Source organism: Halobacteria archaeon AArc-dxtr1 (assembly GCA_025517425.1).
In the GTDB taxonomy this organism is placed as follows: Archaea; Halobacteriota; Halobacteria; order Halobacteriales; family Natrialbaceae; genus Halostagnicola.
Map to the genome: position 1 here is coordinate 1561944 of JAOPJY010000001.1, position 114412 is coordinate 1676355.

Annotated in this window: 103 protein-coding genes, 1 tRNA gene and 1 pseudogene (2 of these 105 only partly in view); 46 read left to right on the forward strand and 59 right to left on the reverse strand. The window is 64.7% G+C overall.

The features are described 5' to 3' along the window. On the reverse strand, positions 1–430 hold the beginning of the coding sequence (locus OB905_08035; GenBank protein MCU4925933.1) for an FAD-dependent oxidoreductase. 917 nt of this gene lie to the left of the window's left edge; only the first 430 of its 1347 coding nucleotides appear in the window; it begins with the start codon at positions 428–430; its stop codon lies beyond the left edge, outside the window. Positions 431–497: 67 nt separating this feature from the next. Further along, positions 498–668, reverse strand: a complete 171-nt coding sequence (locus OB905_08040; protein ID MCU4925934.1) for a hypothetical protein — start codon at positions 666–668, stop codon at positions 498–500. A 71-nt stretch (positions 669–739) separates the two neighbouring features. Between OB905_08040 and OB905_08045 the strand changes: the two genes are divergently transcribed. Further along, on the forward strand, positions 740–1117 hold the full coding sequence (locus tag OB905_08045) for a thioredoxin family protein (GenBank protein MCU4925935.1): 378 nt from the start codon (positions 740–742) through the stop codon (positions 1115–1117). 282 nt (positions 1118–1399) lie between these two features. Here OB905_08045 and OB905_08050 read toward each other — a convergent pair whose 3' ends face one another. The 6 genes from OB905_08050 to OB905_08075 all read right to left on the reverse strand — a co-directional run bounded on the left by OB905_08050 (position 1400) and on the right by OB905_08075 (position 7746). Next, the gene (locus OB905_08050; GenBank protein MCU4925936.1) at positions 1400–2647 is read right to left on the reverse strand and encodes an ATP-binding protein; all 1248 of its coding nucleotides are present in this window, start codon (positions 2645–2647) and stop codon (positions 1400–1402) included. 99 nt (positions 2648–2746) lie between these two features. Beyond that, on the reverse strand, positions 2747–3301 hold the full coding sequence (locus tag OB905_08055; GenBank protein ID MCU4925937.1) for a class I SAM-dependent methyltransferase: 555 nt from the start codon (positions 3299–3301) through the stop codon (positions 2747–2749). Positions 3302–3375: 74 nt separating this feature from the next. Next, positions 3376–5400: a heavy metal translocating P-type ATPase gene (locus OB905_08060; protein ID MCU4925938.1), complete on the reverse strand. Its 2025-nt coding sequence runs from the start codon at positions 5398–5400 to the stop codon at positions 3376–3378. A gap of 111 nt (positions 5401–5511) precedes the next feature. Next, the gene (locus OB905_08065) at positions 5512–5973 is read right to left on the reverse strand and encodes a YeeE/YedE family protein (protein ID MCU4925939.1); all 462 of its coding nucleotides are present in this window, start codon (positions 5971–5973) and stop codon (positions 5512–5514) included. Between the two features lies 1 nt (position 5974). After that, positions 5975–6532: a YeeE/YedE family protein gene (locus OB905_08070; GenBank protein ID MCU4925940.1), complete on the reverse strand. Its 558-nt coding sequence runs from the start codon at positions 6530–6532 to the stop codon at positions 5975–5977. A 20-nt stretch (positions 6533–6552) separates the two neighbouring features. Beyond that, positions 6553–7746 carry an MBL fold metallo-hydrolase gene (locus tag OB905_08075; GenBank protein ID MCU4925941.1) on the reverse strand — a complete coding sequence of 398 codons (1194 nt, stop codon included), beginning with the start codon at positions 7744–7746 and terminating at the stop codon, positions 6553–6555. Between the two features lie 244 nt (positions 7747–7990). Here OB905_08075 and OB905_08080 point away from each other — a divergent pair, with 244 nt between their 5' ends. Genes OB905_08080 through OB905_08090 form a run of 3 tightly spaced genes read left to right on the forward strand, consistent with a single transcriptional unit; the run spans position 7991 to position 9118 of the window. Next, positions 7991–8236, forward strand: a complete 246-nt coding sequence (locus OB905_08080) for a sulfurtransferase TusA family protein (GenBank protein ID MCU4925942.1) — start codon at positions 7991–7993, stop codon at positions 8234–8236. 1 nt (position 8237) lies between these two features. Continuing rightward, positions 8238–8852 carry a DsrE/DsrF/DrsH-like family protein gene (locus OB905_08085; GenBank protein MCU4925943.1) on the forward strand — a complete coding sequence of 205 codons (615 nt, stop codon included), beginning with the start codon at positions 8238–8240 and terminating at the stop codon, positions 8850–8852. 2 nt (positions 8853–8854) lie between these two features. Further along, positions 8855–9118 carry a hypothetical protein gene (locus OB905_08090; protein MCU4925944.1) on the forward strand — a complete coding sequence of 88 codons (264 nt, stop codon included), beginning with the start codon at positions 8855–8857 and terminating at the stop codon, positions 9116–9118. Between the two features lie 93 nt (positions 9119–9211). Here the strand turns inward: OB905_08090 and OB905_08095 are convergent, their stop codons facing one another. Continuing rightward, entirely contained in the window at positions 9212–10249 is a 1038-nt protein-coding gene (locus tag OB905_08095) for a zinc-dependent alcohol dehydrogenase family protein (GenBank protein MCU4925945.1), read from the reverse strand. Positions 10250–10380: 131 nt separating this feature from the next. Between OB905_08095 and OB905_08100 the strand changes: the two genes are divergently transcribed. Continuing rightward, entirely contained in the window at positions 10381–11757 is a 1377-nt protein-coding gene (locus OB905_08100; protein ID MCU4925946.1) for an NADH:flavin oxidoreductase, read from the forward strand. A 22-nt stretch (positions 11758–11779) separates the two neighbouring features. On the opposite strand, the gene OB905_08105 is transcribed toward OB905_08100, so the two are convergent. The 3 genes and pseudogenes from OB905_08105 to OB905_08115 form a co-directional block, all read right to left on the reverse strand. Next, positions 11780–12466: a rhodanese-like domain-containing protein gene (locus tag OB905_08105; GenBank protein ID MCU4925947.1), complete on the reverse strand. Its 687-nt coding sequence runs from the start codon at positions 12464–12466 to the stop codon at positions 11780–11782. A gap of 115 nt (positions 12467–12581) precedes the next feature. Further along, positions 12582–12654: transfer RNA gene (locus tag OB905_08110), tRNA-Gln, on the reverse strand. Between the two features lie 62 nt (positions 12655–12716). Continuing rightward, positions 12717–13253 (reverse strand): annotated as a pseudogene (locus OB905_08115) (HNH endonuclease). A gap of 107 nt (positions 13254–13360) precedes the next feature. Between OB905_08115 and OB905_08120 the strand changes: the two are divergent. The 3 genes from OB905_08120 to cysE all read left to right on the forward strand — a co-directional run bounded on the left by OB905_08120 (position 13361) and on the right by cysE (position 15425). Beyond that, positions 13361–13960 carry an IMP cyclohydrolase gene (locus OB905_08120; GenBank protein MCU4925948.1) on the forward strand — a complete coding sequence of 200 codons (600 nt, stop codon included), beginning with the start codon at positions 13361–13363 and terminating at the stop codon, positions 13958–13960. A 76-nt stretch (positions 13961–14036) separates the two neighbouring features. Next, positions 14037–14705: a metallophosphatase family protein gene (locus tag OB905_08125; GenBank protein ID MCU4925949.1), complete on the forward strand. Its 669-nt coding sequence runs from the start codon at positions 14037–14039 to the stop codon at positions 14703–14705. Positions 14706–14915: 210 nt separating this feature from the next. Then, positions 14916–15425 carry a serine O-acetyltransferase gene (cysE, locus tag OB905_08130; protein MCU4925950.1) on the forward strand — a complete coding sequence of 170 codons (510 nt, stop codon included), beginning with the start codon at positions 14916–14918 and terminating at the stop codon, positions 15423–15425. A 29-nt stretch (positions 15426–15454) separates the two neighbouring features. Here cysE and OB905_08135 read toward each other — a convergent pair whose 3' ends face one another. The 4 genes from OB905_08135 to larB all read right to left on the reverse strand — a co-directional run bounded on the left by OB905_08135 (position 15455) and on the right by larB (position 18821). Beyond that, a complete protein-coding gene (locus OB905_08135) occupies positions 15455–15826 on the reverse strand; it encodes a hypothetical protein (protein MCU4925951.1) in 372 nt (123 codons plus the stop codon). 84 nt (positions 15827–15910) lie between these two features. Then, positions 15911–17308 carry a phosphoglucomutase/phosphomannomutase family protein gene (locus OB905_08140; protein MCU4925952.1) on the reverse strand — a complete coding sequence of 466 codons (1398 nt, stop codon included), beginning with the start codon at positions 17306–17308 and terminating at the stop codon, positions 15911–15913. Positions 17309–17399: 91 nt separating this feature from the next. Next, entirely contained in the window at positions 17400–17648 is a 249-nt protein-coding gene (locus tag OB905_08145; GenBank protein ID MCU4925953.1) for a GIY-YIG nuclease family protein, read from the reverse strand. A 411-nt stretch (positions 17649–18059) separates the two neighbouring features. Then, positions 18060–18821: a nickel pincer cofactor biosynthesis protein LarB gene (gene larB / locus OB905_08150; GenBank protein MCU4925954.1), complete on the reverse strand. Its 762-nt coding sequence runs from the start codon at positions 18819–18821 to the stop codon at positions 18060–18062. 233 nt (positions 18822–19054) lie between these two features. On the opposite strand from larB, the gene OB905_08155 reads away from it, so the two are divergent. Beyond that, the gene (locus tag OB905_08155) at positions 19055–19222 is read left to right on the forward strand and encodes a DUF1931 family protein (protein MCU4925955.1); all 168 of its coding nucleotides are present in this window, start codon (positions 19055–19057) and stop codon (positions 19220–19222) included. A 109-nt stretch (positions 19223–19331) separates the two neighbouring features. On the opposite strand, the gene fni is transcribed toward OB905_08155, so the two are convergent. Then, positions 19332–20396, reverse strand: coding sequence for a type 2 isopentenyl-diphosphate Delta-isomerase (fni, locus tag OB905_08160; protein MCU4925956.1), 1065 nt, complete (start codon positions 20394–20396; stop codon positions 19332–19334). 98 nt (positions 20397–20494) lie between these two features. Beyond that, entirely contained in the window at positions 20495–21202 is a 708-nt protein-coding gene (gene rpiA / locus OB905_08165; protein MCU4925957.1) for a ribose-5-phosphate isomerase RpiA, read from the reverse strand. Positions 21203–21336: 134 nt separating this feature from the next. On the opposite strand from rpiA, the gene OB905_08170 reads away from it, so the two are divergent. Together OB905_08170 and OB905_08175 are read left to right on the forward strand one after the other, a co-directional pair. Continuing rightward, a complete protein-coding gene (locus OB905_08170; GenBank protein MCU4925958.1) occupies positions 21337–22068 on the forward strand; it encodes an ABC transporter ATP-binding protein in 732 nt (243 codons plus the stop codon). Then, positions 22068–23420 carry an ABC transporter permease gene (locus OB905_08175; protein MCU4925959.1) on the forward strand — a complete coding sequence of 451 codons (1353 nt, stop codon included), beginning with the start codon at positions 22068–22070 and terminating at the stop codon, positions 23418–23420. The genes OB905_08170 and OB905_08175 overlap by 1 nt, the downstream gene beginning before the upstream one ends. A gap of 7 nt (positions 23421–23427) precedes the next feature. Here OB905_08175 and OB905_08180 read toward each other — a convergent pair whose 3' ends face one another. Continuing rightward, positions 23428–23940: a DUF5518 domain-containing protein gene (locus OB905_08180; protein MCU4925960.1), complete on the reverse strand. Its 513-nt coding sequence runs from the start codon at positions 23938–23940 to the stop codon at positions 23428–23430. 52 nt (positions 23941–23992) lie between these two features. Continuing rightward, the gene (locus tag OB905_08185; protein ID MCU4925961.1) at positions 23993–25096 is read right to left on the reverse strand and encodes an AI-2E family transporter; all 1104 of its coding nucleotides are present in this window, start codon (positions 25094–25096) and stop codon (positions 23993–23995) included. Between the two features lie 187 nt (positions 25097–25283). On the opposite strand from OB905_08185, the gene OB905_08190 reads away from it, so the two are divergent. Both OB905_08190 and OB905_08195 read left to right on the forward strand, forming a co-directional pair. Continuing rightward, positions 25284–26369 carry a thiamine ABC transporter substrate-binding protein gene (locus OB905_08190; GenBank protein MCU4925962.1) on the forward strand — a complete coding sequence of 362 codons (1086 nt, stop codon included), beginning with the start codon at positions 25284–25286 and terminating at the stop codon, positions 26367–26369. 179 nt (positions 26370–26548) lie between these two features. Then, positions 26549–26860 carry a hypothetical protein gene (locus OB905_08195; protein MCU4925963.1) on the forward strand — a complete coding sequence of 104 codons (312 nt, stop codon included), beginning with the start codon at positions 26549–26551 and terminating at the stop codon, positions 26858–26860. A gap of 5 nt (positions 26861–26865) precedes the next feature. On the opposite strand, the gene OB905_08200 is transcribed toward OB905_08195, so the two are convergent. Both OB905_08200 and OB905_08205 read right to left on the reverse strand, forming a co-directional pair. Continuing rightward, positions 26866–29337 (reverse strand): ATP-dependent DNA helicase, encoded by a 2472-nt coding sequence (locus OB905_08200; GenBank protein MCU4925964.1) that lies wholly within the window; start codon positions 29335–29337, stop codon positions 26866–26868. Positions 29338–29452: 115 nt separating this feature from the next. Continuing rightward, positions 29453–30409, reverse strand: coding sequence for a sugar phosphate isomerase/epimerase (locus OB905_08205; GenBank protein ID MCU4925965.1), 957 nt, complete (start codon positions 30407–30409; stop codon positions 29453–29455). 131 nt (positions 30410–30540) lie between these two features. Here OB905_08205 and OB905_08210 point away from each other — a divergent pair, with 131 nt between their 5' ends. Beyond that, positions 30541–31116 (forward strand): DUF1684 domain-containing protein, encoded by a 576-nt coding sequence (locus tag OB905_08210; protein ID MCU4925966.1) that lies wholly within the window; start codon positions 30541–30543, stop codon positions 31114–31116. Between the two features lie 63 nt (positions 31117–31179). Here the strand turns inward: OB905_08210 and OB905_08215 are convergent, their stop codons facing one another. The 3 genes from OB905_08215 to OB905_08225 form a co-directional block, all read right to left on the reverse strand. Next, on the reverse strand, positions 31180–31596 hold the full coding sequence (locus OB905_08215) for a CBS domain-containing protein (GenBank protein MCU4925967.1): 417 nt from the start codon (positions 31594–31596) through the stop codon (positions 31180–31182). Positions 31597–31728: 132 nt separating this feature from the next. Beyond that, positions 31729–31935, reverse strand: a complete 207-nt coding sequence (locus OB905_08220; protein ID MCU4925968.1) for a hypothetical protein — start codon at positions 31933–31935, stop codon at positions 31729–31731. Between the two features lie 89 nt (positions 31936–32024). Beyond that, positions 32025–32705, reverse strand: a complete 681-nt coding sequence (locus OB905_08225) for a class I SAM-dependent methyltransferase (GenBank protein MCU4925969.1) — start codon at positions 32703–32705, stop codon at positions 32025–32027. 299 nt (positions 32706–33004) lie between these two features. Between OB905_08225 and OB905_08230 the strand changes: the two genes are divergently transcribed. The 3 genes from OB905_08230 (at position 33005) to OB905_08240 (ending at position 36620) form a co-directional block, all read left to right on the forward strand. Next, a complete protein-coding gene (locus OB905_08230; GenBank protein ID MCU4925970.1) occupies positions 33005–34171 on the forward strand; it encodes an extracellular solute-binding protein in 1167 nt (388 codons plus the stop codon). Positions 34172–34302: 131 nt separating this feature from the next. Then, positions 34303–35907 (forward strand): iron ABC transporter permease, encoded by a 1605-nt coding sequence (locus tag OB905_08235; GenBank protein MCU4925971.1) that lies wholly within the window; start codon positions 34303–34305, stop codon positions 35905–35907. Between the two features lie 134 nt (positions 35908–36041). Then, complete coding sequence (locus OB905_08240; protein ID MCU4925972.1) at positions 36042–36620, forward strand: hypothetical protein; 579 nt, start codon at positions 36042–36044, stop codon at positions 36618–36620. Positions 36621–36644: 24 nt separating this feature from the next. Here OB905_08240 and OB905_08245 read toward each other — a convergent pair whose 3' ends face one another. The 4 genes from OB905_08245 to OB905_08260 form a co-directional block, all read right to left on the reverse strand. Beyond that, a complete protein-coding gene (locus tag OB905_08245; GenBank protein MCU4925973.1) occupies positions 36645–37430 on the reverse strand; it encodes a hypothetical protein in 786 nt (261 codons plus the stop codon). A gap of 212 nt (positions 37431–37642) precedes the next feature. Further along, on the reverse strand, positions 37643–38473 hold the full coding sequence (locus OB905_08250) for a Zn-ribbon containing protein (GenBank protein ID MCU4925974.1): 831 nt from the start codon (positions 38471–38473) through the stop codon (positions 37643–37645). Then, complete coding sequence (locus tag OB905_08255) at positions 38473–38871, reverse strand: DUF2073 domain-containing protein (protein ID MCU4925975.1); 399 nt, start codon at positions 38869–38871, stop codon at positions 38473–38475. The genes OB905_08250 and OB905_08255 overlap by 1 nt, the downstream gene beginning before the upstream one ends. A gap of 6 nt (positions 38872–38877) precedes the next feature. Then, complete coding sequence (locus OB905_08260; GenBank protein MCU4925976.1) at positions 38878–39516, reverse strand: GTP-binding protein; 639 nt, start codon at positions 39514–39516, stop codon at positions 38878–38880. Between the two features lie 176 nt (positions 39517–39692). On the opposite strand from OB905_08260, the gene OB905_08265 reads away from it, so the two are divergent. Then, positions 39693–40064, forward strand: coding sequence for a hypothetical protein (locus tag OB905_08265; protein ID MCU4925977.1), 372 nt, complete (start codon positions 39693–39695; stop codon positions 40062–40064). Between the two features lie 18 nt (positions 40065–40082). On the opposite strand, the gene OB905_08270 is transcribed toward OB905_08265, so the two are convergent. Further along, positions 40083–41141: a methyltransferase domain-containing protein gene (locus tag OB905_08270; GenBank protein MCU4925978.1), complete on the reverse strand. Its 1059-nt coding sequence runs from the start codon at positions 41139–41141 to the stop codon at positions 40083–40085. A gap of 188 nt (positions 41142–41329) precedes the next feature. Between OB905_08270 and OB905_08275 the strand changes: the two genes are divergently transcribed. Continuing rightward, positions 41330–41890 (forward strand): TATA-box-binding protein, encoded by a 561-nt coding sequence (locus OB905_08275; GenBank protein MCU4925979.1) that lies wholly within the window; start codon positions 41330–41332, stop codon positions 41888–41890. A 42-nt stretch (positions 41891–41932) separates the two neighbouring features. On the opposite strand, the gene OB905_08280 is transcribed toward OB905_08275, so the two are convergent. Together OB905_08280 and hisG are read right to left on the reverse strand one after the other, a co-directional pair. Next, complete coding sequence (locus OB905_08280; GenBank protein MCU4925980.1) at positions 41933–42898, reverse strand: zinc-binding dehydrogenase; 966 nt, start codon at positions 42896–42898, stop codon at positions 41933–41935. A gap of 53 nt (positions 42899–42951) precedes the next feature. Further along, the gene (hisG, locus tag OB905_08285) at positions 42952–43806 is read right to left on the reverse strand and encodes an ATP phosphoribosyltransferase (GenBank protein MCU4925981.1); all 855 of its coding nucleotides are present in this window, start codon (positions 43804–43806) and stop codon (positions 42952–42954) included. A gap of 177 nt (positions 43807–43983) precedes the next feature. Here hisG and OB905_08290 point away from each other — a divergent pair, with 177 nt between their 5' ends. Together OB905_08290 and OB905_08295 are read left to right on the forward strand one after the other, a co-directional pair. Further along, complete coding sequence (locus tag OB905_08290) at positions 43984–44589, forward strand: AsnC family transcriptional regulator (GenBank protein ID MCU4925982.1); 606 nt, start codon at positions 43984–43986, stop codon at positions 44587–44589. 98 nt (positions 44590–44687) lie between these two features. Beyond that, entirely contained in the window at positions 44688–47390 is a 2703-nt protein-coding gene (locus OB905_08295) for a heavy metal translocating P-type ATPase (protein MCU4925983.1), read from the forward strand. 22 nt (positions 47391–47412) lie between these two features. Here OB905_08295 and OB905_08300 read toward each other — a convergent pair whose 3' ends face one another. Further along, positions 47413–48318, reverse strand: coding sequence for a stage II sporulation protein M (locus OB905_08300; protein ID MCU4925984.1), 906 nt, complete (start codon positions 48316–48318; stop codon positions 47413–47415). 73 nt (positions 48319–48391) lie between these two features. Continuing rightward, positions 48392–49351 carry a phosphotransferase gene (locus OB905_08305; protein MCU4925985.1) on the reverse strand — a complete coding sequence of 320 codons (960 nt, stop codon included), beginning with the start codon at positions 49349–49351 and terminating at the stop codon, positions 48392–48394. 250 nt (positions 49352–49601) lie between these two features. Between OB905_08305 and OB905_08310 the strand changes: the two genes are divergently transcribed. The 4 genes from OB905_08310 to OB905_08325 all read left to right on the forward strand — a co-directional run bounded on the left by OB905_08310 (position 49602) and on the right by OB905_08325 (position 54584). Then, complete coding sequence (locus OB905_08310) at positions 49602–50405, forward strand: FkbM family methyltransferase (GenBank protein ID MCU4925986.1); 804 nt, start codon at positions 49602–49604, stop codon at positions 50403–50405. A gap of 112 nt (positions 50406–50517) precedes the next feature. After that, entirely contained in the window at positions 50518–52104 is a 1587-nt protein-coding gene (locus tag OB905_08315; GenBank protein ID MCU4925987.1) for a succinic semialdehyde dehydrogenase, read from the forward strand. Then, positions 52092–53201: an SDR family oxidoreductase gene (locus OB905_08320; GenBank protein ID MCU4925988.1), complete on the forward strand. Its 1110-nt coding sequence runs from the start codon at positions 52092–52094 to the stop codon at positions 53199–53201. The genes OB905_08315 and OB905_08320 overlap by 13 nt, the downstream gene beginning before the upstream one ends. A gap of 78 nt (positions 53202–53279) precedes the next feature. Beyond that, entirely contained in the window at positions 53280–54584 is a 1305-nt protein-coding gene (locus OB905_08325; protein ID MCU4925989.1) for an amidohydrolase, read from the forward strand. Between the two features lie 49 nt (positions 54585–54633). Here the strand turns inward: OB905_08325 and OB905_08330 are convergent, their stop codons facing one another. Next, positions 54634–55965, reverse strand: a complete 1332-nt coding sequence (locus OB905_08330; GenBank protein ID MCU4925990.1) for a twin-arginine translocase subunit TatC — start codon at positions 55963–55965, stop codon at positions 54634–54636. 138 nt (positions 55966–56103) lie between these two features. Between OB905_08330 and OB905_08335 the strand changes: the two genes are divergently transcribed. Beyond that, a complete protein-coding gene (locus OB905_08335; GenBank protein ID MCU4925991.1) occupies positions 56104–58446 on the forward strand; it encodes a twin-arginine translocase subunit TatC in 2343 nt (780 codons plus the stop codon). Positions 58447–58528: 82 nt separating this feature from the next. Next, positions 58529–58708 carry a type II toxin-antitoxin system ParD family antitoxin gene (locus OB905_08340; protein ID MCU4925992.1) on the forward strand — a complete coding sequence of 60 codons (180 nt, stop codon included), beginning with the start codon at positions 58529–58531 and terminating at the stop codon, positions 58706–58708. 33 nt (positions 58709–58741) lie between these two features. On the opposite strand, the gene OB905_08345 is transcribed toward OB905_08340, so the two are convergent. The 3 genes from OB905_08345 to OB905_08355 all read right to left on the reverse strand — a co-directional run bounded on the left by OB905_08345 (position 58742) and on the right by OB905_08355 (position 62674). Further along, positions 58742–59518 carry a 23S rRNA (uridine(2552)-2'-O)-methyltransferase gene (locus tag OB905_08345; GenBank protein MCU4925993.1) on the reverse strand — a complete coding sequence of 259 codons (777 nt, stop codon included), beginning with the start codon at positions 59516–59518 and terminating at the stop codon, positions 58742–58744. 145 nt (positions 59519–59663) lie between these two features. After that, the gene (locus OB905_08350) at positions 59664–61280 is read right to left on the reverse strand and encodes a glycosyltransferase (GenBank protein MCU4925994.1); all 1617 of its coding nucleotides are present in this window, start codon (positions 61278–61280) and stop codon (positions 59664–59666) included. Beyond that, the gene (locus OB905_08355) at positions 61280–62674 is read right to left on the reverse strand and encodes a DUF2334 domain-containing protein (protein MCU4925995.1); all 1395 of its coding nucleotides are present in this window, start codon (positions 62672–62674) and stop codon (positions 61280–61282) included. The genes OB905_08350 and OB905_08355 overlap by 1 nt, the downstream gene beginning before the upstream one ends. A 162-nt stretch (positions 62675–62836) precedes the next feature. Between OB905_08355 and OB905_08360 the strand changes: the two genes are divergently transcribed. Further along, positions 62837–63721, forward strand: a complete 885-nt coding sequence (locus tag OB905_08360; GenBank protein MCU4925996.1) for a winged helix-turn-helix transcriptional regulator — start codon at positions 62837–62839, stop codon at positions 63719–63721. A 40-nt stretch (positions 63722–63761) separates the two neighbouring features. After that, positions 63762–64862 (forward strand): response regulator, encoded by a 1101-nt coding sequence (locus OB905_08365; GenBank protein ID MCU4925997.1) that lies wholly within the window; start codon positions 63762–63764, stop codon positions 64860–64862. A gap of 275 nt (positions 64863–65137) precedes the next feature. On the opposite strand, the gene glmS is transcribed toward OB905_08365, so the two are convergent. Continuing rightward, complete coding sequence (glmS, locus tag OB905_08370) at positions 65138–66970, reverse strand: glutamine--fructose-6-phosphate transaminase (isomerizing) (GenBank protein ID MCU4925998.1); 1833 nt, start codon at positions 66968–66970, stop codon at positions 65138–65140. Beyond that, the gene (locus tag OB905_08375) at positions 66970–68142 is read right to left on the reverse strand and encodes a sugar phosphate nucleotidyltransferase (protein ID MCU4925999.1); all 1173 of its coding nucleotides are present in this window, start codon (positions 68140–68142) and stop codon (positions 66970–66972) included. The genes glmS and OB905_08375 overlap by 1 nt, the downstream gene beginning before the upstream one ends. Positions 68143–68352: 210 nt before the next feature. Here OB905_08375 and OB905_08380 point away from each other — a divergent pair, with 210 nt between their 5' ends. After that, positions 68353–69096 carry a DNA polymerase sliding clamp gene (locus OB905_08380; protein MCU4926000.1) on the forward strand — a complete coding sequence of 248 codons (744 nt, stop codon included), beginning with the start codon at positions 68353–68355 and terminating at the stop codon, positions 69094–69096. 122 nt (positions 69097–69218) lie between these two features. Here the strand turns inward: OB905_08380 and OB905_08385 are convergent, their stop codons facing one another. Continuing rightward, complete coding sequence (locus OB905_08385; GenBank protein ID MCU4926001.1) at positions 69219–69662, reverse strand: pyridoxamine 5'-phosphate oxidase family protein; 444 nt, start codon at positions 69660–69662, stop codon at positions 69219–69221. An 84-nt stretch (positions 69663–69746) separates the two neighbouring features. Continuing rightward, positions 69747–70637, reverse strand: coding sequence for an alpha/beta hydrolase (locus OB905_08390; protein MCU4926002.1), 891 nt, complete (start codon positions 70635–70637; stop codon positions 69747–69749). Positions 70638–70781: 144 nt separating this feature from the next. On the opposite strand from OB905_08390, the gene priL reads away from it, so the two are divergent. Beyond that, positions 70782–71867, forward strand: coding sequence for a DNA primase regulatory subunit PriL (priL, locus tag OB905_08395; protein MCU4926003.1), 1086 nt, complete (start codon positions 70782–70784; stop codon positions 71865–71867). A 27-nt stretch (positions 71868–71894) separates the two neighbouring features. Here the strand turns inward: priL and OB905_08400 are convergent, their stop codons facing one another. Then, positions 71895–72170, reverse strand: a complete 276-nt coding sequence (locus tag OB905_08400; protein ID MCU4926004.1) for a hypothetical protein — start codon at positions 72168–72170, stop codon at positions 71895–71897. Between the two features lie 194 nt (positions 72171–72364). On the opposite strand from OB905_08400, the gene OB905_08405 reads away from it, so the two are divergent. Together OB905_08405 and OB905_08410 are read left to right on the forward strand one after the other, a co-directional pair. Next, entirely contained in the window at positions 72365–72997 is a 633-nt protein-coding gene (locus OB905_08405; protein ID MCU4926005.1) for an SWIM zinc finger family protein, read from the forward strand. A gap of 157 nt (positions 72998–73154) precedes the next feature. Continuing rightward, positions 73155–73559 (forward strand): hypothetical protein, encoded by a 405-nt coding sequence (locus tag OB905_08410; GenBank protein MCU4926006.1) that lies wholly within the window; start codon positions 73155–73157, stop codon positions 73557–73559. 59 nt (positions 73560–73618) lie between these two features. On the opposite strand, the gene OB905_08415 is transcribed toward OB905_08410, so the two are convergent. The 4 genes from OB905_08415 to OB905_08430 all read right to left on the reverse strand — a co-directional run bounded on the left by OB905_08415 (position 73619) and on the right by OB905_08430 (position 75849). Then, on the reverse strand, positions 73619–73981 hold the full coding sequence (locus tag OB905_08415) for a hypothetical protein (protein MCU4926007.1): 363 nt from the start codon (positions 73979–73981) through the stop codon (positions 73619–73621). Between the two features lie 48 nt (positions 73982–74029). Further along, complete coding sequence (locus OB905_08420) at positions 74030–74467, reverse strand: GNAT family N-acetyltransferase (GenBank protein ID MCU4926008.1); 438 nt, start codon at positions 74465–74467, stop codon at positions 74030–74032. A 3-nt stretch (positions 74468–74470) separates the two neighbouring features. Continuing rightward, positions 74471–74689, reverse strand: a complete 219-nt coding sequence (locus OB905_08425; GenBank protein MCU4926009.1) for a MoaD/ThiS family protein — start codon at positions 74687–74689, stop codon at positions 74471–74473. Positions 74690–74775: 86 nt separating this feature from the next. After that, positions 74776–75849: a polymer-forming cytoskeletal protein gene (locus tag OB905_08430; GenBank protein MCU4926010.1), complete on the reverse strand. Its 1074-nt coding sequence runs from the start codon at positions 75847–75849 to the stop codon at positions 74776–74778. A 224-nt stretch (positions 75850–76073) separates the two neighbouring features. Between OB905_08430 and OB905_08435 the strand changes: the two genes are divergently transcribed. Beyond that, positions 76074–77060, forward strand: a complete 987-nt coding sequence (locus tag OB905_08435; GenBank protein ID MCU4926011.1) for a replication factor C small subunit — start codon at positions 76074–76076, stop codon at positions 77058–77060. 36 nt (positions 77061–77096) lie between these two features. Here the strand turns inward: OB905_08435 and OB905_08440 are convergent, their stop codons facing one another. From OB905_08440 to OB905_08450, 3 genes are read right to left on the reverse strand one after another with little or no spacing between them, the layout of a single operon-like run. Further along, positions 77097–77552 carry a hypothetical protein gene (locus tag OB905_08440; protein ID MCU4926012.1) on the reverse strand — a complete coding sequence of 152 codons (456 nt, stop codon included), beginning with the start codon at positions 77550–77552 and terminating at the stop codon, positions 77097–77099. Next, positions 77545–78234, reverse strand: a complete 690-nt coding sequence (locus OB905_08445) for a hypothetical protein (GenBank protein MCU4926013.1) — start codon at positions 78232–78234, stop codon at positions 77545–77547. Before OB905_08445 ends, OB905_08440 begins: the two co-directional genes overlap by 8 nt. Beyond that, on the reverse strand, positions 78231–78944 hold the full coding sequence (locus OB905_08450) for a hypothetical protein (GenBank protein ID MCU4926014.1): 714 nt from the start codon (positions 78942–78944) through the stop codon (positions 78231–78233). The genes OB905_08445 and OB905_08450 overlap by 4 nt, the downstream gene beginning before the upstream one ends. A 278-nt stretch (positions 78945–79222) precedes the next feature. Between OB905_08450 and alaS the strand changes: the two genes are divergently transcribed. The 3 genes from alaS (at position 79223) to OB905_08465 (ending at position 83689) form a co-directional block, all read left to right on the forward strand. After that, complete coding sequence (gene alaS / locus OB905_08455; GenBank protein MCU4926015.1) at positions 79223–81997, forward strand: alanine--tRNA ligase; 2775 nt, start codon at positions 79223–79225, stop codon at positions 81995–81997. A gap of 74 nt (positions 81998–82071) precedes the next feature. After that, positions 82072–82854: an alpha/beta hydrolase gene (locus tag OB905_08460; protein ID MCU4926016.1), complete on the forward strand. Its 783-nt coding sequence runs from the start codon at positions 82072–82074 to the stop codon at positions 82852–82854. Between the two features lie 106 nt (positions 82855–82960). Then, the gene (locus OB905_08465) at positions 82961–83689 is read left to right on the forward strand and encodes a type 1 glutamine amidotransferase (GenBank protein MCU4926017.1); all 729 of its coding nucleotides are present in this window, start codon (positions 82961–82963) and stop codon (positions 83687–83689) included. Between the two features lie 159 nt (positions 83690–83848). Here OB905_08465 and OB905_08470 read toward each other — a convergent pair whose 3' ends face one another. The 5 genes from OB905_08470 to OB905_08490 all read right to left on the reverse strand — a co-directional run bounded on the left by OB905_08470 (position 83849) and on the right by OB905_08490 (position 90275). Next, positions 83849–84184 carry a hypothetical protein gene (locus OB905_08470; protein ID MCU4926018.1) on the reverse strand — a complete coding sequence of 112 codons (336 nt, stop codon included), beginning with the start codon at positions 84182–84184 and terminating at the stop codon, positions 83849–83851. 96 nt (positions 84185–84280) lie between these two features. After that, positions 84281–85144, reverse strand: a complete 864-nt coding sequence (locus tag OB905_08475; protein ID MCU4926019.1) for a hypothetical protein — start codon at positions 85142–85144, stop codon at positions 84281–84283. Between the two features lie 260 nt (positions 85145–85404). Continuing rightward, complete coding sequence (locus OB905_08480) at positions 85405–88209, reverse strand: hypothetical protein (protein MCU4926020.1); 2805 nt, start codon at positions 88207–88209, stop codon at positions 85405–85407. Positions 88210–88312: 103 nt separating this feature from the next. Next, on the reverse strand, positions 88313–89086 hold the full coding sequence (locus OB905_08485; GenBank protein ID MCU4926021.1) for a hypothetical protein: 774 nt from the start codon (positions 89084–89086) through the stop codon (positions 88313–88315). Positions 89087–89285: 199 nt separating this feature from the next. Continuing rightward, positions 89286–90275 carry a helix-turn-helix domain-containing protein gene (locus tag OB905_08490; protein ID MCU4926022.1) on the reverse strand — a complete coding sequence of 330 codons (990 nt, stop codon included), beginning with the start codon at positions 90273–90275 and terminating at the stop codon, positions 89286–89288. A 149-nt stretch (positions 90276–90424) separates the two neighbouring features. Here OB905_08490 and OB905_08495 point away from each other — a divergent pair, with 149 nt between their 5' ends. The 5 genes from OB905_08495 (at position 90425) to pheT (ending at position 97514) form a co-directional block, all read left to right on the forward strand. Further along, a complete protein-coding gene (locus OB905_08495; GenBank protein MCU4926023.1) occupies positions 90425–91189 on the forward strand; it encodes an endonuclease NucS in 765 nt (254 codons plus the stop codon). Positions 91190–91241: 52 nt separating this feature from the next. Continuing rightward, the gene (gene endA / locus OB905_08500) at positions 91242–92288 is read left to right on the forward strand and encodes a tRNA-intron lyase (GenBank protein MCU4926024.1); all 1047 of its coding nucleotides are present in this window, start codon (positions 91242–91244) and stop codon (positions 92286–92288) included. 86 nt (positions 92289–92374) lie between these two features. Continuing rightward, positions 92375–93994, forward strand: coding sequence for a tryptophan--tRNA ligase (locus OB905_08505; protein ID MCU4926025.1), 1620 nt, complete (start codon positions 92375–92377; stop codon positions 93992–93994). 263 nt (positions 93995–94257) lie between these two features. Next, on the forward strand, positions 94258–95805 hold the full coding sequence (locus OB905_08510; GenBank protein MCU4926026.1) for a phenylalanine--tRNA ligase subunit alpha: 1548 nt from the start codon (positions 94258–94260) through the stop codon (positions 95803–95805). Beyond that, on the forward strand, positions 95805–97514 hold the full coding sequence (gene pheT / locus OB905_08515) for a phenylalanine--tRNA ligase subunit beta (protein ID MCU4926027.1): 1710 nt from the start codon (positions 95805–95807) through the stop codon (positions 97512–97514). Before OB905_08510 ends, pheT begins: the two co-directional genes overlap by 1 nt. A 332-nt stretch (positions 97515–97846) precedes the next feature. Here pheT and OB905_08520 read toward each other — a convergent pair whose 3' ends face one another. After that, on the reverse strand, positions 97847–98044 hold the full coding sequence (locus OB905_08520; GenBank protein ID MCU4926028.1) for a hypothetical protein: 198 nt from the start codon (positions 98042–98044) through the stop codon (positions 97847–97849). Between the two features lie 218 nt (positions 98045–98262). On the opposite strand from OB905_08520, the gene OB905_08525 reads away from it, so the two are divergent. From OB905_08525 to OB905_08540, 4 genes are all read left to right on the forward strand, one after another. Beyond that, entirely contained in the window at positions 98263–98571 is a 309-nt protein-coding gene (locus OB905_08525; GenBank protein ID MCU4926029.1) for a non-histone chromosomal MC1 family protein, read from the forward strand. 158 nt (positions 98572–98729) lie between these two features. Beyond that, complete coding sequence (locus OB905_08530) at positions 98730–98897, forward strand: hypothetical protein (GenBank protein MCU4926030.1); 168 nt, start codon at positions 98730–98732, stop codon at positions 98895–98897. Between the two features lie 6 nt (positions 98898–98903). Beyond that, positions 98904–99713 (forward strand): prephenate dehydratase, encoded by an 810-nt coding sequence (gene pheA, locus OB905_08535; protein MCU4926031.1) that lies wholly within the window; start codon positions 98904–98906, stop codon positions 99711–99713. A gap of 124 nt (positions 99714–99837) precedes the next feature. After that, the gene (locus OB905_08540; protein MCU4926032.1) at positions 99838–100257 is read left to right on the forward strand and encodes an Hsp20/alpha crystallin family protein; all 420 of its coding nucleotides are present in this window, start codon (positions 99838–99840) and stop codon (positions 100255–100257) included. Positions 100258–100318: 61 nt separating this feature from the next. Here the strand turns inward: OB905_08540 and OB905_08545 are convergent, their stop codons facing one another. The 3 genes from OB905_08545 to OB905_08555 all read right to left on the reverse strand — a co-directional run. Beyond that, positions 100319–113128, reverse strand: coding sequence for a right-handed parallel beta-helix repeat-containing protein (locus OB905_08545; GenBank protein MCU4926033.1), 12810 nt, complete (start codon positions 113126–113128; stop codon positions 100319–100321). Positions 113129–113274: 146 nt separating this feature from the next. Continuing rightward, complete coding sequence (locus OB905_08550) at positions 113275–114099, reverse strand: winged helix-turn-helix transcriptional regulator (GenBank protein ID MCU4926034.1); 825 nt, start codon at positions 114097–114099, stop codon at positions 113275–113277. 139 nt (positions 114100–114238) lie between these two features. Then, on the reverse strand, positions 114239–114412 hold the end of the coding sequence (locus OB905_08555) for a response regulator (GenBank protein MCU4926035.1). The gene runs 945 nt beyond the window's last position; 174 of the gene's 1119 nt are visible here — the last part of the coding sequence; the start codon falls outside the window, past its right edge; it ends in the stop codon at positions 114239–114241.

The following is a 114412-nucleotide window of genomic DNA, read 5'->3' on the forward strand; positions in this document are numbered from 1 at the left end:
AGTCTTCGATAGCGTCGGCCTCGTCCATATCGTGAATGGTGAAGACGCCGTCGAGTTCCAGCCCGTCGAACGGTGGTTCGATCGCACGCGCACCGGTTGCGATCAGGAGGTCGTCGTACGGTTGTTTGTAGGGTTCGCCGCCGGCGTCGACCGTTACTTCCGCAGCGTCCGGATCGATGGCGACGACTTCTGCACCCGTGCGAAGGTCGATATCTCGCTCGCTCCGGAACTCGTCGGGCGATATGGTGACGAGATCGTTTAGCTCGTCGACCGCTCCCTTCACGTAGTACGGCATCCCGCAGGCTGCGTACGATACCCACTCCCCTTTCTCGAAGACGACGACGTCTCCCTCCGGATTCTCTCGCTTTGCCTTGCTCGCAGCACTCATCCCCGCTGCGTCACCACCGATAACGACGAACGTGTTGCCCATACACGGACAATCGGTCGGGTAGGGCTAAATTAGTTCTCGTAGTTCCCAATACTCTGCAGCCAGACTGTCAGTCATTTCGACACCCACCGTGAGACGGTGGTGATGCAGCCCCATCGGTACGAACGACGAGGTATCCACTGACGAGAAAGACGACGCCGGACAGCAAGAATCCGACGTCCCAGAGGAGTGCCCCACCGGGCCCGTCGGGGAGGTCGGCGTCCGGGACGAACGCCGTCACGCGAAAGCGTCGATAGCTTATATTGCTTTTATTGCACAATACTCAAATACTCGCGGTGCGTAGTACTATCGATGACTGACACGGGACACGAAGCGACGGACGGTAGAGGAAACACACCGCAGACACCGATCCAGGTGGAGGAGCCGGACGAGTACGACCAGCTGCTCGAGGCCGACGATCTCGTGCTCCTCGAGTTCGTCACGTCGGGCTGTGGTATCTGTGCATCCATGGAGCCCGTACTCGGTGTAGTGGCACGCAGTGCCCCGGGTGCGGTGGCGACGGTAAACGCCGGCCTCGTGCCGGAACTCGCAGATGAGTACGGCGTGCGACGCGTCCCGACGCTCGTCGTGCTGAAAGACGGCAAGGAAGTCGATCGGCTGGACGACGGCTTCCAGTCCGCAGACACGCTCGTCGACGTCCTCGAAACGCACGCTGAAACTGCGAAATAGCTCGGCACGACCGCCCCGGTGAGCGGAGTCAGTTCGGATTCGTCCAGGTCGATTTTCGTCAGTTATCGGTTTCTCGGGGCTGACGTCCTCGCGGACGGTCTGAGGACATGTCGAGTCGTCGGCCGGGTGCAAGGTGGCCGACGACATACGATCGCCACGTCGCTTCCGAACGTGCCGAAAGAGTGCGCGAGTTCGCCGCGATGTAGCCGCCGATCACGGGAAAATCGAACGCTTCGTCGGCCGATTCCATACAGAACGCTGCGGCTGCCAGCGCCGGTAAACTCACACGCCCTCGTTCCCAGTCACCGATCGGTTCAGACCCGGTGCACCATCGGGATCACGTGCGCCGACTGCGGGAAGCGTCATCGAAATCGTCGTCCCAGCGTCGGGCTCGGAATCGACCCAGATATCGCCGCCGTGGCGCTCGACGATTCGTTTGCACAATGCCAAGCCGATGCCGGTCCCAGCGTGTTCCTCCTGCGTGTGAAGTCGTTGAAACACTTCGAAAACCCGATCTTGTTCTGCCGGATCGATGCCGATCCCGTTATCGCTGACAGCGATGACCCAGTCGTCGCTGTCGATCTCTACAGTGTCATCAGGTCGTCCAGAGGCGCGTGGCGTCTCACCTCGCTCGACATCAATCTCGATTCGCGGCGGCACATCCTCGGTGTCGCTGTACTCGATCGCATTCGCGAGCAGATTCTGAAACAGTTGCCGCAACTGTCTCGCATCGCCTTCGACGCGCGGCAGTTCAGAATACTCGATCTGGGCCTTGGACTCCTCAATGCGTAAGCCGAGGTCGTTGCGGACGTCGTCGAGCACCGTTTCGAGGGAGACGGGTTCGAACGGTTTCCCCTGCGTGTCCACGCGCGAGTACTGGAGCAAGCCGTCGATCATCTCCGTCATCCGTTTCGAACCGTCGATCGCGTATTCGAGGAACTCCGTGGCGTCCTCGTCGAGGGCGTCGCCGTGGTGGTCGTCGATCAGTTGCAGATAGCTCGACACCATCCGGAGGGGCTCCTGGAGGTCGTGGCTGGCGGCGTAGGCGAACTGTTCGAGTCGGTCGTTCGATTCCTCGAGGCGTGCCTGCATCCGTTTGAGCTGTCGATTTCGTCGCTCGAGTTCGAGTTCGCGGGTCTTCGCACGCGCGTTAGAGGTCCCAACGGCGAACCCGGCGACGCCGGCGAATCCGGTGAGAATCGGCAACGATCGCTGGGGTTCGGAGATGCCGATGTCGGGCTGGACGTGATAGAGCGTGAGAATGGCGAGCATTACGCCGATTCCGGCGAGCGTGCGACCGAAGATATCGCGATAGAACTGCGGCGCGATGTCGGTCCGGGGAAGATGGTACCCGCCCGCGAAGAGGACGATACCGGGGCCGCTGATAAAGACGAACGTCACGAGGACGGAAACGAGCGACTCATCGTGCGACGTCGGAAGGATCCCGGTTACGATCGCAATGAGAAGGTAAAATGCACCGAGCGCACAAACGAGGTGTCTCCCGCCCATCGAAACGGGGAACTGCACCATTATTGATGATTGTTGGAGAGGGAGTAGAATAACGGTTTTGAATGGTGGGAGTGAGTCGACCGACCAACGGACGACTCGGACGCCACGTCAAACAATACGTTACCGGCGGGCAACGACTGCCAGCGTCTCCGGACGGTCGTGAACACGCTCGACGACGAATTCCGCGTCCTCGATCTGAGCCACGACCTCGCCGACGCCGAAGCGTTCGTCGACGTCGGGGCCGTCCTCACCCGTCCCGTCGGCCGACCAGTCGACGGTCACGAGGCGTCCGTCTGGCCGAATAACGCGGGCGAGTTCCGCCATCGTTTCCTCGTCGGCGTACTCGTGATGGGTCATCGTCGAGAAGGCCCCGTCCAGCTCGTCGTCTGCGAAGGGGAGCGCGTCGACACCGGCCGTGACCAGTTCGACGCCCGCCGCGACCCCGACCTCGCGGTGGTACTCGTGCATCTCTTCCTGTACGTCGACCGCGTACACCGTGTCGACGAACGGCGCGACGTCTCTCGAATAGAACCCCGTCCCCGATCCCAGGTCTGCGACAACGTCCCCGGTGTCGAGCGCGAGCATTTCGAGCAACTCTTCGCGCGAGCAGAACCGGTAGCGAGACGGATCCTCGAGCGCGTCAGCGCGCTCGACAGGAAACGTATGAAATCCCATGTAGCCATCTTTGGGCGGTAGTCACAAGAGTGCACGCATTTGCACTCGGGCGAGACGATCGTGTCCCCGCGTCCTCATCCGTCGAACCGGAGCAGGCGAAGACCGATCAGGCTGACGAGGACGGTCGATCCTTCGTGGCCGACCACGGCGACCGGGAGCGGGATTCCCGCGGTGAGGATCGCGACGATCATGATCGCGATGGCGCCGAACGCGATGGCGAAGTTGATGTACAGCGTGCGTCGCGTCTCCTTGCTGAGCGCGAACGCGTAGGGAAGCCGATCGAGTTTGTCCGACATGAGCACGATATCGGCCGTCTCGAGCGCGACGTCGGTTCCGGCCCCGCCCATGCCGACGCTAATATCGGCCGTCGCGAGTGCGGGGGCATCGTTGACGCCGTCGCCGACCATCGCGACGGCCTCGTGGCGCTCCTGGAGCGCCTCGATGTGTTCGACTTTCTCTTCGGGGAGGAGTTCTGCGTACACCTCGTCGATCCCGAGTTCCTCGGCGATGTACTGAGCCACCCGTTCGTTGTCACCCGTCAGCATGACGATCTGTTCGACGCCGCGTTCGCGGAGGTTTGCGATCATCTCGGCCGCGTCGGGCCGGATCGTGTCGGTGAACGCCAGCCACCCGAGGACGCGTAGGCCATCGGCAGTCTCGCTGACGACGAGGACGCTGGTCTTCCCGTTGGCCTCGAGGTCGCGGACGGCGTCGAGGCCGATTTCGCGGCCGTCGATCAGCCGATCGCCGAGGACAGTTTCGACGTACCGTGGGTTGCCGATGTGGATCGTCTGACCGTCGACGGTCGCGTGGACACCCTTGCCGACGACCGCCTCGAAGTCGCTGGCGTCGGGGACTTCGAGGTCGCGCTCTCGGGCTGCTTCAACGGTCGCCTCGGCGAGGTGGTGTTCCGACCGACCCTGGACGGCCGCCGCGATCGAGAGCAGCCGATCGTCGGCCAGCGAGTTGTGCTCGAGGGCGGTGTCTGCGAGCAGGTCGCCGCCGACCGCACCGCCGTCGGTGGATAGGGCGTCCTCGCGAGCGCGGACGTCGGTCAACCGCGTGTTGCCTTCGGTCAACGTCCCTGTCTTGTCGAAGGCGATGGCGTCGACGTTCCCCGCCGTCTCGATGTGTTCGCCTCCTTTGAACAGGACGCCCTGTCGGCCGCCGGCCGAAATCGCGGAGAGGACGGCCGCCGGCGTCGAGATTATGACCGCACAGGGGGAGGCGGCGACCATGAGCGTCATCGCTCGGTAGAAGGTCGGCTCGAACGCGTGATTGAGTAGCCAGAGCGGCAGCGCGATCGCGATCGCCGTCATCGCGAAGACCCCCAGCACGTAGGGTTGCTCGAAGCGATCGATGAGTTGCTGGGTCGGCGCGCGCTTTTCCTGGGCCTTTTCGACCATCTGAATGAGGCGTGAGATCGCCGACTCCGTGGCCTCCCGCGTGACCCGTACCTCGAGACTGCCCGTCTCGTTGATCGTCCCGCTGAACACCTCGTCTCCGGGTTCTTTCGTCACCGGAACGGACTCGCCGGTGAGCGATGACTGATCGACCGTACTCTCGCCGGACTCGACGACGCCGTCGAGGGGCAGTCGTTCCCCGGGTCGAACGACGAACACGTCGCCGATCGCGACATCGTCGATCGGCGTCGTCGTTTCCGTCCCGTCGCGGAGGATCTGTGCCGACTCCGGACGCATCTCGACCAGCGACTTGATGGCGGTTCGCGAGCGCCCGATCGCGTACTCTTCGAGAACGCCCGACAGCGAGAACAGGAACAGCAACATCGCGCCCTCGAACGGGGCGCCGATGTAGAGTGCGCCGAGTGCGGCGACGATCATCAGGAGGTCGATCTCCACTTCCGGCACCTGAATCGCTGCGATACTCGCTTTGAGCCCGTACCAGCCGCCAAAGACGTAGGCGATCGCGTAACTGGCCCAGACGACCGACGAGGGTGCGCCGAACCAGCTGCCGAGGAGTCCGCTCGTCATCCCGAGAAACGTCAGGACGACGAACACCGCTTGCCGTCGAACCCCCAGCCGGTCCGTCAGAGCCGCCGACTGGTCGGCAAGCGACGTAGAACTCGATGACGCCTCCATACGAATCGTTGGGAACCGTCGTGCATAAGCGTTCACGTGGGTTGACGGACGTGGAAATTTGCCCGAGATGAGGACGTGCGGTTCGTGGTGGTCGAGAGGGGAGGAAAGCGGTCAGTCGGCGCCTGCGGGGGACGTTCCCGACGCTGCGCGGTGGCTGCGCCAGACACCCTGGAGGTACGCGCCGACGAACATGCCGACGAGTGCCCACAGGATCGTGACGTTGCCGACGCCCAGGCTGGCGTAGGCTGCACCGGGACAGATTCCCGACAGGCCCCAGCCGACGCCGAAGATTGCGCCGCCGATCAGGACGTTGCGATCGAACGACTTCAGCCGTCGGCCGTAGGTGTCGCCCGTCAGCGGCGCGCGGTCGAACAGTCGGGGCACCAGTGCGAAGGCGATGCCGGTGACGACCGCCGCGCCGCCCATCACGAACAACAGCCCGAAGTCCTCGAACTGCAGGAAGTTTAACACGACCTCGGGGCGGGCCATGTGGCTAAAGCCGAGGCCGAACCCGAAGATCAGGCCGCCGACGAAGATTAGCGGTATGAACAGGGGATGTCTTTGCTGGCTCATACTATGGAGTCACCCCCAGCGCCATCACGACCTGGGCCGTGCCGATCGCGACGAGCAGGAACGTGATCACGCCGACGATAGACGTCTTCGATGCCGAGCCGACGCCACAGACGCCGTGGCCCGACGTACACCCCTTCCCGATTCGGGTGCCAATTCCGACCAGGATCCCGCCGAGGAATAGCCGCCACGGCTGGACCTCGGTGAGCCAGAGCGTGATCCCGCCGACCTCGTACAACTCGCCGGTTGCCCCGGACTCGTAGAGGCCAGTCGAGACCAGTCCCGACTGGACGGTCAGGGCGTAGACGAACGCGCCCCCGATGATCCCGAGCGTGAAGACGACGCGCCAGTCGCGCGAACTGACGTACTGCTGGAACCGCGACTGGTCCGACACGTACGACAGCGTCGACTCGAGGAACGTACTCGCTCCGGCTGGAATGCCGGTGCCGAGGTAGATGACGACAGCACCGAGACCGACGAGCAGTCCGCCAACGGCGTACCGGCTAATCCCAACAGGGAACAGCGTCTCGTACAGCGCCGGCGCGAAGAGTTCAGATACCATTCGGCTGGTGGAAGATTGTGTTAGTCACCGGCCAGCGATTCCTGGCTGGCGGCGCAGTTGTTCGGACCGAGTTCGAGTTCGAACGCCTCCTCGTCGTCAGCAGCCTGCTGGCCGAGATTGGTGGCGATGATGTCCTCGTAGTTGGCTGGTCGTGGTGGCATGTCCGCGAGGATCACCTCGACGAAGTCGGCTTCGTCCATCGTCAGGGCAGCCATATCCGCTTCGAGCTGGCCGATCGGTGCCGTGTAGGTGCCGTCGTCGGCTGGCACGGCCGAGTCGCTGAAGTGGGCGCCGCCGACGAGCGTGTCGTCGGGCAGCGAGAGCACGCGCTCTTGCAGTGACTCGTAGAGCTGTTTCGCAGCGTCCTCAGCGCCCTCGTCACCCTCCTCCAGATCGGGGCGGGCGACGCTCTCGACGAACAGCCCGTCGCCGGTCGCGAGCAGTTCGCCGTCGATCAGGTACGAGGTCATCCCGGACGTGTGACCGGGCGTGGAGACGGTCTCGATGGTGGCGTCACCGACCTGGAACTCGTCGCCGTCGTCGGCCACCGTTAGATCGTCGGCGTAGGTGACGCCGCGGTCAACGGCCGCTGCAGGGATGACGCCTTCGACGCCTTCCTCGGAGAGGGTTCGAACACCCGAGATGTGGTCTGCGTGGATGTGCGTGTCGATCGCGTATTTCAGGTCGACGTCGAGTTCGGCGGCGTCTGCGAGATAGCGGTCAGTGAACGCCCGAAGCGGGTCGATCACGGCCGCTTCGTCACCGTCGTGGACGAAGTACCCGAGACACCCCGAGGACGGGCGCTGATACTGGATGAGTGAGCCCGCGCCGTCGTAGTCCTCGACCTCGACGGCTTCGTAGATGCGCGCCCAGCCGTTCATCCCATCTTCGAGGTGGTTCACGTCGTAACCCTGTTCTTTGAGCGATCCGGCGACGAACTCGCTGGCGCCACCTTTCGCACAGAGGACCGTGACTTCTTCGTCGTCCGGAATCTGTGCAAGAACATCCTCGTCGATCTCCTCGTCTAAGAACTCGAAGTACGGCACGTTGATCGACTCGACGGTCTCGCCGTCGACTCGCCACTCCTCGTAGTCTGACTCCATCCGCGCGTCGAGCAGCACGACATCCTCTCCTGCGTCGATTCGTCCTTTCATCTCGGCCGGCGTCACCGATTCGATTTCGACATCCGGCGTTGGAAAGTTCATCTCGTCCATGTTGTACATTGCTCAGTACCGGCTCTGTCCCCTTAAACATTTGCATGGTATTTCCCCAACCACACAATATAGATAACGAGGTGGAAAGGATAAAACGCCCCCAGAGCATGTTTGAGTGTGTTCGAGCAGGTGTGGAGATTTCTGGCGAGACGCAGGTGTTCGCATACAGTGCAATAATCGATATCCTTTTATGCCAGCACCCGATATTGTGTGATAGCTCCAATACAGAGCACAGAGATAACCTATGAGTTCGGAATACGACACCGCGGAGACCCTCGACGTGAAAGGACAGTCCTGCCCAATGCCCATCATCAAGACCAAGCAGGCAGTCGATGAGCTCGACGCCGGCGAGGTGCTCGAAGTCGTGGCGACCGATTCGGGCAGTATGAGCGACATTCAGGGCTGGGCGGACGGTACCAGTGGAGTCGAACTCCTCGATCAGGTCGAGGGCGACGACCGCTACACCCACTACGTCAAGAAGACGGCGTAACATGAGCACGGACAACCAACCAGCGTCGGCCGACGACGCTACCGCTGACGCCGATTCCGATCCCACCCCCGACGTCGACGCCGCAGAGTTGCACGCACTGCGCGAGCGCGTCGACGAACTCGAGCAGACAGTTATAGACAGCGACGCAGGTTCGGATGAGAAGAAGATGACCATCGTCGCCACGCAGGGGAGCTTTGACATGGCGTATCCCCCGCTAATCCTCGGGAGCACGGCCGCCGCCTTCGGCTGGGATGTCGTCGTCTTCCACACGTTCTGGGGACTCGACATTCTCCACGAGGAGAAATCGAAGAACCTCAAGCTCTCTGCCGTTGGCAACCCGAATATGCCGGTCCCGAACGCCCTCGCCGCGATTCCCGGCATGGACCGGATGGCCACGCGAATGATGGAAAAGAAAATCGACGAGAATGGGACGGCGACGATCGAGGAACTGATCGATCTCTCGCTCGAACAGGGCGTCGATCTGCAGGCCTGCCAGATGACGATCGAGTTGATGGACTACGACGAAGATGACTTCTACGACGGTGTGACGACGGGCGTCGGTGCGGCAACCGCACTCCAGCATATGGCAGACTCCGATGTGCAGCTTCTAGTGTAACCATGACTGAATCCAACGAGAAGTGGATGACAGGCGAGATATGTGCGACGCCGAGCCTCCGCGTCGTTCACCGAGTCGCTGCCGCGGAGGGTGTCGATCCAACTGCACTCGACCCGCCACTCTACGAAGCCGTCGATCCGGCCGCACTCGATCAGCTGTACGAGACGGCTACCGACGGCGACTGCACCTGTCCTAGCCGCGTGTCGTTTCGCTTTCACGGCTATGACGTGACGGTCGAGTCTAACGGCCGAGTCAAACTCGATTAAGTAACCTTCGTATAGCCGAGAACGTCGGCATCGGTTCCCGTTCTGTCAGTCGCCAATACACACAACAGACAGCTCTTGAGACGTTGTCAAGCCTCACACCCGAATCAGTACCTTCACCGCATCGCGCTCGTCCATCGCGCGGTAACCCTCGGGCGTCTCCTCGAGGGAGACCGTCTTCGTAAACACCGGTGCTGGGTCGAGCGTCCCCTGGAGGACGTCGGCCATCAGCTCCTCGATGTAGGCCCGAACTGGCGCGACGCCGCCCCGGAGGGCGACGTTCTTGCCGAAGGCGGTTCCGAGGAAGGACGCCTCCGAGACGCCGTGGGGGACGCCGACGTAGCCGACGGTCCCACCCGGACGGGCCACCTCGAAGGCCGTCTCCATCGAGGACTCGGCGCCGACGCACTCTAAGACGTGGTTCGCGCCGCCGTAGGTCAGCTCACGGGCGCGTTCGACGGCTTCCTCGCCACGGGCACTGACGGTCTCGGTCGCACCGAACTCGCGGGCGATCTCGAGGCGGTCCTCGTGGTGGCCCATCGCGACGATCCGCTCGGCGCCGAGCCGGCGGGCGGCGAGGACACCACAGAGCCCGACGGCGCCGTCGCCGACGACGACCGCGGTGTCGCCGGCGGAGACGCCGGCGCTCGTAGCGGCGTGGTGGCCGGTACAGAGCACGTCAGTCAGCGGAAGCAGCGACTCGAGGACGTCCTCGTCGTCCGCATACCTGTCGGGGACGCGGACGAGGGTACCGTCGGCGTGGGGCGCACGGACCTTCTCGCCCTGCGCGCCGTCGTCCGTACCGGCCCAGCCGCCACCGTTCGCACAGGAGGTATGCAGCCCCTTCCGACAGAACTCGCAGGAGCCACAGCTGATCGAGAAGGGAGCGAGCACGCGATCACCGGGCTGAACGCTGGTAACGTCCTCGCCGACGTCCTCGACGATCCCCATCGGTTCGTGGCCGACCCGCGAGCCGGGCTCGTACTCGCGCTGGCCGCGGTAGAACCAGAGGTCAGAGCCACAGACGGCAGTGTGGGTGATCCGGACGACGGCGTCCGTCGACTCCTCGATCTCTGGGTCGGGAACCTCCTCGATCCGAACGTCTCGCTCGCCGTGGAAGACGGCTGCTTGCATACGTGATCGTCCGGCGGATCGGACAAAAGCGATGCGCTCCCGGCGATCGGGCGGGCGAGTCGTGCGGTCCAGACCGACGCCCGTCCAAACTGACGCCACGCTCTTGTACGAGCCCGTCGTCACACGATCGCATGGCCACGCTCGACGACCCCCTCGAGATCGGCGGCTGTGAGATTCCCAACCGCCTCTACCGCGCCCCGCTGCTCGAGTGCGCAGGCAACGGCCCGGACGCCGTCGATACGCTGATCGCGGACCTCGAACCAGCCGCAGAGTCGGGCGTCGGGCTGCTCTTCCAGGGCGCGACGATCGTCCGCGGCGAGGGGGGCTGCGCTGCGCCGGGGATGACCCGCGTCCACGATCCCGCGTTCGTCTCGCGGCTCTCGCGGCTCACCGACCGGGTCCACGACCACGGCGGGAAGATCTTCCTCCAACTCGAGCACGGCGGCCTCCGGAGCATGGAGACCTGGCACGCAGAACACCGGCAGGCGCGTCCGGACCTGCAGCAACTCGCGGTCTCGCGGCCGCCGTGGCAGCTGCGCCTGCTGGATCGGCTCGGCGCCCTCGACTACGACCCGCACGTCCTCTCGACGGCAGAGGTGTACGAGCTCGCAGCCGATTTCGGCCGGTCGGCGGCGTACGCGGTCGAGGCGGGCTACGACGGGATCCACATCTCGGGGGCGAATATGGGGATCGTCCAGCAGTTCCTCTCGCCGTTTTACAACCGGCGCGAGGACGAGTTCGGCGGCTCGCCGGAGGCCCGCCTCGCGTTCCTCGCGGTCGTCCACGACGAGATTAGGGATCGCGCGGGTGACGTCCCACTGGTGACGAAGGTGCCCGCAGAGACCCCGGCACCGCCGGCACCACTCGTCAGCCGAAAGCTCTCGCTTGCAGACGGCGTCGAGATCGCCCGGCGCTGCGAGCAGATCGGCTACGACGCCGTGGTGCCGGTGCAGGCGTCGGTCGTCTGGGACATGAGCATCGTCCGTGGCGAGTACCCGAAGCGGGCCTGGGAAAACGAGGCGCTACAGGAGGGGTACGACGCCGCCTTCGGCGGGCCCGTGCGGCGCCGGCTCGTGGCCGCGGGAAACCGACTGGAGGCGCTGCAGTATGATTTCGAACCCGCCTGGAACGAGGGCTTTTGCCGGCGGGTGCGCGAGCACGTCTCAATTCCCGTCCTCGCAGAGGGCGGAATCCGCGAACGCGGCGAGATGGACCGCCTGCTCGGCGCAGACAGCGGAGCGACGGGAGCCGCCGAGCCGGCTTGCGAGATGGTCGGGATGGCCCGGCCGTTCTACGCCGAGCCGCGATTGGGAGCGCGGCTGCTGGAAAGCGACACGACTGACTGCGACCCGTCGGGAGACGACCGTCCGGCACCGGATCGGCGCGTCCTCTGTGAGAGCTGCAACAACTGCACCGTCCCGCAGGCGGCTGGCGCACCCGGCATCTGCCGGACGCCGAGCGTCCTGAGACGGCGCGGAGAGTTAGAGCGAGAAGGAGCCTACGAGTAGGGCTGCGGCGGTGGGAGGGCGTTCACACAGCGGTGACGCTATCGCCCAACTCGGCGAGTGATCCCTCGCGTCTGTCGGTGGGTTCGTGAACCACCAGCACTGATTCGGGGGTGAGGTCGGGAAATCGAATCGTGGCCTCGTAGCTACCGTCGTCGCCGATGGCCGCGATCTCGTAGTTATCTCCCGAAGCGGTCGAAATCTGGACGTACTCGCCTGCGTGTTCGGGATCTGCGGTCCCGGTGATCGTGTACGATTCAGTTGCCGCGTCCGGATCGTTGCTCGCGACCGGATAGTTGGCATCCTCCCACGCCAGGTACCCCTCGTCGAGCGCGTAGACGTCCTCGAACCCCTCCGAGAGGAGCGCCGAGGCCCGTTGGACCGCGAGCGAGTGCGGACAGTCACAGTAGGTGACGATCCGGACGTCGCGATCCCAGTCGTCGGTCGGATCGGCCTCCTCGTCGCCGAACGGAGAGCTCAGTACGGCCCCGGGCACGTGACTGGCGTCGTACTGATTCTGGCCCCGAGTGTCGACGAAGCGGGCGTCATCCGCGTCCCACCACCCGTAGACGTCCTCCAAGGGAGCGAGCGGGACCGTCTCGCCCTCGAAGGAATCGGTTGGGTAGTCGTCGCCGCTCAGGACATCCGTACAGCCCGCCGTCAGTGAGAGCGCCGCAGCGCCGACGGAACCGAGGAGGCGACGACGATCCATAGACACGTTGAGGGCCGGATTTTGCATAGGTGTTGTGGTGCGTCTCAGACCCCTTCGTTTCGGGTGGAAAGTCGGAGATGTGGCTGGAGTGTTGGTCGAAATGAAATGTGAGAAGTAGTCCATCCTGGATTCGAACCAGGGTCGAAGCCCCCAGAAGGCTTCAGGATTGGCCGCTACCCTAATGGACTGCAGTCGAATCGAGGGGGGTCGGCAACTAAACCTTATCGCTTTTCGACGGCCGCAATCGTTCGTAGTGTTCTTTCCGGTGGCAGTTCGCACAGAGTATAGTGCACTTCTGGATTTCAGCGTCGATTCGATCTTTCGAATAACCGTAGGAGAGCATCTTTCCGACGGCCATCTCCTTTTCGTCTTCGTTGGTGTGGTGAAAATCGAGACATCGTGGATCATCTTCGCTACACCGAGAACAGCCCCGTTCTCGTTTGTATGCATAGACCCGTGCTCGGTGGTGCGCTCGCCGCCGCAGTGATCGCTCTGTATTCCACTCGGCGTTCCGATAGTGCCACCGCTGGTCGACGGTGAGTTCCTCCCACGACACGTCGTCGGGAAGGTCGACGTCGTCCGGTTTGGGTTCGACACGGGACCCCCTCGAATACGAGGTCTCCAGTCCCGCCCTCTCTTTCGCTGCGTTCCAGCCGCCACACGTCCGGATGATCGTCGCCGAGGCTGGTTTGAGTCCAAGTGTCTCATACTGGGCTTTCGTCGGCGACCCGCCGAGTTCGTCGGCGGCTCGTTGGAGCGCGTCGAGACACTCTTTCTCAGCGGTCACGCCGTTGTTGGCTGCGTCATCCGATATAAACGTAGAGACTGAAGCGATCCGACAGCGCTCGACCGTGAACCGACACGCCTTTTCCCGCGAGTTGCGCAGGCTCGAGTATGTCAACGTACGTCGGCCGCTTCGTCGTCGTCGGCCCCGATGTCGGCGCCTACCGCGTCTCGTCGCGATCGTTTCCGAACCGAGAGATTAGCGCCCGCGAGGACGCGCTCACCGTCGGCCCCACTGCAGACGCCCCGGAGACGGACAACCCCTACGTCTCGTACAACTGTCTGCGAGTGGTCGAGACGCCCGCAGGCGAGGCCGCCGCGTTCGGCAACGGCTCACACGTCGATCCGATCGCGGAGAAGCTCGAGCTGGGCTATCCGGCGCGGGACGCGCTGGCGACGAGCCTGCTCGCACTCGACTACGAGAAAGACGATTACGACACGCCCCGCATCGCGGCGACGATCGGCGACGGCGGCGAGGCGCTGATCGGAACCGTTCGGAAGGACGCCCTGCTCGTCGAGACGGTCGACGAGCCGACGCTGGTCGCGACCTACGAAGCCGATTCGCCGGACGCATTCGATCTCGCAGCCGAGGACGCCGACTCGGCTGCACGCGAAGTCTACGGCGCCGACTTCGACCACGCAGTCTGTGCAGCAGGCGTCTCCCGGACCGCAGACGGGTTCGAGACGGCGATTCACAACGGTTCGAACTGAGTTTGCATAGCCAGTGGTCGCATACTCGAGCGCGACCAGATACATACGGCTCGCGAACGTAGCCACCGCCGAACCGATGCGAGTCGGACTCATCTCCGATATTCACGGTAACCTGCCGGCACTGGAGGCCGTCCTCTCGGATATGCCCGCCGTCGACGCGCTAGTCTGTGCCGGCGACGTCGTCGGCTACAACCCCTGGCCTGCAGAGTGCGTCGACAAGCTCCGCGAGCGGGACGTGCCGACGGTGCTGGGCAACCACGACGCCGCCGTCGCCGACGGTTCGGCGTTCCGGTTCAACGGCATGGCCCGCGCAGGACTCGAGTACGCACAGCGAGTGCTGGAGGAGCAACAGCGGCGCTGGCTGGCCGAACTGCCGGCCGAGCGCCGCGAGTTCGACGGCCGGATGAAGCTCGTCCACGGCCACCCCGACGATCCCGATCGGTACACCCGGTACACTCGCCCGGAGGCGTTCTCGGCACGGCTACTCGACGACGAGGACGTACTCGTGCTCGGGCACACTCACGTTCAACACGCCGAAAAATACGCCGAGGGGATCGTCGTCAATCCGGGAAGCGTCGGTCAGCCCCGAGACGGCGATCCGCGCGCGGCCTACGCGGTCGTCGATCTCGCGGCGATGACCGTCGAGACCCACCGCGTCGAGTACGACGTTGGGGCGGTTCAAGAGGCGGTTGCGGAGGCCGACCTCCCAGCACGAATCGGCAGCCGACTCGCCAGGGGAGCGTAGTTGCGATCGGTGGCGACGGTGAAGAGCCAGAATCGAACCTTTTAGGCGCCGAGATTTGGTAGTTCCAGCTATGGAAGCCGTCGGCTGCGCCGCGCGTATCGAGTGGGAGCGATCACACCGCGCCGGAGGCCGGTGTCACGTCCGGCGCGCTGGCTCGGTCAGTCCGTGGCGTCGGCAGCGCCTCGCCCACTGTGGAGGCTCGGTCGAGTAATGCTTCGGCGACTGCGTGAGGACACACGGGCGATGTGCGAGCGCGACCCCGCCGCGAATCGGTGTCTCGAGGTCGCACTCACCTATCCGGGCGTCCACGCGGTCTGGGGCCACCGGATCGCCCACCAGCTCTGGAACGCGGGGTTCTCGCTGCTCGCCCGGGTGGTATCGCACCTGGTTCGACTGCTGACCGGCGTCGAGATCCACCCGGCAGCGACGGTCGGTCGTCGCGTGACCATCGACCACGGAATGGGTGTGGTAGTCGGTGAGACGGCCGAAATCGGCGACGACGTCCACATGTACCACGGCGTAACGCTGGGTGGAGAGCGCAACGAGCCGGTCAAGCGCCACCCGACGGTCGAAGCTGGCGTTCGTCTCGGCGCAAACGCGACGCTGATCGGAGATATCACGGTCGGCGAGGACGCGACGGTCGGAGCCGGCTCCGTCGTCATCGAGGACGTCCCAGCGGAGACGACGGTCGTGGGCGTGCCGGCCGAGCCTGCCGATTGACGACCGCCGGCGGCCGTTACATTCTGGCACTACTGATCTTCGTCTACGGTTTCATCCGTCCCCGGCGGAGCGCCCTCACCGGGAACGCCGTCCCCCGTCGCGACGGCGTCAGGGGACTGCTCGACGTCGGACTCGGTCACCGCAGCGTCGGAATCGGAGACGTGACCGAGCTCTAGCCAGAGTTTCGCCGTGCAGTCTCCCTGTGCCTCCTTCGAATCGTGTGCTGACACCTGGCCGAGAGAGGCGTTGCATCGACCGTGCTTGGCGACGTTCATCAGTGTGGCCGGCGAGCCACACGCGGGACAGTCGGTGTAGTAGCCACCGTCTTCGTTCTCGTGCCAGGCATCGGCGCCGAGTTCGGTGTACGCTGCGTCCTCGTTCCGTCGAGAGCCGTCACTCATACACACACTGTGAGCACGAAGGTGAGTAACGACCGGCCCGGAACCTGCAACCCCGCGACTCGCATCAGCGTGAAACCCCGCGACTCACACCAGCGGTTGGACCAGCGCTTCGCCCGCCGCGAGCAGCTCCGCAACGCGCTCGTCGCTCTCGCCCTCGGCGTAGACGCGAAGGACAGGCTCGGTGCCGCTAGGACGGACGAGCAGCCAGGAGCCGTCCGCGAGCAGGAGTTTGAAACCGTCGGCCGTGTTGACGTCTACGACGCTGACTCCGGCGACTGACTCCGGAATTTCGTCGGCGAGGGCATCGAGGACCGCGTCCTTCCGGTCGTCGGGACAGTCGACGCTCACCTTGTTCTGAACGACGGTGCCGTGGGCCTCGAGCAGTCGGTCGACGCGGTCGTCGAGGGGCTCCTCGGCGTGCATCGCCGTCGCGAGCAGCGCCAGCAAGACGCCGTCTTTCTCGCGGACGTGACCCCGAACGGTGAAGCCACCGGACTCCTCGCCGCCGACGAGGGCGTCGTGGTCGGCCATCGCAGCCGCGACCCACTTGAAGCCGACGGGCACCTCGTGGACCGTCTCGCCGTGAGCCTCGGCGACGCGGTCGATCAGGTAGGTCGTCGAGACGGTACGAACGGCGGCGCCCGAATCGTCTTCGAGCAGGTAGTCGTAGAGGGCGGCGAAAAATCGGTTCTCGTCGAGGTAGCCCCGCTTCGGGGTGACGACGGCGAGACGGTCGGCGTCGCCGTCGTTGGCGATACCGAGCGTCGGATCGGTCGTCTCGTCGGTGACGCGCTCGATAAGCGACGTGAGGTTGTCCGAGGCCGGTTCGGGCGCGCCGCCGCCGAACTCGGGGTCGCGCTCACAGCGCAGACACTCGACTGCGACGCCGGCGCGTTCGAGCAGGGCGTCGGTCGTCCCGCGCCCGCTGCCGTGCATCGCGTCGTAGGCGACTGTCACGTCACCGTCGAGTGCCCGGGTTCCGGTGATCGACGCCAGTCGATCGAGGGCCGCTTCGGCGTGGCTCTCGACGAAGTCGACTTCGCGAACGGTGCCGTGTTCCTCGGGTGGGAGGGAGTCGGGTTCTGCGAGATTGTCCGCGACAGCGTCCATCACCGACGGAAGCGCTGGCGCGCCGTCCTCGGGGATGAACTTGATCCCGTTGTACGCCGGCGGGTTGTGAGAGGCGGTGACGACGAGTGCACCGGAGAGGCCCCGGTCGACGATCGCGTGAGCAAACAGCGGCGTCGGCCGATCACGCGTCGAGAGACGGACGTCGAAGCCGTTTGCACAGAGGACCCGGGAGAGGTCCTCCGCGAAGCCCCGAGAGGTCTCTCTGGCGTCGTAACCGACCGCGACAGGGGCAGAAAGCCCCTCCTCGCGGAGGTACGAGGCTACCGCCTGTCCGACCATTCGCACCCGCGGTTGGGTAAACTCCGCCAGGCGAGCCCGCCAGCCATCGGTTCCAAACGAAATCGGCGCCATACCCCCATCTCTACGGCCGGCGCGAAAAAAGCGGCGGCAGTGACACGAGAGCGACGGCGCCACCAGGGGTAGAACGGTCGTCGACTCCGGCTCAGCCGCCTCCGACGAGGCGCTCTTTGGCCGGCCGCGAGAGCTGCTTAATCTCGTACTCGCGGCTCATCGCCGCCGACTTCGTCTCGTAGCGTTCGTGGTAGACCAGTTCGACTGGGGTTCGACCCCGTGTGTACTTCGCTCCCGTCCCCGCGTTGTGCTCGGAAACGCGCCGCTCGAGATCGGTCGTGTAGCCGGTGTAGAGCGTGTCGTCGGCACACGAGAGAACGTACACGACGTGGTGAGCCATACGAACTCGTCCGCCGAGACGGTCGAAAAGCTATCGGGTTCGGGTCTGGGTCGACTGCGCGGGTTGGGGCCGCCCAGCCGGATCGGGGCCAAGAACGGAACTATTCGGACGTCACACAGCGCGGGTCACGCGTTCCCGGCCCGCTCTCTGGCGACGTCGGCGATACCTGCGTTCGCCGAGCAACTGATACACGCGTGGACTTCACCGTACTCGTCGGCGAAGACTCGGGCGAAGCGTTCGGACACGTGGGAGCCGCAGTGGGTACACGTAGGCATGGGAATCCGGCACGAGCCGGTAGCTCGAGATAGTCGGGATAGTACTAAAAGTGCTTTGCCAAACACCGTTTGGGTTTCTCCCTATCACCAGTTGAGTTTCCTACTGGCAGATATTATTTTTTGAAGGCAAAACTATTCACCAGCATTTGGCGACATCGATTGCCCGAGCGATCAACACCGCCTGTGCGCCGGCGACGAAACCGGCGTCGATGTTGACAACCGAGAGGACGGTACAGGACTGGAGAAGGCCGGCAAGCGCCGCCTCGCCGTCGCCACCGTAACCGTACCCACTCGAGACTGGCAGTCCGATGACGGGGGCATCGACCAGCCCGGCGACCACCGTCGGGAGCGCTCCCTCACGGCCAGCAGCGACGATGACGACATCTGCCTCTCTGATCCGATCGACCTGGTCGAGAACGCGAACGAGCGAGGCGACGCCGACGTCGTCGATCCGGTCGACGGTCGCCCCCGCGTCCTCGCAGACGAGTTGGGCCTCGTCGGCGATCGGACCGTCGACGGTCCCGGCAGTCACGATCGCGACAGTCGCGTCGAGCGAGGTCGGCTCGACGTCGGGCGTTGTGACCAGTACAGCCTCGCTCCGGCGGTCGACCGTCGCATCCGGATAGCTCGCCTCGAGTGTCGACTCGAGAGTGGCAAACTGCTCGGGATCGATTCGTGTCACGAGCGCGCGCTCGGTCGCTTCGAGGGCCGTGGTGGTAAGCGAGGCGACCTGCTCCGGTGATTTTCCAGGAGCGAAGATTGCCTCGGGAATGCCACGACGGTCCCGCCGTGTGGCGTCGAACCGGCCGGCCTCGTCGGCGACGTACCCTCTGAGTTTGGCTTCGGCTGCCGCCGGTGTGAGCGAGCCGTCGGCGACGGCCGCTAAGATCTCGCGCATACCGTCAATCGGCGACCCACGCACTCGAATCCGTCGACAGACGGCCCGAACTGTGCTCGCGCGCGAGCGTCGGAGGGTCTGTAGAACAGAGATTCCGGCGGGGCGTGGATTGCTCCGACATATACTTTCTGGTGATCGGGAGGGGCGGAACGGGCGATTCGACCGCTACAGCAGCGATATAGGGCGGTACAACCACAACGTTTATACTATCCAAACAGGAATCGGCACAGCGTATGGCAGACCTTATCGTCAAAGCCGCCGTGAAGGAAGCGCTCGATGACAAGAACGTCGCCTCGGACTTCTATGACGCCCTCGACGAGGAAGTCTCGGAGCTCCTCGACGACGCCGCTCGACGCGCCGAAGCTAACGACCGAAAGACGGTTCAGCCCCGCGACCTGTAAGGAACGCCACAAGTAGCGATTTTTTACGACGTACCACCGAGTAGCTCCTGCGTTCGACGTCGATGAGCGGTCTCGGGCACACAACGAGACGAGAGAACAAGCCCGAGGCTCAGTCGGATCGGCGATCGTCGAGGTACGCCTTCGTTCGGCCAAGTACGACGGGATCGATCGCCTGTAGTTCGGCGACGGTCTCACAGCCGGTGACGAACATCGCGGTGCGAAGTTCGAGTTCGAGCGTCTCGATCAGGTCAACGACGGCGTCGGTTCCCTGGCCTGCAGGACCGAGAAACGGCTTCGCGAGGCCGCCGGCCCGGGCGCCGAGAGCGATCGCCTTCGCCACGTCCAGACCCGACCGGACGCCGCCGCTTGCGATGACGCAGTCGTGGGCCACGGCGGCCTCGATCGTGCTGACCGCCGTCGGAACGCCCCAGGCACGGAACCGACGGCCGATCGCCTCCTGGCGGTCCGCGCCGACCGCGGCGGCCCGGTAGGATTCGATCCCCGACCAGGTCGTCCCACCTTTGCCCGCGACGTCGATGGCGTCGACCCCCGCGTCGGCGAGCCGCTGGGCGGTCTCCCCGGAGATGCCGTTGCCCGTCTCTTTGACGATGACCGGGACCGACAGCTCGTCGGCGACGCGTTCGATCGCCGCGAGACAGCCTCGGGCGTCGACATCGCCCTCCGGCTGGACGGCCTCCTGGAGAAAGTTCAGGTGGACCGCCATCGCGTCGGCCTCGATCATCTCGACGGCGTCTTCGACGTCCGCGACGTCGTACTCAAGTAACTGCGCCGCACCGACGTTGCCGTAAAGGAAGGCCTCAGGTGCGACGTCGCGGACGATCGTATAGGACTCAAGCAGGTCCTCGTCGTCGAGTTCGAGGCCGGCGCGCTGGCTGCCGACGCCCATCGCGATCCCTGTTCGCTGGGCGGCTTCGGCGAGCGAACGGTTGATTTTCGTCGTGTTGGGGTGGCCACCGGTCATGCTCTCGATGACGATCGGCGCGGAAAGTTCGTGCCCGAACAGCGTCGTCGACGTGTCGATCTCGTCGCGATGGATCTCGGGCAGCGCCTCGTGGACGAGGTCGACGTCCGCAAAACCGGTCCCCGAGGTCTCGACGTCTTCTTCCTGGATGATACGAATGTGGTCGTCTTTCCGGTCGGACGTTTCGGGCATCGATAGGTTCCTACTTGCGCGGTTGGCGTACGCGGTTGAAAAGCTGTCCTTTCGTCCTGTCTCCCGGCCGCGTACGGGCACGAGGCGGCAATTTTGTATCAGTATGGACGGACGTCGACGCCGTCGTCAGTGCCGACGTAGGTCACGTCTGCGAGATCGATGAACAGCCCGTGCTCGACGACTCCCGGTATTGCAGCGAGTCGAGCCGCCAGATCGGCCGGATCGGCGATTTCACCGAACGCACAGTCCAGGACGAGGTTGCCGTTGTCGGTCACCACGGGCCCGTCCTTGCGCTCGGCGGCCCGGAGGTCGGGCTCGCCGCCCAGTTCTCGCACCTGGTTGGCGACGATCGTGTGAGCAGCCGGCAGCACCTCCACGGGAACCGGCCCCGAAATGCGGTCTGTGAGCTTCGTCGGGTCGGCGACGACGACGAATCGGTCGGCAGCCGCGTCGACCAGCTTCTCGCGGGTGTGGGCGGCGCCGCCACCCTTGCGAAGCACCCCGTGGGCGTTCGCATCGGGATCGTCGACAACCTCGTCTGCGCCATCGATCGCCAGGTCGACGGCGTCGACCGCGTCGAGGGAGGTAAGCGGGATCCCAGACTCGATCGCGAGTTGCCGGGACTGGAAGGAGGTTGGGATTCCCCGGACGTCGAGCCCGTCGGCGACGCGTTCTCCGATCGCGCTGATCGCATGTGCGGTCGTCGATCCCGTTCCGAGGCCGACGACGAACCCGTCCTCGACGTCCTCGGCCGCGCGCTCTCCCGCACGGCGCTTTGTCGCGTCCGACCCGCCCGTCCGTTTCATGTCCCGACGAGCGCGCGGCGGGGGCAAAAACGTTGTACCTCTGATCCGGCGGGTGGGCCAGGGTGGCGCAGTTGGACGAAACGAGCCCCAGTTAGGCACGAACCTTTTTGCGAGGGCGTGTGGAGTGGAGCCGCATGACGAGCCCGTCGGGAACTGACCATGCGGTCACCCTCGAACACGTCTCGAAGACGTACCGCCGGGGGAAGCCGGTCTACGCCCTGGACGACGTCTCGCTGGAGATCGATCGCGGGTCGTACACGGCGATCATGGGACCGAGTGGCTCCGGGAAGTCGACGCTGATGAACCTCGTCGGCTGCCTGGACACGCCGACCGCGGGCCGGGTCAAGGTCGACGGACGAGACGTCGGCACACTGAGTGAGGGCGAGCGAACACAGCTGCGAGGAACGGAGGTCGGCTTCGTCTTCCAGACGTTCAACCTGATGCCGCGGCTGACCGCCGTCGAGAACGTCGCGATGCCCCAGCTATTTCGCGGGGTCGGTCGAACCGAGCGCCGCGAGCGGGCACTCGATCTGCTCGAGCGGGTGGGGCTGGCCGACCGGGCCGATCACCTGCCGCGGGAACTCTCGGGTGGCCAGCGCCAACGAGTGGCGCTCGCGCGGGCGCTGATAAACGAGCCGTCGATCGTGCTCGCCGACGAGCCCTCGGGCAACCTGGATACGGAGACCGAGGCGCAGGTGCTCGACCTCTTCGCGGCGTTTCACGACGGCGGGACGACGATGGTCGTCGTCACCCACGAGCGCCACGTGGCAGAGCGAGCCGAGCGGATCGTCCACCTGCTCGACGGGCGAATCGAGCGAATAGAACAGCTCGAAGACGGTGGGCAGGAGCCGGAGGCGAACCGCTGATGCGTTTCCTCGAGTACCTGCGTCTGTCCGGGCGCTCGATTCGCGGCCACAAGCTGCGATCCGGGCTGACGGCACTTGGGGTAATTATCGGCGTCGCTGCGGTCATCGCCTTCGTGACGCTCGGAGCGAGCCTGCAGGCCGGGATCATCGGCGACGTGAGCCCGGACGATCAGCGAAACCTCTACGGCTGGGCGGCAGACCCGGACATCGAGGGCGGCCCGGGAGCGGGAGCACAGCCGGTGTTCAGTGAGTCCGATATGGACGCTGTCGACGAGCTGGAGGCTGTCGAGGCAGCCTACGGCTACACCGCGGTGCCAACCCAGGGGCTCGTCTACGGCGACGAGGAGGTTCCACAGGGCGACGGGGTGATCGCGACGGGATCGTCGTACGTCCGCGAGGGAACCCTCGCGGAGGGTCGGCAGTTCGATCCCGGAGAACGCGAGGCGGTGCTCAACGCAGCCGCAGCAGGCCAGTTCGAGGAGAACGTGACGGTCGGCGACGAGCTGACGGTCTCACTCGTCGGCGGCGAGGAGGAGACAGTCGAGGTCGTCGGCATCACCGAGGGGTCAGAAGGGCTGAGCCCGTTCGAAGGGTTCGAGAACTCGCCGCGACTGTACGTTCCCCTCGATCCGTTCTACACCGAGCGCGCCGGTGGAGTGGGCGCCGCGGGGGCGGGCGGTGGAGATGCCGCGGCCAACGGGAACGGTGTGAATGGAGACGATAGTGGGGGTGCTGGCGATGACGCGGGCGGCGGCGAGGGTGGCCAGGACGGAGAGGCTCGCTTCGCCGCGATTGTCGTTGAGGCCGAGTCGGCCGACGACGAGGCCGTCGACGCGGCCCGTGACGCCGCCACAGAGTACCTCGAGAGCGACGAGTCGGACGCGAGTGCATTTCTGGGGGAGGAACTCGTGGTGAGCTTACAGACGAGCACGGAGCTACTCCAGCAGCTCCAGGACATCCTCTCGCTGCTGCAGAACTTCATCGTCGGCATCGCCGCCATCTCCTTGCTCGTGGGCTCGATCGGCATCGCGAACATCATGCTCGTCTCCGTCACCGAGCGAACCCGGGAGATCGGGATCATGAAAGCGGTTGGGGCGAGCAACCGGGACGTCCTCGGTCTCTTTCTGGCGGAGGCGGTGATCCTCGGGCTGGTCGGCGCCGTTCTCGGGACCGCACTGGGCCTCGTCGCGGGCTATCTCGGTGCCTGGTATATCGATCTCCCGCTGATCTATCCCTTCGAGTACGTCGCGCTCGCGATCGTCGTCGGCGTTCTCGTCGGCGTCGCCTCCGGGCTGTACCCCGCCTGGCGGGCGGCGAGAACGGATCCGATCGATGCGCTACGCTACGAGTAGTCGGTGATCAGTCGTCCGGCCGATCGGCGGTCGGATCGAATCGATCGGAATCCGTGTCGTTCCCGTTCACGGGGCCAGCGTCTCGATCCGGGGCCGTACGAACCGGCTCCTGGCGGTCGAATCGGAGGGCGTCTCGAGTGCTCGCGTGGCGCTCAGGGTACTCGCGGGCGAGGGAGGCACCGAAGTAGCCGCCGAGCAGCGCGAGCACCACGGTGTAGCCAAGCGCGGCCGTCCCAACGGCGCCAAACAGAACCAGCGTAACGAGAAATCCTTCTACGGGCGCGGCGCCGAGTCCGAGGCCGAACCCAAACAGGCCGAGCAAGAGTGCTGCCATTCCAGCGAAGGGGAGAAAGACGATCAGACCGGCCAGCGCACCGGCGGCCGACCCGTCTCGGGCGTCAGGACCCTCGAGAAAGCCGGCGACGACGCCGCCGAGAAACGTGGAGAACGGGATTCCCGAGAGGATGAGTGCGACGAGTGCGCCGACGAGCGCGTGGACGAGCGTGCGTCCAGAAGCCATACGAGACAGACGACCGCAGCCGGGAAAAAAGACGGGGCAGACACAGGCCGTCTCAGTCGTCGGCTGCAGTTCCGGGACCGGGCTCAGACGCGTCCGGGATCTCAGAGCCGGTATCGCCCGCGGTTGGCGGGTCGATTTCCTCACGGTCGACCTCGGCCAGTTCGGCGAACGTGTGGTCACCGTTGACCTCGTCTGCCAGCAGATCGACGGCCTCGACGAAGACGGCAACGATCAGTGGGCCGACGACGATCCCGATCGGACCCAGCGTGAACAGCCCGCCGGTGAAGCCGACGAAGTAGAGGCTGCCGGGGAGGTCCGCCGAGTAGCGCGCGAGGCGCGGCCTGACGGCGATGTCGGGCATCCAGGCGACGAGCGTGATTCCGAGGACGCCAACGAGCGCGGCTGCGACGAGTTCGCCGACGGTGATATGGTAGATTGCAATCGGGACGATGAGCAGGCTGGGGCCGATTATCGGGACGAACTGCAGGATCGCCGCGATCATCGCGAGCGTGAAGGGCATATCGTAGCCGAGGAGCCAGAACAGCGGATAGCCGACCAGCAGCGTGACCGCGGAGGTCGCAATCTGGAGGACGTAGATCGCATACAACGTCTTGCGGGTGCGAGCAGCCAGCGCGGTCGCGATGTAGCGATACTCGTGTGGGATCGGTGCAATCGCCGCCCTGCCGGCTTCTTCTCCCTTGAGCAAGAGCGCAAACAGGAGGATGACAAATAGCGCGAATTTGATCGCGAGCACCGGTAACGCGGCGGCAAAGGCGATGGCAGTGTCGCTCAGCCAGGCGAGTACGACCGACTGCACTTCGCCGGCCTCGACGACGACTGTCTCGCCGAAGGCGGCCAGTGTCACCTCCTCGGGAAGCGAGCGGACGAGCGCCTCGAGTTCGTCGAGGCGGAGGTAGAGCGTGACGAAGATCGGGGAGAAGACCGCGATCGCCCCGACAAAGCCGAGAACGGTCGCGGAGACGGCGGCAGTCCACGCAGAGAGGCCGCGCCTGACGAGCCACTTGTGGACGGGTAACAGGACGTAGGCGACCGTCAAGGCAAACAGAATCGTTCCGAGCACCTCGAGGAGGATGACGCCCGTAAGCGCCGCAAGGAGGAGAACAACGGCCGCGAGAACGAGTCGGTTGCTGTCCATCACGGCGGTTGACTCTCACGCAATCCGGAAAGCTGTTTGGGTGGACAGGTAACAGAAGGACATCGGCCGTGGCAACAAACGCTGTCAGGTCTCGGCTAGTATCACGGAGACAACGTCATGACGGAGACGACATCACGAGCGGGAAGGCGTCACGAGGCTTAAGACGCCACGCAGTGGACTACGCGTGATGAACCGGCGAGAGCTCCTGCGAGCTGGCGGCTGCACAGCGGCCGCCACGCTCGCCGGCTGCGTCACCCGAGACAACGACGAAGCAGACGAGGACGAGGGCGTACTCCGCGTCGCGACACTGCCGTCGATCGCCGGTGGGGACGAGGAATCTGCAACCGCCTGGATCGCAGACGAGTTCGAGCAGCGCCAGGACGATATCGAGCTTACGTGGGTCGTTCCAGAGGACGGGCTGGAGTACTACTACGAGCGCCGTGAGTTCGGCGATGACGCCGGGGCCGACGTGTTCCTCGGCCTCGGCGTCGACGATCTGGTGGAGACAGACGAGCGATTGGCAGACGAGACACGCCTCTTCGAGTCGATAGACCGCGACCGTCTGGATCGGAACGGTCGCATCCGTGACGGAATCGCGTTCGACGATCCCGACGATCGGGCGGTACCGATCTCGACTGAATATCTCGCCCTCGTCTACGACGAACGGGACGTCGACGAGCCGGAGACGCTCGCGGAGCTAACCGAGCCTGCCTACGAGCGCGAACTCCTGACTCAAAGCGCCCAGTTTTCCGGTCCCGGACGGGCGTTTCTTCTGTGGACGGTCGCCGAGTTCGGTGACGAGCAAGCATTCGAGTACTGGCAGGAGCTTCGCGACAACGGCGTCCGGATCGTCGACGACTGGCACGAGCCGTACCGGGACGTCTACAGGGAGGGCGCTCGCTCGGTGATGGTCGCGCCCTCGGGCGAGCGTGCACTCGCCACGTCGGCGGGGCTGGATTCGAGTCGCTACCGCCTCTCGTTTCCAGATGGGAGGGGGTACGAGCGGACGACCGGAGCAGCGATCTTCGCCGACAGCCCGCGGACGAGCCTGGCCTACGAATTTATCGACTTCCTGCTCCAAGGCGAAACGCAAGCCGAGATCGCCGTTCGAGACGCTCGGCTGCCGGCGGTGGCGGCGGAGCACGTCGATCTCGACGGCGACCGTTCGGGAGTTGTCGACACACCGGATGCCTCGCTCTCGCTTCGGTACGATGAGCTGTCGGGTCCGCTCTCTGAGTGGGTCGACGACTGGACCGCGTCAGTTGCCCGATAGCTGTGTGGACAGTGAGGACTCGTCAATGCTACCGAAGGGGCAACGAGAATAAAGAGTGGCCGAACATATTCGTTAGTGTTCTGCCGGATTGAGAACTGGGTGGAAAGTAAAGTAACCTAGGCGACCAGGTTCCGGTCAGCAATCGGCGCCCGCACCTCCGGTCGTCGACCACCGCGAGCATGAACGAGTACACCGCGATCATCGCAGCCGCAAACACCGCGACGCTCCTTACTGGCGGGGCGGTCGCCGCACTGGCGTTTCGTGCGTACAGGCGGACCGGAGCCCGGGCGCTTCGGGCCGTGGCGCTTGGCTTTAGCTGTATCATCGTCGGCTCGATTCTTGGCGGGCTAGGGCACTTACTTGGTGACGACGTCACGCTCGGGGTTGCGATCCAGAGTTCGTTTACTGCGTTCGGCTTCGCGATCTTGCTCTACTCGCTGTACGCCGAAACCTCCAACACCGTGACGATCCAGTCAAGTGACGCCGAGTGACCGAGTTATGAATTCGTCGCACCGGAGGCAGACTCCTCGATTCGGTCACGGAACCGCGCTACACCCAACTCGAGCATATCGGGGCTGACTGGCTGGAACTCCGACTCCGGAAGGTACGATCGCACTGAGTCCCAGCTCTCGCGAGCGTAGCGTTCGTCGATCAAGACCCTGACGCCGACGTCTTCGGGACTTCTGACGACGCGTCCAATCGCCTGGCGGGCCTTGCGGACCGCCGGGACGGTGAGTGCGTACTCGAATCCCGGGGCAGCTCCGGAGCCACCGGGACCGCCGGAACCCGTGGTGCCGAACGCGTCGTCGTAGGCCCGTCGTACCGCCTTCGTCCGCGGGCTCGCGGTGTTGACGATCGGGACGCCACAGACGACGGCGGCCGAGAGCCGGTCACCGCGGTAGTCGACGCCCTCGGTGAGCGTCCCCCGGAGGCTCGTCACCAGAACTTTGCCGCCGCCGTCGAAGAACTCGGCTTTCAGCGACTGGGTCGCCTCGTCGGCGCTTGCGGCATCGAGCAGGACGGGCTTCTCGATCCGGGTCTCGAGGGCGCCGGCCGCCCACTCGGCTTCGGCGTAGCTCGGCATCCCGACGAGTACGTTCCCCGGAAGGCGGGCGACCGAGGCGATGGCGGCTGCGTAGTCTCGCCTGGTGGGGTTGTCCTCGGAGCCAGCAGCCTGATTGCACGGGGGGCCGCGATTCTCGTAGGTGAATTTCGGGAGGGAGACCGCGAAGCTCTCGCGGTTCTCGGTGGGGAAGTGGAGGCTGTACCGGCGCGTACGGACGGGGCGGTCCTTCTCGCGAGCGAGGTACTCGAGGCCAGTCACCTCGGTAAACGCCTCGATCGGTTCGAGCGTCGCGCTCATCAGAATGCCGCCGCCAAACGTTGCGAGGCGCTCGCCGATGGCGTCACTGGGAACGCAGTTGTGTACGGTGAGTCGGGCGGTGTAGGGCCGGCGCCAGGAGTCTGCGGGTTCGGTCTCGTCCCAGGTGCGCTCGAGTTCGATCTCGCGGAAGTAGGCAGTGTGATCGCGCCGGTACCAGGCCGCGAGAACGCGTCCGACAGCCGGGGCCGCACGGGTGCGCTCTTCATCCTCGGCTTCGTTCAAAATGCGGGCGACGACGGCGCCGATGGACTCTGTGCGGACCCAGTCGGCGTCGCCGTAGCCGGCCTCGCGAGCCCACGCGGTTAGCTCGTCTTCGCCCGGTTCGGTCGGGTCACGGAGAGGAAGTTCCCCGTCATCGAGTGCCGAGGGGTTCGAGCGCCACTCCGGGCGCTCGCGGTCGAGGAAGGCGGTGACGCGACGATCGAGTTCGTCACGGAGGTCGCGGACGAATTCCAGGGTTCGCTCCAGTTCTTCGACGGAGACGTCGGTGTCGGCCAGCTCCGCACGCACCAGGTCGGCGTCGGCGGTCTTCGAGCCGCCGGTCGCCTCGCGGCCCTCGCGCTCGAAGCGAAGCGGCTGGAGGACGCGGGAGAGTTCCGTCTCAGCGTCCCGAAGCGTCGTGTCGGCGACGCCGTCGCTGACGAGGTCACGGACGCGGGGTTCTAACATATGCGCTTCGTCGCAGACGACGAACGTCGACTCGTCGAGCAGGGCGCCCGTAAACGAGGCGATAGTGGTCGGATCGAAGGCGTGGTAGTAGTTGCCGAGGACGACCTCGACGTGGCCGAGCGCGGCGCCCATCACCGAGTGAGGGCAGGTGCCGTGGCGGACGGAGCGGGCCACGAGGTCCTCGGGAGAGAGGTGTCCGACGTCGGTGAAATCGAACGGGACAGCCTCCGCGCGCGAGCCGTCGCCGTCGTCGGGGAGATCCGCGAGATACTGGGCGTAAAAGGGGCAGTACTCGACCTCGCTGCCGACGGGGCCGCCGTCGTCGTACTCGGGCATCGACGGGGGGTACGGCGTCGCCTCGCCCGCGGTCTCGAGATAGCGCCCGGTCGAGGGGCCGGCGCCGCTGTCGGCGAGGCCGAGCTGCTGGCTGCGGGCGCGGGCGGCTAAGTTCTCGGCGGTCGTCGGGCCGCCCTCGCCGGTGAGGTCGCGCGTGCGATCGCGGAGCGTCTCACAGCGGTCGTAGACGGTCTCGTCGTCGATGCCGCCCCGACCCTCGCGATTGTACGGACAGACGTCGGCTTTTCCGACGAGCGTGAGTCCGGAGACGGGATCCCAGTCGGCGGGCAGGTTCGCGTTGATCGTCTCTAGGTCGGTTTCGAACTGGCGAAGCTGTTGCTTGACGCTCGTGAGCACGAGTACGCGCTCGAAGTCGGTGTCGGGATCTCGCACGAGGTCGATCCCAGCAGTGAGCGCGATCATCGTTTTCCCCGTCCCGCAGGCGCCCTCGACGACGGCGTAGCCGCCCTCGCGAGCCGCGTCCAGGGTCGTCTCGATGCCGTCGACCTGCTGGTCGTAGGGCTCGGTGTGGCCGAACACCGCGCGCCAGTTCGAGGCTGCCATCGTCGCCGTACTCATCGTCGCTCAGCCATAGCGTTGACGGAGGAGAGTGGCCGCGGGATGGGATATAAAGACTCGCTAGGCTGGCGCCTCGTGATCACCACCTCCGAACTGGTGTGTGTAAGCGTCCGTCTCACTCCGCCTCGAGTGGCGCTTCAGATCGGGTGACGAGATCCTGCATATAGTCGAGAGAGATCTCGAGGCCGCGGTCGATCGCGTCCCGCCCCTGCAGTTCGTGTCCCGCCATCGCGGGCAGGCAGTACTCCGAGACGAGGTGGCCGTCGTAACCGATGGCCTCGAGTTCGTCGACGAACGCCTCGTAGTTGATCTGCTCGCCGAACTGGGGGGAGACCTCCTGGACGATTTCGCCGTCCTTCTCGGAGAAGTTCCAGGCGCCGTAGTGAGTTATAGCGAGATCGTCCCCGCAGGCGCGGACGGCCTCGCGGACGTACTCGTCGCTCTGGCGCTCGAAGAACAGCGGGGCGTCGAGACAGATCTCGACGTTCTCCCGGTCGATGTCCGCAACCATCTCGACGACGTCCTCGTACCCTGGCGAGAGTACAGGCGCGTGATTCTGCAGCGCGAGCGTAATGCCCCGGTCGGCAGCCCAGTCGGCGACCTCGCGAATACCCGAGACGGCCCGATTCCAGCGGCGAGCGTCTTCGGGCCAGCGCTGCTCCCAGTGGGGCGTGACGTCGAAATCGGCGTAGACGCCGGTCGCGTCGGACTCGTCGTCGACACCGGGCCAGGCCGCAAACACCTTGACCAGGTCGATACCGAGGTCGTCGGCGAAGCGAAGTATCTCGCGCATCATCGCCAGGTTATTCTCACGCTCCTCTGCGATCGGACTCGCGAAGTCGGAAACGCTCTCGAGGGCACAGAGATCAATCCCCTCGTCGTCGGCGAGGCGTTTGATGCGCTGGCGGTCCGCCGCGTCGAAATCCAGCGGGGAGGCAACCGGGCGTTTCGTCTCGATCGAGACGGCGTCGAAGCCGAGATCGCTCGCCGCGCGAATCTGCTCGTCGAGGGTGAGTGCGTCGCCGTCGTGCCAGAGACCGCTGTAGGAAACGGTCAGGAGTGCGAAGTTCATGATCGGTGGTAGCATCCCACTTCGTCACGATGTGGCAAATAAATTATGGAGGTTTCTGGAGTGGTAAGGTGCCGATCAAATCGTCGAGTACGGACCACAACCCACAGGGACGTCGACACCGAACGCAGGGTATGAGCAATTCGGAGGAGATCGACGCGTGGCGCCGAGAACTCGACGAAAAGCGCGCGGAGAAAGACGAGTTCTTCGCGACTCACCCCCAGTCGCCGATCCCGTCCGAAGAGCGCGACGCCTTCGACGGCCTGTCGTACTTCGACCCCGATCCGGCCTACCGCGTGGAGGCCTCAGTCACGGCCCACGACGAGCCCGAGCCCGTCTACATGGAGACGACCACCGACGGGGAGATGCGGTATCTCCGGGTGGCGACGCTCGAGTTCGACCTCGAGCGGGACGACCCCGACCTGACGGACGGGACCTACGAACTCGCAGCCTACCAGCTCGAACGGGAGGCAACCGAGCCGCTGTTCGTGCCGTTTCGGGACAAGACGACGGGCCAGCAGAGCTACGAAGGCGGACGGTACATGGAGTTGCAAAGCGACCGCGTGCTCGACGAGGGCGACGAACTGACCCTCGATTTCAACCTCGCCTACACTCCGTTCTGTGCGTACAGCGAGACGTTCGACTGTCCGCTACCGCCCGAGGAGAACTGGCTCGAGGTGGCGATTCCAGCCGGCGAACGCCACGAGTAGAGGGAGGCGCTGCCGGATCAGCGACGCTCTCTGCTCGGGCGCAGCGAGAGGGGTGAGTCGGCGTTAGTGCGTTCCAGTTTGCTGTTCGATGACGTCCGAAGCGTTCGAAAGCTCCGCGGCGACGACCATCAGGAGGTCGTCGAGCGTCACGATACCCGTTAGCTGACCGCCCTCGACGATCGGTACCCGCCGGATTCCCTCGTCACTCATCGTCTGGAACGCCTCGAAGTGAGTTTCGTCGGCCTCGATCGTGACGAGATCGTCAGTCATGAGATCCTCGGCGCTGAGGTCGTCGATCGAGTCGGCGTCGCGCATCGCCATCGCGATCATCCGATCGGTGACGATCCCGGTCGGTTCGTCGCCCTCAGTGATGACGACGCTCCCGACGCTGTGATCGTCCATCATCTCGAGGAGGTCGTGAACGTCGGAGTCTGTGCTGGCGGTGACGACATCAGCCGTCGCGAGGTCGGTAAGTGCCATGCCTGCGACGCTACCACAGAGGATGACCTAAAGATATGCAGCCGTCGGACCGAAAGACAGTCCGGCGAGCCGACGGCGAGAAGCGGGGGTGGCAATGAGAAGCGGGAGCGACGGTGAGCAGTTGGGCTTGGCTCAGCTATGGCGGCTCGCCAGCCCTTCAAGCGCGGCGCCGCGGGTCTCGTAGCCAATACCGACCGCGTCGCAGTCGAGACAGGTCCAGTAGTACTCGCCAGCGAGGCCGCGAACGGAGGCGACGGCGTCGCAGTCCGGACAGCGCTTGCGGCGCCGCCGCCTTCGAGCGTAGTCGGTCGCATCGGCGACGGTAGGTTCTCGGGTCACGACCGCGCTTGCCGACCGGACGAATATAGGCTTTCTCCTCGAGGGGAACCGAAGAACTGGGCCAAAAGAGCGGCGTCGAACTCCCAGAGCTACGGCGCGACGCCGACGGTCAGTAGCGTGCCCAACTCGCGGTAGCGCTCGACCATCGCCTCGCGACTCTCCCAGTCGTCGGTCGGGAACGCCTCGGCGGGCGGAATCTCGGTTTCGCGGTCCGGAATCGCGTCTTGCTCGGCGACGTGGAGGCCGGCCTCGCGGAAGGCCTCGCGGTACTGCCCGCGGTCCCAGCGGGTCATCTCGATGGTGATGAACTCCTGCCAGCCGTGGGAGTGGACGTTCTCTTCGTAGTAGTTGACCGCACAGTAGAAGGTGCCGCCGGGGCGCAAGACGCGGGCGATCTCGGCGAGGGTCTCGTGGGGGTCAGCCGCGTAGTAGAAGGCCTCCATCGACCAGATCTGGTCGATGGAGTCGGTGGCGAAGGGAAGCGAGCCGAAGTCGCCGACGACGTAGCCGACCTCGTCGTCGTCGGTGTAGTCGGCCGCGTTCCGGGTCATCTCTGGGGAGCCGTCGAGTCCGTAGACACGGCCGGCGTCGGCGGCCTCCCGGAGCGCGCGTCCGGCGTAGCCGCTGCCACAGCCCAGGTCGAGGACGATGTCGCCAGATTCGACCGGCATCCGCGCGAGCGCGTGTTTAGCCGTGTGCCAGTGGCGTTGCTCCATCCCTCGATCGCGGCCCTCGGCCGCCCAAGCGTCGAACTCCTCGCGTACGCTCATAGGCGAGCGATGGATCCGGCCCGTGAAAACGGGTTCGGCTCAGCCCGTGGACGCGCCCGACAGCGTCGCGCGGTTCGCGCCCCTCGTCCGAGCAGAGGGAATCCGCGGAGAACCCGCAGTCTCCGGACACCGACAGGTTCTTTAGGCCAGCCTAAATAGATGTTCGTAGAGGGTTTAGGCCAGCCAAAATGTGGGCATCAGGGTGGCCGACTACGCAGCTGCGGCTGCATCCCTCGTTCTACCGTTTTCATGCCACAGATCGGAATCTTCATATGTTTTAGGCCAGCCTAAAACTAGATATGCGACAGCGCGACAGCAATCAGACGCACACAACGATTGGACGCCGACCATTCCTCGCCGCCACCGGGGCCTCCGTGGCAGGCCTCGCGGGACTGGCAGGCTGTCTCGGCGACGAGTTCGACGACACCCCGGTCGTGGACGTCGAGCCGATGGAGACGGGTGTCGACTCGACCGCTGTCTCCTGGGACGACCTGGGCGACCTCGAGGGCGAGATCACGATCTACTCCGGTCGAACGCCGGACCAGATTTCTGCGGTGTTCGAGGCCTTAGAGGACGAGTACGACGACCTCTCCGTGAGCGTCGATTACGACGACAACGAGGTGCAGGTCAACCAGATCTTAGAGGAGGATACCCATCCCGCAGACCTGATGTACTCCCAGGACCCGGGTGCGCTGAACGAGCTTTATAACAACGACGTGCTGCAGGAACTCCCCTCTGACGTCATCGATGCGGTTCCGGGCAGCTACCAGCACAACGAGAGCTACTGGACCGGCGTGACGGGACGGACGCGGTCGATCCAGTACAACAGTGACCGACTCGACGAGACGGAGTTCGACGACTGGGACGAGCTGCCGACGGATATCATGGAGTACGCGACCGACGAGCGCCTGGCAGGAATTATCTCGACTCGCCCCAACTCCGGAACTTTCCGCGGATTCATCCAGGCGATGGTCGAACTCGAAGGCGAGGAGGAGACCCGCGACTGGGTCAGTGCGATGGCCGACGAGCAGGACGCCCAGATCTTCGAAGGTGGGTCCAATCAGGCCAACGATATCAACCGAGGCGGTGACGACGATCCAATCGTCGGGCTCGGAAACAGCTACTACGCCGCCCGCATCCTAAACGAGGATTCGAGTGCGCCGATCCGAACGACGTACACCGAAAACGACGTGGGCTGTCTGTTCAGCGTTGCTGGCGTCGGCGTCTTAGACCAAGTGCGCGACGCCGAACTCGTCGCGGAGTTCGTCCGTCACCTCCTAGCTGCGGAGGGCCAGGAGCTCATGATGGACGACAACGGCGAGTACCCCGTCGTCGAGGGCATCGAATACGTCGGACCGCTGCCTGATCTAGACGAGATCAATCCCCCGGAGTTCGACCTGAGTGACTTCGACATGGACCTCCAGGAAGCCGGTGACCTCATCGATGAGGAGGGACTCGGCGTCTAACTGGCAGACGTACGGACAATCGTTCTCTCTTGGCACTTTTCGCGGCTCGCTCGGTTCGGAGGATTTAGGGCAACCTAACTCCAAGCGCAGAACTGACCCTTCGGTTCCGTCGACCAGGTCCGCTGCCCAGTATGAAATCACTCTCGACCGCGTTCGATCCCAGCACGGTTCGCGACCGACTCTCAGAGATGGATCGGTCGCGAGTCGCCCTGGGGACGGCAAGCGCAATCGTCGCCGTGCTCGTCGTTACGCCGATGCTGTGGCTGTTCCTGCGGGCATCGGAAGTAGAGCCTGCACGTGCCTACGACCTTATCGTCTCCTCGCGAACGGCCTGGATCACGGTAAACAGCATCACGCTGATGGGGCTCGTGACGCTGTTCTCGATCGGACTCGGCGTCCCGCTGGCCGTCCTGACAACCCGAACCGATCTTCCCTACCCCCGCTTTTGGACCGTCGTAGCCGCCCTCCCGCTCGTGATTCCGAGCTATATCGGGGCAATCGCGTTCGTCGGGATGTTCGGTTCGGGCGGCGAGATCGACTCGGTACTGGGGACGACGATCCCACGCGTCGACGGACTCTCCGGCGCGGTGTTCATCATCACGCTCTATACGTATCCGTACGTGTTCCTGACGACCCGGGCTGCGTTGCTCTCGATGGATAGCTCACTCGTCGACGCCGCCCGAACGCTCAAAGCGGGCCCGCTCGAAGCGTTCCGGCGCGTAACGTTCCCCCAGATACGGCCAGGGATCGCCGCCGGAGCGTTGCTCGCCGGACTGTACGCCATCTCCGACTTCGGGACGCCCGCGTTCATGAACGCGAACGTGTTCACGAGCCGGATCTACTGGGAGGCGACCGAGTTCGGTCGGGAGTACGCCGCCTTGCTCGCCTTGCAGTTGATCGCGATCGTCGCCATCGTGCTCGTCATCGAGGCGGGGATCGGCCGCGACGAGGATGCGACGAGCGGTGCAAGCGGGACGACGGTCCGCCTGGGCGCCTGGAAGTGGCCCGCGATGGGGTTCGTCTCACTGCTGGGAACGTTGACGCTCGTCGTCCCGGTCGCTATCTTCACGAGTTGGCTGTTCCGCAGTGAAGGGGACCGAATCCCGGCCTACGAGTTCCAGTGGGAGTTCGCGTACAACTCGGTCCATCTCGCGTTGCTGGCCGCACTCGTCGCCTGCATCTTCGCGTTGCCGGTCGCCTACTACTCCGGGCGGGCGAACACCCTCGTCTCCCGGATTCTAGAGCGGGCGACCTACGTCGGGTTCGCCGTTCCCGGCGTCGTTATCGGCCTCGCACTCGTTTTCCTGGGCAACAGAGCCCTTCCAGGGCTGTACCGGCAGGGAATCTGGCTACTCGTGTTCGCGTACGTCGTCCGATTCCTCCCCCAGGTGGTCGGCACCGTTCGCTCGTCAGTGTTGCAGGTCGACGAAAAGACGATCGAGGCAGCGCGCACGCTCAATGCGAACCGATTCGAAGCGTTTCGACGCATAACACTGCCGCTTATCATGCCCGGCATCATCGCGGGCGGCGTCCTCGTCTTCCTGACGACGATGAAAGAGCTTCCCGTGACCCTGATGCTCAGACCGGTCGGTATGGAGACGCTCGTCAGCATCACGTGGAACGCCGTCGACGCGCTTGCCTATCGGTACGCTGCGCTCCCATCGCTGCTGCTCGTACTCATCTCGGGACTGTCGATGCTCATCTTGTTGCGCCAGGAGGACGGCAGACTCGGCTGAGCCGGGTCGTCGCAGAGAACGTCCAATACTCACGGACTCAGTCGATAGCGGTCCCTGAGTCAGGAGGATATCGCCACCGTGGCCCCTGCCACATCCGCACTCTTAAGTCGGTCCCGGAAGATGATGACGCCAGCATGGACTACACACTCGAGATCGAGGGCACGCCGGCAACCGTCCCCGGCGGCACCGGAATCCTTCTACTCCACCCGAGCACGGGCGAGACCGACCGGATGGACACGGACTTCTTGAAGACAGACACCGATCACTTCCTCGTCGTCTCTACGCGAACGACCGCCCGCGAGGTCAGCCAGAAACTCGAGTACTACGACGTCGACGAAGAGCGTGCAGAGATTCTCGACACGCTCTCGATCGAACGGGGCTACTCGCGGCGCAAGAGCGATACTGTCCACTACGTTGCTGCTCCCGACGACGTCGCCGGAATCGAAGAGCACATCGAGGGATTTCTCGATGTCCACGACGGTAAGCGACGGATCAGCTTCGATTCGGTAACTGAACTGGCCTACTACGCCGACGACGAGACCGCGATCGAGTCCGTCTCGCGAATCCTCGAGTTACTCGAGACGTACGACGCCATCGGCCTCTTTCATCTCTCGGAAGAAGTCCACGACGACGACGTCGTCGACCGATTCCGCGAGCTGTTCGACGGGGTCATCGACCTTGGCGCGGACGGAAGCGTCAGCGCGGAGTTCTAGGGGAGGCTGCGTCAGACCGCGCGCTCACTCTTCGGCTAGGGCGTCGAACGTCTTCTCGACCCAGCGGACGGCGTACTCGCTGCCGTGGTCGCGGTAGGCCGACGTATCGAGGGCCGCAAACGGCGCCGGAAGCTCGATCGCGTGCTTGATTGCGGCGCAGGCGAGTTCGGTCGCATCCGCGAACTCGGTGTCGCCGCGGGCGACCGCACGCGGAAGCCCCGAGACCCGGCCCTCGACGCGGGTGCCGGCGTCCTGCCAGGCCGCGGCGAGTTCGGGGTGGGCGTCGTGCCAATCAGCGAAGATCGGTCGCGTGTGTAGCCCCTTCCAGCCGTCGAAGAGAGCGGCTGCGACCTGGTAGGTCGCGTTCGGGCCGAGTGGCGTGCCGGCCGAGAGCGCCGGATACCGGTTGGCGAAGAAAGGCAGGAAATGCTCGGGGAGCTCCTGCCCGAGTTCGACGAAGGCCTCGGCGAGCAGAAAGGAGACGAACGAGTCGGGTGAGCCGGAGATCCGCGGTTTGACGAGAACCACCGGCGGATCGGTCTGGCGAGTCCAGACGATACTGCCGTCGCCGGGCATCCCGATCGTGAAGTCACTCCCAGCGTATCGCGAGAGTAACTGCGGGGCGTCCTCGGGGAGCCAGTCGGCAGGGTAGGTGGCCGGATCGAGGGCGTCGACGACCAGTCCGAGCTCCTCGGCCTGTGCTGGCGGGAGCGTCTCGAAGTCCCGGTCGCAGTCGAAGACGAGTGCCTCAGGGGCGTGTTCGTCGCGGATAGCCGCGACCGGCTCCGCGAGGGTGCGAGCGTCGAACATCAGGCTGCGACGGTCTGGAAGACGAGCAGGACCGACAGCAGCGCCGATGCGAGAACCGTCGTGAGGACGATCTTGGTTGCGGTGCTCATACACGGCCAGAGTCGGCGGCGTCGCTTAAATCCATCTTTCCCCAGACGGATCCACCGCGACAGCGACGGCAGCTAGGTGATCGATATGCAAACAGTTGCAGGTGTTACGATAGCGGTCGGGAATCACTCGTCGGTCGCGTGCCAGGACTCTGGCACGTCGATGACGTACCGACCGTCTTCTTGCAGGGAGATGATGTACTCGTCGCGGTTGTACAGCTCCATCAGATTGAGCTCGTACTGGCCCGGGTTGACGATCTTGATGCTCTCGAACTGTTGGTTTAACTCCTCGCGGAGGTCGTCCAGAGAGGGCTGGTCGTCTTCGGGCTCGCTGACCACGCGCCCGTCATCGGGAGCGTCGGGTCCCGAAGTGGGTGGGGAGTCAGATGCCGCCTCTACCGGCGGCAGCTCCTCGTTCGAGACGACGTCCGATCGGGCACTCGCCTGCGCGGTGTCTTCTGAGGAGGGTGCGTCCTGGGTCGACGCCGAAGAGGGAGCATCGGCGAACTTCTCCGTCGCCGGTTCGGTGAACCCGTTCATTCCGGAGTCGTCCGTCGTCGACGGCTCGCTCGGAGCGGATTCGCCGTCGGCAGAGCGTGCACCGTCTGCGGACGCGCCAGACTCGTCAGGTGGAGACCGATGGGCCGGCCGGCGGGCGGTTTCGGGCCACTCGTCGAAGACGTCTGCAGGCGATCCATCCGACGGAGAGCGGTCGGTTTGCCCTCCGGTAGACGTCGGCGCGTCGGCGTTCGTCGCCGGCGCACTGTCGGCCACAGCGTCGCCGGTTGTGCCGGCATCACTCGTCGCTTCGGTCTCGCCGCTGGTTCCGGCTCCGTCACCCTCGTCGGTCGCCGGGGCGAACTGAAACCGGTTTCCGCCACAGTCGGGACAGCCCGAGAGCATCTCCTTCGAGCCGTCGGGAAACGTCCGTCCGCAGTTGGTACACTGGTGTGGCATCAGTTCCGGGAGACGAGGGCGCTGATGAGCGTTTCGTCCTTATGCAGGGTCTCGATCTGGTTCGCCGGGCCGATCACCGTCAGCTTGTTCGTCGACTCGTCGGTTCCGATGAGACGGCCGAAAAACGACGATCCCGACGCGCTGGAGCGTGGATAGGTCTCGATCTCGATCCCGTTGAACTCGTCCGGGCTGATCTCGGTCATCGTCACCTCGATCAGCTTGCTCTCCTCGTCAGGTGTCAGTCCCTGTTCTAAGATGACGATGTTGCCCTCGCGAACACCGTCTAAGATCATCCGGATCTTCTCCATGCTCGTCAGCCCGTCCATGCGTTCGCCGCTTATCAGGTCGATCTGGACGCCGTCTCCGGCCTCGTCGTCGGCGTTCGTAGCTTTCGGCATCTCAGCTCACCCGAAGTACTCCGCGATATTCTCGTAGACTTCGTCCATGTTCTCTCCCTCTTTGGCCGAGAGCGGAATCGTCTTGTGCTGTGGGAAGGCGTCCTCGATCCGCTTGACGCTCGACTCGGGGAGGTCGATCTTGTTCGCGAAGATGAGCACGGGAAGCTCCCGGGATTCGATGATCCCGATCAGCATCGTGTTGACCTGCGTGATCGGATCCTCGGCGCTGTCTAAGACGTAGATGACGCCGTCGACGTCCTCGCGCAGCCAGTGCATCGCCTCGGCGACCCCCTCGGTCGCCTCGCGCGAGCGTCGGATCGCGTCGTCTTCGTCCATCTCGTCGGTGAACTCCTCGTAGTCGACTTTCGTCGTCACACCGGGCGTGTCGACGATGTCGATCGTCACCGACTTGCCGTTGCGTTCGATCTCGACGTCCTCCTTGCGGCGGGCGCGGCGCGTTTCGTGAGCGATGTGGCTCTCGGTACCGATCGCGTCGCCGGTCCAGTCGCGGGCGATACGATTTGCGAGGGTCGTTTTGCCGGCGTTCGGCGGGCCGTAGATTCCGATCCGTTTCGGTTCCTGTTCGGAGAACAGGCCGTCGGTCACACGAGAGATGCTATCTTTGAGTCCTGTTAACAATCCCATCCTTGGGGGCCTCCGGCACCACGGGGTGCGTCTGCGCGTACAACCGAACTGGATCCACTTAAGCCTACGTCAGACGAGTTGTGAGTCCCCTCGGTGTGACGGTCACGTACTCGAGAGCATTTCACACGGGCACGAAATCGGCACGCTCTTTTTGCCCGAGAGAGCGCGTTCAGCCAGTGTCACTTCCCGATCGCCTCGAACAGGTCGGTATCGTCGTCGGCTGTGCCATCCTGCTGGCGCTTCCCACGAGCGCGCTGCTTGGCATCTTCGTCGACGCGGTCTTCCTGCCGTGGCAGCTCAGCCTCCTCGCCCTGCTGCCGGGGATTCCGGTCGGCTTCCTCGCAGCCTCGGAGTCGCGGCTGACCTACGGCCACGTCTGGCGGTTTGCGATCACGAACTGGCTGGTGGCGTTCGTCCTCTGGGGCGCGTTCGACATCTCCCAGGACGGCACCGAACTCGGCCTCGCGCTTGCGTGTTGGGGCGGGGCGTTCGTCGCCGGGCTGGCGGTGGCGACGACGGATAGCTGGCTCCCGCAGCTTCGCTCCTGAAGCGTTGCAAGAGCCGCCCTACTCCGTGAGAACTAGCACGTACCGCGTCAGCGACCGATGGACGCGGCGCTCGAATGCGGCGTCGATCTCCCAGCCCGCCTCGCGGGCTGGTTCATCCCAGTGACGGTCGGCGACGATGACCGCCCGCGAGGCGACGCGCCGAGCTTCGCTCAGTGCACCACCAACCAGGTCGGAGAGTCGGTGGGTTTCGATCTTCGACTGCCGGCCGTAGGGTGCGTCGAAGACGACTGCGTCGACCGCGTCGTCGGCAAGCGGAAGGGCGGTCGCGTCGCCGCGGGCGATCCCCCACGAGCCCCGAGAGACGCCCGACGGTGACGGTGTGTCGTCGTCCAGAAAGTGCGAGAGGTTTTTCCGGGCCCCGTCGACCATCTTCGCCTGTGCGTCGGTGCCGAGGACGTCCGCCCCGACGAGGCCGACCTCGACGAGCACGCCGCCAGTTCCACACATCGGGTCGAGGACGGTTCGGCCGGACCGGGCGCCGGCGACGTTGGCCACGGCGCGCGCGAGCAGGGGATCCATGCTGCCGGGCTGGAAGAAGGGTTTGTCAGTCGGCGCACGCTCGCCGAAGTCGCGAACGCTCTCAGCGGCGAGCCAACCGAGCGCACAGACCGAGGCGGAGCCGTCGTCCGAAACAGCGGACGCGGCCGACCCCTCCTCGCTATCCGTTCCGGCCGAAAACGCCGCCCGGAGGACGTGGTCTGGATCGTCGAGGTCGACCGTGAAGCCGCGCTCGACGAGCACCTGACCCAGCGCGCGCTCGGCATGCTGGGTGTCGACCCCCGTCGACCCGCGGACGTCGACCGCGCGAACGGCGACGGTACCCTGTCGATCGAGGGTGGCCGCAGCGAGCAGCGCGCGAGCGCCGGAGACGCTGGCGTCGGTGCGTCCGAGCAACTCGCTCGCGCGGTGAACGTAGGCCAAGCCACGGACGCGGTCAGGGACGATCCCGCGCGCGACGGCGAGACCCGGCGCAATCCGCCGGACGCCGGTCGCGGCGCTTTCGGCCTCGTAGGCCGCGAACGCGTCGTCCTCGCCGCCGAGTTCGAGGAGATACACGCGCAAGATTCACCCGGGAACGGCCAAGAGGGTACCGTTTTCGCCGCCATGGCGCTGGCAGGGAGGATAGACGAGGCTGGCGGCGGGACGGAACCGACCGACCGAGCGGGCTGACAGTCAAACAACCGGACAAATCAGGTGGCGGCACCAACCTTTATAAACCTTAAATACGTCTTTTTAAGCGACTTATGACGGACCCGAAGGACACCATCAACATCGAAAACGTGGTGGCGTCGACCGGCATCGGACAGGAACTCGATCTCCAGAGCGTTGCAATGGACCTAGAAGGGGCCGACTACGACCCCGAGCAGTTCCCCGGTCTCGTCTACCGCACCCAGACACCGAAGTCTGCGGCACTGATCTTCCGCTCGGGGAAGATCGTCTGTACCGGCGCAAAGAGTACCGACGACGTCCACGAGAGCCTGCGTATCGTCTTCGACAAGCTCCGTGAACTCCAGATACAGGTCAACGAGGATCCAGAGATCGTCGTCCAGAACATCGTCACCTCGGCCGACCTCGGACGCAATCTTAACCTGAACGCGATCGCAATCGGCCTCGGCTTAGAGAACATCGAGTACGAGCCCGAGCAGTTCCCGGGTCTCGTCTACCGCCTCGACGAGCCCGAGGTCGTCGCCCTGCTGTTCGGCTCGGGCAAGCTCGTCATCACCGGCGGCAAGAAGCCGGTGGATGCCGAGCACGCCGTCGACAAAATCGTCTCCCGACTCGAAGACCTCGGCTTGCTCGAGTAATCGACGCGACAGCGGGGGAGTTCGGTCGGCGGCGAGCGTCGCTTACGGCTCGAGGACGACTTTTCCGAAGAGACTCTCACTGAGGACCGCACTTTGGGCTGCGTCGGCCGCGTCGAGATCGTCGCTGCGCGCGGTCCGTATCTCGATGGCGCCCGTCTCGAGCAAGTGTGCGATTCCACGCAGCGGCACCCGCAAGTCCGGCGTGTTGAACATGCTCATGAAGTGGTAGCTGACGTCGTTGGACCTCGCGACGCCGTCGTTCGAAAAGGCCGGATCCGGACTGTTCTCGCCGATTCCGACGACCCGACAGCCCGTCGCGGCCACGTCGGCGTCGAACTGGAGATACTCGTCCAACCGGTGGTCGAGGACGACGTCGACACCGCCGTCGGAGGCCTCGAGCACCGGTTGGACGAGGTCGTCACGGCTGTAGTCCAGGACGGTCTCTGCGCCGAGTTCGCGGAGAACGTCGTGATACTCGGGTGCTGCGGTGGCGATCGGACGGGCGCCAACTGCAGCGGCGAGCTGGACGGCGACGTGGCCGACGCCGCCGGAGCCGCCGTGGACGAGACAGTACTCGGCGGGATCGAGGTCGGCCAGATCGACCAGCGCCCGCCAGGCCGTGACGCCGACGACGCCCGCAGCACCGGCATCGGCCGCATCGACGCCGTCGGGGAGGTGGACGACGCGATCGGTTGGAACCGTCGCGTACTCCGCGTACGCTCCCTGGTGAGTACCGTTGCCGATCCCGGTGCCGTAGACGCGGTCGCCGACCGCGAACTCGGAGACGGCCGTGCCGACAGCTGTGACGGTGCCTGCGAAATCGACGCCGGGCGTAAAGGGGAGCGCCACGGGCTCGTAGGAGCCATCACAGAAGTAGGTGTCGACGGGGTTAACGCCCGCAGCGGCCACCTCGACAAGGAGTTCGTCCGCGTCGGGTTCGGGGCGGTTGACGTCCTCGACCTGCAGTACCTCGGGTCCGCCGTGTTCGCGCAAGCGTACGGCTCGCATGTGGGTCGGACCGAGGGCGTAGGGCGGCAAAAGGCTGCCTGACCGCCGTCGCCTCACTCCACGAGACGCTCGATCTCGGTGACCAAAATATCGCTGGCGCCCGCGTTCTTGACCGCCGTGATCGTCTCGAAGACGTCGCGTTCGTCGACGACGGCGTGGACGGCGACTTTCTGTCCCCCGCCGTTGGCGATGTCCATGATCGTCGGGCCGCCGAGGCCGGGGATGACGTCACGGACGGCCTCGAGGCGGTCCTCGGGGACGTTCATCATCAGGTAGCGCTTGCCGTCGGCCGCGAGGACCGAAGAAAGCGCGGTCCGAATCTCCTGTACTTTCGGCTCGTCGGCAACGTCGGCGCGGGCGACGAGGTGGACCGAACTCTGGAGGACTTCCTCGACGATCGCCAAGCGGTTCATCTTCAGGGTCGTCCCCGTCGAGGTGATGTCGACGATGGCGTCGGCCATCTCGACGTGGGGAGTCAACTCGGTGGCGCCCGTGACCTCGACGATGTCGGGCTCGATCCCGCGCTCGTCGAAGAAGTCGCGAGTGACGTTCGGGAACTCCGTCGCGACGGTCTTGCCGGCGAGGTCGGCGGCCGCCTCGATCTCGCTGTCTTCGGGTGCGGCGAGAACGAGCCGGCAGCGACCGAACTGGAGGTCGAGTAGCTCCTCGACGGGTTCGGTTTCGGCCTCGCGGACCTGATCTAGACCAGTGATTCCGATGTCGGCGGCGCCGTCGGAAACGTACTCGGGGATGTCGGCCGCGCGGGCGAACAGCACGGTTACGTCGGGATCGACCGTCTCCGCGTAGAGTTTGCGGTCGGCACCGTTCTCGATGTGTAGCCCCGCCCGCTCTAGGAGGTCGATCGTCGGCTCGTGCAGGCGGCCCTTGTTGGGAACGGCGATTCGCATTTGCTCCCCATTCGGGACCGGCAGGCAACTGTCTTTTCATCCGGATTGGCTGCCGTATGGTGGGTCTCGGAGGGGGTGACGAAGGTCGAGTTTGTTTTCGAAGGTGAAGCGAGCCTGTAGGATTGAATTCCAAATCCAGTTCGTGAGAGTCTTCTCGATCGAGGCCGTACGGTGCGTATGCGCGACTTAGACGAAACCGACGCCGAAATTCTGGCGATGCTCCAAGAGAACGCCCGACGGCCGTTCAGCGAGATCGCCGAGAGAGTGGGACTCTCGGGACCGGCCGTCTCAGACCGCGTGACGCGCCTCCAGGAGGCTGGCGTGATCGAGCGGTTCACCGTCGACGTCGACCAGTCACAGCTCCGGGCCGGTGTGCCGGTGTTCGTCCGGGCGACGCCTCCGACGGAGGTGGACGACGAGAGACTATCGGGGGTCGAGAGGTGCAGGGAGACCGTCGCGGCCGCCGACGCCGTCGAGCACGTCTTCGTGACCGCCGACGGAGAGCTCTGGTTTTACGCCCGTGTCCAGGTCGGGAGCGTCCGGCGCTGGCTCGACGGGCTGCTCCCCGACGGCGCGGAGTACGCGGTGACGCTGGTCGACGACGCGGCGTGGACCCCCTCGCTCGACGGCGCCGCGTTCGCACTCACCTGCACAGAGTGTGGGAACACGGTCGACAGCGAGGGCGAATCGACCCGGATCGATGGCGAGATCTACCACTTCTGCTGCCCGTCCTGTGCGGGTCGCTTCGAGGAGCGGTACGATCGATTCGAATCGGACGCCTGAGTGAGGACATGCAACTTTGGAAAGTAAGGTATAGCGGAGAGAGTACTTTGGGTTCTAACGGACAAACTGCCTAAGTGAGGGGGACGTAGAGAGACACAATGAGTACACGGATCGCCCACCTCGAGATCTCGGGGATGTCCTGTTCGACCTGCTCGGGGAGCGTCGAAGACGCCGTCGAGGCGGTAGACGGCGTCACCTCGGCGAGTGCGAACTACGCCACCGACGAGGGGACCGTCGAGTACGACCCGGAGGAGACGTCGCTCGGGGATATCTACGACGCGATCGAGAGCGCTGGGTACGAGGCGGCTGCAGAGACGACGACGGTTCCCGTTCTGGGAATGTCGTGTACCAGCTGCTCGGAGTCGGTCGCAGACGCCGTCTCCGGGCTTCCGGGCGTGATCAGCGTCGACGTGAACGTCGCCGCCGACGAAGCCCGGATTCGGTACAACCCGAACGACGGCTCTCTCGCGGGGATTCGCCGCACAATCGAGGAGGCGGGCTACGAGCCGGTCGTCGAGGACGACGATGAAGCGGGCGACGAGGCGAGCGGGCGCGAGTCAGCCGTCGAGCGCGAGCTGCGCCGCCAGCGCCGACTGGTGCTCGGCGGTGGGCTGCTGACACTGCCGTTCGTGCCGATGATGGTCGACATGCTGTTCGGCCTCGCGGGACTCTCTTCGCCGGTTCCAGCAGCGATCGCCCACCTGCCGGGGGGGCTCGAGTTCGTCCTGGCGACGGCCCTGATGGCGACGCTCGGCAGAGAGTTTCTCGTGGGCGCCTACCGGGCATTCGCGAACGAGCGGCGGGCGAACATGGACACTCTCGTGGCCATGGGTACCTCAGCAGGGTACGTCTACAGTACGGCCGTCCTCTTCGAACTCATCGCTGGCGCGGGGCTGTACTTCGAGGCCGTCGCGTTCATCCTCTGGTTTATCACCCTCGGCAACTGGCTCGAGGCGCGTTCGAAGGCCCGTGCGGGCAGCGCGCTTCGGGAGCTACTCGAGATGGAAGCCGACGAGGCGACCCTCGTGGAGTGGAATCCAGACGGAGGCGACGGCGGGACCGCCGGCGAAGAGCGCCAGGTACCTCTCGACGCCGTCGAGCCCGGCGACGTGATGAAGGTGCGACCGGGCGAACAGATTCCGACCGACGGCGTCGTACTCGATGGCGAGAGCGCGGTCGACGAGTCGATGCTGACCGGCGAGTCGGTCCCGGTCGAAAAGGGCGCAGGCGACGAGGTCGTCGGCTCGACGATCAACGAAAACGGCGTCCTACTCGTCGAGGCAACGAAAACCGGCTCCGAGACGGCGATCCAGCAGATCGTCGACCGGGTCAAAGAAGCCCAGTCGCGCCAGCCCGAGATCCAGCGGCTGGTCGACCGGGTTAGTGCCTACTTCGTCCCCGCGGTGATCGCCAACGCCCTTCTCTGGGCAGCCCTGTGGATCGCCTTCCCCGAACAACTCGCAGGGTTCGTCGACGTACTGCCCCTCTGGGGGCTCGTCGAAGGTGGCCCGGAGGTCGCGGCGGTCGGCGGCGCCGGGGTTCCCATCTTCGAGTTTTCGGTGATCGTCCTCGCCTCCGCGTTGCTGATCGCCTGTCCCTGCGCGCTGGGGCTGGCGACGCCGGCGGCGACGATGGTCGGCTCGACGCTGGCCGCCACCAACGGCGTCCTGTTCAAAGGCGGCGACGTGTTAGAGCAGGTCCGGGGCATCGATACGGTCGTCTTCGACAAGACGGGGACGCTGACGCACGGCGAGATGGTGCTGACTGACGTCGAACTCGTCGGAGAGCAGGCGGCTGCAGACGGCGGCGCGGCGGATGGCACCGCCCCCGACGGGGGTGCGCTCACGGCACCGACAGAGCGCGAGGGGGATCTCGCGTCGCTCGTCCTCGGCGCGGCAGCCACGGCCGAATCCGGCTCCGAGCACCCGATCGCCCGGGCGATCGTCGCGGGCGCGAAAGAGCGCGACATCGAGGTCGGCGATCTCGAGGCGTTCGAAAACGTCCCGGGTCACGGCGTCCGTGCCGAGACCGGCCGCGGGAGCGTACTGATCGGACGTCGGAAGCTGCTCGAAGAGGCTGGGATCGACACCGAACCCGCAGAAGCGACCCTGACACGGCTCGAGCGCGAGGGGAAGACGGCGATGGCGGTCGCCGTGGATGGCCAGTTGTTGGGCGTGCTCGCGGTCGCCGACGAGGTCCGCGAGAGCGCGACCGAGACCGTCGCCGCGCTCCGAGAGCGGGGCACCGAGGTCGTGATGCTCACTGGAGACAACGAGCGAACCGCGAGAGCGGTCGCCGAGCGCGTCGGAATCGACCCCCAGAACGTCCGCGCGGAGGTGCTGCCCGAGGACAAGGCCGATCACATCGAGGCGCTGCAGACGGGCGGCGAGGACGGGCCGGGCGCCAGGGTCATGATGGTTGGCGACGGGGTCAACGACGCGCCAGCGCTGACGACCGCCCAGGTCGGGGTCGCGATCGGCTCCGGGACCGACGTCGCGATCGAGTCGGCCGACGTGACGCTGATGCGGGACGATCCCGCGGACGTGTTGAAGGCCGTCCGCATCGCCGAGGCGACGATCTCGAAGGTGCGCCAGAACCTCTTCTGGGCGTTTGCCTACAACACGACATTGATCCCGATCGCCTCGCTTGGCCTGCTGAACCCAGCGCTGGCGGGGCTCGCGATGGCGACCTCGAGCGTGAGCGTGATGGCGAACAGCCTGGCGTTTACGAACTACGATCCCCACGAGGACTACCGGCTGGCCATGACGCGGCCGCTCTCGTGGCTCCGGGCGCGGTTCTGAGAGACAGCGGGAACGCGGGGTTCTAGATGTCGAAGAGGAACTCAGCGATCGGAATCGTCAGGTAGGCCTCGACGAATGCGGCCAGGACGAGAACGAGCCAGGCGAGCAGGACCAGCAGTCCGGTTCCCAGGAGGTACTCACGGGTGAACAGCGCCTCGCGAGTCCCGAGGAGGCGCTGGCTGGCACGGTGGACGAACCGAAAGCCGACGCCAGCGGCGACGAACAGCGCCGGCAGCTCGAAGACGCCGTGAGGGACCAGGAGCGCGAGGATGGGACCGAACCCGGTCTCCAGCCCGGAGACGACCGCGAGATTGCCGACGAGGACGCCGTTTAGGACCATAATAAGGACCGTGACCAGGCCGAGTGTGAGCGCGCCGAAGATCGACATCAGGAACGGCGGTGTGTTGTTGACGATGAAAAACGTCGCCGTCAGTTCGAACGGGTCGCCCTCAGCTTGCGGATCGAGTTCGTCGCCGAACTCGTCTTCGAAGAGTTCGAGGATCAGCTCGGTGAGGTCGACGCCTGCGGCGACGAGCGCGACGCCGACGAGGATGCCGAGCCCGAAGAACCCGGTCGCGAGGGCGACGTGCGGGCGGTGTTCGGTCCAGACGTCGTCGAGAGCGACGAGCAGGTGGGGCGCGAGGTTGCGGACCACGAGCAAGAAGAGTCCGAAACCGAGTGCCAGGACGAGCGATCCGACGGCAGCGTCGGTGGTCTCCGTACCGTGTATCGCGGGAATCGCCGCAGCACTCACGAGCGAGAGGAGCGCAAGCGCGGAGAGTAGAACCGTCCAGTTCCGGACAGTGCGGTCGTCGGGCGAGTCGGAGCCATCGCCCCCGGGCGGTCGATCCGGGCCTCCCACCGAGGGAGCCTCGCGCTCGCGGACAGTACCGGCGGCAACGCTATCGTCGTCTTCGTCGCCGTTCATACCGTTTCGTACGTCGAATCTCGTGTTAAAGACGGCGACTGAACGATCAGTCAACTAGAGCGGCGTCGCGGGGTCAATCGTCGCCGACGAGACGCTGGATCTGCCGGCGTAACTGAGATCGTCCTCGCTGGCTACGGGCGATCCTCGCGTAGTTGGCGCCGGACTGGGCGAGCCAGAGGAGCTTGGAGCGCCGGAGGCGACGATCGAGGTCGGTGGTGAGTGAAACTGGCCCGTTCTCGGTGTAGGCGCGCCTGAATCGGCGTCGAAGTGTCTCACGTTGTTGTTTCGGGAACCGATACCGATCGACGAACCGGATCTCGGCGCGAGCGAGGGCGTACTCGGCGTACGTGAGATGGGCGTTCCCCCAGTCGAGGACGGCGGCGATTCCCCCCTCCTCGCGAGAGAGGAGATTCGCGGGCTGGTAGTCGCCGTGGGTGAGGACTGGCCGGCAATCCGAGTCGCCAGTAACGGGGATCGACAGTGCCCGGATCGGCGACTTCGGGGCCGGATCGACCGCGTGCCAGCCGTCCGGATCACGAACGTGGAGGGAGCCGGCACGGTCGGCGAAGGCGTGAGTTCCGCCGTCACGATTCGCCGCGAGCGCGAGACCGCCGACGCGGTCGGCCGGACAGGCGCAGTGGAGGCGACCAAGCAGCCGCCCGGCCTCGGCGGCAAGGTCCCGTCGGTGGTCGGGGTCGAGGGCGGCGTACCGGCCGCGGAGGGGCTCTCCCTCGCAGCACTCGTAGAGCGCCCAGCGGGTCGGCCCCTCGAGAGAGGCACCACGAACGGTACCAGACGCAAGGACCGAAGGCACCGGCAGGTCGGTGCGCTCACCCACGAGGCGGACGACGAGGGGTTCGACGACGTCGCCAGTCCAGACGCTCGCACCGCCGAGCTTGCAGACCGCACGCCCCGGATCGTTATCGAGCGAGAGGAGGTAGGTGTCGGCGACCGAACCCGCAGTTGCTCGCTGCCAGGACGCAAGGGAGGCGCCGAGAGCGTCGTCAACGATGTGATCGAGAACGCGCTCCATTCGACTCTGAATGGTCGGGCGAGCGTCCTAATCGTTCGGGTCGGGGCGGCGCGTCTATAGTGACAACTGAAACGAGTTACACACTGCTCGCAGCTAAACGGCCGGGAGGCGGTGTTGTGGACCGCCTCTCGGCCGTGGATCGCGAGCAGGTGTGCAATGACTTTCAGTGGCTACTATAGTAGAGGGATCACCGCTGGTCGGGAGTCGACTTGGCGAAAGAACGAACAGGAGTCACTGCGTCGGCCAAGATATGCAGGAGACGACTGCGGCGGCGAAAGCGCGGACGGCCGCAGCGGCGAAACGATTCGGGAGCCGCGTCCGCCACAGCCTCCGCGGTGTCGCCTACCGGAGCTACTACCGGCTCGCGCGGGCGAACTACGAACGCGAGCTGTTCGCCCGCCACAATCGGACGCCTGCGGGCACGTTTCGGTGCTACGAGCCGCTGAACCGCCACGGCGACGACCGGATGCTCGCGGCGGTCGACGCCCGCTGTGGGTCGGACGCAGTCGTCTACGACGCGGGCGCCAACGTCGGAATCTACGCGCTCGCACTGACGACGGGCGAGCCGGATCGTCGAGTGGTGGCGTTCGAGCCCGCACCCCTGACCGTCGAACAACTCCGGGCGAACGTCCGTCTGAACCGGCTGGAAGACCGAATCGAGGTGCGAGCGTGCGGGCTCGGCGAAGAGAGCGACACGCGTCCGTTCTACGTCTCTACATACCCCGAACTGTCGGGATTCGACCGGAAGAGCGCGACGCGGTGGGAGGCGCGAGTCGAGTCGGTCGTGTCGGTACCGATTCGTCGAGTAGACGGCCTCCTCGGAGATCTCCCACCACCGGACGCGATCAAACTCGACGTCGAGGGTGCAGCCGCGGCTGTCCTGCGGGGTGCCCGTGAGACACTCGAACGCCACCACCCGGTGCTGTTCGTGGAGATACACGATCAGGGACTCTCTGCAGACGTGCCAGGGGAGATCCACGACCTGTTGGTATCCCTCGAGTACGACGTACTGGTGGAGACGAACGGTGAGTTCTGGCGCTGCGAGCCGCGGTAGGCGACGCAGCGATCGAAGAGTACGCCGTCCGTAGCGACGAGAGGCGAGCCCCGCAGGTCGACGGGTGCCGACTGGCCGAAGCTACATGTGGCCGTGGCCAAATATGTGATCGATGTCACAGATGTCGGAGCCAGCAGTCCTCGCGCGGACGTCTCTCTCAAGGACGCTGCTCGATCGACTGAGTGTCCGAGTCGAGACAGTCGACGACCGACCGTCCATCGAGATACGAACACCGATCACAGACGACGCAGTTGCCACAGTACCCGCCTGCAGCCCCGGCGACGTCACCGCAGCTGCCGAACGCGCTCGCGAGGCCCAGTCGTCGTGGGCGAACCGGTCAGTCAACGAGCGCGCCACCGTCCTCGAGCGATTCGGCGACCTAATCGACAACCACCAGGAGACGGTGCTCGATATCGTCCAACTCGAGACAGGAAAGGCGCGCCACCACGCGCTCGAGGAGGTCCTCGACGTTCCGCTTACGTGTTCGTACTACGCCGAGAACGGGTCTGCAGTTCTTGCAGACGAGACGCGTTCCGGAGCGGTCCCGCTCGCCGCCGACGCCACGGTAACCTACGAACCAGTCGGCGTCGTCGGAGTGATCTCGCCGTGGAACTATCCGCTGACGCTGGCGATAACCGACGCCATACCGGCGCTGCTCGCCGGCAACGCCGTTATCTGCAAACCCGACGAGCGGACGCCACTGATCGCGCTCGTACTCGCTCAACTGCTCGAGAAGGCGGGGCTCCCCGACGGACTCTTCCAGATCGTTACCGGCGAGGGGTCGACTGTCGGTCCCGCGATGATCGATGCGGTCGATTACGTTTCCTTCACGGGCGGGACAGAAACGGGACGAACCGTCGCCGAGCAGGCTGGACGAAACCTGATCGGCTGCTCGCTCGAGCTGGGTGGGAAGAACCCGATGCTCGTCCTCGACGACGCCGATCCTGAGACGGCTGCCCGCGGCGCGGTCAAGGGAGCCTTTACCAACGCAGGTCAGCTCTGTCTGGCGCCCGAGCGGATCTACGTCGACGAGCGTCGGTACGACGAGTTCCTCGACGCGTTCGTCGGCGCGACCCGCGGGCTGTCGATCGGCCTCGAATTCGGCTACGGCCCCGACGTGGGCTCGCTAATCGACGACACACACCTCGAGCGCGTTCGTGGCCGCGTCGAGAGTGCGGTCGACAACGGTGCCTCGCTGCTTTCGGGCGGACGCACTCGACCGGATGTCGGCCCGTTCTGCTACGAGCCGACGATTCTGACGGACGTCGAGCCGGACTCGCCGATCGTCCGCGAGGAGACGTTCGGCCCCGTCGTCACGGTCACTCCCGTCGCCGACGTCGACGAGGCGGTCGAGCGGGCCAACGACACGCCCTACGGCCTCAACGCGAGCGTCTGGACGGCCGACCGCTCGCGGGGTCGCGCGGTCGCCCGGAGAATTGACTGCGGAACAGTCTGTGTCAACGACCCGTACACGGTCGGCTGGGCGGCCGTCGACGCCCCCATGGGCGGCTTCGGGGACTCCGGGCTTGGCCGCCGCCACGGCCCCGAAGGCCTCCGGCGATACGTCGACGCCAGGACGATCGCGACCTCGCGGATCGGTCCGCTGGATGCACCATCGGGCGTCTCGACGCGCTGGTTCGCCGGGTTCATGAGCGGACTGGCGGCGGTCCAGCGACAACTGACGAGGTGGCTGCCGTGACTGACACCGATCCCGACGTCTTTCTCACCGGCTTTCCCGGCTTCCTCGGCTCGGCGCTGGCAGAGCGCGTACTCGCACGTGGTGACGGCCCCGTCGCCTGTCTGGTTCAGCCCCAGTATCTGGAGACCGCGCGCCAACGCGTGAACGCGATCACGGCGGATCTCGAGGGCGTCGACCGAGACGACGTTCGCCTCTACGAGGGGGACATCACGGACCCCGACCTCGGCCTCCGCGAGGGGATCGAGGCACTCGAAGGGGTCGACGAGATCTACCATCTCGCAGCAGTGTACGACCTCGGCGTCGAACCTGACCTCGCGGAGGCGGTCAACGTAGGCGGCACCGAGCACGTTCTCGCAATCGCCGAAGAACTGGCCGTCGATCGGTTCCACTACGTCAGCACCTGTTACGTCAGCGGCCGCTACGACGGCGTCTTCACCGAAGATCACCTTCGGGAGGGGCAGACGTTCAACAACCACTACGAGGAAACCAAGTACCGCGCGGAGGTGGCGGTACAGAATCGGATGGACGACGGTTTCCCGGCAACGGTCTACCGCCCTGCGATCGTCGTCGGCGACAGCCAGCACGGCGAGACGGACAAGTACGACGGCCCCTACTACCTGCTTCGGCTACTGCTCGCTCAGCCAGCCCGACTCTCGGTGCTGTTCACGCTCCCGGGTGCGAGCGACGCCGAACTCAACGTCGTCCCCCGAGATTTCGTCGTCGACGCGATCAGCTACCTCAGCGGTCGTGGCGACTCGATCGGCGAGGTCTACCAGCTGTGTGATCCCGCACCGCTTCCAGTTACGCGGTTCGTCGACGTTCTCGCCGACGCTGCCGGACACCAAACCGTGCGTCTGCCGACAACGAAATCGCTCGCCCGGGCGGGTAGCGAGCACCTCGGGTCGTCCCTGCTTGGGATCGATCTCGAGCCAGAAACGCTCGCCTACCTCGATCACCCGACGCGGTACGCCTGCCCGAAGACGCGACGAGCGCTTTCGGGCAGCGGGCACGAGGTACCACCAGTCGAGTCGTACGTGGATCGACTGGTGGAATACGTGCGGCGCAATCCGGACGTAGGCGACGACCCAATGGTCTGATCGAGCACGAGACCGCACGCAGTACCTCAACGATATCGGACCGATACGCTAACCCACTCGGCGCGAGAAGCGCCCCGCATGAGTGCGAACCGACTCGCGATCGTCGGCGGACAGGTGCTGCGACCCGATGGCGCGATCGAACGGGCTGACGTGCTGGTAGACGAAGAGAGTGGAACGGTACTCGAGGTGGGCGACGACCTCGCCGGGGATGCCGAGAGGACCCTCGACGCGACCCAGGGGCTGGTGACGCCAGGGTTCGTCAACGGCCACTGTCACGTCGCGATGACACTGCTTCGGGGCTACGCCGACGACAAGCCCCTGGACGCGTGGCTTCAGGAGGATATCTGGCCGACAGAAGCCGCGCTGACGCCTGCAGACGTCCGCGCAGGCGCCGAGCTCGGGCTCGTCGAGATGATCAAAGGGGGGGTGACAGCCTTTGCGGATATGTACTTCATGGTGCCCGAGATCGCCGCCGCCGTCGAAGCGGCCGGCGTCCGCGCCCGGATCGGCCACGGCGTCGTGACCGTCGGGAAAGACCTCGAGGACGCCCGCGAGGACGCCACCGAGGGACTCGAGATCGCCCGCGAGTTCGACGGCGCCGCAGGCGGGCGGATTCGGACAGCGTTTATGCCCCACTCCCTGACGACGGTCGCCGAGGAAATCCTCGAGGAGTTCGTCCCGAAGGCCCGCGGGGCCGGCGTTCCGCTGCACTACCACGCCAACGAGACGGTCGACGAGGTGACGCCGATCGTCGAGGAACACGGCGTTCGTCCGCTCGAGTACGCCGACGAACACGGGATGCTCGAGGAGGGTGATTTCCTGGCTCACTGCGTTCACGTCGACGAGCGCGAGATCGAGCTCCTCGCGGAGTCTGGCGTCGGCGCGATCCACTGTCCGGCCTCGAACATGAAACTCGCAAGCGGAATGGCCCCCATCCAGGAGATGCTCGACGCAGGTGCCAGGGTGGGGATAGGTACCGACGGCGCCGCCTCGAACAACGACCTCTCGATCTTAGACGAAGCTCGCGATGCCGCGATGATCGGCAAGCTCGCCGCAGAAGACGCGAGCGCGGTCGACGCCGGGACCATCGTCGAGCTGTTGACAGCGCGTGGCGCCGAGGCCGTCGGTCTTCCCGCCGGACGGCTCGAGTCGGGGGCGCCCGCAGATCTGGCGGTGCTCGATCTCGACCAGCCACATCTGACGCCTGCCCACGACGTGGCGAGCCATCTCGCCTACGCCGCCGCCGCGAGCGACGTCCGGCACACGATCTGTGACGGAACCGTGCTCATGCGTGATCGCGAGGTACAGACGCTAGACGAAGGTGCGGTGATGAACCGTGCCCGCGAACAAGCGGCGTCGCTCGTCACTCGAGCCGAGGAGTAAGCGCCGGCCACAATTTCCGGAAGGGGAACACAGCGTAGCGGAGCGACGGTCAGCGTCCCGTCCACTTCAGCAGCAAGAGCGTCCCCTCGAAGAGGACGATCATCGTGAGCGTCACGAACACCGGCGCCATCGCGGTCGGGTCGAAGGTGAACATGAACGCGAGTCCGAGGAAGCCCGCCCAGAAGAACAGTCGCTTTTCGGCCAGCCACTCCCGGGTGGTGACGCCCATCATGATCGCGAGCATGATAAAGAGCGGAATCTGGAAGACGATCGCGAGGAAGCCGGTGAGGGTGATCACGAGGTCGAACGTCTCCCCGAGCGCGTAGGCGATCATCGCACTCCCCTCCGAGTAGAACGTGAAGTACTGGAAGAGGATCGGGAGGATCACGAGATACGAGAAGATCATCCCGACGCCGGCGAGGACGACGCTCGTCGGGACCGCTGCGAGGTAGTACTTGCGCTCGTTGGGGTAGAGCCCGGGGCGCATGAACAGGTAACACTGGTAGACGAACATCGGTAACGCGACCATGATCCCCAGTAGCGCGGAGACCTTGATCCGGGTCAGCCACAGTTCAAGTGGGTGATAGATGTGTGGCGGGCGTTCGGTAGCATTCGGAATCACGTCGGTCCAGATGAACGTGATGACATCCGATGCCCACAACAGCCCGACCGCCGTCCCGGCCGCACCGAACAGCAACACGACCGCCAGGCGGAGGATCATCTCCTCGATGTGATCGGCCAGGGGCATCTCCTGGTCGTCCGGAGGGGTCGAGACGCCGCCGAGATCGTCGTCGTCGATCGACTGCTTTCGGTTCTTCTTGTGGGCGCTTTCGGTCGAGGAGGGGGGTGAGTACGCATTGACCCGAGAGCCCGCGTAGATCTCGGGGCCGCCGTTGAGGAGTCCTTCGCCGTCGGTCTCGACAGGATGGGGCTCGCCGTCCGACTCGACCGCTGGATCGTCGGAGTCGGCGTCTGCGTCCGGCTCGTCTGCATCTGTCTCGGCGTCTGCGTCGGCGTCTGCATCTGTCTCGGCGTCTGCGTCGGCGTCTGCATCTGTCTCGGCGTCTACGTCGGCGTCTGCATCTGTCTCGGCGTCTACGTCGGCGTCTGCATCTGTCTCGGCGTCTACGTCGGCGTCGGCATCTGCCTCGGCGTCTACGTCGGCATCGGACCCGGTCTCTTTGTCGTCGCTGTCCGCGTCGGCGTTCGCGCGCGGCTGCTCGTCGTCCGACTCGGCCGCCGGATCGTCCTGGGCGGTGTCGTCGGACGAGGGGGCTGCAGCCTGCGTCTCGTCGGCGGTGGGGGGCTGTGGGGCGTCCGAGTCGTCCGCGGACTCGTCCGGCCGCTGGTCGGTCCCACCGTCGTCCGGCTCGTCCGGCATCTATGTGACATAGATTCGGCCCCAGTTATAGGCCTTTTTCTTACGAGCACCTGCAGAGAGTGTGGAACCGAACCGGCGGCGAGCCGGCGAAGGTACACGAAAGGTTGATAACTGGATGTAGGGTATCGACAGACAGGAATGAGTTCTGCGGTCGGCGAAGACACCGCGCAAGCTATCAACAGCGGCCGAGAGACGATCGGAACGCTACTCTCTGCCGCGCAGACGCATCTACAGAAGGTGTTCATCGTCTTCGTCATCGGATTCATGGGGTCGTTTTACGCCCTGCGAGTCTGGATCTGGGACTTCTTGGAGGAGACGGCGACGGCGGAGATGGATCCGGATCTGGTGCAGGCGACCGACATCATCACCCGAACACCGTTCGAGGTAATCCTGCTTCAGGCTAAAATCGGGCTGTTCATCGGGGTTCTGGTCGCGATCCCTGCACTCCTTTACTTTTCCCGAGACGCCCTGCGAAAGCGGGGTGTCGAGAGCGTCGTCCCGATCTCGAAGTGGTATATGGCGGCGTTCGCCGCAGCGTCTATCTCGCTGTTTTCTGCCGGAGTCGCCTACGCCTACGGGATCTTCTTCCCCTACGCGTTTTACTTCCTCGGAGAGGTCAGCTACTCCGCCGGCGTGAAACCGAGCTGGGGCATCACGGAGTTCACCGAGTTCGTCGCCCTGCTCACGCTCTCGTTCGGACTGGCAGCCCAGCTCCCGCTGTTCATGGGGGTGCTTTCCTACACCGAGATCGTCCCCTACGAGTTCTTCCGTGACAAGTGGCGCCACGCGATCGTCACCCTCACCGCGTTCGGCGCGGTGTTCTCGCCGCCGGACCCGTTCACGCTGATCATGTGGGCGATCCCGCTCGTGTTGCTGTACGTGTTCAGTTTGGGCGTCGCAAAGTTGGTCGCGAACACTCGCCGCCGCGGCGCAGCAGAGATCGGCAGCGGCGTCGGACTGGTCAAACGACGCGTGCTCCAGTTTACCGCACTGATCGCCGCCGCCACCGCCGTCTCCGCAGCCGCGTTTCAGGCCGGCGCTCGCGAGTACTACATCGAGACCGTGCTCCCGTACATCCCGTCGTACCTCCAGTCCGAGGGGCCGACTACGCTCGACATACTGGTGACCCAGCACGGGCTCCTCGGCATCGTCGGGGCCGGTGTGCTCATCGCGGTCGGGCTAGGGCTTGCGATCCTCGTGGTCGTGACGATTAAAGTCCTCCAGAGCCCGGTCTATCCGCGCGAATCGGCGCTACGGACGGCACAGACCGCCGAGGACGTCGACTTCGACGTACTGGACGCAACCGACATCGAGCGCGTTCCGGCACCAGTCTTCCTCGGAATGGAAGAGGAAGACGCCTTAGAGACGGCCCGGGAGGCGATGTACGACGACAACAAGGACAAGGCTCAGGCGATCCTCGATCGGTACGACACGCTGCACGCGGAGGCAGAGGCCGAGGACGGTGAGGGCGACGAGGCCGCAGCGGGCGGAGCCGCCGGCGCCGCCGCAGCTGAGGGCGAAGCGGCCGCCGAAGAGGAGTCAGGCGGGTTCTTCACGAGCACCGCCGCCGACGTCCTCGATCCGTTCACCGAGGAAGAGACCACCGAGGAGGATATCGGCGGCTACGCCTACGACATCGCGTTTATCCTGAACAGTCTCACCTCGAAGGTGTTTCGCATCGTCGCGGTGTTCATGGCCGTACTTGCGGGATCGTTCTTCTGGCTGTACACCGACGGTATCCGGGTTATTCTCGCACAGTTCGTCGACCGAGTTCCGGACTCGGTGCTGGCGGAGGTCGCCGAGCAGCAGGACGTCGATCCCGCCGAGTACGGCGATACGACCGAACTCATTCAGGCGCTCGACTTCGTCATCGCCCTCCACCCCGTCGAGGTGCTGATCTTCATCGTGAAGGTCTCGACGCTCGCGGCGATCATCTCGGTCCTCCCGATGGTGCTTTACTACGGCTGGCCCGCGGCCAAAGAGCGCGGCCTCGTCCGTGGTGACCGTCGGATCTTCCTCCTCTGGGGTGGGGGGCTGTTCGCCGGCTTCCTGGTCGGGACCTACCTGGGGTTCTTCTGGGTCGCTCCCGCGGTAATCTCGTACCTGATCACCGACGCGATCACGAACGGGATGGTGGTCTCCTACCGGATCAGGAGCTTCTTCTGGCTCGTGATCTTCACGACCGTCGGGATCGGGTTCCTCTTTAACATCATCGTCACGATGGCGCTGTTCCACATCGGCGGCATCGTCAACTACCGGACGATGCTTCGCGGCTGGCGCCCCGTCGTCGTCGGGATTTTCACCATCTCGGCGCTCGTGAGCCCGAAGGGGATCCTCACGATGTTGCTCTTTGCGATCCCGATCGCGCTGACCTACGTACTCGGACTGGCCCTCCTCTATCTCCTGACCGGGGGTGGGCGGCTCTTCGGCGGCAAGCGCCGGGGGCCCGATCTGGATACGGGGCTGCTCGGCGGGCGGTAACGGTTGAACGTCCCATGTGGCAGGCGACGCCGTCGCTCGGACTGGCACACAGTATAAACGGCCTGCGTTCAAAGGCGGAGCTATGCCCAAAATTAGCGTGGAGATCCCACAGGAGTTACTCGACGATCTGGACGCTCACGTCGGCGACGACGGGAAGTTCGTCAACCGAAGTGACGCGATTCGGGCCTCGGTCAGAAAGACTCTAGACGTCTTAGACGAGATCGATGCACGTCACGACAGGTTGGAAACCGACGACGAGTGAGCGCGGGCATAACATCGCGAGGCGGCCAGCGACTCAGTCCCGATCCAGACGCTGTGCGAACCCGAAGTTCGGCTTGACGTCCGTGACGCGGACCGCGACCGTCTCGCCCGTCTCGGTGCCGGGAACGAACAGCCGGTAGCCGTCGATGGAGGCGATACCGTCGCCCTCTCCGCCGACGTCGACGATCTCGACCTCAAGTTCGTCGCCCGGTCGGAGAGGTGCGGTGAGCCGGCCTTTTCCGATGAAGTAGACCTCCGAAGAGGTCTCGCGGGAGGCCTGCGGACTCGTCGCGCGGACGTACTGGAACTCGTCTTCGACGTCGGACCGGAAGTCATCGACGTCAGGACCCTCGAAGACCTTCACGACGAAGTCCCCACCTGTATCGAGGAGATCGAGAGCGGTCTCGAACGCCTGTCTGGCGAGGTACAGCGAACGGGCCTGATCCAGTGAGTACTCGCCGGACATGTTTGGCGCCATGTCCGAGACGACGACGTCGACGGGACCGCCCGCCGCATCGGTGACGCGCTCGCGGGTCCGGTCTTCGGTCATGTCGCCGCGGACGGTCTCGATGGTGTCGTGATCCTCGAAGTCGCGAATCCGCTGGAGGTCGACGCCGATCACCTGGCCGTTCGATCCAACCGCCTCGGCGGCGACCTCGAGCCAGCCGCCGGGGGCGGCCCCCAGGTCGACGACCGTATCGCCCGGCGAGAGAACGTCCTCGAGTTCGTCTAGCTGCTTCAGTTTGTAGGCGGCCCGACTCCGGTACCCCTCCTGTTTGGCCTTGTTGTAGTAGTGGTCTTTTCGTGCCATTGCGATGTCGCTCAGTTGGAACGTCATACTCGGCCGAGACGGATAGGTGTCGCGACTCGCGGGGGAGCGGTCGGTATTTGCCAGGTGACACCTGTGGTCGAAGGGCGCAACGGTAGAACTGAAGCGGACACTGCGCGAAAGGTCGTCAGTCAGAAGGTGGCTTCGAGGGAGAGTTAGAGTCCGTGTCAGCCGAATCAGCAGTTGGATCGGTAGGCGTGGCTACTCCGTGTTGTTCGATCCGGGTCGCCCGCGTCCAGACAAAGTCGTGTCTAAAGAGGACGTCGAACAGGCACTTGACGTTCAAGGCGTCGTGAAACTGCTTGTATCCGATAACGAGCAGGGGCGCATAGACCAACAATCGCCAGTCCTCACCCTCGAGTTGGATTCCGAGGGCGGCAATAAGCAAGACAATGCTCGTAAAGAAGACAAATACCGCGAGGACGACGAGGAGGTGGCCAGCGGCGACGAGCCAGGCGATGTAGGCGAGGACCACGAAGCTCGCCAGTGGCAAGAAGAACATCTCGACAAACCGGAACGGGATCGCAATCCGATTTAAGTAGCCGTAGGAGGGATCAGTGACAATCGACCAGTGTTTGATGATAGTGGCGTAGTTGCCTCGGTACCAGCGCAGCCGTTGGCGGTACAGATCGTGCCAGGTGGACGGCGCTTCGGTGTAGACGCGGGCATCACTGACGGAGACACGATGGCCGGCTCGAAGAACCTTCATCGTGACATCGAAGTCTTCGGTGAGCGTATCCGGATCGTACGCGAAGACCGTATCGAGCACCTCTCGGCGGTACGCCCCGAGGCAGCCGGGAACCACCATTACGATGCCGAAATAATCGAGCGCCCGTCGGTAGATGTTGACGCCGATCGTGTACTCGAGTTGCTGGCACCGGGTGACGAGTGAGTCGCGGTTCCAGATGGTGACGTTGCTGGCGACTGCACCGATCTCTTCGTCGACCCGGAACGGCGCCACGATTCGTTTCAGGGCGGACGTGGCGACGATGCTGTCGGCGTCGACCGTGACGATCACTTCACCGGTTGCGAACAACAGCCCGTAGTTCAGTGCGGAGTACTTGCCGCCGTTTCGCTTGCTGACGGCTGTGACTTGGTCGTGTGTCGCTTCGAACGCACTGGCCTCCGCGAGCGTCGTGTCGGTACTCCCGTCGTCGACGGCGATGATTTCGAGGGCCTTCTCGGGATAGTCGGCATCGAGTAGTGACTGGATCGTGCGGCCGACGTAGCCCTCCTCGTTGTAGGCGGGGATAAGGACGGTCACGTTCGGATACGGGGGTTCGGGATCGTACTTCGACCGGCCGAGTTGATCGTGGAAGAACGCGATAAACGCGATAAACCAGTAGTAGACGAAGATCAACACGACTGCGCCGAGGTGGACGACGGCGACCGGAGTAGGTGCGAGCCAACCCAGCCAGACGACGGTGAGGAGATAGGCACACAATCCGATAGCGAGCGCCCGGGCACCAAACAGTGACTGATACTGTGGGGCGTGCTCGATGACGTAGTAAGACCATGCGAGGTACGTCGTCAGCAGTCCGCCTAGCAGGGCAATCGCATACAGTGTTCCCGGGGCCATGACGTCGACCAGCAGACCGAACGGGACCAACGCCGATACGAAAAGCGCCAGCGGGCGCCACTTGATCGCACGTAGGTGTCCGTCAACGCGCCCAGCGGCTCCCCTGAGAAAGGCGGTGCCAGCCGCGAAGCGGCGCCGCGGGATCGAGAGCCAGGACGCAGCCATTATCGACTCACCCCGCGCTGGCTCGCAGCGAGTACGTCGCCGAGTCGACTCGTAACGTCGTCGTTCGCTCCAGTCCCGTCGGACTCCTCGAGGGCGTAGGCAGCGGGCTCGAGGACGCGCCAGCCGTCGTCGGTCTTTTCGACGACGCCGGTCTCGAGTCCGAGCGCGAACTGCTCGATGGTGAGGATACCGGCATCATCCTCACTCGTGACGTGCTGGATCACCGACTCGAGCAGTTCGAGTCGATCGTCCGTCGTGAAGTACTGGTAGTGGAACATAAAGACGTGGACGCCGTTCCGGTCGTGCGCCGCGTCGAAGGAGTCGGTGAGCGTTTCGAGGGGCTCGAAGGGAACGTAGGTCTCGCTTTCATTTTCGTTGTCAACCAACTCCTCGTAGGCCGTCCAATCCTCGAACGCCTGCGTTTCGGAAACGTGGTGGAGACCGCCCGCCTCGAAGTGGGAGCTCTCGTTGGGCTCGTAGTACTGGTCGGTAAACCACGAACCGCCGGAGACGGTCGTGTAGTTCGCCTCGTCGAGAACCTCCGTGGTCGTCTCGTCGTAGGTGTTCATCGGCGGAATGAACGTTGAGGAGGGAGCGGTGACGCAGTCGCCGAGCAACGCCTCGCCATCGGTGAGACGCTCACGTTGCTCCTGGTAGGGAAGATCACCGAACTCGCTGCCGTTGTAGAAGTCCGTTACGGGTTCGTGAGTGTAGCCGTGTAACGCCATCTCGAACTGGCCCGGGTAGTCCGCTTCGAGCGAGCGGAGGTACGAGCAAACGTCAGGATCATCCGTTATCGGCGCCTCTCCGTTCGTATTGGGGATAATCCCGAGCGTGACGGGGACATCCGCGTCGATGAAAATGTCGTTAACTTCACGGAGTTCGTCTTGGTTGTACCAGGCCTGTATATCGTCGTTTCTGAAGATCACGATCGAGTCGTACGTTTCCCACTCGGTGTCGGTCGTCACGGACTCAGTCGGATCGCCCCCGAGCATCGGAGAGACGGAGACCGCGCCGGTAATGCCGGCGACAAGCACCATCACGATCAGCGCTGTCGTAAAGAGTTGGCGCTGGAGTCGGGATTCGGGAACGAACCGCTCGGGGATCCACTGGAGGTGGTCTTCGGGCGTCGGCAGCGTCGGGAAAGTAACTGCCGGCAGCGGCCCCACCGCGTCGTCATCGAGTGGCGTCGACCAGCGGTGACCGCAGTCGGGACACCGCTTGATCGTCTGCACCGGCGTCAACCACTCGTCAGTAGTAGGACGATCGCACTTTACACACCCGTCGTCGAAGTGGTTGCGGGCAGCGACGAATCCGCAGTCGTGTTCGACGATGCGCTCGTCGACGGCGATTGCATCGCAGTGCGGACAGGAGGGTGAGAAGCGGTCGGCCATTAGTATCAGGACCGCTCCAGGGATCCAGTACTGTCGGCAAGGTAGAGGTAGCCCGACAGAGTTACTTCGAAGTTACTAGCCGGTTGAGAGGCATGCAAACGTCCTGTTTATCATCACAGAATCGGTACAGTAGACGTACAGACCGTCGCGACAACTTCGATCATGACTCAGTCACCGAACCCAGCACAGTCGACCGCTAAGTCGATCCTCGGCACCAAGTGGAAGCCGCAGTTGATCGTCGCCCTCTCCGCAAAGGGACGACTCGGGTTCGGCGACTGCAAGCGCGAACTCGAAGGAATCTCGAGCAAAGTGCTCTCGAACAACTTAGAAGCACTCTGTGAAGATGGCGTCGTCGCACGTGACATCGTTCAAGAGCGTCCGCGCCGCGTCGAGTACGAGCTCACGGCAGCCGGTCGAGAGCTGTACAGGATCCTCGAGTCGATGACCGAGTGGGACGCAACTTACGCTGCGGAGACGGGCGTACCGACAGTGTTGCTCGCCGAAGACGACGCCAGACTCCGAGAGCTCTACGCGCTGTGGCTCGCAGGCGAGTACGACGTCGTGACGACGGGCGATGGGCGGGAGGGGCTTCGGCTGCTCGACGAGGATGTCGACGCCGCGGTCCTCGACCGAACCATGCCGAGACTGACCGGTGACGAGATCGCCAGAGCCGTCTCGATGGTCGGGCAGCGGACACCGATCGCCGTCCTCACCTCGGCACAAGTCGATCCGACGGACGCCTCGCTTCCGGTAGACCGGCTCCTTCGAAAGCCGCTCTCGAAGACGGATCTGCTCGATGCGGTCGAGACGCTGCTCGGCCTACCAGGGGCGTCGCCGGTCGCTCGAGACGTCCAGACGCGACGCCACCGGCTCGCGTTTGTCGAGCGTCACCTGGGATCGACCGCTGCGGAGACAGAGCCGTACCAGGAGGCTGCTGCGGAGCTAGCGCGGATCGAATCCGAACGGGCGATCGAGAGCCGGCGGCGTCAGCCGTGGCGCCAGCGGGTCGACGGAAGGAGCGACGACGTGGCAGAAAAAGAATCCTGACGGGACGGGATTCTTTGCCTCCTCGCGTGGTGGGACCGACATGAGCAGCGATCGGGGAGGATACAGGATACTGCTCGTCGAAGACGACGAGCTCCAGGCGCGGCTGTACCGGACGATGCTCGATCAGGGTGGCGCCCAGGCGAACGCGCCGGCGGATGGGCGAGCCGTCGTCGAGACGGCCGGGACACTCGAGGAGGCACGCGAATCGATTGAGTCGGCGAAGAAAGACACGGGGTTCGACCTGATCCTGCTCGATCTGAACCTGCCGGACTCGAGAAAGTTGGCGACGCTCGACGCGATCCTCGAGGCGGTCGAGGAGGCGGCGGTCGTCGCCCTCACAGAGATCGACGACGACGAAATCGGCCGACGTACAGTCGAACGAGGCGCCCAGGACTACCTCGTGAAGGATCACGTCACCCCACGCCTGCTGCGACAGACAGTCACGTACGCCGTCGAGCGCCGGAGCCGAACTGTCCAAGCCGAGCGCCAGCGCCGCGAGCTAGCGATGTTACACTGGTTGACCCGCCACGAGATCAGAGACGACGCCGCGGTCGTCTTGGGGTGGGCCTCCGAACTCTCCCCGTCGGACCCAAACGAGGCGCGGACCGTCTCGCGGATCGTCGACGCCGGCGAACACATCGTCGAACTCACGGAGTCGGTCGGCGCGATAGTCCAAGCGATCGAGAAGCCGGCGGCGGCGCTGACGAGCGTCGATATGGAGGCCGTAGTCGCAGAGGAGAGCCGGCGTATCGAGAGGCGGTACGAGGATGTACGCGTCGCGTTCGATGCGTCCTCGGAAGAGACCGCCGTCCAGGCGGATCGGTTTCTCAACGTCGTCGTCCGAAACGTCCTGACGAACGTCGCGAGCGAAGACCGCGACGAGAACGATGTGGAGGTGACAGTTCGCCGCGTTGGCGCCGGGGAGGCGGTCGAACTCGAGGTTTCTGTGGGGCAGGTCAACTCGAACGCAACGAGCAGCGGTCTGTCGCGCCGAGGGGAGTCAGAAGTGGCGAAGCGCGACGTCGGGCTGTTTCTGGTACGGACGTTCGTCGAGCGATACGGCGGTCGACTCGAGATCGAGGATGGTTCCGGTTCGGAGGGAGGACGTACTGTCCGCGTTACGATTCTAGCGGCCGAGTGACAGGAAAGAGGGACAGTTAACAGAGTTGAGACAGAGCGCGGACGGTGGCCCTGAACCACCAAAGTCAGCAGAGCCGCTACGCGAACCCGGACAAACCGTCTCCACCCGCTCGTTCTGGAACCAGAGCGTGAGGACCTCGGTCAGGGCTGAGCCAGACAGGAGCGTGGTGATTCCGATCCCAACGTGAGAAAGCGCCAGAACGGGACATTCAACAGGCCGAACAGGAGCGCCAGCGAGACGCGGAGAAAACGGTTTCCGGAGGGCGAAAGCCCGTGCTACTGTACCGTGACGCTCTTCGCTAAGTTCCGCGGTTTGTCGATCGGTCGGTCGAGCGCGTCGGCGAGCCAGTAAGCGACCAACTGCAGCTGGACGTTCGCGACGATCGGCAACACTGCGGGATGGGTCTCGGGCACGGAGAGGACGTGCTCGACCTGGGTCTCGACTGCCGAGGGGTCGTCGGTGACCGCGATCACGGGAGCGCCCCGCGCCTGCACCTCGGTGACGTTCCCGACGGTCGCGGCGGTCTTCTCGCGTCCCGATACCACCGCAAAGACCGGTGTCCGGTCCGTGACGAGTGCGAGCGGGCCGTGCTTTAGCTCGCCAGCGGGAAACCCCTCGGCGTGCTCGTAGGTGATCTCCTTTAGCTTCAACGCCCCCTCGAGCGCGACGGGGGCGTTGTACCCCCGCCCGACGAAAAAGTAGGCGTCGGCGCCGAGCAGTTCCGTCGCGACCTCCCGGGCCCGCGAGTCGTCGAGCACCCGCTGGATGTGATCGGGCAGCCGCCGAAGCTCGCGGAGAAACTCGCGGTCCGAAGCCGTCGGGGCCGGCGCGGATTCGGCGAGAGTGGTCGCGAGCAGCGAGAGGGCGGCCTGCTGGGAGGCGAAGGACTTGGTGGCCGCGACGCTGATCTCGGGGCCGGCACGGATGTAGAGGGTGTGATCACACTCTCGGACGGCCGAGCTCGCGACGACGTTCGTCATCGCGAGCGTCGTGGCGCCGGCCCGATTTGCCCCCCGCAACGCCGCCATCGTGTCTGCCGTCTCACCGCTCTGGGTGACACCGACGACGAGCGTGTCCTCGGCTATCGGAATGTCCTCGGCGTCGTACTCGCTGGCGACGAACGTCTGGGCGGGGATGCCTCGGCGCTGGAGGAGCCGCTCCCCGTACAGCGCAGCGTGGTAGGATGTCCCACAGGCGACGAGCTGGATCGCTGACGGCGGCTCGAGGGCCGAGAGCTCATCGAGCGTAACGGTTCCCGAGAGCTCCTCGACGCGGCCGCGCAGGCAGTCACGGATGGCGCGGGGCTGCTCGTCGATTTCCTTTCGCATGTAGTGGTCGTAGCCGCTCTTGCCGGCGTCTTCGGGGTCCCAGTCGATCGTCTCCACTGACTTCTCACAGACGGCGCCGTCGGCGTCGGTGACCGTCACCGAGGAGGGTGTGACCGCAGCGAACTCCCCATCATCCAGGTAGATCACGCGGTCGGTGTACTCGAGAAAGGCCGGGACGTCGCTGGCAAGGTAGTTGCCGTCCGCCCCGAGGCCGACGACGAGCGGTGACTCGTGTCGGGCCGCGAAGATCGTCTCGCAGCCAGGGAAGACCACTGCAAGTGCGTAGCTTCCCTGGAGGCGGCTGATCGCGGTCCGAAACGCCGTCTCGTGGTCCGCGCCGGCGGCCCGCTCGCGTGCGATGAGGTAGGGGATCACCTCAGTGTCGGTGTCGCTCTCGAAGGTGTAGCCCTCCGCAGAGAGTTCCGCGCGAAGCTCCCGGTGGTTCTCGATGATGCCGTTGTGGACGACGGCAACGGACCCGTCTGCCGAGGCGTGCGGGTGGGCGTTTTCGTCCGTGGGCGGTCCGTGGGTGCTCCAGCGGGTATGCCCGATTCCGACCGTCCCCTCAACGCCGCCGGCTCCGCCGAGGCCATCGGCGTCGGAGACGGCGTCCTCGAGCGCGGAGAGCTCTCCGTCGCACTTTTCGATCGAGAGCGAGTCATCTACCATCGCGACGCCAGCGGAGTCGTAGCCGCGGTACTCGAGGTTCGAGAGGCCGTGTAACAAGACGTCGAGGACGTCTGCGTCCTCGCCGCCCGCGTAGCCGATGATCCCACACATCAGGAACGCACCTCGGCTTCGTCGTCGATCCGGCCGCGGACCGTCGCGCCGGACTCGATCGTCGCGGCCGCCCCGACGATCGCCCCGGGAACGTAGGTCACGCCACCATAGTCGGTAACGCGGTCGGCCAGCAACGCGCCGATCGGCTCGTCCTCGAAGAACTGGTCGCCGACGCGGACGTCGCCCGGCCCACCGGGGACGACCGTCCCGGGGCCGACGTCGACGCCGACGCCCGTCACGCACTGGACGATCGCAGCGGCAGCCCCAATCCTGGTGTCGGCGTCGATCACGCTGCGCTCGACGACGGCGTTCGAGCCGACGGTCACGTTCTCACCGAGGGACGCGTGAGGGCCGACGACGGCGCCGGCGCCGATCTCGCAGTCGCGATCGACGACGACAGGCGGACGGACAGTCGCAGTCTCGTGAACCGTCGCCGAATTGGCGATTTCGTCGCCGATGACTCTCTCGTAGAAGAGGGTATCAGAGACGTCGAGGAGGTCCCAGGGGTACATCGCGTCGATCCAGCAGCCCTCGGAGACGACGCCACGAACCGATTCGCCGGCGTCGATCAGCGCCGAGATAGCGTCGGTCAGCGAGCGCTCGCCCGCACCCGGGTCGATCCCGTAGACCGCATCAAGTATCCTGGGTTCGACGACGTAGACCCCGGCGTTGAGCCGGTAGGGCCGGTCGTCTTCCGGACAGTCGACGATCTCTGTGACCGCGTCGCCGTCGAGCAAGACGCCGCCGTACTCGCCGATCTCCTGGCGAGCGAGCAGCCCGAGCGTCGCGACGTCGCCGCGTTCGTGGGCGTCACAGACGTCCGCGACGATCCGGCTGTCGACGAACTGGTCGCCGTTGACGACGAGCGTCGGGCCATCGACGGTCTCGGCCGCGGCTGCCAGGGCGTGACCGGTGCCGAGCTGGCGCTCCTGATCGACGTATGTCAGCTCGCGGTCCCGATAGGTCGAGCCGAAGTGCGATCGGATGCGATCGCCACGGTAGCCGACGACGACCGCGAGTTCGTCGATGCCGGCAGCGATCAGCTGGTCGAAGACGTGGGCGAGGATGGGACGGGTTCCGGCCGGCAGCATCGGCTTGGGTCGGTTTCGCGTGAGCGGACGAAGCCTAACGCCCTCGCCGGCCGCGAGCACGATGGCAGTAGAGGCGCTCATACACCTGCCGCAGAGCGCCACTGTATTTCGTTTGGGCCATCTTACAACCGGGGCGTCGAATCGTTCAGGCCGAACGACCGATCGGATAACCGAATTACCAACTGGAAACCGTCTCCCACGACTGGAAACCGTCTCCCACGGACGCTTTCAGGCGCCGCGCTCGCGCGTAAAGGGTGGCTTTTTATGGCAACCGTCCGTACCCCGACGCATATGTTCAAGGCCATCGTGAGCGCGGAAACGCTCACCAGCGCGCTCGATTCGGTGAGCGTGCTGGTCGACGAGTGTAAGATCCACCTCGAGGAAGAGGGACTCGAGATCCGGGCCGTCGACCCCGCGAACGTCGGGATGGTCGATCTCTCGCTCGACGCGTCGGCCTTCGAGTCCTACGAGGCCGACGGCGGCCTGATCGGTGTCGACCTCTCGCGGCTCGAGGATATCGCGGGAATGGCCGACTCCGGCCAGTTGATCCAGTTCGAACTCGACGAGGAGACCCGAAAGCTCCACATCCAGATCGACGGCCTCGAGTATACGCTTGCGTTGATCGACCCGGACTCGATCCGCCAGGAGCCCGACATTCCGGATCTCGATCTTCCCGCCGAAGTTGTTCTTGAGGGGAAAGACGTCAACCGGTCGGTGAAAGCCGCCGACATGGTTTCCGATCACATCGCCCTCGGTGTCGACGAGAGCGGCGAGTTCTTCTACGTGAACGCAGAGGGAGACACCGACGACGTCCACTTGGAACTCACGCAGGAGGATCTGATCGACCTCCAGGTCGGACCGGCGCACTCGCTGTTCAGCCTCGACTATCTAAAGGACATGGACAAGGCGATCCCCGGCGACGCAGAGGTGACGGTGGCACTCGGCGAGGAGTTCCCGATTAAGCTGTTCTTTGGCTTTGCAGAGGGACAGGGGCAGGTCACGTATATGCTCGCGCCACGGATTCAGAGCGATTAATCGCCAGCACGCAGCGTCTCAGTGACGACGAGCCCAGTTCGACAACTGCGTTCAACAGCGCAAGTGGCTACAGTTTCGACACCGGCAACGCAGGAGCCGTTCGGCCGGCGACGACCGGGTGGTTACGCATCGAACGGTTTCAGTCCCGCGTTCGTGAACGTTCGACCCGAGAGATCGTCTGGTACCAGCCGGTAGAACCGCATCGAGAGCTCCTCGACCGACGCGTCGGGAAACACGTTTAACGTCGGAATGTCGGCGTTGTCGGCGATCGCCGCCGCGGCGCAAGAGTGTGCTGCCTCGGGAACACGTTCAAGCGAGCCGCTGACGATCACACTTTCGGCCGGCTCCTCGGTGTAAACGGTGAGCGTAGCGGTGTCCGTGGTTTCGGCGAACGCCAGCTTTCGGGAGTCGTCGACGACGACGAACTGAAAGTAGACGTTCTCGCCGTCGTAGCCGAACGATTCGGGGATTGCGTACGTGTCACCAGCGTCGCTGAGTGACAGCACGCCAGTCCCTTCGCGCGTGAGCAACTCGTCGATCATCGACCGGTCCATCACAGCAGCCATTTCGGGAGAGGGTTTGGACGGCAGAAACCTATCAGTTGAGAGAGTTCCAGCTTCGTGGGAAAATCCAATTAGATGTCTGAGACGTTACTCGAGTGCAGGATCGGCAGCGCTTTCCGGACGATCGGAAACAGCCTCGCGAAGCACGCTCGTCGTTTCGGCGGCCGACTCGATCGGGAACAGATGGCCACCGTCGACGTACTCGAGGCGGGCGTTCGGTATTGCGTCGGCGAGTATCTCGGCGTTCTCGGGTGGAATAACGCGATCGTCACGGCCGTGGAGCACGAGTGTCGGAGCACGGATACGGTCCAGGCGATCACCGGCATCGAATCCGGAGAGGGCAGCGAGCTGAGCCCACTGGGCGGCCGGGCCGGCGTCCTGCTCGAGACGCCACTCGACAATCTGTTCTAACAGGTGAGGGTTGCGATTGACGAAGCGCTCGGCGAACAGCGGGCGCGTCCGATCGCGCATCACGTCCCGATCGGTGGTGCCGGACGGAGAGTCAAACGCCTGCTTACGAACGTCTTCGGGCATTGGAACCGCCGTATCGCCGCCCGACGTCGTCCCGCAGAGGGTAAGCGTCTCCACCCGCGAGTGCTCGGCGGCGTAGACCTGAGCGATCACGCCGCCCAGTCCGAGCCCGACGAGGTGGACGCGCCGGAGCCGTGCGTCTTCGAGCACTGCCTCGAGATCGGCGACGAGTCCGGAAACGGAGTATCCAGCGACCGATCCGGGGAGTCGCCGTCGCAGCGGGTCGGGTACTCGACCCACAAGGGGCGGAAGGCCAAGCGCTGATCGGCCCGTCCCCCGCGTGTCGGGTACGATAACCCGCCGGTCCTCGGCGAGGGCGTCGCGCTGCCAGCGCCACGACCAGCGACCGAGACCGAGCCCCTGGAGCAAGACGACCGGCGCAGTGTCGGACGGGCCGTCGTCGCGCTCGTAGAACAGCGACGTTCCGTCCCTCGTGAGCTGTGGCATAGTCGATCCGACGCGGCGGACGCCCTTAATATGTGGCGCAGCCCGGTGTGGGCGACGAGAGGGAAGCGACCGACTCGCGAGCGTGTGCCCGGGATCGACGCCCAACCAGCGCGCTTAACCTCCCCGAGTAATATCCTCTTACCGATGCAGCGACTGCACGCCCGGTACCCGTTTCTCGCAGCGGCCCGCGAGGCCGTCGCCACGGAGGCGGTCGATCTGGCCACCGTCGTCGAGCAGGACGACGCGGTCGTCGAGCGCGCTCGAGAGCGCGTCGTCGGCGCGCTGAAGGCGGGTGACGTGGGCGATCCCCACCGCGACGCTCGCGTCGAGTTACTCTCCTATCCCGTCGCACGGGTACTGGTCTCGCTGGGTAATACGCCACTACTCGTCCGAAAGTACGCCAGCGCCGAGGCGGAGGCGGCGTTCGAACGGTTCACGAGCGAGCTAGCGGACACCACGGAGCTCAAAAGCGTCGAGACGGCGGGACTAGACCTCGAGACGCTCCTCGCGGAGTTCGATCTGGCGGAGTCAGTCCAAGCGGACGCGGCCGCGAGCGGGACCGAGCCGGCGTACCGGGTTGACGTGGGAACGTACCTCCGGCTCTCGGGCGATCTCTGGGGCGACGAGTGGCGGCTGGTGAACCGTCCCCTCGCCGACGGCGAGATCCGTCTCGACGAGCGCGAGTTGCTGACGCTGCTGCGGGAGGCGGTCCGCGAGCGCGTCGCCGACGGGTTGCCCTTCGACGTGCCAGAGCCGATCGCCGCAGCACTCGAGTCTGAAGCCGAGACGGTACAGGACGTACTCGCCGAACTCGATCTCACGCGGGAGATCGATACGGTGGTTCCAGACCTCTTTCCGCCGTGTATGAAGGCGCTGCTGGACCAGATCCAGAAGGGCGAACACCTCCCCCACCACTCTCGCTTTGCGATCACCGCCTTCCTGACGAGTATCGGGATGTCGACCGACGAGATCGTCGATCTCTACCGGGTGAACTCCTCGTTTGGCGAGGAGATGACCCGTTACCAGACCGACCACATCGCCGGCGAGACGTCGCCGACGGAGTACTCCCCGCCGTCGTGTGCCACGATGCAGTCTTACGGTGACTGCGTGAACAAAGACGACCTCTGCGAGCGGATTCCACACCCGATGGCCTACTACGAAGAGCGGATCGACGACGCCGACGAAGACGAGTTAGACGACTGGCGAGAGTCAGCCGACAAAGCAGCGTAGCGGCAACAAAGACGACCGCGAGACCTCCTACCGGCGCAGCAGTCCCGTGGAACTCCCTGCCGAACTCGCGTCAGCATCGGAGCCGTCTTCGGGCTCGTTCATCGTGAACGCGAGTGCGACGCCGACGCCGACCAGCAGCAAGATGAAGCCGACAATCGTCAAGACGAGAAGTTCGCCGCCTTCTGGGGAGAGGGTTCCGTTTTCGCCGCCGTAGGTGGATCCGATCGAAAGCATAGCCCCGATCATCACGAGGACGACGACGACGGAGACGACGATTTCGATGAGTCGCTCACGCTCGAGCATTACGCGGGAAATTCGTCGGGCCAGCCAAAAGCGTGTCGAAGGCCCGCTATCGATGGCGGCGATGCAAGCGCTGTCGGATGGCACTGATGCGAGATTCGACGCGACCAGGATCTGGCCGGCGCGGGAGTTATACCGCCTGAGACCCTCCTAGAGGTGTAGCGCCATCCGACCGATAGCAGCCCCGACGCACCCCTATGAACACGATCGCGTCACCGAAAGCGAGCCTGCCAGTACCGTCCCCAGAGATACCACAGCGAGCGCTCCGCGCACGCACGGAGCCCATGTCCGTGCTCGCGCTCGGCGACGGCCTCTACGAGGTCGAGTCCGCGAGTGAAACCACCTACCTCGTCGATCTCGAAGCCGGTCGCTGTAGCTGCCCGGATCACGTCTTTCGTCACACCCGGTGTAAGCACGTTCGGCGCGTCGCCATCGAGATCACCGACGGCCGAACGCCACCGCCCGGACTGATCGTCCGCGCCTGTGACGACTGCCGGGAGCGGGTGTTCGTCCCGGAACAGACACCCGAGCCCGTCTACTGCGACCGCCACCGGATCCGCCCCGGCGATGCGGTCCGAGACCGAGAAACCGGCGACCGCCTGGTCGCCGTCGACGTCTCGGACCGGCGGGCCGACGCCGTCTTCGTCGGCGACGGAGAGACGACCGTCGCCGACTACGCGACCAACGAGAGCTACGATCCCGACGTCCCGGTCGTCGGCGCGATCTACCCGCATGCGACCGTCGCAAAAAACGGCGTCGTCCCGGAGTCGCTCAGAGTCTACGTCTTCCCGCGGACGCGGCTACAACGGATCACCCGAGACCGGCGGTAATATCGTTTTGTGAAGGCGCCGAGAGCGGTTGCCGCGAGTTCACGACCACCAGCAGTGGCGTGGACGACCGCCGATAGAGGGATAACTGCCTTCGAGAGAGAGAGCTACCTTCGATGGGAGCTCCGGCTTTTTGGGGTACGATCGCATACGCCAGTGCATGCTCCGCGAACTGCTGATCGCCTTCGGCGTCATCGAGATCCTGGTTCCACAACCTATCGTCGACGCCTGCGAGCGAATCGGACTCGAGAATCCGGACGCGGCGGAGCTGCGCTCGAAGGCGCTCGTGCTTGCCCGGCTTGAGGGGGCACTCGTCGTCTTGGCGCTGGTCCGCGGGCGAGAGGGGTCGCCAATCGCCCGGGGGCTCCTGACCGGCGCCGGGCTGGCGGCGCTGCTCGTTCCGCGGCCGTTGATCCGATTCAGCCAGCACTTCGCCTACGAGAACCCGACCGATCTCCAGTTGAAACCGTGGGTCGTCCCCGCGACGCGGCTGCTAGGAGCCTGTTATCTGCTCGTGGCGGCGCTTTCCACCCGGTCGACGCCGGCGACGGACGAGGCGGTGTAAATCACACGGGAGAGCGAGTGGGGTGAACGCGGCCGCAAGAAGTATCGGCGGTCGGAGCGCTACCGACCCGCAATTGCGTTCTTCGCACGCTCGCCGAGGCTGGGTTCTGGCTCGGGTTCGGTGCGAAGGCGCTGTTTGGCCATCGTCCGGATACCCCCAGAGTCACCCGACTGGCCGCCGGTGTCGACCACCCAGTTCGGAAGCTGGCCTTCGATCTCGCGGCGCTTCTCGTCGCGCAGCGTCCCATACTTCCGGAGCGCGAGCCCGATCCCGATGAACAGGCCGGCGTCGAGCAGCTCGCGTTTGAACCGCGTCGAGTCGTTTCGGAGGGCGATCGCCTTGAGTAGCGAGACGGCGCCGATCCCGAGGTAGAGCATCGAACGCCGCCGCGGATCGCCCGAGAGCAGCTGTCGGTAATCCATAGGCGCCGCGACGTACCACGGTCTCGATGATAAACGTGTGGCCGGGAGTCACCGGGACCGATCGCGGTAGCCGCGAAAACGCCGGTCGTCGATGGGCTCGATGTGAAAGGAAAGCGCCTCGTAGAACGGTCGCACGTCGGCGTCGAACCGCGCCGTCAGCGTCGGCTCGCGTTCGGCTGCGTGCTCGACGAGTGCGCGGCCGATTCCACGGTCGCGGTGGCGGCGACGGACGCCGATCGCGGCGATGTGTGCGCTTTCTGCACCTGGTTCGAGGACGAGCGTTCCGAGAATGCGCTCGCGAGTCGACTCGCCGTGATCCGAGCTATTAGCCGAGTCTGCAGCGCGGGAAACGCGGTCGGTCGCCACCAGGACGTCACCCGCCTCGATCCGTCCCTCGACGTTGCCGGGTTCGAGCATCGCGGCGTCTAAGATGCGCCTGACGTCGATGGCGTCGGCTGGCCTGGCAGTGCGAACGCGAACGGACACCGGTTATCCCCCCTTGATGAGCCGCAACACCGTCACGCGGTCGGTGTCGACGGGCTGGTCTTCGGGAACGGGACGGCCGTCGACGAGGACGGAGACCTCGTGGGGGCTGAGATCGATCGCGGCCAGCAGATCGGCGTAGGTCGGCGCCTCGCCAGACGCTGTGAGGTCGGCGCGGGCCAGTTCGTGTGTCTCCTCACCTTTGACGTCGACGGTGACTGGCATACCAGTCGTATACTCCGCGCGAACTTGAACGTGCGGTGATCGAGCGGTGAGGCGCATTCGCGGGGGAGCAGACGAACGGCCTGGATTCAATCGACGGTCGGCTCTCCCACCGTCGACGTGCCGGCGGATCGACGCCGCCCGGCGAGCGCGAGCGCCAGCGCCCCCAGCCCGAGCAGGAAGACGGCCAGGTTCACCAACCCGCCGAAGATCGGAATGAGCCCGACCAGCGCGAAGCCGACCAGCCCGACGACGAGCGCGAGCCAGCGGTTGTCAGCACCCAGCCGAGACAGCAGCCACGCTGCGACCGCAAATCGGCCGTAGACGATCCCGACCCAGACGACGAGAGCGAACGCGAGCGCGCCGATGAGCGCAATCGGGATGCCGAGAATCGTGATGGCGATCAGCGCCAGAAGGATCGGAACGCCGACGAGGAGCCCGAGGCCGACGAGGCCGGATTTGAGGGGTGAGCCCGCGACTCGATCGGCGACCGACGTCGAGAACCGGGGGAAGAGTACGAGTAATGCGGCGCCAAGCAGCAGGTTCAGGAGGAGTGCATAGATGGCAAACACCACCGAGAAGAGCGGATCGAGCACGGGAGCGACGTCGGTGCCGATCGTCGAGTCCTGGATCGTCTCGCCCGCGACGACGCCGGTGTCACCCTCCAGCGACCCGTCGTACCTGAGGTCGCCCTCGATCGCCGCGGTCTCGCCGAGCTGGATCGTCTCGGCGCCGATTGTGGCGTCGCCACCGATCGTCCCGTCGACGACGACGGTTCCGGCGCCGACGCTGAACTCGCCGCCGACCGCGCCGTCCTCGCCGAGGACGACGTTCCCGGCGGCACCCTCGACGTCGCCCGCGACTGTGCCGGAAATCTCGATATTACCAGCCAGTGCCGAGAGGTCGCCTTGGACCTCACCGTCGACGTAGACGTTGCCCGCAACCGCGCTGACGTCACCCGTGACAGTGCCCTCGACGTAGACGTTTCCCGCGAACGCGTCGATGCTGTCGACGGTCTCGCCCTCCTCGACGACGACCGTGCCGCCGACGCCGTCGCTTCCGTCGACGGACTGGGCGAGGACTGTCGCCGGCAATGTGGCGATGAGGAGCACGACAAACACCAAGACGGCAATTCGGCCGGTGTGAGAGGCCAGCGCTGACATAAGAACGGTACCACCGCAACCACAATAAATCACATACCGCAATACCAAATAGAGTGTGGCGCGTCACGCGATGCCAACGACCGAAGCCGACGTTCGATACCAAATAGAGTGTGGCGCGTCATTCAGACGTGTGCTCTTCCGATCTCGTTCGCCACCGGTAGTCGACTACCGCGTCGAACGTCGGCTTCGGTCGTTTTATCTTCGACCCCACCCTTGGCGCGGACATGAGCGAGGCCGACGCCGAGACGGAGGCGACGCCGGGGCGGACCGAGGTCTGGATCGAAAAGTACCGACCCGAGCGCCTCGACGAGATCAAGGGCCACGAGAACATCGTCCCGCGCCTGCAGCGGTACGTCGAGCGCAACGACCTGCCGAATTTGCTCTTTGCGGGGCCGGCCGGGACGGGGAAGACGACGGCTTCGATCGCTATCGCCCGCGAGGTCTACGGCGAGGACTGGCGGGAGAACTTCCTCGAACTCAACGCCTCCGACCAGCGCGGGATCGACGTCGTCCGCGACCGGATCAAGAACTTCGCGCGCTCGTCGTTCGGCGGCTACGATTACCGCATCATCTTCTTAGACGAGGCTGACGCGTTGACGTCGGACGCCCAGTCTGCTCTGCGTCGGACGATGGAGCAGTTCTCCCACAACACCCGCTTTATCCTCTCGTGTAACTACTCGAGTCAGATCATCGATCCGATCCAGTCGCGGTGTGCGGTCTTTCGGTTCACCGAACTGTCCGAGGAGGCGATTGCCAGCCAGGTTCGGGAGGTCGCCGAGACGGAGGGAATCGCATTGACCGAGGACGGCGTCGACGCGCTCGTCTACGCCGCCGCGGGCGACATGCGCAAGGCGATCAACGGGCTGCAAGCCGCCGCGGTGATGGACGACGCGGTCGACGAGGAGGCCGTCTTCGCGATCACCGCCACCGCCAGACCCGAGGAGGTCGAGGCGATGGTCGAACGCGCGATCGGCGGCGATTTCAGCGCGGCCCGTTCGACGCTCGACGACCTGCTGACCGATCGCGGACTGGCGGGCGGGGACGTCATCGACCAACTGCACCGGTCGGCCTGGGAGTTCGACCTCGAGGAACGAGAGACGGTCCGACTCTTAGAGCAACTCGGCGAGGTCGACTACCGGATCACCGAGGGCGCCAACGAGCGCCTACAGCTCGAGGCGCTGCTGGCGAGTCTGGCGCTCGACAGCCAGTAAGAGCGGGGCAGAGGTTCGAGAACTCGGTTTTTCGACTCAGGTTCGAACACCGCGGACGAACGCGGTCGAGACGCGGTAGATGACGAGAAGCCAGCAGAGCCCGACGAGCGCCGCCAGCGCGTAGGGGAGCGGGCCCGACGCGCGAAATAACACCGAGAGGACGCCCCAGGTGATCGCGGCGACGAGACCGAGAGAGACGATCGTCAGGCAGAGCGTGCGGACCAACGCGATTCGCGGAGAGCCGCGGCCGAGTGCCTCGAAGCCGGCGGTCTGCACCGCCGCCACCTCGACAGCCAGCTGGAGTCCAAGGAAAATCGACGCGGCCCAGAGAACGACGACGGCTGCCGGCGAGTCGGCGTACGCCTCGAGTCCGACCGCGTCGAGCCCGGCGTCGAACGCGGAGAGGAGGACGAAGATGGCGGGAACCCCGACTACGAGAACGGACGCCAGAAAGAGGGACGCGGCGCGAAGTGTCGAACGGAACTCAGGCATCGATCACACCCTCCTCGCTGCGTTCGGCGGTGCCGAGGCGCGCCCAAGCGTACCAGTAGACACCGAGCAGGCCGGCAGTGACGAGCCAGAGCGCGCCGAAGGGGGCGTACCACTCCGCCATGTAGCTCGGAACCGCGAGCACGAATCGGGCCGCGGCGACGGCGGAGACGATCGAGATGACGGTGACGAACAGCAGCGTGTCGAGGTCGGGCACCGCGCGCCGCCACGGGAGCAGAGCCCCCGTCCGGCGGACTCCGGTCGCGTAGACCGCGACGACGCTCGCGGCGGCGCCGACGGTGAGGGCGACAACCGCGTCGAGCCCGAGGATGTAGCGTCCGGCAGCCAACTCGGCGAGGACGACCGGAACGAGCGCCAGGGCAAACGCCGTCACGGGGCCGCCGTTCCAGCCGGCGTAAACGAGCGGCGCGACGGTGATCGTCAGCGTCGCGAGGAGGATGAGAACGGTACTGACCGTGTCGAACCGAGGCGTAAGCGTGTCGAGCGTCGCACCGTCGACGGTCACGGTCGTTCCCAGGTAGCTGACAGCGAACAGCGCGACGAGAACCGCGACGTAACCGAGAGTGAGGAGCGTGCGGCGGCGCTCGAGGCCGATCCAGGGATGGTCGAGGACGGGGACGGCGTCCGAGCCAGCGGCCGTCTCGGTGCGCCCGTCGGTACTCACGGGTCGACCTCCGTCGACGGTTCGCCCGCGGGCGGGGCTGCAGCCTCGGGTTCGGTGATGACGGTCGCGAACCCGTCGTGGTCCGGATCGCTCGGGTTGTCGAGGTCGATCGCCACCGGCGTAACGTCCCAGCCGGCGCGCTCGTAGAGTCCCTCCATGGCGCGCCGACCGCGCTCGTAGGAGGCGATCCCGTGTTTCGGCCGAGCGCCGGTATCCTCGTGGGCCTGCATCGAGACGACGCCCTCGAAGTACCAGCAGCGAACGTGGAGACGCCCGCTGGTTCCGTAGTACGTCTCAGCGGCGGTCGCCTGCTGGCGGACGTAGCGCTCGCGCTCGCGGTCCCAGGCGTAGCGAGTGTACTCTTCGGGCTCGGCGACCCAGCCCGCGTCGGCGAGGACGGCCATCGTCCGTTCCAGCCCGCCCGTCTCCTCGGCGGGAACGAAGACGACGTTGACCGGCGCCGTGGCGACGTAGCCGTCGCCGACGCCCTCGGCAGCGCGGTACTGATATCGCGCGATCGGCGACGCATCTTCGTCGTCGACAGTGATCTCGGCCCACTCGGCCGCGAGCGACGAGAGGGGCGCCGGATCGACGTGGGCGTCGACCGGCGACGCGTCTGGCGGCGAGGGGAGGGCGGCGAGACCGACGCCAGCGCCGAGCGCCGCGACGCCGAGCTTGCGGAGGATCGGGCGGCGTCCGGACGACGTCACGGCGCGAACACCGGACCCGGCTGCGGTCGGTTGGGGCCCGCTGTAGAGGGTGGCGAGCTGTCAGCAGGGCGATTCGACAGCATCGCGTGAACGAACGGAGCGGGAGAAGGTCAATCTTTCGTCAAGAGTCAGCCCGGACGACGCCAGCAATCGGAGCCGGAGACGGAGAAGGTCCAGAGGAAACAGCGGGGTGAGCGAGGCTCCATCGGCCGGTTTTCCGCCTTCCGGGTGGCGTTGCGGAACTGTTTTAGGCCCTGCAGAGCCACACACACGTAAGAATGAGCGAACTGGAGGAAGAGTACCGCCTCGCGTACTTCGAGGAGGAAGGCTTCGAGCGGACATCGTGCTCGGAGTGTGGCGCGCACTTCTGGACGCGCGACCACGATCGGGAAACCTGCGGGGAGCCGCCGTGTGCCGAGTACGATTTCATCGACAACCCAGGGTTCGAGGGGGAGTACGCGCTGGAGGAAATGCGAGAGGCGTTCCTCTCGTTCTTCGAGGAACAGGGGCACGAGCGCATCGATCCGTATCCAGTCGCGGCCAACCGCTGGCGAGACGACGTCTTACTGACGCAGGCGTCGATCTACGACTTCCAGCCGCTGGTCACGTCGGGCGAGACGCCGCCGCCGGCGAACCCGTTGACTATCTCCCAGCCCTGTATCCGGATGCAGGACATCGACAACGTCGGCAAGACGGGCCGGCACACGATGGCCTTCGAGATGATGGCCCACCACGCCTTCAACGTCCGCGAGGACGCCACAGAGGAGTACGCCTACGATGGGGAGGTCTACTGGAAGGACCGCACGGTCGAGCTCTGTGACGGGCTGTTCGACTCGCTCGGCGTCGATCTGGAGGAAGTGATCTACATCGAGGATCCGTGGGTCGGCGGCGGCAACGCCGGGCCCGCGATCGAGGTCATCTACCGCGGCGTCGAGCTCGCGACGCTCGTGTTCATGTCCCTAGAGCAGGATCCAGACGGCGAGTACGAGATGAAAGACGGGAACCGCTACAGCCCGATGGACACCTACGTCGTCGACACCGGCTACGGGCTCGAACGGTGGACGTGGGTCTCCCAGGGCACGCCGACCGTCTACGAGGCAGTCTACCCCGACATGATCGCGTTCTTAAAGGAGAACGCGGGAGTCGAACACACGGACGCAGAGGAAGAGCTGGTCCATCGGGCCGCGAAACACGCCGGCCACATGGACATCGACGAGGCCGAGGACATGGAGACTGCCCGCGGCGAGATCGCCGCCGAACTCGGCGTCGAAGCCGCCGAACTCGAGGCGCTGATGGAGCCCCTCGAGTCGATCTACGCGATCGCCGACCACTGCCGGACGCTGGCGTACATGCTCGGCGACGGCATCGTCCCCTCGAACGTCGGGACGGGCTACTTGGCGCGGATGGTCCTGCGCCGAACGAAACGGCTCTGTGACACCGTCGGCGTCGACGCCCCGTTAGACGAGCTCGTGGATATGCAGGCCGAGCGCCTCGAATACGAGAATCGGGATACGATCCGCGACATCGTCCGCACCGAGGTCGAGAAGTACCGCGAGACGTTAGAGCGGGGTGGTCGCCGCGTCGAGTCGCTGGCCGAGGAGTACGCCGAGCGAGACGAGCCGATTCCGACGGCAGAGCTGATCGAGCTCTACGACTCCCACGGCATCCAGCCCGACATGGTCGCCGAGATCGCCGCGGAGTCGGGCGCCGACGTAGACGTCCCCGACGACTTCTACAGTCTGGTTGCCGAGCGCCACGACGCGGCCTCGGCGGTCGAACAGGAAGAACAGGCGGTCGACGAGCGCTTTGCCGACCTCCCCGATACGGAGAAACTCTACTACGACGACCAGGCACGCACGCAGTTCGAGGCGGTGGTCTTAGACGTCGCCGAGCGCGAGGATGGCTACGACGTCGTCTTGGACCAGACGATGTTCTACCCGGAAGGCGGGGGCCAACCCGCCGATACCGGAACGCTCTCGACCGGCGAGACGACCGTCGACGTCGTCGACGTCCAGATCGAAGACGGCGTCATCCGACACCGAACCGACGCGGATCCGGGCAAAGGCGAGTTCGTCAACGGGCAGATCGACTCGGCTCGGCGGCGCCAGCTGATGCGCCAGCACACGGCGACGCACCTCGTCGTCCACGCGGCCCGGCAGGTGCTCGGCGAGCACATCCGCCAGGCCGGCGCTCAGAAGGGCGTCGACTCCTCGCGGATCGACGTACGCCACTACGAGCGCATCGAGCGGGCTGACGTCCGCGAGATCGAGCGCGTCGCAAACGAGATCGTCATGAAGAACGTCTCGGTCACGCAGGAGTGGCCCCACCGCCACGAGGCCGAGGCCGAGCACGGCTTCGACCTCTACCAGGGCGGCATCCCGCCGGGAACGAACATCCGGCTGATCCACGTCGCCGAGGACGTTCAGGCCTGCGGGGGGACCCACGTCGCCCGCACCGGCGAGATCGGGACGATCAAGATCCGCTCGACCGAGCGCATCCAGGACGGCGTCGAGCGGCTCACGTTCTCGGCCGGCGAGGCCGCCATCGAGGCGACCCAGGAGACCGAAGACGCCCTCTACGAGGCCGCCGACGTATTGGACGTCTCCCCCGAAGAGGTTCCCGACACCGCCGAACGCTTCTTCGAGGAGTGGAAGGCCCGCGGGAAGCAGATCGAGGAGTTGAAAGAACAGCTTGCCGCAGCCCGCGCCGGCGGGGGAGGCGGCGGCGAGGAGGTCGAGGTCGGCGAGACGACCGCGGTCGTCCAGCGTCTCGACTCCGACATGGACGATCTGCGCGCAACCGCCAACGCGCTCGTCGAGGAGGGCCAGATCGCCGTCCTCGGCTCCGGAGCCGACGGCGCACAGTTCGTCGTCGCGGTCCCCGACGGCACCGGTGTCAACGCTGGCGAGGTCGTCGGCGAACTGGCCGGCCGAGTCGGCGGCGGCGGGGGCGGCCCGCCTGACTTCGCCCAGGGCGGCGGTCCCGACGAAGGGGCGCTCGACGAGGCGCTCGAGGACGCGCCGGACGTGTTGCGCCAGGTTCTCGACGCCTGAGCAGGCCACGAGTGGCTCGAGAACGGGCTCGTGGAATCACGAGGTTTCTCTGTCAGGAGCCCGTCGGCTTGCGTATGCCCACAACTTCGAACGGCGACGTCTCGCTTTTTTATCGACGTGAGGGCGACGGCGAGCCCGTCGTCTTCGTCTCGGAAGCCGGCCTCGGGGGCTGGCTGTGGGGCTGGCAACACGCCGCGCTGGCCGGCCCCTTCGAGACGATCGTCTGGGACCTGCGGGGAACCGGCCGCTCGGACGCCCCGCCGGGTCCCTACGAGATCGAGACGCTCGTCGAGGATCTAGAGGCAGTCCTTGCCGCTTGTAAGGTTCGATCTGCTCACGTCGTCGGCTGCGGTCTGGGGGGTGCGGTGGCGCTCGCGGCCGCCAACCGATCGAGTCGAGTGCGAACGTTGACGCTGTTTGGAACCGCAGCCGAGGGTGAGGCGTTCGGGCTCGAGGCACTTTGCGCGTCGCCCGCGGACCGCGAAGAACTCCGGTTGTCGCTCGAGCACGCACTCTCCGCTGAGTTTCGCGCGGGCCAGCCCGACGTCGTCGACGGCATCGTCGACTGGCGGGCCGACGGCGACGCCGACCGCGAGGGGTGGGACGCCCAGCTCGCAGCGCTCGCGGATTTCGATGCGACCGACTGGCTCGTCGAGGTGACCCAGCCGACGCTCGTCGTCCACGGGATGGCCGACGAGCTCGTTCCCTCCGCGGTGGGTCAAGAGCTGGCGCGCGGGCTGCCCCGCGGAACGTTCGAGGGAATCGACGGGGCCGGGCACCTCGCGTTCGTCGAGCGTTCGCGTGCGGTGAACGACCGACTCGCGACGTTTCTGGACGAGCACACCGAGGACGAGTAACAGTATCCGTCGGACTCTCGGTGGCGTCGATGGCCGCGGTCCGCGACTGCGGCAACGTCCAGTCAGGGCACAAGGCCTTTTCCGCCGGAGCCCTCACACGTCTCCAATGAGTCAACTGCGGATCGCCGTCCTGGACGCCACCCGGGACGATGAAAACACGGTGCGAAACTTTCGGCGCGAGCTCGACGCCTCGCTTTCGGAGTTCGATGTCGTGGAAGGGGAACTACCGGATGGGTTCGACTACGACGGGGTCGTGGTCACCGGTTCGCGATCGTCGGTCTACTGGGACGAGCCGTGGATCGGGCCCGTCAAGAAGTGGGTCGGCGACGCGATCGATCACGGCGTGCCGTGTCTCGGAATCTGTTGGGGCCACCAGCTGCTCGCGGACGTGCTCGGCGGCACCGTCTCCGATATGGGCGTCTACGAGGTTGGGTACAGCCGAATCGAACACGACGGGCGTTCGCGGCTGTTCGAAGGAGTCGGGAGCGAGTTTACGGCCTTTACGAGCCACAGCGACGAGGTCGCGGAGCTGCCACCGGGAGCGACCAGTCTCGCCGCAAACGAGTACTCGAACCACGGCTTCCGAAAGGACCGCGTCTTTGGCGTCCAGTTCCACCCCGAGTACGACCCGAAGACCGCCCGAGAGCTCGTCCGGGGCAAAGATCTCGCCGAAGACCGCCGGGAGGCCGTCCTTGCTGAGATTACTGAGGAGAACTACCGCCAGGCGGGGGAGGCAACGCTCGTCTTCGAGAACTTCCTCGCGTTCGCCCGTGAGGTTCGGGGCGAGGAGGGAGCGACCGGCGAGACAGGAGATGCGCCAGCAGCAGGGGGCTGACCACCAGCCAACGGGTTCGACCTGAGAATCAGGGGCCTCAGAACCTAAAACCAGCCATCCGCAGGGCCTGAACACCGGCCAAACGCAGCCATCTTCTTTCTGTGTGAGCAGGTCGTAGCCCTCCGGAGTGTCCTCGAGCCCGAACCCGTGGGTCGCGAGTTACCGATCCTGCCCGTAACCGCGCTCTTCGGTCACCGTCCGGTCGCCCTGGGGCGGTGCGTCCTCGCCGTCCGCCTCCGCGTCGGTCGTCAGCGGGCGGTACGCGCCGAGATGAATCGCGGCGTCGGTGATCTCGTCGATGTCGGTTCCCTCGATCGGGGCGGTGTCCTCGCGACCGATCTCCCATCGGAGGGCAGCTTTGATCGAACCGACCAACCCCGGCTCTGGCTGGACGTAGGCCCTCTCGCCGTCGACTGCCGCGACCATCCCGAACAGCTTCCCGTTCTCGCTTTCGACCGACTTGCCGACGTCGTCCGCGGAGAAGGTCGGGCTCATGTCGATCGGGACTACCACCGGCTGGCCAAAGCGATTCGTGCCTGCATAGTACGGCACCCTGCCGGGAGTCCGGAGCGCGCCGCCGGCTGCTCGCAGTCAATCCGGGTCGCGGGCGGAATCAGGCGGCCGGTATCGCCAGACCGGTTCGTCGCCAGATCGATCGACGGAAACGCTGGGAACCGTGGAGAGCATCTCGTCGAGTCGGGCGACCCACTCGTCCATGTCGTCGGAAATCCCAGAACTGTCGAGAAGATCTGCTTCCGTCAGCCGCCCGCCGGCAACCAGCGCGGCGAACGCCGCACGGGCGGCCGTCAGCTCGTCTGCCGAGAGATCGACGGACGCGAAGGCGTGTCGCGCGCTGCCGGCGACGTGAGCGGTCGACGGCGGGTCCGGCACGTCACGTCCGTCTGCATCCTCTGGCCGGTCGATCGTGGCGGGTCCCTCGTACCGCCAGCGTTCGCCGACCCAGTCGTCGGGCGAGACGCCGACGCGGGGCAGCGCCGCGAGGCGATCGCGGATGCCGTCGTCCCACCATCGGTCGGCGGACCCGTAGCCCGCCGGAACCTCGGTGTAGATCGCGTCGATCACCTCGGCGCTCGTCGCCTCTCCCCAGTAGCGCAGAAAGGAGAACGCGCCCCGGATCGCGGCGGCCTCGTCGGGGCGAAGCGAGAGTTTCTCGATCGCCCGCTCGACGTCGTCCGGGATGTCGATCCGGTCGTCGCGCGCGCCGATCGGGGTAGCCGCGAGCACGCGCTCCCCGTTCTCGGTTATCTCGTAGGCCTGCCCGCCAGAATCGTCGACAGCCCGGATCAGCGCGTTGTCGGCGAGTTGGGCGAGGCGCTCGTCGATAGCGTCGCGGGAAGCGTTAGCCGTGGACGCGACCTCGTCGACAGTGACTCGGCCCGCTGCGATCACCTCGAGGATCGTCCGACCCAACTCGTCTAGCGTGTTCGAGGACATACCGCCGATACGACGCGATGGCACTTAATTCGCCGACGGTGACCACGGCGACATCGATCGCGACAGTCGTCGAGAGTTCCGTCCTCAGACGGGACCAGTACTGCCAGCGGGTCGGCCCGAGCGATACTGCCCATCTGCATACCGGGTATACGAAGGCATGGTTGTCCCCCCACGGAGATATATTAAAGCTGTCCAGAATGTATCGTCTTATGGTTGTTCTGGCGACTGAGAAACGGATAAAAGCCGAATTCAGTCGTCCGTCAGTCCGACCCGACCAGGAAGCCCCCACAGCGATCTTCCATCCAGCCCACACCAGTGAAGTGGCCCTCGATAGTGGTGGTGTCGCCGCGTATCGACGTGGTGTAGGGTCCGAACTCCCCGTCGAACACCTGCAGATCGCTCCCGTCGAGAGCGCCTTCGGGGACGATCCGACGCGTGATCGTGATCGGCACGCGGTCGACAGCTGTGCCAAACCCAATTGTGCCCCTGGTCGAGTCATCTTCCCAGTCGTCCAGGGTCACGTACCCCGGAACCAGTTGTGGCTCCCCGAGTGGTAGGGCTGGCAGGTAGACCCCAGGAAGTTCCATCCGGAGTTCGATTATCGCGCCGGTGTCCCACCAATCGGGATGAGTCGAGATCTGGCTCAGTGCAGTCTCCTCAGTACCCGAGAAGCCGTGGCTATCCACGCACGTGTACGAATGCGAGACGGATTGTGGGCCGCCGCTAACTTCGACGAACAGTTCGTTGCAGTCTTCGCTGATCACGAATCCCAGCCGATCGTTCACGCCGCGATCGTCGTCGAGCCAGAACTCCAGTTCTACCACGCCCTCCGCGGACGGGACGAACGTCCCGTTCGGGGTGACGTCACCGTCTCCCTCGCCCTCGATGGCCCAGGTGAGTTCGTCGAGGGCGACCGGCTGGCCGTCGAGCGTGAACGAAAGCTCGTGGGTTTCGTCGGGGTCGAGACAACCGGGGGTCGGGCCGACGAGGAGTTCCTCGTCCTCGTCGGTGACGAGGATGGTCACCCGGTCTCGGCGAGGGGGCTCGAGGTCTGCGCGCGCCCCCTCCTCGGTGACGGCCTCGACCTCGATCACGTACTGTGGTTGTTCGTACCCGGAGAAGTCGACGCCGGAGAGATCGACGGTCGCCTCGGGTGGATCGCCCGATGCTGGCACCGGGACGGGGATCGCTGGTCCGGCGATCACCTCGTGGCGCCACTCCAGGTCGTCGTTCTCGGCGTTCTCGGCGTTCTCGACGATGGCGCGGAGCTGGAGCGTCAGGGCGTCTTCGTCGGGATCCAGCCGGATAATTTCCGGTCTGGTTCCGTCCGTGGCGTCCTCGATGTTCACCTCGATGGGGTGGACCGTGAGTTCGATCAGATCCGAGGCGGTCGCACCGCCGAATCGGTCCTCGTCCGGGCGCATCGTCACCGTCGCTTTGCCCACCGCCTCCGGTTCGTACTCCAGGTCGAGCGCGTCGAACGAGAACGGGTCCTGAGAGGTCTCCCGGTCGATGGTCTCGAAGTCGACCTCCAGAAATGAGCCGTCCGTGTGCGGATCGACGTCGACGGGCCCGTAGATGCCCGGCGGGAAATCGATCGGTCCGTCGTCTTCGAGCTGGCTCCAGGTGGCCGACATGGACGTCTGCAGGAAACTCAGGAGGTTCTCGTCGAAGTCTACCATCCGCGACGCCTGACGTCCGAAGCGGCTCGTCACCCTGGCAGCCAACCCAGCGCCCGGAACGTCGCCGAGCACCGATGGCCAGGTGTAGGTGAAGCCCTCGCTGTGTCCGTCGACCGTCGCCGAGAGCGTGCCGGTCGAGCCGTCGTCCTCGTTGTAGTCGGTCGGGTCGCCCTCGAGTTCGATGTCGAGAGTCGACGGGAGCTGATTCTCGGCGAGGGCGATCAGCAGGTTCGTGATCGCGAGCGTCGCCGAGCCCACGGCAGCGGCCCCCTGTCCGCCGGGGACGAGCGCGCACCCGGCCACCACGACGCTGCCGAGGTCCCGCGAGAGTGCCGCGGCGCCGTCGTTTGCGTTCGCAAACCGGGCTTGGACGTCCATCCAGTACTCGAGGTCCTCGACCGAATCGATCGACGGGCTGTCGACCACGACCGGATCGCCCTGCCCGGCCAAGCGGGGTTCCGACCAAGAGATCCGATCGTGCCCATCCGACCAAGAGATCCGACGGGGTCCATCCGACACGGATCGACCCTCGCGTTCCCGGGCACTCTCGGGGTCGGCCGCTGCCGCCCGCGCGGCCGATTCGACCCCGCCCGCGCCGTCGGTTGGCGGTGCATCGAGGTCATTCATTGCACCGACAGCGTCGAGGATCGCCGTCGAGAAGCCGCTCTCGTTCGCGATCGCGTCGGCGAACTCGATCGCGGTTTCGTCCCCATCGTCGAAGTGTTCGGACTCGCCGTTCAGGAGTGACCGAATCGTCTCCCCGTCACCGTCGATAGTCTGCAGTGCAGCGGCGATACCGTCGACGGGTGGCGGAAACTCCGCCGGATCGACGCCGACCAGCTGCTCTGGGTCGTAGCCGAACGTTCCGGCGACGTCGGTCAACACCGACTCGACCTCGTCGACGGTGTCCGTCAGCGTTCCCAGGGCGGGTTCGAGCGCCTCGATGGTGAATTCGATTCCCGCCGTTACGATTTCCTCGCCGTCTTCGTCGAGGATCTCGATCTCGACTGGCCCGCCGCCCATCGCGTCACCAGGATGGGGTGGAACGAAGAATCGCTCCTCGTCGACGTCGACGAACACCGGGGTTCGGTCGTCCTCGCCGGGATCGTCGACCGCCGCGTCGTAACACCAGGCGATCGGTTCATCGCCGGCCGACCCCGGGACCCCCGAGAGGTCGACGATCGTCCCCGGCGGTGCAGCGCTCGTTCCGATCGAGAGCTCCTCGTCGGTGCCGTCACTGGACCCGTCTTCGTCGCCGTTTTCTGGATCGTTTCCGCCCCCGTCGTCGGCTCCCGAATCGTCCTCGGAGAGCAATCCCTGACAGCCCGCGACGACGGCGGCCGAGGAAGCGCTCGCCGCGGCCAGCAACGCCCGCCGCTTCATACGAGTCGCGGATCCTCTTCGGCCGCTCGTCGGCTGTCGATCCGACCGAACGGTGGCGACCGATCCGTGACGGGACGCCGAGCCCAACCGTCCGGCATTCGCCTCACGCCCCCTCGCACGGCATATCCGGCGGCGTAATCGGGTCGACCTCGCCCCACGAGTGGAAGTCGGCCCGACTGTTCGGCCACTCCGAGCGAACCGGGTAGCCGGTCGTCGTGCTGAGATACTCGACCGTGATGTGGTGCTCGAAGACGTAGACCTCCTCGCCGCGGACGGTCGTCGTGCCGGCGGCGGACAGGCTGGCGTACTCGTCGTCCCGCGCCAGGTCGACGGGAACGTACTGTGCCTCCTCCGGGTCGCGGCTCTCGAGGTCGCAGTAGCCCATCACGACCGTGTAGAGGTCGCCGCCGACGCCGTACATCTCGATCTCCTCGGATCCGTCGATGTAGACGTAGTAGTTCCCGTCGTGGACCTCCTGGAAGCCCGTCGCCGGCTCCGGAGATGAAAGCGCGAGGTCGGCAACGAACGAGGACTCGTAGTCGATCACGTCGCCGAAGTACACCGCCTCGGACAGTTCGTCAAGCTCGCCGTCGGCGACGCCTGGGGTGAAGTCGTCTTCGAGGGGGTCCCCACCGTTCGTTCCGACGTCAGCCAATCCGGCGTCTCCGTCATCGCCAGGAGACCCCGGTCCACCCGAATCATCGGATCCGTCCGAGTCGTCGGATCCGCCGGTACACCCCGCCAGGGCCGCGACACCCGCCCCGGTCAGGCCGGTCAAAAGCCGTCGTCTACTCACCGGTCCGGTCCGGCCGCCGGCACTCTCGACGCGGCGGTGGTTCCGACCGGCGGACGCTACGTATTCGTTCTCTGTAGCCATTATCGCGTAGTTTTCAGCACTTGTTCGGTAATAAAGATATTCTGTACGACAGTACAGTAACCGTGGCGATCAGATGGCCGCCGTGGACTATCCGTAACAAGACTGGGACAGTCCGTCGGCGATGCCGAACTCGCCAGTAATGACAGGGTAGTCCGTTGGCGACGGTGGAACGACCAGTCGGCAGCGCCGTGACAGCCAGTCAACGACGCTGGTGACGACTCGTCTCGACGACGTGCAGGTCACCGTCGAGGATCAATCGGAGTTCCTCGTCCTCGCAGGGGGCCGTGAGCGCGACACACAGCGGGGCTGACTCGATGACTTCCTCGACGACCGTCAGCCCCCGTTGGAACGTCGCCCACGAGGCGAACCGATAGTCGATCCCGTGATCGTGGTAGAACGCCGTCACGGCAGGATGTGCAAGGACCGCAATCGCGAGCGGGCCGCGGGAGACCGCCTTACACTGCTGGCAGACCGCTGCGACCTCGATCAGGTGACGACGATGACACACCGGACACCCGCCCCCGTCTCGGGGCTCGTGTGCCCGACAGAGATCGAGCGACGTGTCGACCGAGCCCGAGCAATCGGGACAGATGCCGGCGACGAACGATCGCACCCGGTTGAGATTGTACGCGAGCGTCGCGTGAAACACCTCCTGTGGCGTTCGATCAGCTAGGCCCGTCGGTGGGAACGGGAACGTAAACAGGACCCCGTCGTCGCCGTCGGCATTTTGCCAGAGGCCTGGACAGCGGCTACACGACACAGCCACGTGGTGATTTCCGTAGTCGATCGCGACGGGAGCGTCACACCGGGGGCAGCTCGCGTCGATCTCTGTGGGGTCGACGGTCGGGCAGTCGCGAACCGTTCCCGCGACGATCGCTCGGACGACCTCGAAGCCCGCCTCGGTGAGTTCGTAGCCGGCGTCCGTCCGACGGACGAAGTGGTCGGTGAGCTTCTCCAAGTGGTAGTTGAAGTTCCCGGTGTCGTCATAGCCGACCCTGTCATACAGCTCCGAGAAGGGAACCGCAGCGTCCGAGTCGTACAGCTCCGCGAACTTGACCACGTTGGCAGGATCGTCCGGTTCGTACAGGTCCCACAGCGTGTGAACGATGGCGAATCGCGTCTCGTTGCCGAGGACGGCGAACGCCTCCTCCGGCGAGAGGCTCATCGAGCCGTCGTCGGTGTATGTCATGAAACTCCATTACTGTAACGAGAGAAAACCGTTCCGCTCGCAACCGTTTGCGCCCAGCCACCGCACAACTTCGTCCGTTCGGGCTGGCTGCGAGTCGTTGTTGACATCCGAGCCATGAATTTAAGTACCAACCCGCGGCCAACGAGTCCATGATCGACGACACGCTCGGCGTCCTCGCGGGCGACTGCACCGTCATCGCCGACGGCACCGACCGCGAGGAGTACCGCGGCCGCGTGACGACCATCGTCAAACCCGACAACACCGTCTTAGTCCACGACGTCGACGGCTACCAGCCCGTCGCCTGGCTCACTCGCGCTGACAGCGTCTCGAGCAACCGCTCGGACGGCTTTACACTCGTCGCGAAGAAGGACACGCAGACGCTGCGAATCGCCGCCCACGAGCGCGACGGCTTCGCGAGCTATCCAGCCTCTGCGGCCGGTACACCGGTTGGCGATTGTCCGGACTGCGACGGAGCGCTCGTCCGCGCAAACGGGATCACCTGCGTGAGTTGTGGCGCCCGACACGGCGTCCCGTCGGACGCCGAGATCCGGGAGCAACGCTGTGACTGCGGGCTGCCGCGGATGCGCGTCGAGCGCGGGCTGGCGTTCGATGTCTGCGTCGACCGAGACTGCGAATCCCTCGACGCCGCGGTGCGCGAGGCGTTCGACCGCGAGTGGGACTGTCCGGAGTCGGACTGCGACGGCTCCCTCCGGATACTCCGACGAGGAGGACTCCTTGCCGGCTGTGAGAACTACCCCAACTGCGACACCGGGTTCCGGATGCCGGCGGGTGTCGTCGACGGCAGATGCGGATGTGGACTCCCGACGTTCAGCACCCCCAGCAGGACCCGGTGTCTGGATGCGACGTGCGATGCGCGGCGAGCACCCGTCGCCGAGGCGACCGACGACGACTAACGAGCGCAGCCGGATCCGCAGCCCCTTAGTGGCGGGTCGCCAAGTCACCGGTATGTCACTCGAGGGGCGACTGGACCGACAGGAGGGCGTCGTCCACGTCGGCGGCGACGCACGCCAGCGGTATCACGACTCGCGGGGGTACGGCTACCCGCTGACGGGCAACGAGATCGCCCTCGCCCCCGTCGAAGCGGCACACCTGCTCTACCGGGGCGACCTGTCGGCGGTCGTCGACGACGACGACCGACTCGACTTCCGGTCGTTCGTCACTCGCGAGCCCGATCCGGAGTTCGGGATTCGATTCTTAGTCTATGCCGACCTGCGGTCGCGGGGATTCTATCTCTCACCGGCCGCGGAACCGTGGCTTGCGAACCCACCGGAGGCGGACTTCGCTGTCTTCCCGCGCGGAAAGGGGCCGGGCGACGGTGAGATCGAGTACGCGCTGTGGACGGTCGGCGAGCGAACCGACGTCGCAGCACGCGACCTCGCGGAAGGCGTCCTCGCGGTCGTCGACGAAGAGAGTGAGATTACTTACTTCGAAGTCGAGCAACGAGAGCCGTCGGGCTCGTCTGAAGCGGCCCTTCCGGATGGATGTGACGCCGATCTGCTCGCAGATCGCGTCGTCGTGTGGGATCCCCCGAGCGAACTCTACGAACGGACGTTCTACGGCCAGCCACTCGAAGGTCGAGAGTACGACGAACCGACGCTGCAGTGTTCGCTGCTCGAAGCGGCCTACCTCGCCGAGCGAGCGGCGATCGACCTCGATCCGGAAACACTTCACGACCGTGGTCGTGACGTCGAAGGCGAGCGGTTCGACCGCCGCCTACGCGTCTACACCGCCCTACGCGAGCGCGGCATCGTCCCCAAGACCGGCTACAAGTTCGGGGCGGACTTTCGAACCTACGCGGACGTCGAGTCCGTCGACAACCTGGGCCACTCGGAGCTGTTGATTCGGGTGTTGCCAGCCGATCATATCTTCGAACCGCGCGACCTCGCGCTCGACGTTCGACTCGCACACGGCGTCCGGAAGACGATCGTATTCGCGCTGGTCGACGACAGCGGTGCGATCGAGTGGTGGTCGTTCGAGCGGCTGACGCCCTGAGTGGAGTGAGGCGAGAGCTGGCTCACCGTGCCGGGGAACGAACGAAGGCGAAGGCTTTTGCGCGCTGGCGCGCCAAAACGGGGGTAATGACCGGAGACGAGTCACTCGAGGAGTCCGGGGAACTGCAGACCGACGGTGGCGCCGCTGGAGCCGACAGCGAGGGATCGAAGATCCCTCGTGCAGACGGCGGAGCCGTCGACGACGTCGCGTTAGACCCCTGGGGCTCCGCGGCCGTCTCCGACTACCGGAAGCTCTTCGAGGAGTTCGGCATCGAGGAGTTCGACGAGCTGCTCCCGGACGTGCCGAACCCCCACTACCTGATGCGTCGGGGCGTCATCTTCGGCCATCGAGACTACGGACCGGTCGCAGAGGCGATGCGAGAGGGCGAAGACGCGGCCGTCCTCTCGGGGTTCATGCCGACCGGTGATCCACACATCGGTCACAAGCTGGTGTTCGACGAGATCATCTGGCACCAGCAACAGGGGGCAGACGCCTACGCCCTGATCGCCGACTTAGAGGCCAACGCGGCCCGCGGGATGAGCTGGGAGGAGATCGACGAGCACGCCCGCAGCTACCTGCTCTCCTTGCTCGCGCTGGGATTCGATCCCGAGGAGGGGACACTCTACCGCCAGTCCGAAAACCGCGAGGTGCAAGACCTGGCGTTCGAGCTCGGTGCCGAGGCCAACTTCTCCGAATTCCAGGCGATCTACGGCTTCGACGGCGAGACGGACGTCTCGCACATGCAGTCGGTCGTGACGCAGATGGCAGACATCCTCTACCCGCAACTCGAGGAGCCAAAGCCGACGGTGATTCCGGTCGGTCCGGATCAGGACCCCCACGTGCGACTGGCACGTGATCTGGCCGAGCGGATGCGCTTTTTCAAGGTGAGCGAGGCATACGCGAGTTTCGAGCTTGACGACGACGAACGGGACCTCGTCGCCGAGTACTACGAGCGGCTCGACCCTGCCGACTTCGACGACGACACGCTCCGGTGTGTCCACGTCGCGCAGGTGCTCGAGGAGACACCCCTCGAAGAGCTTACCGTCCCCGCGGACACGCTCGGTTCGGTGCTGACGAAGCTGAACGAAGCCGGAATGGAGCCGGTCCGCCCGCGAACGCGCTTTTTCGACCGGCGGGCCACCGACGAGGCGTTCGAGGCGCTCATCGACGCCGTCGAAGGCGAAAAGCGGGTGTACGAGAACCACGTGGATGCCTTCGACCTCGGTTCCGACGAGGCCGAAACGCTCGCCCGCGAGGTCGAAGTCGAAAACGGCGGCTACGGCTTCCAGCCGCCGTCGTCGATCTACCACCGGTTTATGACTGGCCTCACCGGCGGGAAGATGTCCTCGTCGATTCCCGCAAGTCACATCTCCCTGCTCGACGATCCCGAGGAGGGCTACGAGAAGGTGAAGTCGGCGACGACGGGCGGGCGAGAGACCGCGGAGGAACAGCGCGAACTCGGCGGCCGGGCCGACGAGTGTCCGGTCTACGAGCTGTACGCCTACCTACTGGCCGGCGACGACGACGAGTTCGCGAAACTCGTCTACGACGAGTGCGTCGGCGGCGAGCGCCTCTGTGGCGACTGCAAGGAGCAGGCCGCCGAGTTGATGAGAGAGTTCCTCGCAGAGCACCAGGAGAAGCGCGAGGACGTAGCAGAGTTGCTGGAGGCGGCGGATATCGAACTCGAGTCGTCCCGACGTCGGTAATCGCCAGGCGACAGGAAGGCCCAAACGCTCCGACATTCGGGCGTAACGTTTTTGCTCGCCCGCTTCGAGGCTCTCGCCATGGTATCCGAGCCCGATCACCGGTGTGTCGTCCGCGACCGCAAGCCGCGCCCGGGGCTCGGCTTTTTTACCGCTCGCTGACCGGACCGTGGACTCGGGGGCGTCCCGCCGGACGCCCGCGGCGAAACGGTCCGCTGCGAGTCGGAACCGCTAACTGACCGACCTACGGCAATCAACATAAGCGAATGCAACTTCCCGAAGCACAGGCCGCGGTCGTCGAGGCCGCGAGCGCGGACGAGGCACAGTCAGTCGACGCCCTCGCCGCGGCGACAGACCTTCCCCCAGAGACCGTCACCGGCGCGGTGTTCGCGCTCGAAGCGGAGGGGCTGCTCGCCGTCGCAGAGCGCGTCGAGGAGACGATCGAACTCACCGAAGAGGGACACGAGTACGCCGCCGACGAGCTGCCAGAGGTGCGGCTCTATCGGGCCGCGCTCGAGGCCGGCGCTGCCGACGGCTCGGCCCCGATGGGCCAGGTTATCGGTGCCTCCGGACTCGAAGGCGCAGGCGTCGACATCGCCCTCTCGAACTACGCCCGGAAGGGGTACGGGGCGATCGAGAGCGGCGAGATCACCGCCGATCCGGACGCCGATCCGGCGGCGGACCCCGAGGCGACAGCGCTGGCCGCGCTCGCCGAGGCAAGCGAAGCGTCGGCCGATGCGGAAGGCGGGAGCGTCGACGGCGCCGATATCGACGAGGAGACGCTCTCTCAGCTCGATCGGCGCGGACTCGTCGAGCGACCCGAGACGACGATCCGAGAGGCGACGCTCACCGAGCGCGGCGTCACCGAGCTGATGGCCGGCATCGAGACGAGCGAGGCGATCGGCCAGATCACCCCCGAGCTGCTCACGAGCGGGGAGTGGCAGGACGCCGAGTTCGCGGAGTACAACGTCGAGGCCGACGCCGAGCGCGTCGACGGCGGTCGGGTCCACGTGCTCCGGCGGACGGCCGAGCGGGTCAAAGACGTACTCGTCGGCATGGGCTTCCAGGAGATGGACGGCCCCCACGTCGACGCCGACTTCTGGATCAACGACTGCCTGTTCATGCCCCAGGACCACCCGGCTCGGACCCACTGGGACCGGTTCGCCCTCGAGAATCCGACCCACGTCGACCACCTGCCGGCGGATCTCGTCGACGCCGTCGAGCGCGCCCACCGCGAGGGCGTCGGCGAGGACGGCGAGGGCTACCGCTCGCCGTGGGACGAGGACTTCGCGCGGGCGCTCGCGCTTCGCGGGCACACGACGTCGCTGTCGGCCCGTCACCTGGCGGGGGTCGCGAGGGGCGACCTCGAACCGCCACAGCGCTTCTTCAGCGTCGAGAAGGCCTACCGGAACGATACGCTGGACGCGACCCACCTGCTCGAGTTCTACCAGATCGAGGGCTGGGTGATGGCCGAGGATCTCTCGGTGCGGGATCTGATGGGCACCTTCGAGGAGTTCTACGCCCAGTTCGGGATCACGGACATCGAGTTCAAACCCCACTACAACCCCTACACGGAGCCCAGTTTCGAGCTGTTCGGCACCCATCCGACGACCGGCGAGTTGATCGAGATCGGCAACTCCGGGATCTTCCGCCCAGAGATGCTCGAACCGCTCGGGGTCGACTGCGACGTGATGGCCTGGGGGCTCGCACTCGAGCGCCTCGCGATGCTCGTGACCGGCGCGGAAGACATCCGCGACCTCCACGGGACGCTCGCAGACCTCGAGTTCCTGCGGAACGCCGAGGTGACCTACTGATGCCAACCGTCGAAATCGACCCCGACGAACTGCGCGGACTGACCGGCCACGACGAGAAGGGCGACGACGAACTGATCGACGATCTGTTCGCGCTCGGCCTGGAGTACGAGGGCGAGACCGAGGACGGCGAGTTCGAACTCGAGTTCGCGCCCGACCGGCTCGATCGCCTCTCCGTCGAGGGGGTCGCCCGCTCGCTTCGCTACCAGTACGGCGACGTCCGGGGCGTCTCGGTGCCGAGCACGAACGCCCCGGAGTGGACGATCGAGGTCGACGAGGCGGTTCCCGACGAGCGTCCGTTCGTGACGGGGGCCGTGATTCGAGGCGTGGATCTGGACGAGGACGCTCTCGACTCGCTGATCCAGCTCCAGGAGAAACTCCACGCGACGATGGGGCGTGGCCGCGCGAAGGGTGCGATCGGGATTCACGATCTCACGATGTTGAAAGGGAGTCCCGCGACGGAGGGAGCCCCGAGCGTCCGCTACACCGGTGTTGCCCCCGAAGAGGATCGGTTCGTCCCGCTGGATTCGGATCAGGAAATGACTCCCGCACAGGTGCTCGAAGAGCACCCGACCGGAGAAACGTACGCGGATCTCGTCCGCGAAAACGCCCGGTATCCAGCGATCTACGACGATCTCGGCCTCTTCTCGTTCCCACCGGTTATCAACGGTCGGCGGACCGAAGTGACGACCGACTCCCGAGAGCTGTTCGTCGAGCTAACCGGCACTGACCAGTGGACGATCGACAAGATGTGTGCGATCGTCTGTTACGCACTGGCCGCCCGCGGCGCGACGATCGAGTCCGTAACGGTCGAGTATCCCTCCAGAGAGCTGGTCCGGCCCAACTTTTCGACGAAGACCAAGACCGTCACGCACGACCGCATCGAGACGATTCTGGGGATCGGACTCGATCCCGAAGAGGTCGTGGACCTGGCCGAACGGTCGGGTCTCGACGCCGAAATCGTCGACGTCGGCGGCGAGGCCGCCTACGAGATGACGATCCCGCCGTACCGCGTCGACGTCCTCCATCCGGTGGACCTGATCGACGACGTCGGCCGGGCGTACGGCTTCAACGAGCTTGAGCCGACCTACCCCGACGTCGGAACCGTCGGTGGCCGCCACGAGCGCAGCCGACTCGGGCGGTCGGTCCGCGAGCTGCTCGTCGGCCTCGGCTTCGAGGACATGCTGAACTTCCACATGACCAACGAAGCCGAGAACTTCGAGCGAGCCGAACTTTCGCCCGACGACGACGTCTACGGCGCCGGAGAGCCGGCGACGATCAAGGAGGTCTACAGCGAGGACTACACGATCCTCCGGACGTGGACGCTCCCGTCGCTGCTGACAGTTCTCGAGCGAAACACCCACCGCGCGTACCCACAGGATCTTTCTGAGGTCGGCTTCGCTGCGATGGTCGACGAGGCCGAGAACACGGGTGTGGTCGAGCGCCGCAGTGTGGGCGCCGTCCTCGCCCGCCACGATGCAGCCTACGAGGATGCGAAGGCGCGTCTACAGGCAATCGCCCGAGCGTTCGGCGTCGAGATAGAGACACCGCCGACCGAACACCCGACCTTCGTCTCGGGTCGAACGGCGAGCGTCGTGATCGACGGCGAGAACGTTGGCGTGATCGGCGAGGTCCATCCGTCGGTGCTCACGGAGCGCGATCTGGAGGTGCCGGTCGCAGCGTTCGAGTTCGATCTCGCGGCCCTGCAGTAACGCTGCTTAGTCGCTCTCGAGCCGTGACAGCCGTTGTTCGGTCGAGAAATTGCACCGTGAGCGAGGCCGTAGGCCGAGCGAGCGGGCCGACGACTGACCCGGAACGAGCGTAGCGAGTAAAGGGGAAGGAAGAGCGCTTTTGCTCGACCCTGAGCGGGAGCAAAGCTCCCGCGAGGTCGTCGGCGCAAAGCGCCGACTGCCCGAGGGACCTACGGTCCCTCGCTGTCCAAAAGAGCGCATAGCGCTCTTTTGAAGATTTTGCCGAAGGACGTTGCGCTGTGCGACAGCTACGCTGTCGCCAGCGCAACAGACTGCAGCGCAAAAGGTCGTTGTTAGAACTCGTGTTCGACGTCCTCTTCGTCCGCTTTCTGGATGATGATCTTCCCGTCTCGAACGCGGACGAAGACCTCATCCCCGATGTCCATACCTGCGACCGCGAGTTCGTCCTCGTGGAGATTGAGGTGAACGTTGTGATAGTTGCCGTCTTCGTCTTTCGCACCGCTTGGACTCAGCTTCTTTTTCCGGACCATCGCGGGATTCTAACTCGAACTTCGCCGTAGGATATACTTAAGTGTTTTCTACGCCGCAGGAAAGAGTCACAGCGAACCATGCTGACCGACGAGTCGTGATGTCACTTCGCCGTAAGAATGGTGGAGGGAAAATACATAAAGATACCGGCGCAGTCGGTCGGTTTTCGGGGATATCTTTATGTCGCACCGTGTGCTGATTTGACACGGAGGGACAAACCATGGTACGTGAAGATGGTAAGCGGAACTTCGCGCTGCGCGAGGGCAACGGCGATGAATCGAGCGTCTTTTCCGGAAACACGCCGCGGCAGGCGGCACTCAAGGCAGCCCGACGGTTAGATCCCGGCTCCAGCGAGGACGAGGCCGATCGGGTCGAGCTCAAACTCCGCGAAAAAGGCACCGACAAGGTACACATCTACGACGGCTGGGCGTGGGAAGAGACGGCCCCCGACGACAAACCGGACTGGATGCCCGGTGAGATCACGGAGGCGAACGTCTCGAAGAAAGGTATCGAGCATCTAGAGGAGTAATTCCACGACAGTCGCCTGTTCGATGCAGACGGCTTCGATTGATAGCAGCGGCGCCACGCCGAAGAGGCCGAGCGACCCTCGCTCGCGGCGGCGATCTATCGTTTCCGCTTCCGTAGAGAACGACGACTCGATTTGGAGGTATCGACTTCGACGAATAGTTGCACGTCGCGACCACGTACGAGGTGTTTACTGCCTTCCGCGTCATGGCCTCGCTGGCTGGGGTTACGTTCGTTATCGGCACCCAGCACGTCGCCCAGTGGTTCGAAGAGGAGAACCTCGGGCTCGCAGAGTGGACGACGGTCTTTTTGCCCCGTCAGCACAAGTAAGCGGTAATGACGACAGTTACACTCGGACCCGAGGGGACCTACTCCCACCGAGCCGCACGGGCGGTCGCTGAGAACGGGATCGACTTTCGCCAGTCGGTGACGGCGATCGTCGACGCCGTCGCGAACGAGGGATACGAGTACGGAGTCATTCCAATCGAGAACAGTATCGAGGGGAGCGTCACCGAGAGTCTCGACGCAATCGGAGAGTACGACGTGGCCGTCGTCCGCGAGATCGTCACCCCAATCACGCACGCACTGCTCGCCCAGGGCTCGGAGTTCGAGACGATCGCCAGCCACTCCCAGGCGCTGGCACAATGTCGGGGCTACCTCGACCGAGAGTATCCGGAGGTCACACTCGAAGCCGTCGCGAGCACCGCCCAGGGCGTCGAGTACGCCCACGAAGATCCAACGATCGCGGGGATCGGGCATCCGGACAACGCCGACGGCGAGTTGCAGGTACTCGCCGAAGGGATCCAGGACCAATCGTCGAACGCGACGCGCTTTTTCGTGGTCGCACCCGTCGATGCGCGCTCTACAGGGGGCGGGAAGACCTCGCTCGTCGTCTACCCAGACGTCGACTACCCAGGCCTGCTACTCGAGCTGTTGAAACCGTTCGCCGAGCGAAATATCAACCTGACGCGCCTCGAGTCCCGCCCGAGCGGGGAGCGTCTGGGCGACTACGTCTTCCACATCGACATCGAAGCGGGACTGTACGAGGAGCGGACGGACGAAGCACTCGCGGACATCGAAGCGCTCGCAGAAAACGGCTGGGTCCGGCGGCTCGGTTCGTACGACACCGAACACGTCGTGGAGTAAGAGCGGGCGTGAGGTGAGACCGGACGTGGAGTGAAGGCGGTGCATCTACAAGACGGACCAGCCACCGACAGCGAGCCCCCATCCGCGGGCAGAGTTTATCCTCTTGGGAGGCCTACAGGCGAATATGCGACGCAATCCGTTCGACGAACTCGAGGAGATGCTAAATCGAGTGAGCCGGCAGGTCGAAGAGGGTGTAACCGCTGGCGGGCTCCAGACGCCGGGCTCGGTCGCCGTCGACGTCGTCGACGCGGGCGAGGCGTACACCGTCACCGCCGACCTCCCGGGATACGAGACCGAGGACCTGGAGCTAACGCTGACGGAGGGGACGCTCCAGCTCGAGGCGGCCCGCGAGCGATCCCGCGAACACCAGGAGGGCGAGTACGTCCGCCGCGAGCGGACAGGACAGACGGTGAGCCGGCGAATTCGCCTCCCAGAGCCCGTCGACGAGGAGGGAGTTTCGGCGACCTACAACAACGGTGTGTTGACGGTACGGCTGCCGAAGGAAACTCCCGGCGGAGACTCGAAACAGATCGACATCGAGTAACTCGCACGCCAAAGTGGCGAACTGAGGACAATCGAGTTGTCCGTGTGAGAGCCGAGCCGAACTACGAGCGAGCGTTCTTTTTGCGACGTGTTCGAACAAGGCTTCGTCCGAGCAGCAGTGTGCCGATGGTAACGAGCACGGTCAACACGCCGAATCCAGGAACCGAATCGTCATCCGCCGAATCGTCTCCGGTAGCCGTCCGAGAGTCATCCGCCGAACGGTCGACTCCGTCACCGTCTGCTCTCTCGTCGTCTGAAGCGTCGTCTGTACCGTCGCTATCATCCTCGTCATCGTCTGGGACGGCATCCTCGACGGCGAAAGACGTCTCAGCAGTGACGTCACTGCCGTCTTCGGCGAGGATCGTGAGCGTCGCAGCGTACGATTCGCCGGGAGCGACGGCGAGGACGTACTGGGCCACCGAGTCCGTGATCTGTGCGTTCTCGTCGTCGGTGACGTCCTCGCCGTTTACCGTCAGCGCGACGGCGCCGTCAGCTGTCGACGAAACGCCTTCGTACTCGAAGCCGACGGTGATCTCCTCGGTCTCCGCGTCAAGCGACGTCCCGTCGGCTGGCGAGACGTCGACGATCTCCGGTGGTTCGTCGGGCGTCGGGTCGACTTCATCTTCGACCTCGAAGGCCGTCTCAGCACTGGCCACATTGCCAGCGTTGTCAGCGACCGTGATCTCGGCGACGTACGATTCGCCGGGCGCGACGTCGAAGGTGTACTCCGCTACCGAGCCCGTGATCTGTGCGTTCTCGCCGTCGGTGACGTCCTCGCCGTTTACCGTCAGCGCAACGGCGCCGACGTCGACGCCCGAGAGCGCGTCTTCGTATTCGAAGCCGACGGTGATCTCCTCGGTCTCCGCGTCAAGCGACGTCCCGTCGGCTGGCGAGACGTCGACGATCTCCGGTGGCTCCTCGTCGATGACGAGCGCCCCGTAGGTCGAGAACCTGGTAACGTCGGCGACGACGAACGGATCGTCGTCGTAATAGGTCACTGTCGAGTCGACTGCGTTCCAGTCGCCGCTGGTCTCGTCGAGGTGATAGAGGCCGACGTCGTCAACTGACGCACCGTCATCGAGCTCGTGCTCGTCGATGGCCATCGAGACCGTCGCGCTCTCGATCGTCCCCGATTCCATGTGGTAGTCGATGAAGCCGTCCAGTTGCGCAGTCAAGAAGCCGACGCCGAGTTCACCAGCGCCGAGGTTCGTGTTGACCGAGTTCTCAGAGAGCGCGAGGAACAACTCTTCGGCGAGGATTGCCTGTTCTGCCTCCTCGATCACGTCAAACGTGATCGTCGTCCCCGTCTCGTCGATGACGATCTCTCCGTCACCGATCGTGAACCCGGTGTTGATTACCGTTGACACGTCGTTGCTCCCGACATTACCGGCGCGGTCGGTTCCGGTAGCAGTGACGACGTACTCGCCGGATTCCTCGAACTCGATCGTGCCGGTGAAGAGCTGATCAGAGTTGCTCGTCCCGTCGAGGGTCACCGTCACGGGTGACGTCGAGCCGTCGTCGTGGACGACGACCGCGCTTACGTCGGGAACATCGGAGAGGGGCTCGTCGCTCTCGACGACGACCGTCGCGGAGTCACCGTCGACGTCCTCGATCGTCACCGACATCGAGGGGGTATTTCGGTCGATCACGAGAAGTTCGTCCGCGGCGTCCATCCCCGCGTTCCCCTGTTCGTCCACTGCAATCACCGACACCTCGTATGCCCCGTCGTCGGGGAGGGCGTCGAGCGGAATCTCGGCAGTCCAGCGGTCGCTGCCGTCGTGGGTTGCGTCCACGCCGACGGAGTAGGTCGTCTGCATGGAACTGACCAGCAGCGTCGCTTCCTCGAGATCGAAGTCGGATTCGACGTCGATCGTGACGGTGGTATCCTCACTCGCATAGACCGCGTCTGCCTCGAGATCGAGGTCGTACCCGTCCGAGTAGCCCTCAACGTTCGTGATGGACGGATCGACGGTCGGTTCGACGACCTCAACGGTCCCGGCGTATCGGTCACCGAGCCTGAGTTCGTACGCACCGGTCTGCTCGGGCTGGAAGGTGATGTTCAGCGCACCCAGGTGGTAGAACCCGGGCGCGAGCGTTACCTCCTGACTGTCGACGACGAACTCCTCGCCGGAGTCCTGGTCGATCGCGACTAACTCGATCGTCTCGGTTCCCTCGACGTTTCCAGCCTGGTAGATGCTTCCCACCACATGTAGCTCCTGACCCAGCGCGATCTCGATCTCGGAGGAAGAAGCGGCGATCACTTGTACGTCCGAGTACGCCTCGGTCACGTCCAGTTCGCCGGCATCACGATCGCCCAGTTTGAGGTCGTAGACGCCCGGATCGTCGATCGTTGCGGTCACGTTTAGCGCACCAAGGTGGTAGAAGCCCGGTGCGAGCGTTACCTCCTGGCTGCCCAGGACCATCTCCTCGCCGGTGTCCTGATCGATTGCCACCAGGTCGATCGTCTCGGTTCCCTCGACGTTGCCAGCCTGATAGATGCTACCCACCACGTACAGCTCCTCGCCTTCCAAGACTTCGATCTCCGAAGTCGACGCCGCGATGACCTGGATGTCCGATTCGGCGGCTTCGACCTCGACCGTTCCGGCGGAGCGGTCGCCGAGTTCGAGGTCGTAGGTACCACTTTCCTCGGGTGCGAAGGAGATGTTGAGTGCACCCAGATGGTAGAAGCCCGGAGAGAGGGTCACCTCCTGGCTGCCGATGATCTCGGTTTCGTTCGTCTCCGTGTTTGTCGCCGTCAGTTCGATCGTCTCGGTTCCCTCGACGTTCCCGCTCTGGTAGATGCTCCCGACAGTGTAGGCCTCCTCGCCCTCGATCAGTTCGATCTCCGAAGTCGACGCCGCGATGACCTGGATGTCCGATTCGGCGGCTTCAACCTCGACCCAGCCTGCATAGCGCTCACCGAGGTGGAGATCGTACGTTCCAGGCGCGTGGGGCTCGAACGTGATGTTGATCGCTCCCAGGTGGTAGAAGCCCGGATCGAGTGTGACGTCCTGACTGCCGACGACATCGGTTTCATTGGTCTCAGTGTTTGTCGCCGTCAGTTCGATCGTCTCAGTACCACCTTCCTCACCGGCTTGGTAGATGCTGCCGGTCACGGAGGTGTGCTCACCCTCGATTAGTTCCACGTCGGCGACCGAGGAACCGACTACCTGAATGTCCGAAAGGGACTGCTCGACGGAGACGGAGCCCGCATCCCGTCCGCCGAGTTCGAGATCGTAGGTCCCGGCCTCTTCGGGTGTAAATGAGATGTTAAGCGCACCGAGATGATAGAAGCCCGAGGAGAGCGTCACCTCCTGGCTGCCGACGGATACCGTCTCGTTCGTCCCCCGGTGGGTCGCGTTCAGTGAGATCTCCTGGGTGCCTTCGATATTCCCTGCCTGATAGACGCTTCCGATGACGTTGACTTCCTCACCGACGGTGAGATTGTATCCGTCCGGCGAGGCCGCGATGACCTGAATGTCAGAGACTGCGGGTTCGACGTCGATCGCCCCGGCGTTCTGTCCGCCGAGTTCGAGATCGTACGTCCCCGGTTCGTCGGGTGCGAACGTGATGTTCAGCGCACCCAGGTGGTAGAACCCGGGCGAGAGCGTCACCTCCTGGCTTCCCATGTCGGTCTCCTCACCGGTGTCCTGATCGATTGCCACCAGGTCGATCGTCTCGGTTCCCTCGACGTTGCCAGCCTGGTAGATGCTGCCGACAGTGTAGGCTTCCTCACCCTCGATCAGCTCGAGTTCGGAGGTCGACGCCGCGATCACCTGGATGTCCGATTCGGCGGCTTCGACCTCAACGGTTCCGGCGGAGCGGTCGCCGAGTTCGAGGTCGTAGGTACCACTTTCCTCGGGTGCGAAGGAGATGTTCAGCGCACCCAGATGGTAGAAGCCCGGAGAGAGGGTCACCTCCTGGCTGCCGATGATCTCGGTTTCGTTCGTCTCCGTGTTTGTCGCCGTCAGTTCGATCGTCTCGGTTCCCTCGACGTTCCCGCTCTGGTAGATGCTCCCGACAGTGTAGGCCTCCTCGCCCTCGATCAGTTCGATCTCCGAAGTCGACGCCGCGATGACCTGGATGTCCGATTCGCCCGGTTCGACCTCGACCGTTCCGGCGGAGCGGTCGCCGAGTTCGAGGTCGTAGGTTCCCGGTTCGGGTGCGAACGTGATGTTGATTGCTCCCAGGTGGTAGAAGCCCGGAGAGAGCGTCACATCCTGGCTGCCCAGGACAATCTCCTCACCGGTGTCCTGATCGATTGCCACCAGGTCGATCGTCTCGGTTTCCTCGACGTTACCAGCCTGGTAGATGCTGCCGACGGTGTAGGCTTCCTCACCCTCGATCAGTTCGATCTCCGAGGTCGAGGCTGCGATGACCTGAATATCAGAGACTGCAGGTTCGACCTCGACCGTTCCGGCGGAGCGGTCGCCGAGTTCGAGGTCATAGATGCCGGGTTCTTCGAGCGCCGCGGTGATGTTGAGCGCACCCAGGTGATAGAATCCTGGGGAGAGCGTTACCTCCTGGCTGCCCAGGTGAATTTCGTCGCCGGTTTCCTGGTCGATGGCGACGAGGTCGATCGTCTCGGGACCCTCGGCGGTCCCGTCCTGGTAGATGCTGCCGATCGCGTACACCTCCTCGCCCTGGATAACGTCGGTTTCAGACAGCGAGGCCGCGATGACCTGCACATCAGAGAACTGGTTCTCGATCGTGACCGTTTCGACGACGAAGCCGTTGACCGAGAGCGTCACCTCGGCGCTCTCGCCCTCATCGGGAATGTCGCCCGGCGCGGGAGTCCAAGAGAGCGTCCCACCGTCGCGGGTGATTCCGGATTCGACGAACACCGTCGCTTCGTCGACCGCCTCGCCGTCAACGTCGAGCACCAGGGTTTCGATTCCCGGTTGATCACCGCTGTTGAAGAAGTCGACGGAGACGGTGACCGACTCGTCGATTCCGACCGTCTCCCGGTCTGCACTCGCACCGTAGACGAGGACAGACGCGTCGGGATCCGCGACAGCGACGGTGCCGACAGCGGTTCCGTTGACAGTCAGGTCGTGTTCGCCGGCCTCGTCGAACGCGTGCTCGAAGGTGACCGTCCCGGTCGCACCCGGTTCGACGGAAATCGTCTCGGCGTCGACCGGCACGCCGTCGACCTCGAAGTCGAGTTCCTCGTTACCGGCGACCGTTCCGTCGTTGGTCACCTCGACGACGACAGCTACGCTGTCACCGACTGTAACGGCGGTCGGATCGACCGTTCCGTCGACAATCACCAGGTCGGCGTAGGCCGCCTCCACAGTCGTCGCCGTCGCGGCTTCGTCGTCGTCGCTGCGCACGACGACCGAAACGTCGCCTGCATCTTCTGCCTCGGTCGCCCAGACGAGCGTTACCGTCTCGTGCTCGCCGCCGTCGAGGGAGACGTCGATCGCGTCAACGACCGTTCCGTCGACAACCAGCTCGATCGGTTGGGTCGCACTGATATCGCCGGTGTTCGTCAGCGTCGTAGTAACGTCGAGTTCCTCTCCCGCCACCACCGGCGTGGTCGTGTTCTCGATCGTCACGTCGAACGACGCCGGCTCGGCGACAGCCACGGTTCCAATGGGGGCCCCGTCGACGGTCAGGTCGTACTCGCCAGCGGCACCGAACGCGTGTTCGAACGCGATCGTCTCGGTTGTTCCGGCATCGACAGTTACTGTCTCGTTGGCCACGGACACATCGCTCGTCGCAAGGGTGAGAGTTCGCGTTCCGGAAACCGTCCCGTCGTTGGTCACCTCGGCGAGGACAGTGACGGTCTCGTCGACCAGGACAGAATCCGGATCGATCGTTCCGTCGACGACCACCAGGTCGGCGTAGGCCGCCTCCACAGTCGCCGCCGCCGCGGCTTCGTCGTCGTCGCTGCGCACGACGACCGAAACGTCGCCTGCATCTTCTGCCTCGGTCGCCCAGACGAGTGTCACCGTCTCTCGCTCGCCACCGTCGAGAGAGACCGCAACTGTGTCGACGACCGTTCCGTCGACGACTAACTCGATCGTCTGACTGCTTTCGATCCCGCCGAGGTTCTCGACCGTCGCGACGGTCGAGAGGGGCTCGCCGGCAACCACTGGCGCGTCCGTACTCTCGATCAGTACGTCGAACGAGGCGGGTGGAGGAGCGACAGTAACGGTGTCAACAGCGGTTCCGCCGATGGTCACGGCGTATTCGCCGGCATCGGCGAACACGTGTTCGAAGGTGACCGTCTCGGTCGTACCCGGCGCGACGGACACCGTCGCGTCGTCAGCGACCACGCCGTCGATTTCGAGGGAGATCGTCTCGTCGCCGGCGATCGTCCCGTCGTTGGTCACCTCCGCAGAGATCGTGACGGATTCACCGACCTCGACGTCGCTTCGGTCAAGGGTTCCGTCGACGACGGTCAGATCGGCGTAGGCCGCCTCGACGGTCACGTCGGTGGACGCCTCACTGTCGTCGCTTTCCACTACGATCGTGATCGCATCGCCTGCGTCTCCCGTGCTTGTCGCCCAGACGAGTGTCACGGTCTCGGACTCGCCGCCCGTGAGGGTGACGTCGATCTCGTCGAGGACCGTGCCGTCGGCGACCAGTTCGACTGTCTGGGTTCCGTCCTCGTCGCCAGTGTTCTCGACCGTTGCGGTGACGAGGAGGTCCTCGCCGGCAACGACCGGATCGGCGGTACCGTCGATCGTTACATCGAACGAGGCGGGTTCGGGGTCCGGATCGGGGACGTCGTCCAACTCGCCGAAGACGCCGAACGTGGAGAAGCCGGTCACACCGGTGGCGTAGACGTATCCTTCGTTTGCGTCGACTCCCGACTCGTAGGGTTCGTCGCCGGGAGCGTGCCAAGTGCCGTCGTAACGCCAGATGCCGAGCGTCGATTCGTCGAGATCGCCGAGGTCGGCCGCGTCGTAGTAGATCCGGAGTTCTGCGAGTGCCGCGTCGTCATCCAGACTGGTCACCTCGACGTATCTGCTGAGGGAGTCGAATCCGTCGGGACCGGTTCCGGAGCCGGCCGCCGCGTTGAGTTGTACACCGTTTCCGACGACTGTCACCGTCGCGTCGCCCAGCGTCAGCCGGTCGAGCGTGGTATCGCTCTCACCGTCGAGTAAGACGTCGGCTCCTTCGACATCGGTGACGGTCAGGTTCGAGACAGTCGTGTTCTCGCCGTAGATCACCATACCGGTCGGGCTTCCGTCGATCGTGACGTCCTCGAACGCGTTGTTGTAGTTCTCGCTGGAGGCGACGTGTACGGCGTCCCACGTTCCACCGATAACGGTGACGTTGGTGAATGTGTTCCCGCTCGACTGGCGGACCAGACTGAGCGAACTACCGGTGTTGTCGATCAATGTGACGTCAGTGAACGTGCTGTCGTCGGCGGCGGTCAACCCGATGCCGCTCCCTTCGTTTTCGGTCGCGGTAACTCCGTGGAACTCGTTGTGCACGACGGGTTCGTTCGACCGTGAATCGCCGATGAGGTAGATTCCCTCGCCGTAGTTTCCAGACGCCGTAACGTCCCGCAGGACGTTTCCACTGCTGTCGTCGACGACGATCCCGTTCCAGCCGTTACCGGAGACGCTGACGTTCTCGAACTCGTTCCCGACGTTGCTCTCGAGATTCAGCCCGTACATCGAGTTGTCGTCGGCCGTGACGTCGACGAACGTGTTACCCGAGCCGAACGTCGTCAGCCCGGCCTGGCTCGACGAGGAGTCCAGTCCGACGAAGACGTTCCCCGTCGAACCGGATCTCACCTGCACTGCGCCGGGTGAGAGCGCGCTCTGCTGGGCCTCGTTCTGGTAAGCGGTGACGTTCGTGAACACGTTGTCGTGACTGTATCCTTGCCACCCTGAGCCGACCTCAAGCCCCCGGTAGTCGTTGTGCCGCGTTACCAGGTTCGTCACCTCGTTGTTGTGCGCATTGGCGAACTCGGCGCCGGTGCCACCGTTCTCGACGAGCACATCCGTGACCACGCCGTCGCTTCCCGAGAAGTACAGTCCGGTGTCCCAGCCGTCGATCGTCACGTCAGTGAGGGTGACGTTATCCGCGCCGTCAACGTGAATCCCGTACTGGGATCCATCCACATCGGCGCCTTGGATCGTGTGCCCTTGCCCGTCGAAGACCACGTCGTTCGCGTCGATCACGATTGCCGTCGAGTCCTTCGTTAGGTCTTCGTCGAGGAGGTAGGTTCCTGGCGTCGTGATAGTTGTACTCTCGGTGATCGTCACCGGCCCATCGTGGGTAACCGACACTGGTGCGGTGGCGATATCGTCCTGGCTCTTAACTGTCACCTCGCCGCTGCCAACGTTATCAGTATCTGTCGTCCACGTGAGGGCCAGTGTCTCATCCTCGCCCCCGTCGAGTGTGCGTTCCTTCGTATCGACGACCGTTCCGTCGAAGTCCTCGAGGGAAATCGTCTGGGTTCCCGTCTTCTCGCCCACGTTGGTGACAGTGACGGTAACTTCCAGGTCTTCGCCCGTGTCAACCGGTGAGTTCATGTCGTCAATCACCACGTCAAAGTATGCCTCGAGCGGCGGCGCACCGATTGGATTTTCGTTGAGGAATGGCTCGTAGTCGATGTTCTCCCCGACCGAGTCGCCATCCCCGTCGCCTTCACCGCTGGGGCCGCTCTCGTGACCCCACCAGTTGTTCGTCGCGTTGAGCGTCCCGTGACCATCGTAGACGAGTCCCTGATCGTTGCCGGCGATCGCGTTATCGTGAATGGCGACGACATCGTCGTTTCTCGCAAAGAGGTACAGACCCACATCGTTATTCCTGACGTCGTTGCTGTGAATAGAACCGGCATCGCTGCCAAAATCGACGAAGATTCCCCGATCGGCATTATCTATTACCGTGTTGGATTCGATTGTCGTACCGTCTCGGCCGTCGACTTCGATTCCGTGGCCCCCACTTCCAGTAATAACGTTGTTCGTCACTTCGACGTCATCTACGGAACTGACAGGGGCCGCTGACCTCGGTATCCCAATTCGAATTCCCCCACTGTCGGCGTTCTCGATACTGTTGCCGTCGATCCGTAGGTTCTCACCCCCATCGATGTAAATTCCGCGGTCGGACTGCGAAATCTTGTTTTCGAGAATCTCGACGGAGTCCACCGAAATAACGTCCACGCCCCGCTGGTCGGTCTCGATTTCGTTGCCCGAGACCGTTGTGGTTTCTTCGAACGATGAAACGTGTTCTTGTCTGATCGAAATTCCTGCATACGAACCGTCTTCGATCCTGTTGTCGGTGATCGATGCCCCGTCGCTGTCGACCACGTAGATCGCCCGATCAGACTCGGTTATCACGTTCTGCTCGATCGTTGCGTCCGTGGAGCTCCAGACGCTAATCGAGCCGGATATACCGCCGTGGCTTGTCTGTGTAGTCGCTAACTCGTTATCGGCGATGGTCACGCCCGCACTGTGAACGACCTGAATCCCGGAGATCACGCCGTCGATATCGAGTCCGGAGACGGTCGCGTTCTCGACGTCAACGAGGATTATCTGTCCGGGGTTCTCAGGAATCGTCGGGTCGCTGACGCCGGCCGCGTAGAACAGGTCGTCCTCGCCGACGGTGTTTCCGGACATCTCGTGTGGCTGCTCGTCGAGATTTTCGGGAACGCCGTCGAAACGAACGCCGGTGGCGAACTGGTTGTCAGTGACCGTGACGTTGATCGCATCGTCGAGCACGAGGTCGACTTCAGTCCCCGAAAACTCGTTGTCACGGACGATCGTATCGTCACCCGCGTGTGGGATTGCCTGGGAGATGTCGCGGAAGGTGTTCCCCTCGATGACCGTCCCGTCCATGGAGCTAGTACCGGCCCGGAGGATCCCCCATTCGGCACCTTCGATCGTATTGTCCGCCACGACCGTACCGCTCCGGACCTGGATGGCGATGCCGTCTGTTGCCGTTACGTTGTTCTGGCGTATTTCCCCGTCTCCAACAACAATTCCGTCGGCGTTACTCGTGACGGTGTTGTTGACGATGGCAACGTTGGACCAGTCGGTTCCAAGTTTGATTCCTGTCCCCGAGTTGTCCGCGATGGAGTTGTTTTCAATGACTACATTATCACTGCCATACCAACCGTCATCGTACGTAATCCCGTCTACGTTCCCGCTGATCACGTTGCCTTCGATAGTGAATCCATCGTTGTGCTGAGTGAGATAGAGGCCACTCACGTCGTTGTCGACGAGAGTACTATTTCGAAGTGTGAACTCATCGCCATTGACGAAGACTGCCCCGTCTCCGCCGGAATACCCCTCGATCCGGAACCCATCGACGGTCACGTCGTCAGACTCTACTCTGATCGCACCCTCGAGTCCGTCGGTGCCGTCGAGCACGGCTCCCCGCTCAACCACCGACCGCAGCGTCAGTTCCTTGTCGATCGTCAGCGACTCCTCGTAGGTGCCGTTCCCGACGAAGACCGTGTCGCCCGGCTGGGCTGCGTCGATCGCGTCCTGGATGCTGTCGCCATCCTGAACGCCGTCGACGAGCACCTCAACCGTACTGACCGATTGACCATCGACCTCGAGATGGTACGTACCCGCCTCGGCGAGCGAAACGCTCAATCGCTCGGTCACGGTGCTCTCGCCGTCGACGTCGAGATTCCTGGTGTCGTTCGCGACTTCGATTCCCCCGTCGTCGTAGGCGACGAGTTCGCTCTCGACGCTCTCTCGATTCTGGTGGAGGTTCTCGTATCGAACGTCGACGCTCGCCTCGCCCGCTGCGCTCGGATCGAGAGGTGCTTCAACGCCGCTTATGATCGAGGCCTGGAGGCGGTTCGTTTCGGTCACGTAGATCGGCTCACCGTCCGGTAATACCTCGATTGTGCCGATCTCTTCGTCTTCGATGTAGGCCGTATAGGTTCCGGGTTCGTCGATCGGATCGGTGACAAAAATATAGGTCTCTTTTTCACCGTTCACAGGTCCTTCTGCATCCACGAACGCGACGTCTTCGCGATCGTCGAACGCCGGCCCATCAAGCGAGAGAGTCGTGTTCTCATCGGTATACTCCCCGAGGTTCATCGCCTCGTAGGAGACCTGTATTTGATTGCCCTCCAGTCGCGTGTCGAAAAACGGCAGCACGGACCGGAAAATCGGGTCGTTCTCGTCGACGACGGTGAGTGTCCCACTCTCTTCGTCGTTGATTCCGAGGGCGTATTCGCCGCTCTCGCTTGGCGCGGTCAGCGGCAGTTCGACCGTTTTCGTGCCGTAGGCGGGCACCTCGACGGTCCGGCTAACCTGCAGATCGTCCTCGAGTTGGAGGGTAACGGTCGCCGACGTGGTCGGATCCCAGTCGTTTCTGACCGTGGCCGTGACCGTTAGTTCATCTTCGACAAACGCACCCCCATCGAACTCGACATCAACGACTCTGGGGTCGGAATCCGGAATATCGCCGGTCCACTGGTGGTGATTGTTCTGCCCACCGAGCATGACGCGTGAGTCGCTACTCGAACCCGAGACGCCCGCATTAATTGCGATGATACGCTCGTCGCCGCTCGTGACGGCGGCGTACGCCACGCCATCCACGACGATTACGTTGCTTCGGTCACCGGTCTCGACTGACCAGAGTTCAGTTCCATCCTTCGGGTCGAGCGCTCTGAACGCTTCCGAATCGGTGGTTTGTGGTACGAAGAGCGTACCGTCGGCGACCGTTGGCGCGTCGGCTACTGCATCGTTGTCCGACCAGCGTTCGGTTCCATCGGCCGCCTTGAGCGCATACAACCCATCCTGACCAACGTAGACTGTTGACTCGCCACCTTCACCGGAAACTGTTGGCGATGAAGGTGTTGTTAGAAGCGCCGGTTGCGGATCATCGAACTCAACTTCCCACTCCGTCTCACCGGTTTCTTCGTCAATAGCTACGGTGAACAGCTCATAGTCGTCTGGATCAGGATCATTCGAACCAAGGCCTTCCGTATAGCTGAAATAGACAAGACCATCTACAATAGTTGGCTCCGTCACCGCACCGCGGTCCTGGAGAGTACCTATCTCGTCCCACGTCCACTGTTCGTCCCCTTTCCCTGCGTCGACAGCGATCATCCCGTCCGAGGTGACGTAATAGACGGTTCCGTTGTTGAACGTTGGTCCGGCGTAGACTTGGCTGTTGGTCTCGATGGACCAGTTCTCATCACCTGTCTCGGCATCGAGGGAGAGAACCGTGCCTGAGGATTGGTCAGACCAGCTGACGTACACACCCCCGTCACCGACCGACTGGTACCCGGTCGAGCTTATCGCGTCTTCGTCGGACTCGACGTGCCACTCGATCGCTCCGAGTTCCAAATCGAGTGCCCAAACGCCGTCGGAACCAGAGACATACACAGTCCCGTCGACGACCGTCGGCGACCCACGGGCAGAAATCTCTGTCGCCCACCGTTCCTCACCGGTGCCGACATCGTACGCCACGACGCGATCGGACGCTACGATAACGAGAATGCCGTCAACTACCGTCGGAGCTGCGTCGCTCTCTAGTGACTCGTCGGCCTCCCAGAGGATCTCACCTTCCTCAGCGTCGAATGTTGTCGGTGAGACCCGATCGTTCGGCCCTGCATCGTTTTCATCCTCGTTCGCCGTCGTATCGTCTGATCCGTCATCCGCGGAGTCAGAGTCACTCTCTTCGTCGTCAGGTTCAGGTTCGGCGGGTTCCAAATCTAACGTAGGACCATCTTCGCCGTCTGATATCTCTTCATTGACCCCATCAATATCCGCTGACTTGAGTTCCTCAGAATTATCAGTCAATCCACCATCTTCGACGCTTGAGGGCCCTATAGCACCAACCGGCACCATAATCGATCCAACCATCAGCACCGAAAACAGAATCGCAAACACCTGCACTCGACCGAATCGTCGACTCTCTTGGGAGGACCGTCGTTGCATGCTGAGGGTCACACGTAAATGAGTATAATCTATCGCTTACCATTCGGTGCCGACCCACTTACCGTTCGGTAAGTAAACCAGTCGCGATCCGAACGTCGAGCAAAGCCGCTCGAAACCCACCGAACTCCCCAGAATCACCGACCGAATCACTCGCCGTCGCGTTCCGATGCGAGGGCCACGATCCGGTCTTCGAGTGCGGCAAAGCGCTCGTCACCGTCGAGCACGGCCTCCGAGACGTTCTCCTGCAGGGCGTTTCGTTTCGCACAGAGTGCGTGGTACTCACGCTCGAGGGCATCCTCTCCGTACCGATCCACCTGCGTCATGACGATCTCGCCGAGGGCTGTCTTCGAGAGAGGTTTTCGAACCACGGCGTCACAGTCGAGATCCAGTACCGACAGACCGATCCGCCCAGTCCGTAACGCGACGAACCGACAGTCCGGACTCGCGCCGTCGATCAACCCCGAGATCTCGAGGTGGGCGGTTCCAGGGAGGTGCGTGTCGGAGAGGAGGACCGTCGTGCGCTCGTCGACGGCCTCGACGAGTTCCTCGCGGTCGTGAGCGCGCCGGACAGTGTAGCTCTCGTCGAACCACCGCCTGACGATGTCGGTGAACCGGCGGTCCTCGTCGGCGACGACGAGCGTGGGCCGGTCGGTGACCAGGTGTCGCTCACCCCAGTCTTCAAGGCTGTCGAAGACGGCCTCGAGTTCGCGACCCGCTTCGGAGAGTGTGTACTCGACGCGCAGTGGGGACTCGGAGACGACCGTGCGTTGGACGACGCCGGCGTCGATAAGCGCCTCGAGACGCTGTGTCAAGACCTTCGCGGAGACCCCGGGGACGGCGGACTCGAGAGAGGAAAAGCCGAGGGGCCCCTCGGCGTCGAGCGCCCGGACGATCCGGGTCGTCCACTTCCGCGAAAGCAACGAGAGGGTGGCGACCAAGGCGTCGCCTCCGTGGTCAGGGCCGGAGGGCATTACTGAATGGTTCGGGCCGGTGTCAATATACGTCACGGTCGTAAGCGCGAGTGGGTACGACGGGTGCAGGACACGGTCGTGGGTTCGGGTGAGCACGCTAGAGGGTCGACAGCTACCTCGGCACGGTCTCGTGGTGGCCTCACTCGTCCGAGTCGGGGGGACGCTCGAGGGAGACCACGATACGTGAGTCGCGGTCTACGTGGATGGAGCCACCGACGTGGTCGAGAACGGTCGCGGCGAGATAGAGACCGGTTCCCGTCCGACGGGCCGACTCCGACGGCGTCTCGTGGTCGTTCAGGAACGCGACCTGGTC

What these genes read in the sequence shown, in the direction of transcription:
- OB905_08045 (MCU4925935.1), top strand. Translation starts at nt 740, where the DNA reads ATGACTGACACGGGACACGAAGCGACGGACGGTAGAGGAAACACACCG.
- OB905_08050 (MCU4925936.1), bottom strand. Translation starts at nt 2,647, where the DNA reads ATGGTGCAGTTCCCCGTTTCGATGGGCGGGAGACACCTCGTTTGTGCG.
- OB905_08055 (MCU4925937.1), bottom strand. Translation starts at nt 3,301, where the DNA reads ATGGGATTTCATACGTTTCCTGTCGAGCGCGCTGACGCGCTCGAGGAT.
- OB905_08060 (MCU4925938.1), bottom strand. Translation starts at nt 5,400, where the DNA reads ATGGAGGCGTCATCGAGTTCTACGTCGCTTGCCGACCAGTCGGCGGCT.
- OB905_08065 (MCU4925939.1), bottom strand. Translation starts at nt 5,973, where the DNA reads ATGAGCCAGCAAAGACATCCCCTGTTCATACCGCTAATCTTCGTCGGC.
- OB905_08070 (MCU4925940.1), bottom strand. Translation starts at nt 6,532, where the DNA reads ATGGTATCTGAACTCTTCGCGCCGGCGCTGTACGAGACGCTGTTCCCT.
- OB905_08075 (MCU4925941.1), bottom strand. Translation starts at nt 7,746, where the DNA reads ATGGACGAGATGAACTTTCCAACGCCGGATGTCGAAATCGAATCGGTG.
- OB905_08080 (MCU4925942.1), top strand. Translation starts at nt 7,991, where the DNA reads ATGAGTTCGGAATACGACACCGCGGAGACCCTCGACGTGAAAGGACAG.
- OB905_08085 (MCU4925943.1), top strand. Translation starts at nt 8,238, where the DNA reads ATGAGCACGGACAACCAACCAGCGTCGGCCGACGACGCTACCGCTGAC.
- OB905_08090 (MCU4925944.1), top strand. Translation starts at nt 8,855, where the DNA reads ATGACTGAATCCAACGAGAAGTGGATGACAGGCGAGATATGTGCGACG.
- OB905_08095 (MCU4925945.1), bottom strand. Translation starts at nt 10,249, where the DNA reads ATGCAAGCAGCCGTCTTCCACGGCGAGCGAGACGTTCGGATCGAGGAG.
- OB905_08100 (MCU4925946.1), top strand. Translation starts at nt 10,381, where the DNA reads ATGGCCACGCTCGACGACCCCCTCGAGATCGGCGGCTGTGAGATTCCC.
- OB905_08105 (MCU4925947.1), bottom strand. Translation starts at nt 12,466, where the DNA reads ATGGATCGTCGTCGCCTCCTCGGTTCCGTCGGCGCTGCGGCGCTCTCA.
- OB905_08120 (MCU4925948.1), top strand. Translation starts at nt 13,361, where the DNA reads ATGTCAACGTACGTCGGCCGCTTCGTCGTCGTCGGCCCCGATGTCGGC.
- OB905_08125 (MCU4925949.1), top strand. Translation starts at nt 14,037, where the DNA reads ATGCGAGTCGGACTCATCTCCGATATTCACGGTAACCTGCCGGCACTG.
- cysE (MCU4925950.1), top strand. Translation starts at nt 14,916, where the DNA reads ATGCTTCGGCGACTGCGTGAGGACACACGGGCGATGTGCGAGCGCGAC.
- OB905_08135 (MCU4925951.1), bottom strand. Translation starts at nt 15,826, where the DNA reads ATGAGTGACGGCTCTCGACGGAACGAGGACGCAGCGTACACCGAACTC.
- OB905_08140 (MCU4925952.1), bottom strand. Translation starts at nt 17,308, where the DNA reads ATGGCGCCGATTTCGTTTGGAACCGATGGCTGGCGGGCTCGCCTGGCG.
- OB905_08145 (MCU4925953.1), bottom strand. Translation starts at nt 17,648, where the DNA reads ATGGCTCACCACGTCGTGTACGTTCTCTCGTGTGCCGACGACACGCTC.
- larB (MCU4925954.1), bottom strand. Translation starts at nt 18,821, where the DNA reads ATGCGCGAGATCTTAGCGGCCGTCGCCGACGGCTCGCTCACACCGGCG.
- OB905_08155 (MCU4925955.1), top strand. Translation starts at nt 19,055, where the DNA reads ATGGCAGACCTTATCGTCAAAGCCGCCGTGAAGGAAGCGCTCGATGAC.
- fni (MCU4925956.1), bottom strand. Translation starts at nt 20,396, where the DNA reads ATGCCCGAAACGTCCGACCGGAAAGACGACCACATTCGTATCATCCAG.
- rpiA (MCU4925957.1), bottom strand. Translation starts at nt 21,202, where the DNA reads ATGAAACGGACGGGCGGGTCGGACGCGACAAAGCGCCGTGCGGGAGAG.
- OB905_08170 (MCU4925958.1), top strand. Translation starts at nt 21,337, where the DNA reads ATGACGAGCCCGTCGGGAACTGACCATGCGGTCACCCTCGAACACGTC.
- OB905_08175 (MCU4925959.1), top strand. Translation starts at nt 22,068, where the DNA reads ATGCGTTTCCTCGAGTACCTGCGTCTGTCCGGGCGCTCGATTCGCGGC.
- OB905_08180 (MCU4925960.1), bottom strand. Translation starts at nt 23,940, where the DNA reads ATGGCTTCTGGACGCACGCTCGTCCACGCGCTCGTCGGCGCACTCGTC.
- OB905_08185 (MCU4925961.1), bottom strand. Translation starts at nt 25,096, where the DNA reads ATGGACAGCAACCGACTCGTTCTCGCGGCCGTTGTTCTCCTCCTTGCG.
- OB905_08190 (MCU4925962.1), top strand. Translation starts at nt 25,284, where the DNA reads ATGAACCGGCGAGAGCTCCTGCGAGCTGGCGGCTGCACAGCGGCCGCC.
- OB905_08195 (MCU4925963.1), top strand. Translation starts at nt 26,549, where the DNA reads ATGAACGAGTACACCGCGATCATCGCAGCCGCAAACACCGCGACGCTC.
- OB905_08200 (MCU4925964.1), bottom strand. Translation starts at nt 29,337, where the DNA reads ATGAGTACGGCGACGATGGCAGCCTCGAACTGGCGCGCGGTGTTCGGC.
- OB905_08205 (MCU4925965.1), bottom strand. Translation starts at nt 30,409, where the DNA reads ATGAACTTCGCACTCCTGACCGTTTCCTACAGCGGTCTCTGGCACGAC.
- OB905_08210 (MCU4925966.1), top strand. Translation starts at nt 30,541, where the DNA reads ATGAGCAATTCGGAGGAGATCGACGCGTGGCGCCGAGAACTCGACGAA.
- OB905_08215 (MCU4925967.1), bottom strand. Translation starts at nt 31,596, where the DNA reads ATGGCACTTACCGACCTCGCGACGGCTGATGTCGTCACCGCCAGCACA.
- OB905_08225 (MCU4925969.1), bottom strand. Translation starts at nt 32,705, where the DNA reads ATGAGCGTACGCGAGGAGTTCGACGCTTGGGCGGCCGAGGGCCGCGAT.
- OB905_08230 (MCU4925970.1), top strand. Translation starts at nt 33,005, where the DNA reads ATGCGACAGCGCGACAGCAATCAGACGCACACAACGATTGGACGCCGA.
- OB905_08235 (MCU4925971.1), top strand. Translation starts at nt 34,303, where the DNA reads ATGAAATCACTCTCGACCGCGTTCGATCCCAGCACGGTTCGCGACCGA.
- OB905_08240 (MCU4925972.1), top strand. Translation starts at nt 36,042, where the DNA reads ATGGACTACACACTCGAGATCGAGGGCACGCCGGCAACCGTCCCCGGC.
- OB905_08245 (MCU4925973.1), bottom strand. Translation starts at nt 37,430, where the DNA reads ATGTTCGACGCTCGCACCCTCGCGGAGCCGGTCGCGGCTATCCGCGAC.
- OB905_08250 (MCU4925974.1), bottom strand. Translation starts at nt 38,473, where the DNA reads ATGCCACACCAGTGTACCAACTGCGGACGGACGTTTCCCGACGGCTCG.
- OB905_08255 (MCU4925975.1), bottom strand. Translation starts at nt 38,871, where the DNA reads ATGCCGAAAGCTACGAACGCCGACGACGAGGCCGGAGACGGCGTCCAG.
- OB905_08260 (MCU4925976.1), bottom strand. Translation starts at nt 39,516, where the DNA reads ATGGGATTGTTAACAGGACTCAAAGATAGCATCTCTCGTGTGACCGAC.
- OB905_08275 (MCU4925979.1), top strand. Translation starts at nt 41,330, where the DNA reads ATGACGGACCCGAAGGACACCATCAACATCGAAAACGTGGTGGCGTCG.
- OB905_08280 (MCU4925980.1), bottom strand. Translation starts at nt 42,898, where the DNA reads ATGCGAGCCGTACGCTTGCGCGAACACGGCGGACCCGAGGTACTGCAG.
- hisG (MCU4925981.1), bottom strand. Translation starts at nt 43,806, where the DNA reads ATGCGAATCGCCGTTCCCAACAAGGGCCGCCTGCACGAGCCGACGATC.
- OB905_08290 (MCU4925982.1), top strand. Translation starts at nt 43,984, where the DNA reads ATGCGCGACTTAGACGAAACCGACGCCGAAATTCTGGCGATGCTCCAA.
- OB905_08295 (MCU4925983.1), top strand. Translation starts at nt 44,688, where the DNA reads ATGAGTACACGGATCGCCCACCTCGAGATCTCGGGGATGTCCTGTTCG.
- OB905_08300 (MCU4925984.1), bottom strand. Translation starts at nt 48,318, where the DNA reads ATGAACGGCGACGAAGACGACGATAGCGTTGCCGCCGGTACTGTCCGC.
- OB905_08305 (MCU4925985.1), bottom strand. Translation starts at nt 49,351, where the DNA reads ATGGAGCGCGTTCTCGATCACATCGTTGACGACGCTCTCGGCGCCTCC.
- OB905_08310 (MCU4925986.1), top strand. Translation starts at nt 49,602, where the DNA reads ATGCAGGAGACGACTGCGGCGGCGAAAGCGCGGACGGCCGCAGCGGCG.
- OB905_08315 (MCU4925987.1), top strand. Translation starts at nt 50,518, where the DNA reads ATGTCACAGATGTCGGAGCCAGCAGTCCTCGCGCGGACGTCTCTCTCA.
- OB905_08325 (MCU4925989.1), top strand. Translation starts at nt 53,280, where the DNA reads ATGAGTGCGAACCGACTCGCGATCGTCGGCGGACAGGTGCTGCGACCC.
- OB905_08330 (MCU4925990.1), bottom strand. Translation starts at nt 55,965, where the DNA reads ATGCCGGACGAGCCGGACGACGGTGGGACCGACCAGCGGCCGGACGAG.
- OB905_08335 (MCU4925991.1), top strand. Translation starts at nt 56,104, where the DNA reads ATGAGTTCTGCGGTCGGCGAAGACACCGCGCAAGCTATCAACAGCGGC.
- OB905_08340 (MCU4925992.1), top strand. Translation starts at nt 58,529, where the DNA reads ATGCCCAAAATTAGCGTGGAGATCCCACAGGAGTTACTCGACGATCTG.
- OB905_08345 (MCU4925993.1), bottom strand. Translation starts at nt 59,518, where the DNA reads ATGGCACGAAAAGACCACTACTACAACAAGGCCAAACAGGAGGGGTAC.
- OB905_08350 (MCU4925994.1), bottom strand. Translation starts at nt 61,280, where the DNA reads ATGGCTGCGTCCTGGCTCTCGATCCCGCGGCGCCGCTTCGCGGCTGGC.
- OB905_08355 (MCU4925995.1), bottom strand. Translation starts at nt 62,674, where the DNA reads ATGGCCGACCGCTTCTCACCCTCCTGTCCGCACTGCGATGCAATCGCC.
- OB905_08360 (MCU4925996.1), top strand. Translation starts at nt 62,837, where the DNA reads ATGACTCAGTCACCGAACCCAGCACAGTCGACCGCTAAGTCGATCCTC.
- OB905_08365 (MCU4925997.1), top strand. Translation starts at nt 63,762, where the DNA reads ATGAGCAGCGATCGGGGAGGATACAGGATACTGCTCGTCGAAGACGAC.
- glmS (MCU4925998.1), bottom strand. Translation starts at nt 66,970, where the DNA reads ATGTGTGGGATCATCGGCTACGCGGGCGGCGAGGACGCAGACGTCCTC.
- OB905_08375 (MCU4925999.1), bottom strand. Translation starts at nt 68,142, where the DNA reads ATGAGCGCCTCTACTGCCATCGTGCTCGCGGCCGGCGAGGGCGTTAGG.
- OB905_08380 (MCU4926000.1), top strand. Translation starts at nt 68,353, where the DNA reads ATGTTCAAGGCCATCGTGAGCGCGGAAACGCTCACCAGCGCGCTCGAT.
- OB905_08385 (MCU4926001.1), bottom strand. Translation starts at nt 69,662, where the DNA reads ATGGCTGCTGTGATGGACCGGTCGATGATCGACGAGTTGCTCACGCGC.
- OB905_08390 (MCU4926002.1), bottom strand. Translation starts at nt 70,637, where the DNA reads ATGCCACAGCTCACGAGGGACGGAACGTCGCTGTTCTACGAGCGCGAC.
- priL (MCU4926003.1), top strand. Translation starts at nt 70,782, where the DNA reads ATGCAGCGACTGCACGCCCGGTACCCGTTTCTCGCAGCGGCCCGCGAG.
- OB905_08400 (MCU4926004.1), bottom strand. Translation starts at nt 72,170, where the DNA reads ATGCTCGAGCGTGAGCGACTCATCGAAATCGTCGTCTCCGTCGTCGTC.
- OB905_08405 (MCU4926005.1), top strand. Translation starts at nt 72,365, where the DNA reads ATGAACACGATCGCGTCACCGAAAGCGAGCCTGCCAGTACCGTCCCCA.
- OB905_08410 (MCU4926006.1), top strand. Translation starts at nt 73,155, where the DNA reads ATGCTCCGCGAACTGCTGATCGCCTTCGGCGTCATCGAGATCCTGGTT.
- OB905_08415 (MCU4926007.1), bottom strand. Translation starts at nt 73,981, where the DNA reads ATGGATTACCGACAGCTGCTCTCGGGCGATCCGCGGCGGCGTTCGATG.
- OB905_08425 (MCU4926009.1), bottom strand. Translation starts at nt 74,689, where the DNA reads ATGCCAGTCACCGTCGACGTCAAAGGTGAGGAGACACACGAACTGGCC.
- OB905_08430 (MCU4926010.1), bottom strand. Translation starts at nt 75,849, where the DNA reads ATGTCAGCGCTGGCCTCTCACACCGGCCGAATTGCCGTCTTGGTGTTT.
- OB905_08435 (MCU4926011.1), top strand. Translation starts at nt 76,074, where the DNA reads ATGAGCGAGGCCGACGCCGAGACGGAGGCGACGCCGGGGCGGACCGAG.
- OB905_08440 (MCU4926012.1), bottom strand. Translation starts at nt 77,552, where the DNA reads ATGCCTGAGTTCCGTTCGACACTTCGCGCCGCGTCCCTCTTTCTGGCG.
- alaS (MCU4926015.1), top strand. Translation starts at nt 79,223, where the DNA reads ATGAGCGAACTGGAGGAAGAGTACCGCCTCGCGTACTTCGAGGAGGAA.
- OB905_08460 (MCU4926016.1), top strand. Translation starts at nt 82,072, where the DNA reads ATGCCCACAACTTCGAACGGCGACGTCTCGCTTTTTTATCGACGTGAG.
- OB905_08465 (MCU4926017.1), top strand. Translation starts at nt 82,961, where the DNA reads ATGAGTCAACTGCGGATCGCCGTCCTGGACGCCACCCGGGACGATGAA.
- OB905_08470 (MCU4926018.1), bottom strand. Translation starts at nt 84,184, where the DNA reads ATGAGCCCGACCTTCTCCGCGGACGACGTCGGCAAGTCGGTCGAAAGC.
- OB905_08475 (MCU4926019.1), bottom strand. Translation starts at nt 85,144, where the DNA reads ATGTCCTCGAACACGCTAGACGAGTTGGGTCGGACGATCCTCGAGGTG.
- OB905_08480 (MCU4926020.1), bottom strand. Translation starts at nt 88,209, where the DNA reads ATGAAGCGGCGGGCGTTGCTGGCCGCGGCGAGCGCTTCCTCGGCCGCC.
- OB905_08485 (MCU4926021.1), bottom strand. Translation starts at nt 89,086, where the DNA reads ATGGCTACAGAGAACGAATACGTAGCGTCCGCCGGTCGGAACCACCGC.
- OB905_08490 (MCU4926022.1), bottom strand. Translation starts at nt 90,275, where the DNA reads ATGACATACACCGACGACGGCTCGATGAGCCTCTCGCCGGAGGAGGCG.
- OB905_08495 (MCU4926023.1), top strand. Translation starts at nt 90,425, where the DNA reads ATGATCGACGACACGCTCGGCGTCCTCGCGGGCGACTGCACCGTCATC.
- endA (MCU4926024.1), top strand. Translation starts at nt 91,242, where the DNA reads ATGTCACTCGAGGGGCGACTGGACCGACAGGAGGGCGTCGTCCACGTC.
- OB905_08505 (MCU4926025.1), top strand. Translation starts at nt 92,375, where the DNA reads ATGACCGGAGACGAGTCACTCGAGGAGTCCGGGGAACTGCAGACCGAC.
- OB905_08510 (MCU4926026.1), top strand. Translation starts at nt 94,258, where the DNA reads ATGCAACTTCCCGAAGCACAGGCCGCGGTCGTCGAGGCCGCGAGCGCG.
- pheT (MCU4926027.1), top strand. Translation starts at nt 95,805, where the DNA reads ATGCCAACCGTCGAAATCGACCCCGACGAACTGCGCGGACTGACCGGC.
- OB905_08520 (MCU4926028.1), bottom strand. Translation starts at nt 98,044, where the DNA reads ATGGTCCGGAAAAAGAAGCTGAGTCCAAGCGGTGCGAAAGACGAAGAC.
- OB905_08525 (MCU4926029.1), top strand. Translation starts at nt 98,263, where the DNA reads ATGGTACGTGAAGATGGTAAGCGGAACTTCGCGCTGCGCGAGGGCAAC.
- pheA (MCU4926031.1), top strand. Translation starts at nt 98,904, where the DNA reads ATGACGACAGTTACACTCGGACCCGAGGGGACCTACTCCCACCGAGCC.
- OB905_08540 (MCU4926032.1), top strand. Translation starts at nt 99,838, where the DNA reads ATGCGACGCAATCCGTTCGACGAACTCGAGGAGATGCTAAATCGAGTG.
- OB905_08545 (MCU4926033.1), bottom strand. Translation starts at nt 113,128, where the DNA reads ATGCAACGACGGTCCTCCCAAGAGAGTCGACGATTCGGTCGAGTGCAG.
- OB905_08550 (MCU4926034.1), bottom strand. Translation starts at nt 114,099, where the DNA reads ATGCCCTCCGGCCCTGACCACGGAGGCGACGCCTTGGTCGCCACCCTC.